The sequence below is a fragment of the Pyxidicoccus sp. M15 genome (genome assembly GCF_056858435.1).
Genome location: NZ_CM166495.1, coordinates 688780 through 802406, shown reverse-complemented (window position 1 = coordinate 802406; position 113627 = coordinate 688780). Strand labels below are relative to the sequence as shown.

The following is a 113627-nucleotide window of genomic DNA, read 5'->3' as shown; positions in this document are numbered from 1 at the left end:
TGGCGCTGACACCGGCGAACACCGAGAAGTGGGACGCCATCTGCCAGCCCCCCATCACCCGCAGCTGCCCGAGGACGTGCTGGTTCTCCTTGTCGCTGAACCAGCTCCGCGAGTGCATGCTGCTGCCCACCAGGTCGATGTCCACGTAGAAGCGGTCGAGCGGGATGTGTCCGCCGAAGCCCGCGCCCACGGTGTAGCGGCGGCGGTCTCCGCTCAGGGGCGGCGTGAAGCCCGCCGTGAGCAGCGTGTAGAGGTGCTTGCCGCCCAGCTTGACGCCCACGTTGGTGAGCGACACGTCACTGCTCCACACCGCCAGGTGCGCCTGCCCGTTGCCGATGAAGTTCAGCAGGCCCACGGACTCGCCCTCCGTGCTGCCCGCCACGTTGACGAGCCCCACCTGCGCGCCGTCCACGCTGCCCGCCACGTTGACGAGCCCCACCTGCGCGCCGTCCACCTTGCCGCCCACGTTGATGATGGACACCTGCCCGCCCGAGATGTGCCGCGCGAAGCTGACGCCCGAGGACATCTGCACGCCGGACACCTCGGAGGCGATGTTGGCGCCCGCCGCCATCTGGAGCCCACGCACCGGGCCTCCCGCCACATTCACACCCACGGCGAGCTGCGCGCCGCGCACGGCCCCCGTCGCCACGTTGGCGCCGACACCGAGCTGCGCGCCATTCACCCCACCCGCCACCGTGTTGAGGCCCACGGACAGCTGCGCGCCATCCATCGCCCCGCGCACCACGTTGACGCCCACGCTGGACTGCACGCCGAGGAAGTCACCGCCGGACACGTTGCCGCCCACCGCGAACTGCCCGCCCGTCACCGGCCCTCGCGACACGTTGGCGCCCACCGCGAGCTGCGCGCCATTCAGCCCCGCCTCCACCCAGTTGGCGCCCAGCGACATGGACACGCCGTCCACCCGCTTCGCGTGCGTGGCGATGAGGCCGATGGACACCGTGTTGACCACGTTGCTCGTGTGGAAGCCCGCGGTGCTGAGGCCCGGCACCAGCGAGAGGCTGAACGGGATGTGGACCTCCTTCGCCTCCGGGCTCGCGTCGGGCTCCGCCTTCGCCTTCGCCACCGTCGGCGTGTCCGTCGCCGGGGCCGCGCCCACCACGCCGCCCACCGCCGCGTCCACCAGCGGCGGCGCCGCCATGACGCGCTCCATTCCAGGGCCCTCGACGGCCGGGGCCGCCACCGCGTCGCCGCCCTCGCCCGGATGCGCCGAAGCTGACTCGGCCGCCGCTCCCGAGCCGGGTGCCTGCACGCCCGCCTTCGGCTCCTCGGCGCTGGCCGAGAATGCCACCACCGCCGCCACGACCCCCGCACACACCGAGACCTTGCGCTTCATCGCCTGGACCTTCCTGGATTGTTCCGAGAGCGGCCCGGCCCGCACCGCGCGGACATCGGGGCCACACAGAGAGATTCATCGGGGGACGTCGCCGCCCCGCTCGCTGAAGGGAACACCGGCACCGCGCAAAGCTGTCACCGGACCGTTTCGCCCCTCTGGAGGCGACACCCTCCCCCCGGGAACTGTCGCCTGCCCACACACTCGCGTCCGGACCGCACCGACGCCCAGCGGCCCGGCGCTAGATTTCGCCCATGGCCCCCACTTCGGATCACCCCCGTCCGCCCACGACGACCCGCCGCGAGGTGCTCGCCGCCGGGCTCGGTGGCCTGCTGCTCCCGGCCGTCGCCGCCGCGCAAGCCACGCCGCCACAGCCACCCGCGAAGCCCCCGGCGCCCCCCAAGAGTCCGGCCCCGACCGCGAAGCCCACCTCCCGAGGAGACGCCATGCTCACCCGCCCCATCCCCAGCACGAGCGAAGCGCTGCCCGTCATCGGGCTCGGCACCTGGCAGACGTTCGACGTGGGCAACACCCCGGCCGAGCGCGGCCCCCTCGCGGAGGTCCTCCGCCGCTTCCTCGCCTCGGGCGCGCGCCTCATCGACTCCTCGCCCATGTACGGCCGCGCGGAGGCCGTCACCGGCGACCTGCTCGAGACGCTCGGCGAAGTGAAGACGCCCTTCCTCGCCTCCAAGGTCTGGACCACCGGCAAGGAGGAAGGACTCTCGCAGCTGCGCGGCTCCCTCCAGAAGATGGGCCGCGGCCGCATGGACCTGATGCAGGTCCACAACCTCGTGGACTGGCGCACGCAGCTGCCCATGCTGCGCGAGTGGAAGGCCCAGGGCCGCATCCGCTACGTCGGCGTCACCCACTACTCACGCAGCGCCTTCGATGACCTGGAGCGCTTCATCCGCGAGGAGAAGCTGGACTTCGTGCAGCTGCCCTACTCCCTCGCGCAGCGCGACGCGGAGGCGCGCCTGCTGCCCGCGGCCGCCGAGCACGGCGTGGCCGTCCTCGTCATGCAGCCCTTCGCCTCCGGCTCCCTCTTCCAGCGCGTGCGCGGGCGCGCCGTGCCGGAGTGGGCCGCCGAGTTCGACTGCACCACCTGGGCGCAGTTCTTCCTCAAGTTCATCCTCGGCCACCCCGCCGTGCACTGCCCGCTTCCCGCCACGAGCAAGCCCGACCACGTGGCCGACAACCTGCGCGCCGGCTTCGGCCGCCTCCCCGACGAGAAGCAGCGCGCCCGCATGGCCCGCGTCCTCGAAGGCTGAGCCACCCGCGCTCGGAGGCCGCCGGGCTACAGCTCCGGGTCCGGCGCGTACTGCAGCTCGCCCGTGGGCTCCAGCACCAGCCCCGTGCCCGGCTCGCCCGCGTCGTCGTCGCGGCCCACCTCCAGCACGGAGTCCTTCGCATCCCACTGGCCCAGGTAGTACTCGCCGCCCGCCGCCATGCACGCGCGGCCCTCGGACACCACCGTCTCCACCACCTCCTGCTTGTCGCTGGTGGCGCGCAGAAGCGTCCACTCCTTGCCGTCCTCCTGGAAGCCCGCCACCAGCTCCTTCAGCTCCTCGTCGCGCGGCGCGCCGGCCGGCAGCGTCTGCCGCTCCCACTTGCGCGGCTCGCGCGCCGGCTGCTTCGCCTTCCACGCGCGCGCCAGCTCCAGCACCTTCTCTTCCGCCGCGTCCTGGAGCGCGTGCATCTCCTCCGGCAGCTCGATTTCCTCCAGCGCCAGCAGCGCCGTCTCCAGCTGCAGCGCCTTGAGGCTCCACTCGTTCCACGCCGTCTTCAGCACTCCGTCACCCTCGCTTTCCCGCCCGCGCTCCTGACGGAGCACCGCGGCCCGGCAAGCCCACTACCACACCGCCTGCCTGCCCTGGCGGCGAGCAGGGGGCCCTTCCATGCCCGGTGCCCTCCGCACGACCTACCTTGAGCGCCCAGGGAGGAGCAGCCATGGCGAGCAAGAAGAAGGACACGCACGAGGTCGTCCAGCACTTCGGAGACCTCATCAAGGGCATCAAGGTCGCGATGATGACCACCGTGGAGGAGGACGGCAGCCTGCGCAGCCGCCCCATGTGGACCCACGACCGGGACTTCGACGGGGAGCTGTGGTTCTTCACCCGCGAGCACTCGCACAAGGTGGACGAGGTGGAGCATGACCACCACGTCAGCCTCGCGTACTCGGACCCCTCGAAGGACCGCTACGTCTCCGTGAGCGGCCGCTGCCGCCTGGTGCTGGACAAGGAGAAGGCCCGCGAGCTGTGGAACCCCACCCTCAAGGCCTGGTTCCCCGACGGGCTGGATGATCCAGAACTCGCCCTGCTGTGCGTGCGCGTGGAGCGCGCCGAGTACTGGGACACCCCCAACAGCCGCATGGTGCAGCTGGCCGGCATGGTGAAGGCCGCCCTCACCGGCGAGACGTACAAGCCCGGCGACAACCAGAAGCTCGACCTGGGCGACGCCCCGCTGACCCACTGAGGCCGCCTATATAAGGAGGGACGGCCGCACCGCTCCGGGCGCGCTGTCCCTTCTTCCCAGAATTCAGGTTGCGCCGGCTCCGCGCGGACGCCATGAGAGGGCCCGCCGGGCCGGCGCGTCCCACACCCCTGTAGGCCACACCCCCACATCCCTGCTTCGGGTCAATCTGGGTCACTCCGGACCCTCGGCCATGTTGCCGAGTATGGTCAGGTGGGTGTCATCCGCCGGACGTCGTGGTGTTTCTCTGACAGCCCCGTTCGCCCCGCCTTGTAGCTGGCACCGGGCTGATCCATTCAGTCCGTCGCCGGCCGTGGTAACGAGCGCGCGGACCACATCACGTTGAAGTCACCAACGCTTTAGAGTATCAACCATCCGCTTTCGAGATTTTCCGCATGCCCCATAGGTATCGTACCGAAGGCACTGCATACGGCGGACTCGAATACGTCTAGCGGGGCGCACTGGTTTCCGCCCTTCGAAGGAACTCCAAGATGGAAAACAAGAGGTCGGTCTCGAAGCCCGAGGGCAAGCTGGCGGTGTTGGTGCCGGGCCTGGGCGCGGTGTCCACGACGCTGATGGCGGGCGTGGAGCTGGCACGTCAGGGCAAGGGTCAGCCCATCGGTTCGCTGACGCAGATGGGCACGGCGCGCCTGGGCAAGCGCACCGAGGGCCGCACCGTGAAGCTCGGCGAGCTGGTGCCCCTGGCGGAGCTGCAGGACGTCGCCTTCGGCGCGTGGGACATCATCAGCGAGGACGCGTACCAGGTCGCGGTGCGCTCCGGCGTGCTGAACGACAAGCACCTGGAGCAGGTGAAGCCCTTCCTGCAGTCCATCAAGCCCAAGAAGGGCGTGCACGACGCCGAGTTCGTCCGCCGCATCGAGGCGAACCACACCAAGGCGACCAAGACGCACCGCGAGAGCATCGAGGCGCTGCGCCAGGACATCCGCGACTTCAAGAAGGAGCTCAACGCCAAGCGCGCCGTCATGGTGGTGTGCAGCAGCGTGGAGACCTTCCGCCCGCTGCCGGACTCCTTCAAGACGCTGGCCGCCTTCGAGAAGGCGCTCGACGAGAACAGCCCGGACATCAACCCCACCGCGCTCTACACCTACGCGGCCCTGAAGGAGGGCGTGCCCTTCGCCAACGCCACGCCCAACGCCAGCGTGGACACGCCCGCGCTGCAGGAGCTGGCGAAGCTGGAGGGCGTCCCCGTCGCCGGGAGAGACCTCAAGAGCGGCCAGACGATGATGAAGACGGTCATCGCCCCCGCGCTCAAGGCGCGCATGCTGGGCCTCGAGGGCTGGTTCTCCACCAACATCCTCGGCAACCGCGACGGCGAGGTGCTCGACGACCCCGCGGCCTTCAAGGCCAAGGAAGTGACGAAGTCGAGCGTGCTGGACACCATCCTGCAGCCGGAGCTCTACCCCGAGCTGTACAAGAAGTACGCGCACAAGGTGTCCATCCACTACTACCCGCCCCGCGGCGACGCGAAGGAGGGTTGGGACAACATCGACATCGTCGGGTGGCTGGGCTACCCGATGCAGATCAAGGTCAACTTCCTCTGCCGCGACTCCATCCTCGCGGCGCCGCTCGTCCTGGACATCGCGCTGTTCCTGGACCTGGCGAAGCGGCTGGAGTGGCGCGGCATCCAGGAGTGGATGTCCTTCTACTTCAAGAGCCCCATGGCCATGCCGGGCCTTCCGGTGGAGCACGACCTGTTCATCCAGCTGACCAAGCTGAAGAACACGCTGCGCGTCGTTGCTGGTGAAGAGCCCATCACCCACCTCGGACTCGACTACTACGGGGATGACCTCCCGCTCTCCAAGTAGAGCCACGCCGTTCACATGGCTCGTCACCTTCCTGGGTGTGGGCCATGTGGCGCTGGTGGCGGCCACCGGTCGGCTCCGGTGGGACCACGTCGCCGCGGACGTGCTGCTTCTGGGGGTGGCCTGGGCGGGCCCCCGGACGCGGCGCTTCCTGGCAGGCGGGCTCCCGCTATGGCTGACCGGTATGCTGCTGGACAGCCAGGGGCTCTGGCTGTTCCTCCGGGGCCCCGTCCACACGGGTGACCTGTGGGAGCTGGAGCGCCAGCTGTTCCCCGCCCCTGGCGGTCTCAACTGGCCCGAGTGGTGGGCCACCCGGTTCCATCCGGTGCTGGACCTCCTCTGTGGCTTCTCGTACGCGGCCTACCTGTACGAGGTCTTCGCCGTGGCCATCTTCTTCTTCGTGAAGAAGGACACGCGCTTCGAAAAAGTGTGCTGGGCCTTCCTGCTGGTGAATGCCATTGGCGTGGTCATCTACCTCGTCTACCCGGCAGCGCCCCCCTGGTACGTCCTGAAGTACGGCCCCGGTCCCGCGGACCTCGCGGCGCTGCCCAGCCCGGCGGGCACGGCGCGGTTCGACGCGCTCCTGGGCATCAACTACTTCGCCAGCTTCTACGCGCGGAACACCAATGTCTTCGGGGCGATGCCGTCACTGCACGCGTCCTACCCGTTCATGATGGTGTTCTTCCTGTGGCACAAGGGCTGGGCCTGGCGCGTGCCCGCGGCGCTGTTCTCGGCGCTGGTCTCGTTCTCCGCCGTGTACCTGACGCACCACTACATCCTGGACGTGCTCGCGGGGTTGACCGCGGCCCTCGCCGCCTTCCTGGTGGTGGAGGCGGTGTTCGCGCGCCGCACGGCGCCGACGCCCATCGCAGTGCCCCTGACAACTTCTAGAGGAGACACCCGTGCTTGAGAACCTGGTGGCGTGGCTGAGCGGAAACCTGTCTCCGTCGGCCCGCATCTGGACGGCGCTGGCCCCCGCGATTCTGGCCTGTGCCTACTTCCTCGGAGGGCTGCTGCTCTTCTGCATCCGGTGCGCCTTCAAGGGCATCCCCCGCGACGAGGAGACGCTCAAGCGCGGCAGCACGGTGCTGGTGGGCTTCTTCCTGCGCCACTACTTCTTCTGGGTCATCCAGCCCCTGTGGGCGGTGATTCTGCGCTCGGGGCTGCCGGCCAACGCGCTGTCCATGCTGTCGGGCCTGCTGGGCATCTCCGCCGGTGTGGCGCTGGCGGCGGGCCGCTTCGCGCTGGGCGGCTGGCTGTTCCTCTTCGCGGGCATCCTCGACGTCATGGACGGGCGCATCGCCCGCACGCGCAAGGAGGCCAACCCGGCCGGCGCGGCGCTGGACTCGGTGCTGGACCGGTACGTGGACTCGGCGATGCTGATGGGCCTGGCCTGGTACTACCGGGACACGTGGGTGCTGCTGCCCGCGCTGATGGCGCTGCTCGGCTCGTCGCTGGTGCCGTACGTGCGCGCCAAGGGCGAGGGCCTGGGCGTGAGCGTGCGGGACGGCGCCATGCAGCGGCTGGAGCGGGTGCTCTTCCTGGGCGTGGGCACGGCGCTGTCGCCCATCCTCGAGGCCCTCTTCTGGCCCGAGGAGAAGCACCCCATGCACTGGCTGGCGGTGGTGGGCCTGGTGTTCGTGTCCATCATGAGCAACTACACGGCCATCACCCGGTTCCGGAACCTGGTGAAGGCGCTGGCGCCCAAGCGGCAGGAGGCGCGCTCCGAGAAGGCGATTGTGGGCCTCAACGCGGTGGCGGGCGCGGTGGCCACGGCGGCGGACTTCGCGCTGGTGCTGCTGCTGGTGGAGTGGCTGGGCCTGCTGCCCGCCTGGGCCACGGTGGTGGGCTCCGTGCTGGGCGCGGTGGTGAACTACTCCATCAACCGGGTGCTCACCTTCAAGAGCACCGCGGCGGTGTCGCGGCAGCTGGCGCGCTACGCGGTGGTGAGCGGGACGAGCGCGCTGCTCAACGCGGGCGGCGTGGCGCTGTTCACGTTGCATCCGCAACTGCCCTACGCGCTGGGGTGGTGGCTGGTGCGCGGCGTCGTGTACTTCGCGTGGAACCTGCCCCTGCAGCGCGATTATGTCTTCAACGACAACGCCTCGCCGGATGCGCTCCTGGAGCAGCGCCCACATGCTGCGTAAAGCCCTCTTTCAGGTCCTGATGGTGGTGGTGCTCCTCACCGCGCTCGCGCTGCCCGCAACGGCGGCGGGCGCGGGGCTGGAGCCGACGCCCTCCCCGGCTGACAACTACGGGGAGAGCTTCACCTTCATCGGAGACCTGGAGGACGGCACCTTCGTGCTGGTGCAGCTGTCGCTGACGAACCTGGGCCCGGGCTCGCGCCACGGCATCTGCCGCGCGTCGGTGCTGCGTCCCGGGCAGCGCGCGTGGACGCCGCAGAAGAAGGTGGGCGAGAAGGAGTGGCGCTACGACGCCACCAGCGGCACGCTCCAGGTGGGCGCGTGCTCGGCGCGGTCGGTGGGTGGCTTCACGCGGGTGGAGGCGCCGCTGGACGGCGGGCGGGTGGCGCTGGAGTACGCCGCGCCGGTGCAGCCGCGCTCTCCCGAGGGCTCGGACGTGGAGGTGGGCAGCGCGCGCTACCGCCACGAGGTGACGCTGGCGTTCAGCCCGCTGCGGGCGACGCTGCAGCTGCCCAAGGGCGCGGAGGAGACGCGCGTGGGTGGCGGGTACGCGGACCACACGCGCTCGACGATTGCTCCGGCGAAGCTGGCCAGGCGCTGGGTGCGCTTCCGCGCACTGCGCGGCGGTGAGCGGATGGTGCTGCTGGCGCGCGAGGGCCAGGACGGTGAGTTCGGCCCCGTGTACGAGTGGGAGGAGGGTGGCAGCCCCCGTCCCCTGGAGCACTTCACGCTCAGCCGCGAGGGCGCGAAGGAGCGCAGCGTGTGGAAGGTGGAGGTGTTCGGGGACGACGGGGCGGCGCTGGTGCTGCGCTCCACGCAGCTGTTGCAGCGCAACGCGCCGGTGGAGGAGCTGGGCATGCTGGCCGGGATTGTGAGGCCGGTGGTGGGCTCGCCGGTGACGTACCTGCACCGCGCGGTGCTGGAGCGCGCGGGGAAGCCGCCGCTGGCGGGACTGATGGAAGTGACGCTCGAGGGTGACCAGTGAGCGTGTCGCTGCTCCGCGACGTGCACCATGTGCCGGGAGTCCGAGGCTGGGTGCGCAAGCAGGTGCTGCGCTCGGTGGCGCGGTGCGTGGAGTGGACCACGAAGCTGCCCGGGCAGGGCCTCAACGTGTCGCGCGTGAATGACTGGCTCCACGTGGGCGGCGGCGTGCCGCGCTCGCGGTACACGGAGCTGAAGGCGCGCGGAATCACCGCGGTGATTGATTTGCGCGCGGAGCGCTGCGACGACGCGAAGGCGCTGGCGGCGCTGGGCATCGAGTTCTTCCACCTGCCGGTGACGGACCGCTATCCGCCTTCGGTGGAGCAGTTGATGCGCGGGGTGGAGTGGGCACTGCCCCGGGTGGAGAAGGGCGGGCACCTCTTCACGCACTGCGAGCACGGCGTGGGACGGGGCCCGCTGATGGGCCTGGCCGTCATGGTGGCTCGCGGCTGGGAAGCGCCGGATGCGTACCGGGAGCTGCGCAAGGCGCGGTGGCAGTCCACGCTGAATGACCGGCAGCTGGGTGGACTCGCGGACTTCGTCGAGGCGTGGAAGTCCCGGACGGGCGAGCGCGCGGCGTAGGCATCACGCCGCTGGCGACACTGGAACTTCGTCGAGGCGTGGAAGTCCCGGACGGGCGAGCGCGCGGCGTAGGCATCACGCCGCTGGCGACACTGGAACTTCGTCGAGGCGTGGAAGTCCCGGTCGGGCGAGCGCGCGGAGTAGGCACCGCGCCGCTGGCGACACCGCGAAGGACGGCGCCTGGAGCCGTGCTCCGCCTCAACCTCCAGGCACCATCACCCGCCGCCTCCACGCGGCCGGAGTGACACCGTGCACGCGGCGGAACAGCCGGATGAAGTGCGTCACGTCCGCGTAGCCCACGCGCTCGGCGATGATGTCCACGCGCTCGTCCGTGCCACGCAGGCGGCGGCGGGCCTCGGCCATGCGGCACTCCAGAATCCACTCGCCCACGGTGCGGCCCGTCTCCTGCCGCACCACGCCCGCCACGTGCGCGGACGAACGCCCCACCGCCCTGGCCACCTTCGCCAGCGACAGCGGCTCGATGCAGTGGGTCTCGATGTACGTGAGCGCCTTGCGGCTCAGTCCCACCGACGGTGACTCCTGCGCGGTGGCGGGCGACGACATGCGCTCCAGCTCGATGAGCACCAGGCGCAGCAGCGCGAGCGCGGCCTCTTCACCGCCCCGCTCCACATGCGCCAGTTCCTCTTCCAGCAGCCGCATCCACCGCAGCAGCCGGCGGCGCTGCACCACCGTGGGCCGCAGCACGGGGTGACAGCCCTGGCGCACCCGCATCAACGGCCCGAGCCGCGACGCCCCCTCGCCCATGCCGTCCGCGCCGCCGAGCACCTCCGGATGGAAGGCGAGCCCCCAGCCCTCCGCGTCCGACACGCTCACCCGATGCGGGTCCCCGGGCGGAATGAGGTGCACGTCCCCCGCGCGCACCGCGAACTCGCCCGCGTGCCGCACCTGGGACTGCCCTCGCGTCACCAGCATCACCACCGCGTAGGTGTGGACGGAGGCGGGGCCTCGCAGCCCGGAGCCCCGGGTCTGCAGCCGCTCCACCAGGATGGGGAGCCGCCCCTGCTCGAAGTCCCTCCGCGTCTGCGAAAAGAAGTGCTTCGGGGTGCACGACTCGGAGGCCATGCGGCCTTCGTAGCGAGCCGGCGCGCGGAGCTCAACCACCTCACCCATGGCTGACGCCCACGGACTCCATGTTCAGGGTGTGGTTCATCTTGTATCCCACCATCGCCCCCTGCGACGCCGCGATGAGCGCGCCCTGCAACATCGTCGTGAGGTCCCCCGCCGCGAAGATGCCGGGGATGGACGTCTCCTGGAACTCGTTCACCTTGACGAAGCCCTGCTCGTCCAGCGCGAGCCCCAGCCGCTGCACCAGCTCCACCTGCCGCTGCGGCGGACGGGCGAAGATGAACTCCCGCGCCACCCGCGTCCCGTCCTCCAGCTCCACCGACTCCAGTGCACTCCCATCCGCCGTGGGTACGAAGCCGCGGATGCGCCGCTCCTCCAGCCGGACGCCCGCCCGCTCCAATTGCGCCCGCTTCTCCGAGGACACCGCGACGGCCCCTTCCGTGAAGACCACCACGTCGCGCGTCCAGCCCGTCACGAACATGCTGAAGTCGAGCATCAGCTCCGACGACGCGAGCACGCCCCACTGCCGGTCCTGAATCTCCCAGCCGTGGCAGTAGGGACACTGGAAGATGGCCTTGCCCCACAGCGCCTTGTAGCCGGGCACGTCCGGCAGCACGTCCACCATGCCCGTGACGAGCACCACGCGCCCCGTGTCCACCGTGTCGCCGCCCTCCAGCAGCACTCGGAAGCGCGGGCCGATGCGCTCGATGCCCTCCACCCGCACGTCGCGGACCTCCACGTCGTAGGGCCGCAGCTGCTCGCGGCCGATGCCGCGGAACTCCTTCGGCGGCGTGCCGTCCCGGGTGACGAAGCCATGGATGTGCTCGGCCGCCGCGTTGCGGGGCGAGCCCGCGTCGCACAGGAGCACCTTCTTGCGCCCACGGCCCAGCACCAGCGCCGCGCTCAGGCCTCCGGGGCCGCCACCGACAATCACCACGTCCTTCGTCCGAGTCGTCATACCCAATGGCTATTCGCCAGCCCGCCGCCGCGGGAGGGCGGGGCGTCGCACGGAATCGGCGGATTCTCGGGTGTGCGGCCCGCCGGCCACGGTGGGGCCATCCTCCAGGTGGGAACACCCCTTGCAATCCCCGCCTGCCTCGGGAGGACGTCATGCGCAACGCCCTGATGCTCGGACTCACGCTCACCTCGCTCGGTGCCTCCGCTGCCGAGCGGTGGAGCGCGCCCTACGCCCTGGAGGACCAGCAGGGCCGCACCTTCCGCGTCGTCCTCGGCGAAGAGGCCCCGGAGGGCGTCGAGTCCCGCCTGGAGTTCATGACGCTCCTGGGGAAGAAGGGCCTGGCCACGGCCCGCTTCCAGCGCGTCGAGGCCGTCTGCGCTGACTTGTGTGACTCCGGGCGGCCCACGTGCCACACCGTGGGCGTCTACACACAGGAGCCGGGCACGGGCGACGTCGGAGAGGGGCTCGCCGCCCTACCGGGGCGCGTCGAGGGGACGCTGAGCGCCCCGCTCCCCGGCAGGCCCGACAAGGGCCCCACCGTGAAGCAGTGGACCGGGGCGAAGGAGTTCCAGGTGCCCGTGGACGAGAGCACCCCCGCCACGCCCCTCCCCGAGGGCCTGCTCCCCCTGGCCTACCGCTGGGTGCCCCAGGGCGACGCCAGCGCGGTGCTCGAGGAGCGGCAGGGAGGCGTCGGCTTCTTCGCCCCGCCCTTCCAGCTCACGGACTGCCGCCAGGAGCAGCAGCCGCCCTTCACCCGCCTCACCTGCCCGGGGGCCTCGCTCCTGTACGCGAAGCAGCAGCTGCTCTTCGCCAGCTTCGCCGAGTACGCGGAGCCCACCACCGCCTGGGTCGCCACGCTCCGCTCCGGCGTCCAGGAGGTGCACCTGGTGCGCGTGGGCCTGAAGGCCCAGGTCGTGCCCGGGCTCCTGTTCCGCGACGGGGGCCGGTGGCGGCTGCTCATCCGCACGGCGGACTACCCGCTCCTCTGCTGAGCGATGGCTACCTTTGGACCGTTCCCGGAAGGCCTGCGCTCGGCCCTCGCCGGTGTTAGAGAGCGGCTCCAGCCAAAAGGTAACGGCCATGATTCCCTTTTCCGTCCTCGACCTCTCTCCCATCCCCCAGGGCAGTGACGCCGGTCAGGCCCTCCGCAACACGCTGGACCTGGCGCGCCACGCGGAGCGGTGGGGCTTCAAGCGCTTCTGGCTGGCCGAGCACCACAACATGACGGGCATCGCCAGCGCGGCGACCTCGGTGGTCATCTGCCACGTCGCCAGCGGCACCTCCACCATCCGCGTCGGCGCGGGCGGCGTCATGCTCCCCAACCACGCGCCGCTCATCATCGCCGAGCAGTACGGCACGCTGGAGGCCCTCTTCCCCGGCCGCATCGACCTGGGCCTGGGGCGCGCGCCGGGCACCGACCAGCGCACCGCCCGCGCCCTGCGCCGCGACTTGATGAGCAGCGCGGAGAGCTTCCCGCAGGACGTGATGGAGCTGCAGGCCTGGTTCGAGCCCGCCACGCCCCAGCAGGCCGTGCGCGCGGTGCCGGGCGCGGGCCTGAGGGTGCCCCTCTGGCTCCTCGGCTCCAGCCTCTTCAGTGCGCAGCTCGCGGCGGCGCTCGGCCTGCCCTTCGCCTTCGCCTCGCACTTCGCGCCCGACCAGATGATGAATGCGCTCCACATCTACCGCGCGAACTTCAAGCCGTCCGCGTCGCTCCAGAAGCCGTACGCCATGCTCGGCATCAACGTCTTCGCGGCGGACACGGATGCGGAAGCGCAGCGGCTGGCCACGTCCCTCCAGCAGGCCTTCATCAGCCTGCACCGCGGCACGCCGGGCCCGCTCCAGCCACCCGTGGACAGCATGGAGGGCCGCTGGACGGAAGCCGAGCGCTCGTTCCTGGAGCACATGTTCTCGTGCACCGTCATCGGCTCGCCGGCCACGGTGCGCAGCGGACTGGAAGCCTTCATCGCGCGCACCGGCGCGGACGAGCTGATGGTGACGGGCCAGATTTACGACCACGCCGCGCGCCTGCACTCGTTCGAAATCGCCGCCCAGGTCCATGACGCCATGGCCATGGACGGCGCCTTCCAGCGGCCCACCACCGCGACGGCGGCCGAGGCCCGCTGAGTTCCAGCCTGCGTTCGCGCCACAGGCTGCGACCAGGAAACGCATGTGGCGGATAGCACGCTATTCAGGGGGGTCCAGACCCGGGCACCTGTTCAACGCCACGCACACGGGGCCGACCTTGAGACTCCCCGGAGTCGTTTCCTGTACACTGGCGATATCGCAGCGGGGGAGCGCAGCGGGCATGCCAGACAAGAGGGAGTTCCAGGAGGCCATTGGCGCGTGTGTGCATCTCTTCCATGAATGGAAGAGCGGGCATCTGGAAGAGGAGCAAAATCAGCAGCTACTCCGGCGAGTCTCACCGTGGCTTACAGACCTATGGCACGGGCTGGCGCTGTCGAGTTCGGGGGAGCTCCAACCCTGGAAGGCACGCACGGATCAGCCCGGCTACCTTCGGCAGGTCGTGAAGGGAACGGACATCTCAGTACCGTTCCATCTGCTACCTGAGTTCCCGAGAGCAGAGGTCCTGACGGAGCTCCGCGACCTGGCACTTCGGCTTCAACGCGCGAAGCAATCCACTATCTGCATCAGTGGAAGCAGCACCTTCCAAGAGGGCTTGACCCATCTTGGGGATATCGACTTCTGCGAGTACGTTCCATTGTCGGATGGGTCGGTTGTCGACGGCATGGTCAAGCTCTTGGAGCTTGTACCGCCGCCGGACGCAACCCGCTCCATCAAGTACACCCTACCTGATGGCAAGTGGGAGAAACGAGCGTACCCCTGGCCGCCGGAATTGCGTCAACCGGCCGGCCTTCAGTCCCTGATGGAGCAACTCCGCCAGGCAAGTGCCGGCAAGTGCGACTTCATCGTTGAGACTCGGTTCGCAGGCACCATCGAGGCGACTGTCCTCGTGCTTCGCATCGAGCCCGGACACCCAGATGAGGGGGAAGCACTCAGGAGCTTCACGCACCAAGAAGCACCGGTTGGCTCATGGGTTCCGCGCCGCCTGGACTCGCCGGTGCTGCTCGGCGAGTACATCTGGTGGCTTCGAGAAAAGGTGGAGGAACTGCACCTGGTTGACCCCATCAAGGCGCTGAAGCGAGCACTGTCCCTGACTCGGATTCTGCTTCTGGATGAGCGCGGCGACGCAATCCTCACCTGCTTTCGCAGGCACCGTATCGCCCTTGCATCTGCCCTCAAGGCGCGCCTGAGCTTGAAGGCGTTCCTGTTCGCGCATCCGGAACTCGCGGTGCTCCAAGCGGGAGTGAACGAGACCATCAACGCTCTGCATGTCGAACTGGCGTCGGGCAACACTCCCGAGGAGGCGATAGGAGCGGTAATGACCCTGGACTTTGAGCGTAGTGCTCAGTCGCTCATCCGCGGCGTCCTGGGCGACGTCAATGGACTTTTGGAGTGACCGTCAATACTCTTGATGCACCTGTGCTCGGACGGAATCTCGTTCATGAGGCAACCATGGGAAGTGATGACCGAGCGAAGTTGGAAGCTCTTCTCTCCCAGCTACCGCTCGATGAGCAGATGAAGGAGCTGGTTGGCAGGTCGGTATCCAAGCTGGATGACACGGCCGTTGCCGAAGCTCGTGCGAGCCTGGAGCGAGCGAGTGAGCAGGTCCCAGGTGTTCTGTCCGCGTTGCGAACTGCGCGCGAGGCCAGATTGACGCGTGAACATTCGCGGGCCCAGGCTCCCGAACTGGAGTTGGACTACGAGCTGCTTGGCAGGGTCCGGGAGCAACTGGCGCGAGAAGGCCTGATTCTCTCCAACGAGCAAGCGCAGAAAGTCGTCGCCGTTGTTGGTAACGAAGTATCCAGGCGTGCGGGGCTTGCCCCCAACCCCAGCAGCGCCCTGCCCCGTGAGCGGGCAGAGCAGGCTTCTCTGGCGCCAGCCGCGCTCACCAGGTTCAACTACTAGCCCGCTAGCCTACGGCCAGGACCTCGGCTGCATCGCCTCCGGCCGCCGGTTGTCCGTGGGCGTGAGCGCGTCAGCCGGGGCGCACCGGCACACTTCGCAGCCGCGCTCGCGGTCCATCGTGCAGTTCTGGCCGGTGACGCACGTGAGGTCTCTCGACTCCGCACAGCGCACGTCGCCCTGCTTGTCCTTCTTGCTCCCGTGGCTGCAGCCCGCGGCGGCCACCAGCACCGCCGCCACCAGCCACCGCCGTGCACCGCTCCGACTCATTCCGCGCGTCATGGCCTACCTCGTGTCTCGCTCGGGGCCGCCACCACCGTGGCGGGCTCACCTGCGCTTCATAGCCAGGACACCGGGAGCCAGCCAGTGGCTCACGCCTCGGGCGCGGGCTCCTCGGGCGTCTCCGGCGTGGTGCCGTGGCGGCGCCGCCAGCGCTCCACCAGCAGCAGCAGCGACGGGAAGCCCAGCAGCACGATGACCAGGTTGATGCCGAAGCCCAGGTTGGCCAGGTCACCAATCGAGTTGAGGCCCGGGTGCTTCGCGAGAATCAGCGCCACGAAGCCGATGGCGCTCGTCAGCAGGCCGCCGGTAATCGCCCGGCCCGTCTCGCCATACACGGAGATGAAGTCCGCGCCCGGCTCGCCCAGCCGCTGCACCAGGTGCACGCCCGCGTCCACCGTGGTGCCAATCAGCACCGGCAGCACCATGATGTTCAGGTAGTTGAACTGCAGGCCCAGCACCGACATCAGGCCCACCAGCCCGATGACGGACAGCAGCGTGGGCAGCATGCAGATGAGCGCCGTGCGCAGCTTGCCCAGCGTCAACCACATCGCCGCGAGCACGCTCAGCACCGCCGCCACCAGGATGCGCGGGCCCTCGCGCGACACCATGTCCAGGATGTCCGCCAGGATGAGCGCCTCGCCCGCCGCGGACACCTGGCTGCCGTCCGGCATCTGCAGGCCGCGCACCTCCTTCGCGAAGCGCCGCGTGCCCTCGCCGTCCGACAGACTCACGCCGCCCGCGTACACCAGCACCACGCCGCCCGTGCTCCCATCCAGGCTCTCGAACTGGTGGCGCACGCTGGCCGGCAGCTGCTCCTGCGTGAAGGGCTTCGCCGCCGCCATGTGCAGCGCGCGCGTCAGCGTGGCGCGCGTGTCCTCCGGCAGTCGCTCCGGGTCCAGCTTGCCCAGCTTCGTCGCAATCGCCTGGAGCACCTGCTGCTTCTCCGCCTGCTGCCGCGGCACCAGGTCCTCCAGCGCGCCCACGAAGTCGATGGTGGAGTCCTTGCCCCGCGCCGCCTTGCGCGCCTCCAGCTGGCGCACCACCTCGCGCTCCATGTCCAGCGAGTCCGTCAGCACCACCACCGGCGTCTGCGAATAGCCGAGGATGTTGTTCACCTTCTGGTCCAGCACCGCCGACGCCTGCTTGTAGTCCTCCAGCGAGCGCGAGTCGTAGTTGAAGGACACGCGGTGCGCCTGCGACACCAGCACCAGCACGCCCGCGCCCACCACCAGCCCCACGCTCCGGTACGAGCGCGGCAGCCACCGCGCCAGGAGCCCCAGCGGCCCCGCCGAGCTCTCGTGCACCCGCGGCGCCCACCCGAAGCGCGACGCCAGCCCCAGCAGCGCCGGCAGGATGAGCACGTACGAGAAGATGCTCACCAGCATGCCCACCGCGGCGATGACGCCGAACTCGCGGAACGCTCGGAACTCCGACATGGCCAGCGAGAGGAACGTCAGCGCCGCCACCATCGCGGCGATGAGCGCGGAGAACCCCGTGTGCCGGAAGGACTCCGCCACCGCCGCCTCGGACGTCATCCCCTCCGAGCGCAGCGTGCCGTAGCGCCCCAACAGGTGGATGCCGTGCTCCACGCCCAGGCCGCCCAGCACCGCCGCGAGGAAGCCCGTGAGCAGGTTCACCTGCCCGTACGCCAGCCCCACGAAGCCGTACGTCCACCCCAGGCCCGCCAGCACCGGCAACATGGTGAGCCCCACCGACAGCGCGCTGCGGAAGTGGAAGGCCAGGTACGCCAGCAGCAGCACCAGGGCCAGCGTGGACGCGCTCGCCAAGTCACTGACGATGACGCGCTGCTGGTCGATCTTCTTCTTGAAGGTGCCCGTCACCGCCGTCTTGAAGCCCGGCCCGTACTTGGACAGGTCCTGCGTGGCCAGGAACTCCTCCACCTGGCCCACCACCTTCTTCGAGTAGTTCAGGTCCGCGGCGCTGCCCCGGGGCTTCGCCATCAGCACCACCATGCGCTCCGTCGTGTCCAGGTAGTACAGGTCTCCCTGGCCGGAGAGGCGCTGGTTGGCGCGGCCGGTGTACTTCTGCTCGATGTCGGTGAAGTCCACGGACGGCGGAGGCGCGTCATCCAGCCGCACGAAGAGCGGGTTGGCCTGCTCCTTCTCCCAGGCAATCCGCGCGTCGATGCGCTCCTGGATGGTCTTCAGGTCCGGCAGGTCGACGTAGTACAGCGCGTGCTCGTCGAAGAAGGCGCGCGGGCGCTGGTGCGACACGTAGCGGATTTCCGGCAGCGCCCCCAGCTTGGGCGCCAGGTCATCCGCGAAGCGCTTGAGGGCCTCGGGCTCCGCGCCCATGCCCACCACCACCACGTTGCCCTGGCCACCGAAGCGCTTGCGCAGCTTGTCGATGTCCTGCACGGACGGGAAGTTCTTGGGCAACAGCCCCACGAAGTCCGCGTTGAGCGACAGCGTCCGAGCGAAGAACAGCCCCGCCAGCGTCAGCACCAGCGTCAACAACAGGGCCTGAAGGGGCCGCCGGTGGTTGCGCGCGGCCAGGCGACCCATCGCCCCCTCGAACCGCTCCGACCAACGCTTCTCATCCATGTTGCGACACCCGCTGTGTTGACTGGGCAAACGCCGCCCACCTTGGGCACGCGCCAACCGTCGAGTCAACGCGTTTATGCCGGAAGGCGGAAAGTAAGGTAGCGAATTACCTGCCCTCTGTAACAAGGGTTTCGCGAGGACGCCCGCCCGTCTGTCCCGCTTTTTCGGGCCTGGAAACCGCCCTTGTGAGCCGGGCGAATCCCGCCCATGAGCGGGGCCCGCGCTGCCCACCCGGGGGGCAGACAGGCAGGCGGCGTCGGACTGCATGGCCCCTCGGGAGTGGGCACGTTGCCCCGCGACACGGGGCACGCGCCAGCGGGCACCCGGAGGAGGGGAAGCCGCTCCGTCCTCCGTACCACCGGGTGGGCCGGTGGGTCGGATGGGGGGACCCGGCCAGCGATGGAACCGGACTCGACGACGTCTTCGCAGGGCGAGCGGAAGTGGATGGTGCGTGTGGAGCGCACCCTTGGCGCCGTGGCCGCCCACAACCACCGGCGTCCCGCGCTGGCCCTGCTGCTGGCGGTGGTGCTGGCCGCGGTGGGGGGCTTCCTCGCCAGGAGCCTGAGCCTCAACGCCAACCTGGTGGACCTGCTGCCGGAGTCGTTCGAGAGCGTCCAGGACCTGCACTCGCTGGAGCAGCGCTTCGGCGCGCTCGGCTGGGTGGCGGTGGTGGGCGAGGGCGCGGACGCCGAGTCCCTCAAGCGCTTCGCGGACGACCTGGCGCCGCAGCTGGAGGCGCTGCCCGGCATCCGCTTCGTGGAGGTGAAGCGGCCCGGCGCCTTCTTCCGCGACAGGGCGCTCTACTTCCTGTCCGAGGAGGACCTGAAGGAGGTCAGCCGCCGGCTGGAGGCGCGCATCACCTGGGAGAAGCAGCGCGCCAACCCCCTCTACGTGGACCTGCTGGACGAGGAGGAGCCGTCGCTGGACTTCTCCGACCTGGAGCAGAAGTACGGCGGCAGCGCCGGGCAGCGGCTGTCCAATGACCAGGGCGACTACTACCTGGACCCGGACGCGCGCCGCGTGGTGCTGCTGGCCAAGCCGGACACCACCTCCGCGGACCTGGGGTACTCGCGCCGCATCATCGGCGAGGTGCGCGGGCTGCTCGACGCGCAGGACGTGTCGAAGTACGGCCCGGACTTCCGCGTCGACGTCACCGGCACCTTCCAGAAGAAGCTGGACCAGCAGGCGCAGATTTCGCGCGACATCGCGGTGGCGTCCGCGGTGGCGCTGACGCTGATGCTCCTCTACCTCCTCTTCCACTTCCGCAGCGCGCTCGCGGTGGGCCTGGTGCTGACACCGGTGGGCGCGGGCCTGGCGTGGACGTACGGACTGGTGGCGGCGGTGTACGGACAGGTGAACCTGCTCACCGGCTTCCTCGGCGCGATTCTGGGTGGCCTCGGCATCGAGCACGGCATCCACCTGCTGGGCCGCTACCTGCACCTGCGCGGCGAGGGCGAGTCCTCCGAGCAGGCCACGCGCGACTCCTTCACGCACACGGGCGGCGCGGCGCTGGTGTCCGCGCTGGTGGCGGCGCTCACCTTCTTCGTGCTGGGCACCTCGCGCTTCCGCGCGTTCCGCGAGTTCGGCGTCATCGCCGGCGTGGGCATGCTGGTGCTCGTCGCCGCGTATGTCCTGGTGCTGCCCGCGATGCTGGGGCTGGCGGCGCGCTGGAAGTGGCGGCCCCGGCTCGCCACCGCCGCGCCCCGCCACTCGCCCATGGGCCGCGTGCTGGTGAAGCACCGGTTGCTCATCACCGCCGTGTCCGGCGTGCTGCTCGCGGGGCTGCTGACGCAGGCGCCCCGGCTGCGCTTCGACTACGACTTCCGCTCGCTGGAGGACGAGGGCCTGCCGTCCTTCGTGCTGGACCGCGAGGTCAACCGCATCATCGGCTACTCGCAGACGCCGGTGGTCGTGCTCACCGACACGCCCCAGCAGGAGCAGGTCATGGTGCGCGCGCTCCAGGAGACGCAGCGCGCGCGCGGCAAGGACTCCACCATCGACTTCGTGGCCTCGCTGTCGTCGCTCGTCCCGCCGGACCAGCAGGCGAAGCAGGCCGTGCTCCAGCGCCTAGCGAAGCAGCTGGAGGACGTCCCGGAGGAGCGCCTGTCGCCGCAGCAGCGCGAGCAGCTGGCGTCCCTGCGCCGGGAGGTGAAGGCCCCGCCCTTCACGCAGGCGGATTTGCCGGCCAGCGTGCGCCAGCAGTTCGAGAGCCGGCAGGGGGGCACGAGCGGCTTCGTCATGGTGTACCCGTCGGTGAGCCTGTCGGACGGGCAGGCCATCCGCGCGCTGGCGCGCGAGGTGCGCGGCGTGCGGCCCGCGGGCGTCGAGCGCAGCCCCATCGCCGGTGAGGCCCTGGTGCTGGCGGACATCCTGGACATGGTGACGCACGAGGGGCCGCTCATCCTCGGTGGCGCCACGCTGGCGGTGCTGCTGGCCATGTGGGCCACGCTGGGCGGGCTGCGCATGGCGCTGTTGTGCCTGGCACCCACGGTGGTGTCGCTGCTGGCGCTGGTGGGGCTGATGCCGCTGATGGGGGCGAAGTTCAACTACCTCAACATCCTCGTCGTCCCGGTGCTCATCGGCACCACGGTGGACGCGGGCGTGCACCTGCTGACGCGCCTGTCATCGCCTGGCAGCGACTTCGTGGCTGTCTATTCGGAGACGGGACGGGCCATCTGCGGGGGCCTGCTGACGAGCGCCATGGGCTTCGGCGCGCTCTTCCTCGCGGACCACCCGGGCCTCAATTCCATTGGCGCGGTGGCCAACCTGGGCTTCGCCAGCAACCTCCTCATCATGCTGGTGGCCTTCCCGGCCCTGCTGCTGGTGCTCTCCGAGCGCCGGCTGCGGCGCCACCGGGCGCGCCGGGTCCAGGAGAAGGAGACGACGGTGGCGGGGCCCCAGGGCTCGAAGCCCGCCACGCACACGAGCTGAAACGCTGAAGGACGCACACCCACGAAAGGGAGGCAGCAATGGTGAAGCACACGAAGCGGGGTTGGTTGTGGGCAGGCGCGCTGGCGGGGACCCTGGCACTGGGCACGGCGTGCAGCGCGACGGAGGCGCCGGTGACGCTGGCGCAGGCCACGCCGAGCACGGGCCAGACGGGCACGGGCGCCTCGGGCACCAGCACGGGCACCTCCACCGGCGTCACGACGCCGGACACGACGGCGCCGGGCGCGACGCCGCCGGGCACGACGGGCACCGCGCCGGGTGCGACGGGCACTGCGCCGGGTGCGACGGGCACGTCGACGGGCACCACCACCACGGCGCCCGGGACGACGGGGACGGGGATGGGCGGCTCGGGCACCGGCGGCGCCACGTCCGTGACGGGCACGGACGCGGGCGTGGGCATGGGCGGCTCCGGCTACGGGACGACGCCCGGCGTGAGCCCGAATCCCAGCGGCTCGTCCAGCACGTTCCAGCCGCCCACGGGGAGCTCCGTCCTCGACGGCGGCACCGGGTTCTAGGACTACGAAGGGGGCGCGCTCCCGGAGAGGTTCCGGGGGCGCCGCCGCATCGCGCGGCTGCCCGGTGCACTCGCTCGACTCATGCCAGTTTCCGCGGACGCCTGTCTCCCCTTGGCTTCAAGGGCTGCCAGCCGCGGAAGGCTCGAACAGTCCGGCCTGGGTCGAGAGTGCGATACCTGCGGGTGGTTGGGGTCCGAGCGTCAATGCAACGCAAGCTGCCGCGCCAGGACCCGATGGGTGCACGACACGTTCCCAGCCGGCCCCGGTCACGGCGGACCATCCCACCGAAGGCTCTGACGTCAACGCAAGCCTCCTTGCGAAACGCCGCAAGGGGTCGAGACCCGAGGTCTGTGGCGGAGGGTTTCTTCCTCTGTTGAACCGCGTCACCAATGCAAGCTCGACCTTGCCCGTCTTACCGTGGTGGGCCCAGGCCTCCTCGCAGAAGGCTCCTTCCGAACCATGGTGGGCGACCTTGACGACGCGCAGGTCTTGAATCAGGCGCAGCCCCCGGTCCGCGAGGTCATCGTCTTCGGCAAGATTGGCGACGACGGCCCTCCACCCCCGGTCACTCGCGGCGGGGCTCTCGACGTCTCCGCCCAGCAGGACGCCCATTTGATTCCACCAGACGACGAGGGCCAACGAGAGCTCATTGCCCCGCTCCATGAACCTGCGGGTCTCATCAGCACTGAGCCGCCCACCGCGCTGGAGCCGCCGGATGAGCTCCGATAGCGACTCGAACCAGGACGTCTTCTCCGCGGAGCCGGGTGCAATGCAGTGCACCTGGTAGGGCGCGTCCCTGGGCCACCACCGGATGCCATAGGAGACCTCCTCGCCTTTAGGAGACCTCATCAATGGGGTCATCGCTTCGTGCGCATGGATCATCTCGGCGAAGCGCGGGTGCGACTCCGTTTTCTCGAGAAGGACCAGCAGCTCCCTCAGGGTCTGGAACCCCGGATAGCGCCAGAGCTTGCGCACGGACACGTGCTGAAGCAGCTCCGGGAGCCCTCTGTAGTGGTCCAGGTCGGGATGAGTGATGGCGAGGAGATCAATCGTCGTGACGTTGAAGTGGTTGAGCAACTCGAGGGGCAGGTTCACGCCACCGAGCAGACAGCAATCCACGACCAGCCACTTCCCATCAGGCAGGGCCAGCACCTGCGACTCACCATAGCCAGGACCAAAGACGTAGACCGTGAGTTCTCCGGGCCTGGGAGCCGGCAATCCCGCGAAAAGAGCCGAGTGGGATGAAGCCATCAGAAGAGGCCCTTGAGCTCGGGAAGGCCCATCAGGTCATCCGCTCTGCACTCGTCAATGAGCGCATGGCGCTGATTGAACGCCATGGGTTCAAGCACAGGCTTGGAAAAGAATGAGAGCGCCAGGTGCCCCATGCCGCGAAAGCGCCGGAGGTACCGCTTGAAGTCCGTGTTGACTCGCTCCCCGATGCGCACCCGAAATCCCAGCTCCCTCCCTTTGTAGAGGGGGTTGTCTGGGTCGAGTTTGCTCGCTCGGACATATGCATCGCGGATTTCGTCGCGGATAACAGGCGGGAGTTCCTTGCCTTCATGGGAGCAGGCCAGGTTGAAGCCAAGGTATTCCCATGCATAGGCATCGTCGGCATCGAACTCATCGACAATGAGTCGATAGACCTCGGCAGCCTGCTGGTACTGACTCCGGTTCTTGCTCAGGTCGAAGGCAATCCGCCGGAGGTCGGCGCCATAGTATCTGGCGCTATCACGAGCAAGGACGGGGTCCAGACTCTCGACCGCATGGTGATGTATTTCTACGCTTTCACTCACGTCCCCAGGCTCACGAGATGCCAGCCAGCGATGCTCCTCGACCAGAAGCTCACCCTGGGTAATGGCCGCGCGGGCAAGCAGGAAGCGCCGGAGCGCGTTCGCCATCAAGAACTGATGCTGACGGCCTGCTCCCACGAATACATCAACCCAGTGGTTCTCAACCAACTCCCGCACAGCGGCACGGGGAATCCCGGCGGGCCCGGCTTCCAGGATGGAGGTGGCGTCGGCACGCTGTTCAAACGGACCTGCGACTCCATTCCAATGCTGGGGACCTCTGAGCAGGGCAAGACGTTTGGCTGCTTCGATGGCATTGGGGCTGAGCGCGTCGTACGCCATCTCCAGCACAAGGTCGTCGAGCTGAGGTGCCGTCGAGGCTTCCAACATGCGCGCGGCCTCTCGCGCATGCAGTCTCCCATCATCGACCAGTGCCTGAAGAAGAGGCCGTACCGCGGCGGATACGGGCTGCAGCGCCGCATCCAGGCGGCGAGCATCCGCGGTTGCAGGAAGGGCTTGGAGTCGTGGCGTTTCTGAAGTGATGCCGTCCAGGCTATCGAGCTTGTTCGTGGTCCACGGAAGAGGCGCCTGGCGGACCACCTCCCACCCGCCCTCGGCGAAGGACTCCAGGAGCAGGTTGAAGAACTCCGAACGCTCACGCTGGAAGGTCGCATCGTCCCACCTGTCACGGGGGGACACCTCGCCGATGTCGAGGGCATCCGGATCCACCAGACGGACAAAGAGCGCAGGGGAGTGAGCTTGTGCCTCCCGGAGCAGGTTCTGGAGTGCCCTCTTTCTCTTGTGCCACGACGTCCCACGGGCCTGGCACATCTCCACGAGCTTCGGATCCACGCTCGCGCGGAGCTGCGTGGCGAGGAGGACCGTGAGACGTAGGTGGTCGTCCAGGTCACCATAGGCCATGACCGTAGGAAGGTCGGTGAGACCCTGGAGGGACGGTACGGTCAGGATGTGCGATTCGCTCGGCATATTGACTCTGAGGAACCCGCAGGTCTGGGGATGCGCTCGACGCTACCAGCATCCAGGCGCTAAAGGTGCATGACGCCAAGGATGCAGCGCCAGGACCAGCGTGCCGGTGTCCCGTCAGCGACGGCCCGCGCCTGTCCCTGCGCACCCACGTTCGTCGTATTGATGCTGATACCACCGGCGAGGAACTTCTTCGGGTAGCGATTGAATTCCTTGCCGGCAAGCACCGTGCTCCAGTCCGGTCGGGTCAGGCGCAGGTACGATATTGCACATGTCCGCGGGTACGCACGGCAGCACGGCGCTAGCGGATACAGCTCGGTGGACAAGGTCCAGCAATGTCGGGCGGATAACGCGGCAGCAACACAGGAACGGCTTGGGGCATGTGGTCTCCACTGCGGCCTCGCCGTGCCCCTCACCCTGTTTCGCGCCCCCCGCACCGCTGGACACCCGGCCCCGCGCCTGCTTTGTCCCGCGAGCCATGAACATCCTCTCGCTGCGCGTGGGCCTGCCCCGCGAGCTGGGCACGGCCGGAGCCCCATCGCCGCTGGAGCGGCCGTGGACGAGCGCCATCTTCAAGGAGCCGGTGCCCGGGCCGCTGTGGCTGTCCCGCACGGGCCTCGCCGGTGACGGGCAGGCGGACCTCCAGGTCCACGGCGGCCTCCAGAAGGCCGTGCTCGCCTACCCCGCCTCGCACTACGACTTCTGGCGCGAGCGCCTGGAGCGCGACGACGTGGGCCCGGGCGCCTTCGGCGAGAACTGGGTCCTCTCCGGCGGCGCGGAGGACGGCGTCTGCATCGGCGACGTGCTGCGCGTGGGCGGCGCCCGCGTGCAGGTGTCCCAGCCGCGCCAGCCGTGCTGGAAGCCCGCTCGCCGCTGGGGACGCAGGGACCTGGCGCTGCTCATCCAGCAGACGGGCCGCACCGGCTGGTACTTCCGCGTGCTGGAGGAAGGCCCCGTGCGCGAGGGTGACGCGCTGGAGCTCCTCGAGCGCCCCTTCCCCGCCTTCACCGTCGCCTTCGCCAACCACGCCATGCACGGCCACGCGCCCGACGCCGCGGCCGCGCTGGCCGACTGCGAGCTGCTCGCCCCGGGCTGGCGCGAGTCCCTGCGCCGCCGTGCGCGGGGCACCCGGGGAGATGACCGCCCCCGACTGGAGGGCCCCGACACCGCTGACTGACCCGCGAAACCGACCCTGCAAGTCGTCCCCAGGGATTGTTCCCAGTGCCACCCCGAAGAGCAGGCAGCCAGAGAAGCGCTCCCTGCACACCGGAATCTGGCTGCTCACGTTCCCCACCAGCAGCAGCCAAAGACCCTCACACACTGGGAGAGACCCACATGAAGTTCCTCAAGACCAAGCTCGTCCTCGCCTCGCTGTCCGCCGGTTTCCTCGCGCTCGGTACCGGCTGCAAGTCGGACTCTGGCGCCACGAAGGAAGAGCCCACGGCGCCGTCCACCACGGGCGGTGACACCACCGGCACCGGCACCACGGGAGGTGACACCACCGGCACCGGCACGGGCACCGGTACCACCACCGACCCGGGCACGGGCGGCACGGGCATGGATGACCCGAGCATGAGTCCGGAGACGGGTGGCACCATGGACCCGGGCACCGGCGGCACCGGCACCGGGAGCGACATCAACTCCGGCAGCATGGACCCGGGCACCGGCTCCGGCACCATGGACCCGGGCACCGGCTCGGGCACCAGCGGCTCCGGCACCCCCGTGGAGCCGGGCACCGGCGGCTCCGGTGACGACATGGGCGGCGACATGGGCACCGAGCCGAGCGACGACACCACCCTGGACCCGTCCGGCACGGGCGGCAGCGGCACCGACATGACGACGCCGGACACCTCCACGGACACGTCCGGTGACAGCTCCTCGATGCCGGAGTCCGGTACGCGCAGCAAGTAACCCGGCCCGCGCGACATGACTCAGTGGACGGTGCCCGCGCAGGCCCTGCGCGGGCATCGCCATTTGCGGGGGGTTGTTGAAAAGACGTGCTGGCGCGGGCGCCGCGAAGAGGGAACGCTGTCGCCATGAAACAATACGAGAAGAAGTACGACGCCGAGGGGCGCCCCTACCTGGAGACGTCCCTGCCGGGACTGCTGCTTACCCGCCTCCCGCTGCTCAACAAGGGCACGTCCTTCACCCGCGAGGAGCGCGAGGCCTTCGGCCTGCTGGGCCTGCTGCCCACGCACGTGTCCTCCCTGGAGGAACAGGTCACGCGAGCCTACGCCAACTTCAAGTCCTTCAAGACGGACCTGGAGAAGCACGTCTTCCTGCGCGCGCTGCAGGACCGCAGCGAGGTGCTCTTCTACGCGCTGCTCGACACGCACATCCAGGAGATGATGCCCATCATCTACACGCCCACGGTGGCGCAGGCGGTGGAGCAGTTCAGCCGCATCTACCGCTTCCCGCGCGGGCTCGTCGTCAACCCGGAGAACATCGACCGCATCGACTCGCTGCTGGAGGAGACGCCCTTCCCGGACGTGCAGCTCATCGTCGCCACGGACAACGAGGGCATCCTCGGCATCGGCGACCAGGGCTTCGGCGGCCTGGCCATCTGCATCGGCAAGCTGTCGCTGTACACGGCGGCCGCGGGCATCGACCCCGCCGTGACGCTGCCCGTGGAGCTGGACGTGGGCACCAACCGGCAGGACCTGCTGGACGACCCGCTGTACCTCGGCGTGCGGATGAAGCGCCTGGAGGGCCAGGCCTACGACGACTTCATCCACCGCTTCGTCACCGCGCTCCAGCGCCGCTTCCCGCGCGTGCTGTTGCAGTGGGAGGACTTCAGCAAGCAGAAGGCCTTCGACGTGCTGGAGCGCTACCAGGACGTGCTGCCCTCGCTCAACGACGACATCCAGGGCACGGGCGCGGTGGTGCTCGCGGCGTCGCGGCGCAGCCAGCAGCCGCTGACCCAGCAGACCTTCGTCATCCACGGCGCGGGCGCGGGCGGCGTGGGCGTGGCGCGGCAGATTGTGCGCGGGCTCCAGCTCCAGGGGCTGAGCGCCGAGGCCGCGCGCGAGCGCATCTTCCTCATCGACTCCAAGGGGCTCATCCTCAAGGACCGCAAGGGGCTGGAGCCCTACAAGCGCGAGCTGGCCCAGGAGCCGTCGCGCGTGGCGGGCTGGAAGGTGCAGGGCGCCATTCCCTCGCTGCTGGAGACGGTGCGAGAGGCCAAGGTGACGGTGCTGCTGGGGCTGTCCGGCCAGCGCGGCGCCTTCGGTGAGGAAGTGGTGCGCGAGGTGGCGAAGAATACGCCGTACCCGGTGGTCTTCGCGCTGTCGAACCCCACGGCCAACAGCGAGGCGGTGCCGGCGGACGTGTACCGCTGGACGGACGGCAGGGCGCTGGTGGCCACCGGCAGTCCCTTCGACGACGTGGAGTACAACGGCGCGCTGTGCCCGGTGGGCCAGGGCAACAACGCGTTCATCTTCCCGGGCCTGGGGCTGGGCGTGCTCACCTGCCGCGCGAGGCGCGTGACGGATGGCATGGTGACCGCAGCGGCGCTCGCGCTCGGCGAGTTCGTGGACGCGCAGCGGCTGGCGCAGGGCGGCCTCTACCCGCGCATGGACCGCATCCACACCGCGAGCAAGCAGGTGGCCATTGCCGTCATCCGCCAGGCGGTGAAGGAAGGCGTCTGCGGCGAGCAACTCCCGGAGGACCTGGAGGCGCACCTGGAGCGGCTCATGTGGAAGCCGGTGTTCCTGCCCATCCGCAAGGCGCGCTGAGGCCCGCTGGAAACAGCTCCGCTCCCCACCCGCGTCCCTCGTGGAACGGGTTGGGGAGCGGCCCTCACCCAGGCGCCTGGCGCGCGCTCACGTCACGCTGGTGCCGGGATACGGGCGCGGCGTTCCCACCGGCTCGATGATGCGCGGGTTGCCGCCGGAGCCGGGGTTGTTGCCGGGACCGCCATCCGGTTGCAGGTGCGGGGGAGCGCGGTGCGGTGTCTCCTCCTCGGTGCTGGCGCCGCGGTCGGGCGCGGTGGGCAGGGCTTCCGGTGGGATGTGCAGGACGTCCTTCTTGCTCATGGCAGCCTCCTTTCCCCCAAGCTGTGTGCCCGCCCGTCCCGGGGCACCTGTCGCCCGAGCGCCTGCCTGCACGTCTGCAACCCGATTGGACTTGTTGGCTCTCGAAGGACAGACAACCCACCGTGCGCTCGCCGCCCCGCCCGCGAGTCCGCGCGACGTGGAGGACGGGCGAGCAGGCACTGCGCGTCGGTGGCACCTTCAAGGGAAGACACGCTATTCGACTAGAGGGAACCGAAGCTTGAACTCGGGTGGGGCGACATGAGTGTGAAGCTGCTGCTGGCGGGCCGACGCGACGTGGACGGGAACCCCTTCTCGCCCCCCGAGGCAGGCCAGCCCTGGCTGCGGCGGGCGCTCGCCTGGTTCCACGAGCACGCGGAGGAGCTGCTGGAGAGCGCCCGCATGGGCACCGGCCCCCACGGCGCCCCCCTGCTCCGGCTGCGCCTGCACCCCGCCGCCGGTGAGGTGTCCATCCTCGCGGCCAGCAGCGCCCGGGTGGTGATTTCCGCCGAGACGTCCGCGGTGGGCCCCGGCTACCACGTCTACCTCTGCGACATGGTGAAGCGCCTCGGCCAGGAGCTCGGCCTCACCTGGGCGGACGCGGACGAGGCCGCCGGCGTGGGCGACCCGACGGGCTACTTCCACACGGGCGACGCGGACCCGGTGGAGGTCTACATGCTGGCCTCGCTCCAGGACTCCGTGGCCCAGGTGCTGCGCATGCGCCGCCAGGGAGAGTCCGGCTTCGGACTGTCCATGCGCTTCGGCCACACCTTCGAGCACCCCGGCGCGCTGCTCACGCCGCTGGGCCCCCGCGACGAGCGTTGGCTGCGCAACGTCTACGAGGACCCGCGCCGCGGCATGGATGTCTTCCCCTGGTGGAAGCCGGGCCTCCACGCACGCACGCGCCTGAGCCGCGCCCTGTGCCGCATGTGGACGGACGTGGTGTGGCGCCCGCCGCTGCTCGACGAGGAGCGCGCCCTCTTCCGCGACGTGGCCCGCCTGCTGGAGTCCGCCTGGCGCGAGGACGCGTCCCTGCCCTACCCCTGGCGCGAGTGGCAGGAGGTGCTCGGCTACCTGGGCATCGGCGGCACGCTGGCCGAGGAGGTCCGCCGCCGCGCGGCCGGTGTGACGGGAGGTCCGCCCATGGGCTACCGGCGCGGCGCGGTGCAGGTGGCGCTGCCGGAGGGGTGGGAGATTCGCATCCCCGGCTCGCTCGCGGAGGCCCACCTCCAGGACGGCACGTGGGTGGCCAGGGACCATCGCCGCTGCGTGCGCTTCATGCCGCTGGAGGACGGCGCCGAGGAGAGCCTCGCCCCCACCAGCGCCGAGCGCCGGGCCCTGGAGCTGGAGCACCACGGCGAGCGGGTGAGCGGCCGGGCCTCGCTGCACGTGGAGCCGGGCGAGTGCCGGCTGACCGCCGTGTGCAGCTCCGGCCGGCGGCGCGCCCTGTGCGTGGTCAGCTTCGATGACCCGGAGGAGCAGGACTGGGCGCTGGGGACCTGGCGCTCACTGGACCACGCTGCCGCCGCCTGACGGTTGCCGGCCCACAGGGGCACTCCCACATTCAGCGGGCATTTTCCTTCAGAGGAATCGAGAGCCCGTATGAGTAGGGAAGTATGGCCGGGCAAGCCCTGGCCACGTGGTGCGACGTTCGACGGCACCGGAGTCAACTTCGCCGTCTTCTCCTCGGTGGCCACCAAGGTGGAGGTCTGTCTCTACGACTCCGCCAACCCGTCGAAGGAAACCGACCGCTTCGAGCTGCCCGAGGTGACGGACAACGTCTTCCACGGCTACGTGCCGGGCCTGGAACCGGGAACGCTGTACGGCCTGCGGGTGCACGGCCCGTATGACCCGGCCAACGGACATCGTTGCAACCCCCACAAGCTGCTGGTGGACCCGTACGCCAAGGCGCTCTACGGCGACGTGGACTGGCGCCAGCCCGTCTTCGGCTATCCGCTGGGCAACGCTCAGCAGGATTTGGCGAAGGACGAGCGGGACAGCGCCGCCGGCATGCCCAAGAGCGTGGTGGTGAGTGACTTCTTCGACTGGGGCAATGACAGACGTCCGGACGTGCCCTGGCGCAAGACGGTGCTCTACGAGGCCCACGTGCGCGGCCTCACCATGCGCCACCCCGGCGTGCCCGAGCACTTGCGCGGCACCTACGCGGGCCTCGGCTCGCCGGCCGTCATCGACCACCTGAAGGCGCTGGGCGTCACGTCGGTGGAATTGCTGCCGGTGCATGCCTTCGCGGACGACTCGTTCCTCAACGACAAGAAGCTGTCCAACTTCTGGGGCTACAACACCCTGGGCTACTTCGCGCCGGAGCAGTACTACGCCAGCCGCAAGACGCCCGGCGCCGCCGTGGCCGAGTTCAAGGCCATGGTGAGGGACCTGCACGCGGCCGGCATCGAGGTCATCCTCGACGTCGTCTACAACCACACGTGCGAGGGCAACCACCTGGGGCCCACGCTGTCGATGAAGGGCATCGACAACGCGGCCTACTACTGGCTCATGCCGGAGAAGCGGCACTACCTGGACTTCACCGGGTGCGGCAACAGCGTCAACGCGTCCCACCCGCAGACGGCGCGGCTGATTGTGGACAGCCTGCGCTACTGGGTGAACGAGATGCACGTGGACGGGTTCCGCTTCGACCTGGCCACGGTGCTCGGGCGCACGGGCGAGGGCGGCTTCGACCGGAACGCGGCGCTGTTCCAGATCATCCACCAGGACCCGGTGCTGGCGCGCACGAAGCTGATTGCGGAGCCGTGGGACGTGGGGCTCGGCGGCTACCAGGTGGGCGGCTTCCCGGCGCCGTGGCGCGAGTGGAACGGCAAGTACCGGGACGCGCTGCGCCGCTACTGGAAGGGAGATGAGAATCTCGCGGGGGAGATGGGCTACCGGCTCACGGGCAACGCGGACCTGTACGCGGAGGCGCGGCGCAAGCCGCAGGCGAGCATCAACTTCGTCACCGCGCACGACGGCTTCACGCTGCACGACCTGGTGACGTACAGCCACAAGCACAACGAGGCCAACGGCGAGCACAACCGCGACGGCGCGGACGACAACCAGTCCTGGAACTGCGGCGTGGAGGGCGAGACGGACAAGACGGACGTCGTCGCCCTGCGTGAGCGGCAGAAGCGCAACCTCCTGGCGTCCCTCTTCCTGTCCACCGGCGTCCCGATGATTGTCGCGGGCGACGAGATGGGCCGCACGCAGAAGGGCAACAACAACGCGTACTGCCAGGACAACGACTTGTCCTACGTGGACTGGAACCTGGATGAGCGGCGGCAGAAGCTGCTCGAGTTCACGCGCAAGCTCATCCACTTCCGGCACGGGCAGCCGGTGCTGCAGCGCCGCCGCTTCTTCAAGGGAGCGCACCTGTGGGACTCGGAGCACAAGGACTTGACGTGGTTCCGGCCGGACGGGACGGAGATGGGCGCGGAGGACTGGCAGAAGCCCTTCACGCGCTCGCTGGCGTTCCTCCTCGGAGGCGACGCGATTCCGACGCCGGACGAGCGCGGGCAGCGCATCTACGGCGACGCGCTGCTGGTGCTGCTCAACTCGCACCACGAGCCGGTGTCCTTCAAGCTGCCTCCGGCGGCCGCCGGGCAGAAGTGGGAGCTGGAGCTGTACACGGCGGATGACGACCGGCGGAGAGAGGCGGCGCCCGGGAAGTTCGAGGCGATGGGCCGCTCGCTGGCGGTGTTCCGGCAGGTGGCGGGCTGAGCGGAAGCAGGTGGCGCGCCCTTCGGTGAGGGGCGCGCCGCGCGCCGTGTTAGCGTGCCGCGCGGGTTGCCAGAGGGGGCACACGCGGCATGTCGATGATTCAGTTCACCCGGAACTACACGGACCGCTCGAACGACTACGGCTTCCAGTTCGAGTTCTTCTGCGACAAGTGCGGCAACGGGCACATGTCGCCCTTCATCGCGAGCAAGGTGGGCGTGGCCACGGGGATTCTCCGCGCGGCGGGCTCGCTCTTCGGCGGGACGATTGGACGCGCGGCGCACGCGGGCACGCACCTGAAGGACGCGCTGCGCGGCCAGGGCTGGGACGAGGCCTACGCGGAGGCGGTGGAGGAAGGGCGCAAGCACTTCAAGAACTGCACGCGGTGCGGGAAGTGGGTGTGCCCGAAGTCGTGCTGGAATGACGGGCGCAGCCTGTGTGAGGCGTGCGCTCCGGACCTCGCGGAAGAAGCCGCTTCCATCCAGGCCCACGTGGCGGTGGAGCAGGCGCGCGAGAAGGTGCGCAAGGTGGACCAGGTGGCGTCGCTCGACGTGACGGCGGCGCGCGTGGCGGCCTGCCCGCACTGCAGCGCGAAGGTGGAGGGCGGGAAGTTCTGCGCGGAGTGCGGCAAGCCGCTGACGGTGCAGAAGGTGGGCTGCGGCAAGTGCGGCCAGGAGATTCCCGAGCGCGCGAAGTTCTGCCCGGAGTGCGGCACGCCCCGGAGCGGGTGAGCCGTCGGGGGCCTGCGTGGGTTCTTCGCCATGCGGGCCCGCGTCCTGCGTAGGCTCGCGGGCACCATGTCCCGGGACGCGCAGGAAGAGGGAGTGCGGCAGGTGTACGGGGAAATCGCGCCGGCCTACGAGGCGCTCTTCCCCGTGCTGCACCGCTACGAGGACCGCGTGGAGCGCTTCCTCGCGGACGCGGTGACGCCCGGGTGCCGGGTGCTCGACGTGGGCTGCGGGCCGGGGCTGCACACGCGGGGGCTGGACGCCTCCGTGGACGTGGTGGGCACGGACCTCTCAGCCGAGATGCTGGAGCTCGCCCGCCGTGCAAGGCCCCAGGGCGCGTGGCACCTGCACAGCTACCACCAGCCCTTCCCCGCGGAGTGGGGACGCTTCCACGTGGCGCTGGCCATCGGCTGCCTGGACTTCTGTGAGGACCTGCCACGCGTGCTCGGCAACCTCGCCGCGGCGCTGGAGCCCGGAGGGCGGATGCTCTTCACGGTGCTGGAGCGGCGGCCCGGGCTCGAAGGCCACGAAGCGTCCACACGCGAGGTCCAGACGGCGGGCCCCTCCGTGTCGCTGCACCTGTACACGTTCGAAGAGACGGCGCGCGCGGTGACGGGCGCGGGCCTGCTGCCCCGTGCGTACGCGCATGCACCCGGCTGGGTCCACCTCACGGAGCAGCGGACGATGTGGTTCGGCTGGTGGGACGTGGAGCGGCGGTAGACGCCTCCGTCGTGTGGCCTCCCTGTCGAGGGGGCAGGCATCCGGGCTCTTCGCGGTGGGCAGCCCGCGTCACGTGCCCTACGTTCCTCCGAGCGCGGGCTGAGCCCCGGGCCCGTGCCATGCGTGCGGCCCCTGGGAGCCCAGGGGCTCGGGAAGGAAGCGCGCATGGCGAGGCGTACGACTTCAGGCGTGGCGGGGGCGTTGGGTGTCGCTGCGGGAGCGGGACTGCTCCTGTCGGCGGCGGCGCGGCGCGCCCGGCGCATCGACCTGCGCGGGCGCGTGGTGGTGGTGACTGGCGGCGCACGGGGGCTCGGGTTCGACATCGCCCGCGAGTTCCTCCAGCGCGGCTGCCGGCTCGCCCTCTGCGGCCGTGACGGCGACGGAGTGGCCCGGGCCGTGGAGCAGCTCCAGCGCCAGGGAGGCGAAGTCTTCGGCGCCGCCTGCGACGCGAGCAACCCCGAGCAGGTCCAGTCCTTCGTCGAGCAGGTCCTCGCGCGCTTCGGCGCCATCGATGTGCTGGTGAACAACGCGGGCCAGTGCTTCGCGGGGCCGGCCGTCCAGCTCGACACGGAGACGATGGAGCAGGCGCTGCGCGGCATCTTCTGGGTGCAGTTCCATCCGACGATGGCTGTCCTGCCGCACATGCGCGCGCGCCGCTTCGGGCGCATCGTCAACATCACCTCCATCGCCGGAAAGCTGCCCGTGGCCCACCAGGCGGCCTACACCGCCGGCAAGCACGCGGCGACGGGCTGGTCCGAGACGCTCGCGATTGAGCTGGCCCGGGAAGGCGTGCACGTCAGCACCCTCACCCCGCCCCCGCTGCGCAACGGCGCGCCGCTGCACGTCCAGTTCAACGGCGACGCGGAAGGCGAGTTCCTCTGGTTCACCCGCGTGCTGACGTCGCGGCTGACGACCACCACCGCGAACCGCACGGCGCGCACCGTCGTCGACGCCGCCGAGCATGGTGACCGGGAGCGGACCATCTCGGTGCTCTCCTGGTTCGGCACGCGCGTGCAGGGCCTGGCGCCCAATCTGCTGACGTGGACGCTGACGCTGCTCGAGCGGTGGCAGCCGCCTTCCGGAGCCCCCGGTGAGACGTCGAAGCCGCGCCTGGGCTACGAGGTGGTGGCGAACAGTCAGGACCCGCGTGTCCAATCGCTGGCATCGGCGGCGCGCACGGACGAGCAGCAGCACCTGCCCACCAATAATGCCTGACTTCGAACCGCCCCGTCCCGCCTCACCTCAGGGGCCCGCCCTCACCGCGGAGGGACTGGGACGCGGAGGGATGGGAACACCGCTCACGAAGTCAGGCAGGCATCCCCGTGTCTGGAGATCTTCCGTCACCGTCACGCAGAGCCAGCCCCGAGGACAGGTGCTCAGGTCCTGAGGGTCGCACTTCGCATAACACGCGCTTCCCGTGGGCCCGCCCATCCCGCACACCTGGTCCCCGGGACAACTGTCCGTCTTCCAGGAGTCACAGGCAGCCGCGCAGAACCGGCCCGCGCTTCCGAGGCGTCCTCGGACGATGCAGCTCTGTCCCTGCGCACAGGGCTTCTCGCTGGAGCACTCGTCCACGACGAGGTCCAGGCACTGGTGGACTCCGCCATTGAGCGGAGCGCAGTGCTTGTCCGCTGGACATCCCAGCTTGAGGCAGTCAGGCACACAGGCCGCGCCACTGAGACTCTCCTCGCAGGCGTACCCATCCGGGCACGCTCCCGGCTCGCCAGGAACACAGGGCTGTCCGCAGCGGTGATTGATGCAGAGCAACCCCTCCTCGCACGCCTCATCGCGAGTCGCGGGCAGCCGGCTGCAGGGCTCCCCCGCGAGGCGGACTCCCGCCAGCAGACACCGGCGAATCACCGGCCCCGGAGCTCCTCCCGCGGCGACACGGCAGACAGAGCCGGGGAAGCAACCTGAATCATCCTCGCACTCGCTGGCGGCGCACTCGAAGAGGCCCTTGCCATAATTGATGATGCACCCCTGACCGGCGGGACATTCACTGTCCGTCGTGCACTCGCCACAGCGGAAGGTGCCTCCGTCGGAGGAGCAGTTCATCAGGTGGGCGGGGCGTGGCCCCTTGCGCCCATCCAGCAGCGTGGCGAGCTCCTCGGACGCACCCTCGCGCTCGTCGAGGAGGGAATTGGACGAAGTCCGCACCCCCTCCGTCCGCGAGGGGGCGGAGCGCACGTCCGTGCTGACGTGGGACTGCATGAAGCCGGAGCCGTTGACCGCGGCCTGGTAGCCCACCCTGGAGACGGAGGCGGGCGGTGTCTCCGGGGCGGGTGTCTCCGCCGTGGCGCCAGGAGGACAGACCTCGGGCTCACGCGAACCGAACCACGCGGTGACCAGGAACCATGACAGGGCCGTGACCGCGGCGAAGACGGCCGGCGCGGCGAAAGCCTTGAGGAGACGGATGGCCACTTGCATGACGCGCGCTCGGAACAGCGGCGTTAGCAGGGGCCGCAGCAGTCGCCGGTGCCGCCATTCGGCAGGCACGTGCAGGGGTAGCAACACATTGCTTCACGAATCTGCGCGTATGCGGTGCCTCCGCCCAGGGCGGCAGCTGTTCCGACAATCACCACCCAACGACGCAGTCGAGCCTTCAGCGTTGCCATCTGTTCATCCCCCACGTGCAGCACAGCCTTTGACGGAACTTCAGACCCTGAATTTTCAACCATCCGAGAATCACCGTCAATACCAGCAATTCCCGAGTGGACTCCACAGGTCGTCCGCCTCCGACCCGTTCATCATGACCTATGAGGTAACACGTCAGGTCGGCACGGGTAAATCCCCCGCGAGAGGTATGCGTATCCTGTGTAAGGCTTGAAATTCCGGCAACGCACGAAGGTGGAGGAGCAGCGTGCCCGTGCCGACAGAGACCGGGGCCCGGGAACATGGGTGGCACGAGACCCACGTCCCGGGTCTGCGTGCAATGACTTGTCATCCCGGGCCCCCTTCAAGGAGAGCAACGCAGTCTGACGGCAGCTTCCGCAATCGCCTTCGGGGGCAATCCCTCGCCAGTCCCGTCCCTGCAAAGCCTGACGTCGAGCGCGCTCGAAGGAATGCGCCATTCATGCTCGCACCATGATGACTCCGTGAAGATGCGTCCGCGCCTCGCTGGATAGCTTGGCGCCATGCTCCTCCTCGGCCTCGCGAGCCTTCTCCACGCCACCACCGAAGCCCCCATCAGCGCCGTCACCGTCTACAGCGACCGGGCGCGCGTGGTGCGGACCGCCACCCTCACCGTCTCCGGCACCCAGCGGGTGGAGCTGCCCCGGCTGCCGGACTTCGTGGACCCCGACTCCATCCGCGTCGAGGCCCAGGGCGCCGAGGTCTCCTCGGTGGACGTGCGCCCCGCCAGCGCCCCGCCCTTCCCCCAGGCGGATGCGCGCAAGCTGCTCGACACGCTGGACACGCTGGATGACGGCCTCGCCCGCGCCGAGGCCGAGCGCGCCGCCGTGGGGCTCCAGCTCGAAGCGCTGCGCCGGGTGCAGCCGGTGGCCAACCGGCACGCCCTCAACCCCGTCACCGGCGAGCGGCCCCCCTCCTCGGCCTCGACGTGGAGCGCCTCCGCCGGCTTCCTCATCGACACCGCCGCGAAGCTGGAGGCGCGCATGCTCGAGCTGGAGGACCGGGTCCTCACCCTGAAGGACCAGCGGGAGAAGCGGCTCGGGGAGGCGGGCCAGCTCGGAGCGTGGCCCCGGAAGCCGGGCATCGAGGTGGCCGTCACCCTCTCCGGCACGGGGCTCACCAAGGTGCAGCTCTCGTATCTCGTCCCCCAGCATGTCCGCTGGTATCCGCGCTACGAGCTCCAGCTCCAGCCGGAGAAGCAGCGCGTGCAGGTGGCCTTCTCCGGCCGCATCAGCCAGGACACGGGCGAGGACTGGGAGGGCGCGAAGCTCACGCTCAGCACCGCCCTGCCCTCCAGCGCCACATCGCTGCCCCGGTTCGCCACGTGGAAGCTCGGCACCGAGGAGCACTTCATCCCCGAGCCGCGAAGACAACAGGAGCCCCCCAGCGCCCCGCCGCCCCTGCCCGCGCGCGCGCCCGAGCCGGACGCGGAGCTCGAGCTGCGACAGCAGCTGCTGGCCCGCGCGGGCAGCCCCTTGCCTTCCGGGGACGCGCAGACGGAGTCCGCCCCGGCGCAGTCCTACGGCCCCTCCCAGAGCGGAACCCCCAGCAGCACCATCGTGGGCACCATCATCGACGCCCAGAGCCGGAAGCCGGTGCCGGATACCGTCGTCACCGCGACCTCGCCCGCGCTTCAGGGCGACCAGGTCGTCGTGACGGACGCCCAGGGCAGCTACCGCATCCCGTACCTGCCTCCCAGCGTCTACACCCTGCGCTTCGAGAAGGAGGAGTTCCGCCCCTACACCCGGACCGACATCCAGCTGCGTCCCAACCGCACCATCCGCGTCAACGTGGAGATGCTCCCCGAGGCGCTTGGTGAGGTCGTGGAAGTCACGGGCGCTCCACCGTCCCTCGACGTGGGCTCTACAACCACGGGCGTCAACGTGGACCAGGAGTTCATCAAGCGCATCGCGGTGGCGCGTCCGGGCGGCAGGGGCGGCGCGTCCCGCTCCTTCGAGTCGCTGGCCGAGAGCGGCGGCGCTGACGCACCCGAGCCCGTCGTGGACTCCTACGTGGGCCTCGCGCCGCCGCCCGGCTGGCAGCCGCCCCGGCTGCCAGAGGACCTGCCCGTCTCGCTCGCGGGCGGCTACGACCTGGCCTTCACCGCGCCGCGTCCGGAGACGGTGCGCAGCGGCCAGGGCGAGCGCATCGTTCCCCTGCTCATCGAGTCCTGGCCCGTTCAGGTGGAGCGCCACGTCTTCCCCGCCCTCGCGGAGGACGCCTACCTCGTCGCCCAGCTCAAGAGCCCGTCGCGCACCGTGTTGCCGGGCGGTGACGCCTCCCTCTTCGTCGGGGCCGACCCGGCCGGTACCGCGGCGCTGAAGCTCGTCGTCCCCGGCGAGGCCTTCACCCTGCCGCTCGGCGTGGACCCCGCCGTGCGCACCGCGCGCAACGTGCGCCTGGTGCAGGCCCGGGAGGGCTTCATCTCCAAGGACGACCTCAACACGTACGAAGTCACGCTCGAGGTGCCCAATCCCTATCCGTTCCCCATGCAGGTGCGCGTGGTGGACCAGTGGCCGCTCAGCCAGGACGGCAAGGTGGAGGTGAAGCTGGTGCGCACCTCGCCCGCCGCCCATCAGGACGCGAAGACGGGCGAGCTGCGGTGGGACCTGGTGGTGCCGCCCTCCAGCAAGAGCACCGTGTCCTTCGAATACACCCTGCGCCGCCCGCAGCACTGGCGCCTGACCCAGAGCCCGTGAGGAACCTCCCATGACCCTGCTGCCCCTGACCCTCCTGGCGCTCGTGAGCACGTCCCAGGTGTCCTCCGTCGTCATCTACCCGGACCGCGCGCAGGTGACTCGCGCACGGACGGTGGCGTGCACCGGCGCCACCACCGCCGTCTTCGAGCACCTGCCCGAGGCGGCCTCGCGCGAGAGCTTCCGCGCCCGTGCCGCCGGCGCCACCCTGGAGGGCCTCACCGCCGACACCGTGACGCTCGAGCAGTCCCTGGAGCCCGAGCGCCGGAAGTGGGAGGCCCGCGGCCTCGAGCTGGACCGCGAGAAGGAGGTGCTGGAGGCCGCCGCCGCGCGAGCCAGGGACCTGGCCCGCCTGTCCCAGGGCTTCACCGACGTGGCCGTGGAGCGCGTCACGTACGAGCTCACGGGGCCGAAGCCGGACCCGCGCGCCTGGGCCGCGGCCTTCGACTCGGCGCTGGCGGTGCGGCTGCGCGGCGTGAAGGAGGCGCGAGACGTCGCCGAGAAGCAGCGCGTGCTCCAGCAGAAGCTGGCCGAGGTGGAGTCGGAGCTGTCGCGCCTGAAGACGCTCGCCGAGCGCAGCGAGCAGCGCGTGGAGGTGCGGCTGTCGTGCCCCGAGGGCACGCAGGTCCGCGTGGAGCTGACGTACCTGGTGGGCGGCACGTCCTGGACGCCGCGCTACGAGGCCCGCGCGGAGGAGGCCTCGGGCATCGTGGAGCTGACGTCGCTGGCCGCGGTGCGACAGACCACGGGTGAGGACTGGGCGGGCGCGAAGCTCTTCCTCTCCACCGCGCTGCCGCGCCAGGACGCCACGCCACCCGAGGTGACGCCGCTGTACGTCTCCGCCTGGAAGCGGCCGAAGGAGCGCAAGGTGCTGGTGCGGCGCGACGAGCAGCAACAGCACGCCGAGGCCGGCCCTGGAGAGGCGGAGGTCGAAGGAGAGGGCCTGCGCGTCGTGTCGCAGGGCCTCTCCGTGCAGTGGGAGGCGCAGGAGGCGACGCGGGTGCCCGGGGACGGCGGCGTGGTGCGGGTGCGCCTGGGCCGCCACCGGCTCAAGGCGGACTTCTCCTGGCGCACGGCGCCCAAGCTCCACCCGGTGGTCTTCCGCGTGGCGCGGCTGTCCAACGCCACGCCCTTTCCGCTGCTGCCCGGCCCGGTCAGCCTCTTCCGCGACACGGGCTTCCTGGGGCACCAGCAGCTGGAGCGCGTGGCGAAGGGCGCCCCCTTCGAGCTCACCTTCGGGCTGGAAGAGGGGCTGCGCGTGAAGCGCACCGTGGTGGAGGAGGTGCAGCGGCCGAAGGGCCTCTTCGGCGGGAAGCAGCGCTTCCGCTACGTCTACCGCTTCCAGCTCTCCAACCTCCGCGCACGGCCCGAGCAGGTGGAGCTGTCCGAGCACATCCCCGTGTCCGAGCTGGACGACGTGAAGGTGGAGCTGGAGCCGGAGTCCACGGCCGGCTACACGCTCGCGGCGGAGGACGGCATCGCCACATGGAAGGTGGCGCTGGCCCCCGGGGAGCAGCGCACCGTGGACCTCGCCTTCCACGTGGACGCGCCCTCCGACTACGACACCGGGGGGCTGTAGGCACTCGCGCCTCGGGAGCGGGCCCTACCGTCCGCCCCCGTCATCGCATCCCACTCCCGCTGCGACACCCAGCCGCCGCGGGAGGGCGCGCTTCGTGCGCGGAACGAAGCCCGCCGTCGCCTCCTTCACCTCTTGGGCAGGGCCGGGCGAGCGCTGGCCAGGCCCCCGGGGTCGCCACCGCGCATATGGCTTGCATCCGGGCGCGTCCTCCCCGAAACGCGGGCGTAGGACCACACCCGCCGAGGTTCACCATGACGCCGCCCCGCCTCCTTCGCCCCTGTCTCTGCGCCGTGCTGCTCCTCGGCATCGCGTGTGCCACCCCTCCGGAGCGCGGCACCGCGGCCACGCCGTCGACGCAGGCGGAGTACACGGTGGCCGAGGACATCCACGTGCGCCAGCTCGCGCCCGGCGTGTGGCTCCACACCACGCTGGCGGGCGCGGACTTCAACCACTACCCCGCCAACGGGCTGCTCATCGAGGAGGGCGAGTCGACGCTCCTCGTGGACATGGGGTGGAACGCGCGGCATGCCGAGCAGCTCATGACCTGGGCCCGCGACACGCTGCACCGTCCGGTGCGTGCGGCCGTGGTGACACACTTCCACGAGGACCGGACGGGCGGCGTGCCCGCGCTCGTGGCTCAGGGTCTTCCGGTGTACGGGCTAGGGGAGACGGCACGGCTCGCGAAGGAGCGCGGCAAGCCCGTGCCTCCGGACACCGTGTCCCCGTCACAGTCCCTGGGGCCGGTGGAGGTGTTCTTCCCCGGCGCGGGCCACGCGCCCGACAACATCGTCGTGTGGCACCGGGACAGCGGCGTGCTCTTCGGCGGCTGCTTCGTGAAGGACGGCGCCGCGAAGGACCTGGGCAACCTGTCGGACGCGGACGTGGCCGCCTGGCCCGCGAGCCTGGAGCGCACGCGCCAGCGCTTCCCCGACATGCGCGTGGTGGTGCCCGGCCATGGACAGCCCGGCGGGCCCGAGCTGCTCACGCACACGCAGGCCCTGCTGCGCTGAAACACTCCACAAGTTCCCAACAGCCGTGGCCCGGGACACCGCGCCACTGTTGGAAGAGCGCCGCTCATGAAGCGCGGCCGCGTGCCCCGGGTGTGAAGGCGCCGCCCTCGTCAGGCGCCTCCGCTCCTCCATGTGAGCGTTGGCCAGCGCACGTGCCGTGGGTCACTTCATGCTCGGCCGCCTGCCCTGTTTCGTCGGAGGCCGGACATCCCCTGCCTGCCGCATGGCCCCGGTGAATGGGCGGCGGATCACACCGTCCCTACCGTGCCCGCAGCGAACGCGGGCCGGCGTTGGGGATGGAGGGGCGACATGAAACGGGTGGCGGCGGTGGTGGTGCTCGCGATGGGGCTGGCGGGGTGTACGGCGTCGAAGCTGGAGCAGCGAAACGGTTGCTGGGTCCGTCAGGTCCGCACCTTTCCCTCCACTCTCAAGGAAGAAGTGGGCCCCTGTGCACGGCCGACGCCCATCTGGTCCGAGGACCGGCTGACGCGGCTGGTGCAGGAGTGCGTCATGCACGCGGACTACCGCTGGCAGAGCATGGCGATGGTGGCCTGGAACCGCGGTGAGCCGCTGCCGGAGCGCGAGCCCGAGGAGAAGGTGCTCGGCGCCTGCATGGCCCGCGCGGAGTCGGTGATGAACACGGAGAAGAGCGCGCTGGAGCAGCGCCTGAGCGAAGTCTCGCGGGAGCGGGACACGCTGAAGGCCAACCTGGAGAAGGACCGCGCGGAGTACCAGGCGACCCTCGACAAGGAGCGCCTGCAGCACGACTCCAGCCTGGAGCGCACGCGCACGCAGCACGACGCCACGATGGGCCGTGCGATGGACCAGATGCACGACAGCAACAACCGCCTGACGGAGGTGCTGGGCGAGGCGGCGAAGAAGCCCGCGCCTTCCGCGATTGCCACCGCCACGTCCACCTCCACCAGCGAGGGCAAGGCGAACACGCAGAGCGACTCGCTCGCGCAGGGGGACTCCACGTCGCGGGGTGACTCCTCGTCGCGCGGTGACGCCGCGTCCCGGCGCGACTCCGACTCCAGGTCCAGGTCCAGGTCGCGCGGGCCCACGGTGGCGAAGCCGACGTCCGGAACGCCGCTGCCCATGTGCCCGCTGCCCTCGGCGTCGAAGCAGGTCCAGGCCAACACCAGCACCCCGGTCCTCAAGGCGTCGGACGACCCCACGGCCTGCAGGCCCCCGGCGCCCCTGGATACCTTCGTGCCCTCGCCGGCCGTGCAGTCCGTCCTCGCGACGCCGACTCCGCAGTCCGCCAAGGCCCCGGCGCCGCTCGAGCCCGACAGCGAGCTGCCCGCCACGGCCGAGTAGGCCCGGACGCCTCATGGCAACCCAGGAAGCATGGGCCCTCTTCATCCAAGCACCGGATGGGGAGGGCCGCGCCTTCACACACGGCTGTCAGACACGCCGCCACCGCCGCGTCCCTGCGAACTGACGGAATCCAGAGGTGCCACGGGGCTGTCCCCGGGCTCCCGGGTCCGGGCGTGGGCGCGCTGCGCTCATGCACCGGGCAGGGTGTCCCCGGGTCCATTGCTCGCGGTGGTTCCCTCACATCGGGCCGTCCGGCCGGGCCGCCGCAAGGCCCACGAAGGGTTCCCGGCAGTCCGGGGGCCTTTCAGAACTAGCTCAATTGGGAAGAGCACAAGATTCGTAATCTTGGGGTTGAAGGTTCAAATCCTTCGTTCTGATCCGATTTGCCAAATCGGTCATCCATCCGGGGGCCCTGTCCGGAGCTGACGCGAACGCGGGTCCACCGCGTCCACCCTTCCCCGCCGTGACGCCCGGCCATCCGCCAGGGCGACAGGGCCACCCCGAGCCGTCAGCGGGAGCCCCTGTTGCCGTCCGTGGACGCACCTGGCCCGCGGGCGCGGAGAGACCGGACGCGGAACGGGCACGCAGTCCGCGCTTCGCGTCCGTGAAGGGCGGGGCTCTCACTTTTCAGTCGTACCCGGGACCCGCGCGCTCGAGGCGCGCAATCTTGGGTTCCGGTCATCAGGCTCCCCGTCAGCGGGGAGAAGGGAGGTGCGCGATGAGCATCATGCGTGTGGATGTCGGGCAGAACGAGCGGGCGTTCGTCCTCGTGGACGAGCTGCCGACGCGCTACCTCGTGCCCGGCCGGTACTGGCTGGTCTACCCGTGGCGCAAGGTGCGGCTGGTGCGCGTGAGCACGGAGCAGCCCCTCGCCAACCTCGACACGTCGCTCCTGGCCCTCGTGCCGGAGGCGGACCTCCAGGTGGTGGAGCTCGGCGCCGACGAGCGCGCCGTCCTCTTCCACAAGGGCCGCCCCGTGAAGTGGCTCGGCCGCGGTCAGCACCAGGTGTGGACGGTGGAGCGCATCCCCGGCCGCGCCCTGGTGCCCGGCTCGCCCGCCGTGCGCGTGGAGCGCGTGGACACGTCCGGCGTCGCCACGGCCCCGCTGCGCGACGACGTGCGCGCGCTCGTGCCCGCGAGCGACTACGTGGAGGCCATCGCCGCGGAGGGCAGCGTCGTGCTGCGCTACGTGGACGGCTCCCTGGACGCGGTGCTGCCCGCCGGCCGTCACGCGGCGTGGACGGTGGCGCGCAAGGTGTCCCTCGCGGTCATCGACCTGCGTGAGCGCCTGCTCCACGTCACGGGCCAGGAGGTGATGACGAAGGACCGCGTCAGCCTGCGCCTCAACCTCTCCGCGGCCTTCCGCGTGGCGGACGCGCGCCGGCTCGCCGTGGTGGCCCGCTCGCCGGATGACGTCCTCTACCTCGCCATGCAGCTGGCGGCGCGCGAGGCCGTGGCGGTGCGCACGCTGGACGAGCTGCTCGCCTCCCGTGAGGCGGTGGCCGAGTCCCTCTTCGTCGACGTGAAGGACCGCGCGGACACGGTGGGCCTGGAGCTCTTGCGCTTCGGCATCAAGGACGTGGTGCTGCCGGGTGAGATGAAGGAGCTGCTCAACCGGGTCATCCAGGCGCAGAAGGAGGCGGAGGCCAACGTCATCCTCCGCCGCGAGGAGACGGCCGCGACGCGCTCCATGGCGCAGACGGCGAAGGTGCTGGCGGAGAACCCGCTGCTGGTGCGCCTCAAGGAGCTGGAGGCGTACAAGGACCTGGCCTCCAAGGTCGGCCAGGTGCACCTGGTGCTCGGCGAGGGCGCGGTGCCCACGCTGCAGCTCAAGGGCTCCTGAGCGCGAGTCACCTGTAGACACCGAGGGCCTCCGGGGAACACACCCCGGAGGCCCTTCGTGCGTCAGGGCATCAGGTCAGCGCGAGGCTCACGGGTCCAGGCGGGCCTGGAAGTCAATCCAGTTGCCCCAGATGGGCTTGGACGTGCAGGTCGCCGGCTGGGCGGCCCACGACAGGATGGCGCGCACGCGGATGGTGCGGCCGCTGTTCCACGCGCACGTGACCGGCGTGTTGGCCGCCACCGCGTTGACCGAGTGGTACCAGGACGGCCCCTGCACCGAGGTGTTGTTCGTCACGTGCACACTGCCCAGCACGCTGTACTCGAAGACGCCGTTGAGGTCGCAGTCGAAGCAGAACCGCACGAACTCGTTGCTGCCCGCGGGGAAGGCGCCGTAGCCGAAGTTCTGGCGGATTTCGACGTCACACGCCGGCCGCCGCTGCTGCGGGTGCAGGCCGCAGCTGTTCATCTTCTCGTAGAAGATGTTGAAGTTGGTGCTCGTCGCCACCACGCCCTGCGTCACCGTGCCGCGACAATGGCCGAACTGCGCCTCCAGCTGCGACTCGGACGCGCCCGCGTTCACCGCGTTCTGATACGCCGCGCGCGCGTTGTCGTCACAGACCTGCGCGGACGCCATCAACGGCGCACCCACCACGAACAGCACTGCCAACGAACGGAAGACGGACACGACAGGATGACGAGTCATGAGTGGCCCCTTTTCGCCGCCGTGAATGGCGGCTTTTTGAGGTTAAGCAGACTTCACTCGTGTCCACAATTGGATTTCACCAGGAGTGAATAACGACTCTGTCCCGAGGACTGACTCTCGAATCAACCTCGGCTAGCTTCGCGGCATGACTTCCGCGAGCCACTACGTCCCCAACCTGCGCGACATCGAGTTCAACCTCTTCGAGTTCCTGGACATCGGGCGCACGTCGCTCGGCCGGGCTCCGTTTGGCGACCTGGACGAGACGGCGGCGCGGCAGATGCTCCAGACCTTCGCCCAGCTGTGCACGGGGGAGCTGGCGGCGTCGTTCGACGAGTCGGAGCACAACCCGCCGAAGCTGGAGGGCGGCAAGGTGACGCTGCCGCCGGGCCTGAAGAACGCGATGGGCGCGTTCTACGAGGCGGGCATGCACCTGCTGGAGCAGCCGCCGCACCTGGGCGGCCTGGGCGCGCCGCCGTCGCTGGGCTGGGCCGCCTTCGAGCTGCTGGCGGGCGCCAACGCGGCGCTGGCCTTCTACACGCTGGGCAACCTGCTGGCGCGCATCATCGACCGGCTGGGGACGGACGCGCAGAAGCGCCGCTTCCTGCCGCTGATGCTGGAGCGCCGCTGGCAGGGCAGCATGGTGCTCACCGAGCCGGACGCCGGCAGCGACGTGGGCGCCGCGCGCACGAAGGCGCGTCACGTGGGCGGCGAGGTCTGGGAGATTGAAGGCGTGAAGCGCTTCATCACCAACGGTGACTCGGACATGTCCGAGAACATCCTGCACATGGTGCTGGCGCGGCCGGAGGGCGCGGGCCCGGGCACCAAGGGGCTGTCGCTGTTCGTGGTGCCCAAGTACTGGGTGGAGGAGGACGGCCGCCTGGGCGAGCTCAACGGCGTGGTGTGCACCAAGCTGGAGAAGAAGATGGGGCTCAAGGGCTCCGTCACGTGCGAGCTGACGTTCGGCGACGGGAAGCCCGCGCGCGGCCTGCTGCTGGGCGAGGTCCACGACGGCATGCGGCAGATGTTCTACATCATCGAGCAGGCGCGCATGGCGGTGGGCGTGAAGTCCATGGCCACGCTGTCCGCGGGCTACGAGCGCGCGCTGGCCTTCGCGAAGGACCGGCTCCAGGGCGCGGACCTGATGCAGGCGCGGGACAAGAAGGCGCCGCGCGTGCCCATCTTCCGCCACCCGGACGTGCGCCGCATGCTGATGGCGCAGAAGGCGCACGCGGAAGGGATGCGCGCGCTGTGCCTCTTCACCGCCTCCATCCAGGACGGCGTGGAGTTGAAGGGCGGCCACCGCGCCACCGAGGCCGGTGAGGTGGACGCGCTCAACGACATGCTGCTGCCGCTGGTGAAGGGCTACTGCTCGGAGAAGGCGTACGAGATGCTGGCGCTGTCGCTCCAGGTGCACGGCGGCTCGGGCTTCCTGACGGACTACCCGGTGGAGCAGTACATCCGGGACCAGAAGATCGACACGCTCTACGAGGGCACCACGCACATCCAGGCGCTCGATTTGCTGATGCGCAAGGTGGCGAAAGACGGCGGGGCGACGCTGCAGGGGCTGCTGGCGCAGGTGCGCGAAACGGCCGAGGGCGACGGGGGCGGCAAGGAATTGGAGGCCGAGCGTGCGGCGCTGGGCCGGGCGCTGGGGGACCTGGAGACGATGCTCGGCACGCTGATGGGGAAGCTGGGCGAGTCGCTCTACCACGTGGGCCTCCAGGGCAACCGCGTGCTGATGTCCGTGGCGGAGCTGGTCATCGGCTGGCTGCTGGTGCGGCACGCGCAGGTGGCGCTGGAGCGGATGAAGAGCAACCCCGGTGACAGGGCCTTCTACGCGGGCAAGCTCGCCAGCGCGCGCTGGTACTGCCACGAGGTGCTCCCCGGCCTGGCGCACGCCGCGCGCATGGTGGAGGCGGGGACGCTGGACCTGATGGACGTGCCGGAAGAGTCGTTCTGATTCGGGGCGCGGGAGACTCGTGGAATGAAGCTTCCTTCCGTCCCACCCCACCTCCAGGCGGGGGGACTCGCGGAATGAAGCTTCCTTCCCCGCTCCTTCGGGCGAAGGACTCGCGGACGGAATGAAGCTTCCTTCCGCACCACCCCACCTCCGGGCGGGGGGACTCGCGGAATGAAGCTTCCTTCCGCGGCTGCCGGTCGCCGGGGGCACCTCATTCCGTGCGGGCTGCACCTGCGTCCTGGATGAGCCGGTGACGCGGACCGTCACCGCTGGCGCCCGGCCGCACCTGTGTGGCCTGGGGCGCACACCCGCGACGCCGTAGGGTCCGCATCCCCGCGTCCTCCCTGGGACGGTGCGCTGGCCCGGGGTTCGCAATGAGGGACGGGCGTGATGCTCTCCGCCCTCTCCCTCGTAGCCGCCGTCGCCCTCTCCTCTCCCGCCACGCAGCCCGGCGCCGTGTACGCGACGCAGCCCTTCGCGGGCCACCTCGTCGCCTGCACCACCGAGGGCCTGGAGGTGCTCACCCCGGACGGAGCGCCGGTGCGCGTGCTCGGCACGGAGGAGGGACTGCCGGGCACCACGTGCCTCGCGCTGGAGGTCGCCGGTGAGCAGCTCTTCGCCGCCACCGACGCGGGCATCGTCTCGCTCGACTCCGCCTTCAACCTGGAGCCCGTGCTCGACGTGAGCTGGCAGGCCCTCCCGCCCGCCGATGAGGCGAGCGCCGCCGAGTACGCGGAGCGCCTGGACCTGCTCGCGAAGGTGCTGCCCCCGGACACCACGTACACGGTGCTGACCTCACGATACGCGGGCACCGCGGACGGGCGCGTGCTGGAGCTGGGCACCGAGCGCGCCTGGAGCGTCGCCGGGGCGGTACGCATCATCGAGGAAGGGCGTCAGGGCGTGCAGGTCGTCGCGGGTGACGGCGCGTTCTTCATCGACACCCAGGGCCGGCTGGCGTCGAGATGACCGGCTATTCGAAGCACCTACAGCGAGTGCTCATTTGCGCCATCAGGCAAGCCTTCCACGCTCACTTCCGATTTCACGGAAGAAGGCTTCGCGCCCTGCTCATCGAAAACAAGGCCCAACTGAGTCTCTTCCTGAAGCGACGCAGCCTTCGATGTTGATTCATCGGAGACCGCTGACGACTCTGCTGGCACATGCTCTTTGAGAAAGAAGCGGTACGGCAAAGGCTTGCGCCTTGGCACGACAACACCCTGTCCCTCCAGAGCCACAAGATGTCGACGCACCACCTTGTCCGAGCAACCCGAGACCATCTCCAGCTCCTTGATGGTACAGCCAGAGGCTCCTGCGTCTCGTAAGGAGCGCAAGAGGCTCTCGACGACCTGGACCTTGTCCCGTTTCCCGGTGACCGCGACAGCTCGTTCCTCTTGCACCGTGGATGTCACGACTTGGGTAGACGTGCTCTCGGACGAAGCGCCCTTCACCTTCGCATTCTGGTCACCGTCGGAAGCTTCGAGCTGCGCGAGCATCGGGTCGACCGACACACTACTCGCCCCTAGTGTTGGGGCAGGCTCGGCGGCGAACATGCCAGGAGGCGCGACGGTGGAGGACGAGTACTCCCTGGGCCAAGCCTCGCGGATAGCACTCACGATTTCATCGAGCGTCGCGCGGCGAGAACCCTCCACATGGACGACCAGTCGCTCCTGCTGCAAGCGGATGTCACAGCGGACTCCCGCAGTTTGTGGCTTGGCGCCAAGCACTGCGGGCAATTGCACGGAGCCCTCATCCCACGACAGAGGCGTAACATCGCTGCGCCGCACCAACTCCGCGACGAGCGCGCCTTCCCCGCGTCCTCGCCGTATGAATACAGGCAGCCCCAGCAAGCGCGTCACCTCAACCTGGTCTGTTGTGCCCCCTTCCGCGATGCAGTCCGCGACGACGAGTGCGCGACTGAAGCCCGCGATGGTTTTGTTACGGGCCATGGCTCTGCCCACGGCCCATTTGTCGTTCGGAGCGAACTCACTGACCACAGCGAGCCGGCCAGCTTCTACCTCCGGTCTGTTGCGGGAACTACTGTGCAGGATTCCCTCGGGCGCCACACCAATCACGCGCCCCCCCGCCTCGAGCGCGCCTTCCAGCGCCTCCCTGTCACACCCCCGCGCCAGCCCGGATACCAGGACGCAGCCGGCCTCAGCGAGCGCACGTCCCATCGCACGTGCGAAGGCGAGCCCCTCCGGTCCTGCATCCCGACTGCCACTCACCGCCACTCCCTGCTCCCGGAGAAGAGATGCGTCTCCAGCGACGGAAAGAAGGGTTGGCGCCTTGTCTGGCCCCAATGTGCGCGCAAGGTGAGCCGGGTATTTGCCCATGGTGATGGGCACCAGGGCGATACCCTCCTCCATCAGCCGATCCACGACAAAAGCCTGTGCGGATACCTTCCCGTCCGCGTCCAGAAGGTGCTGATGGACCTCCTTGTAGCGCTGCAAGGGTACGGGCAAGGTCTCTGGCTCTAGCTTCACTAGCGTCGACAGGCCCATCTTCAGGCGACGATCTGCCGTCAGGACGAGCCCGTTGATGCTGCGGCGAGGTTCTCGCTCCAGCTTGAAAGCCAGCGTCAGCCAGTAGGCTGATTCGCGTCTGAGAGGCGCGGCACTCATGCGTCGTCGATATGCCGGGTACGGGCCATGGTCAGGACGTGAACTCGCGTGGGGCGCAGGACCCCAGCAGCCTCCAACATCGACGCTCCACTGTCCCAGACGTCATCCACCAGCAGCACATGACCGAGCGGCCCCATCCAATCAGGCAGGCGAAAAGCGCCGCGGACATTCTGCTGTTTACGGTGGCGCGAACGATACTTTTTCTGTTCCTCCGTCTGCCGGGTTTTCTCCAGGACAATCGCGGGAATACGGAGTTGCTTGGCCAGCGCGGATGCGAAGCCAGGAACGAAGGGGCCTGACCGCGTGGAAGGCAGGCACACGACGGCATCGAATCGAAGACCAGCGTAGGGCCCTTGCTCATCCTGCAGCACTTCCAGCGCCCGGGTCAGCACACTGACGGGCGCGGGGGCTCGCGAGTACTTCGCTTGGCGAATGGCCGTGCCGAGCGCCCCCATGCCGTAGAAGGACAGGGCCCGACCCCCTTCATGCAGTGTAGCGGAGCCCCTTCTCCCCTTCTTGAGAACGGGGGTGAAGAAGTCCAGGTAGTCGCGCGCAAGAAGTGCCTCACGCCCCAGGTCTGGAAGCGACTCACGAACACACCTGTCGCAGATACCGCAACGGGCAGGAAGCGCCGCATCCCCCATGGCCTTGGCCAAGACGACGGCGCGACACCCTGAAACCTCAGGATAAGCCAGGGCGGTATCAAGGAAGGCTCGGCGAACCTCGATGGCCTTGGCCGCATTTTCGGGGACGGGGGAGCGCCGCCCCCCGCTCCATGTATACTCGGCCGGTTCCCCCTCGCGCGTACACAGCTTCGCCGAGACTAGGTCGTCCAGGATCCGCTGAGCCATTGCTTCCGGCATGTCGAGTTCCTCAATGATCTGCGTCCGCTTGGCAGGCCCTTTTCGCAGCTCCGCCGCGACCCGCTCGTACTCCTGGGGCTCTGGCTGACTGGAGCGCAGCAGTCCTTCGTAGACGTCGTGGCACTCCGGGTCATGAACGGCGATGACTCGGGCCTGTTGGCCGTCACGTCCCGCCCTGCCAATCTCCTGGACATACCGAATCAAGCTGTCTGGCAGCCCCAGATGGGAGACCCAGCGTACGTCCTGGCGATCCACGCCCATCCCGAGGGCGGACGTCGCACAGACCACATCAACCTCTCCGTCCTGCCAACTGCGAAGGCGTTCGGAACGCTCCTGGGCATCGAGCTGGCCATGATAGGCAACGGCTGGAACTCCCTGCCTGCAGAGAAAGTCCGCAGCCATTTCGGTTTCCGCCGTGGTCAGCAGGTACGCAATGCCCGGCATTCCCGATTGGTGACGCGAGAGGTGCAGCAACGCAGCAAGCCTCTCAGCCAGCCCCACCACCTGCCATACAGAGCAAGCGAGATTTTCGCGGTGGGAGGCCATTCGGATGACTCGGACTTCGCGGTCCTCCAAGGCAATCTGCTCTCTGATGTCCTCAACGACATGGGCGGGTGCAGTCGCAGTCACAGCGAGCACCGGAGTTCGCTGTCCAAGGCCCATGATGGTGCCGACGAGCCTGCGGTACCAAGGACGGAAGTCGTGTCCCCACTGGCTGATGCAATGGGCCTCGTCGACAACGACACCCTTGATCTCCATGTCCGAGACATGCTCGAGCCACAAGTGATTGCCCTGTCTCTCCGGAGATAAGAAAAGGATGTCGAGTTCTCCGCTCGCAACAGACCGGAGCACCTCGTCCTGTTCCTCGGAAGTCTGCTGGCTGTTCACCACTGCCGCTCTAAGCCCCTGAGCCTTCGCCCGCTCGACCTGCTCCTGCATCAACGCAATCAGGGGCTGGAAGACGAGCACCACGCCTCTTCTCGAAGGGTGGGCTGCCAACGCCTGATAGCAGAGCGACTTACCGTGTCCGGTCGGAGCCACGAACAGCACGCGATTCCCTTCGAGCAGAGCCTGAACGACTTCCGCTTGATGTGGGCGCAATCCCCTGAGCGAGAAACGCTCTTCCAACCACCGCGCCGTTTCCCCCACTGCCATCGGACGCTGCCTCATCGTACCCCCCGACCCTCTGCGCAAAGCTTCGGATCCCTGGTCGAAGAGCGTGTCCTATGGCTCTGACACACACTACCGCAAACCTGAACATCCGAACAGTCCTGTGGATTGATTCCCCCAGGAGAACTCCTTGGGTTGTCCGGAGCCCCCTTAGGTCGGCACCTCCATGCCAGCGAGCAGTTCGCGTGAGATGCCTGCCCCCTTTACTGGCAGCCAGTTCGCTGCACGCCGGAGCCTTTTGGCTGCACCGGCTCGGAAGGGACCGTGGCGCGGGCGTAGAATCAGGCCGCCGTGGAAACCACCTCTCCCGCCCTGCCGTCCTCCGCCGTGACGCCGCGGCCGGTGTCCTCCGCGCCCGCGCCGGCCGCGCTGCTCCAACTGGCGCGCCGCCTGCCGTCGCTCATGCTCATCTGGGCCGTGCCGGGCATCATCGCCGCGAGCCAGAACTACATCTACGCCCAGGCCAAGGACCCCACCTATCCCTTCAGCCGGGCCTTGATGATGATTCTCCCGGCCTGGGAGTACTGGGCCTTCGCCACCCCGCTCATCCTCTGGATGGGACGGCGCTGGCGGCTGGAGCGTGGCGGCTGGACCCGAAGCCTCCCGGTCCACGTGTCCACGCTCTTCTCGCTCATGCTCCCACACGTGGTCCTCGTCCACACCGTCTCCAAGGCCTGTGGGGAGCAGTGGTACGTCGACAATCCCCTCCCTCAAATCCTGCCGATGATGCTGAGCAAGCACGCCATCACGGACCTGCTCATCTACAGCGGCATCCTCTCCGTCGGCTACGCCGTCGAGTACCACCGCCGCTATCGCGAGGGAGAGCTGGCCCAGTCCCAGCTCGAGACGCGCCTGGTCCACGCCCAGCTCGACGCCCTTCGCGCCCAGCTCCACCCGCACTTCCTCTTCAACACGCTCAACGCCATCTCCGTCCTCGTGCGCAAGCAGGACACCGCCGGCTCCATCCGCATGCTCACCGGCGTGAGCGAATTGCTGCGCATGGCCCTCAACAACACCGGCCGGCAGCACGTCCCCCTCCACGAGGACCTCGACTTCCTGGAGCGCTACCTCGACATCGAGCAGACCCGCTTCCAGGACCGGCTCCAGGTGGTCCGCGCCATCGACCCCGCCACGCTCGGCGCGCTCGTGCCCAGCCTCATCCTCCAGCCGCTGGTGGAGAACGCCATCAAGCACGGCCTCTCCGCCCGCTCCGGCGCCGGACGCGTGGAGCTGCGCGCCTCGCGCGAGGGAGCGCGGCTGGTGCTGGAGGTGCTCGACGACGGGCCCGGGCTCGCGCCCGGCTGGGACACCCATGACGGCTGCATCGGCGTGGCCAACGTGCGCGCCCGCATGCACCAGCTCTACGGAGACCACCACGCCTTCACGCTGGAGAACCGTCCCACCGGCGGCGTGCGTGCCCGCCTGGAATTGCCCTTCCAGTCCGCCGTGGCGGAGGTGAGCGTGTCATGAACGTGCCCGCCAGCATCCGCACGCTCGTCGTGGATGACGAGCCCCTGGCGCGCGAGGGCCTGCGCCTGCTGCTCGCCACGGACCCGGAGGTCAGCGTGGTGGGCGAGGCCGGCAACGGCCCGGAAGCCGTGCGCCTCATCCGTGAGCAGCGGCCCGACCTCGTCCTGCTCGACGTGCAGATGCCCGAGCTCAACGGCTTCGAGGTGCTCGCCCACCTCGGCCCCGGCGAGGTCCCCGCCGTCATCTTCGTCACCGCGTACGACCGCTACGCCCTGCGCGCCTTCGACATCCACGCGCTCGACTACCTGCTCAAGCCCTTCCGGGACGACCGCTTCCACGACGCCGTGGGCCGCGCCAAGGTGCAGATTCGCCAGGCGCGCATGTCCGACTTGAGCCAGCGGCTCCTGTCCGTGCTCTCCACCTACGGTGACAGGGAAGTCACGCCGCCTCCGGGCCCCGCGCCCGCGCCCGCCGCCGCGCCGGAGCCGTGGGTGCACCGGCTCGCCATCCGCGATACGGGGCGCGTGGTGTTCCTCGACGTGGACGAAATCGAATACATCGAGGCCGCCGACTACTACGTGCAGATTCACGCGGGCGGCAAGGCGTACCTCCACCGCGAGACGATGCAGAGCCTGGAGGCGCGCCTGGACCCGGAGCGCTTCATGCGCATCCACCGCTCGGCCATCGTCAACTCGCGGCGCATCCGCGAGCTGCGCAACGAAGGCCGCAGGGACCTCGTCGTGGTGCTCACCGGCGGCGCCGAGCTGCGCGTGGCCCGCAGCCACCGCGAGAAATTCCAGCACCTGCGCTGAAGCCCGTTCGCCGCATGAGGGGGCCCGTTCGCCGCACGCCCGTCCCCACCGGCTGAACACTCCAGCGCCGCGCCCCTCGCAGGGGCACTGTGTCTCCCGCAACCCCGTTACCCGGAGGCACACCCCATGCTGCGCAAGTCCCTCGTTTCCTCGTTCCTCGCTCTCGGTCTGACGTTCGCTCCCGCCATCGCCGCCGCCGGCGAGGGCGCCGAGTGCCACCAGGGCCAGCTGTCGCTCCAGGCGCTCGTCGACAAGCACCTGAAGGCCGTGGGCGGCAAGGAGCGGCTCAAGGCCGTGAAGTCCTTCCAGGTCACCAGCATCTCCCGCGACGGCGACACCGTCACCACGTCCACCATGCAGCGCGCGCGTCCCAACCTCGTGCGCTACGACATGGAGAAGAACGGCACGCGGACGAGCAAGGTGTTCGACGGCCAGCAGGGGTGGATGGTGGAGGGCTCGGCGGCGCCGCAGCGGCTGGACAAGGAGAAGAGCGCGACGATGGCCGAGTACGCGGCCTTCGATGACGCCCTCGTGGAGCCGAAGGCCCAGGGCGTGGCGCTGAAGCTGGACGGCGTGGAGCAGGTGAACGGCGCGCCCGCGTACAGGCTGGTCCTCACCCGGGGTGGCAACACGGAGGTCCGCTTCATCGACCAGCAGTCGTTCCTGGAGGTGCGCCGCACCTCCACCGGAACGCACGAGGGCAAGGCGTACAACAAGACGGCCACCTTCTCCGACTTCCGCGACGTGGACGGCATCAAGCTGAGCCACCGCGTGCAGTGGGAGGCCGACGGCAAGAAGGGCGAGAAGGTCATCCAGAGCGCCCACTACGACGCGCCCATCGAGGCCTCGGTCTTCAAGCCGGCGGCCCCCCGCAGCTAAAAGCCGCGTCTCACGTTTCCGCGTCCGGAGGGGGCTCGGTGCTCCCTTGGGATGCGTGAAGCGCCCCTGCACCCGGAGGGGGCTCAACGCCTCCTCGGGGTGCGTGCGCGGTGGCTCCGCGCGGTCACCGCCTTCCTTCCTCCGCGTCCGGCATATGGCCTCCCCTCCCCTCCTCCTCCTGGCGCTCGCGGTCACCTCGGTGCAGTCCGAGCCCGCCTCCTCCGACCGCTCCCCGGCCGCCGTCCAGCCGAAGGTCGAGGACGCGATGCTCACCCCCGTGCCTCCGGCCCCGCGGCGGGTGAAGACGTGGGACGAGGCGCTCGCGCTCGTGCGTGAGCGCTCCACGGACCTGCGCGGCGCGGAGGCCGGCGTGGAGCGCGCCAGTGGCCGCTGGCGTCAGGCACTGTCCTCAGTGCTGCCCAACGCGCGCGCCCAGGCCGGCGTGGCGCATGACCTGCTCAATCCGGACCTGGCCTCTGGCGTGAATCCAGGGGTCGCCGGTGAGGGCCGCACGCCCACCACGCCCGCCGCCACTGTCTCCGCGACGCTGACGCAGTCGGTGGTGGACTTGAGCGCGTGGCGTGGATTGGCGTCGGCCCGGGCGGCGGAGAAGAGCACGGTGGCGAGCCTCCAAGATGTGCGCCGCCGCCTGACGCTGGGAGTGGCGCGCACGTTGGTGGCGACGGTGGCCGCCGAGCGCGCGGCGGAAATCAACCGCGTGAACCTGCGTCAGGCGCTGGAGCGCTCGTCGCTCACCCAGCGCAGCTTCGAGCTGGGCGCGGGCAACCAACTGGACGTGGTGCGCGTGAACCAGGATGTGGCGGTGGCACGCGGCGCGCTCGTCGCCGGTGACGAGCAACTGCGTCAGGCGCGTGAGGCCCTGGGCTTCGCGCTCGGCTTCGGCCAGGCGATGGGCGTGGACCCGTCCTTCAACCTGCAGGGACTGGTGGACCAGACGCGCAAGGAATGCTCCGCCCTGGATGGCCTGGACTCGCGGCCGGACCTGGTGGCGGCGAGGGCGCAGGTGGAGTCCGCGAGGGAGAGCACGCGTCAGGCGTCCGCGGGCTACCTGCCCACGCTGGGCGTCTCCAGCACCCTCTACGGCCTCACCACGGACCCGGGCTTCGGCCGCTTCGCGACCTGGAATATCGCCGCCGTGCTCTCGGTGCCCCTCTGGGAAGGCGGCGGGCGCGAGGGGCTGGTGCATGAGCGGGCGGGCGTGGAGTCGCAGGCGGCCGCCGCGCTGGAGAGCGCACGCCGCGACGTGGAGCTGGAAGTGGCCCGAGCCCGACGCGGCGTCGAGGTGGCCGAGGCCCTGGTGAAGACGGCGAGCGAGTCGAGAGACCTCGCGGAGCGGACCGACCGGCTGACCCGTCGTGCATTCGAAGTGGGCCGCGGCAGCAGCCTCGAGCTGGTGCAGAGCGCGGCGGCCCTGCGCCAGGCGGAGCTGACGTTGGTGCTGCGCGAGTTCGAGAGCGTCCAGGCACGCCTGGACGCATTCCTGACGGAGGCCCGGTGTGACTGGTGAGCCGGCGGTGCCCCTTGAAGGCGCGGATGAAGCCGACCTGCGAAAGCCCGATGCGACGGGTGAGACGAATGCGCCGCTGGAAGCGCGGATGAAGCCGACCTGCGGAGGCCCGATGCGACCGGCGAGACGAATGCGCCGCATGAAGGCGCGGATGAAGACGACCTGCGAAAGCCCGATGCAACGGGTGAGACGAATGCGCCGCTGGAGGCACGGATGAAGACGGTGTGCGGAAGCCCGGTGCAACGGATGAAGCGGGTGCGCCCCCTGGAGACGCTGATGAAGACGGTGTGGACTGTGGCGGTGCTGGTCGCGGTAGCAGGCTGCTCGGAGCAGAAGGCAGCCCCGGCCGCGCCGCCACCTCGCGAAATCGACGTGGTGTCGCTGGCCCCGCGCGAGGTGCGGGACACCGGCGAGTACCTGGGCTCGCTGCTGTCGCGGCAGAGCGTCACGGTGCTGCCGCAGGTGGCTGGCTACGTGCGCCGCATCCACGTGAAGCCCGGCCAGCAGGTGGAGGCCGGTGCACCCCTGGTGGAAGTGGACGCACGCCAGGACACGGCCGCGCTCGACAGCGCCCAGGCCCAGCTCAGCTCCACCAAGGTCAACCTGGAACTGGCCCGCCGCACCCTGGCCCGCACGGAGGCGCTCAACAAGGAGGGCCTCGCGAGCGCACAGGAGCTGGAGGCCGCCCGCGCCCAGGTGGACGCCGCCGACGCCGTGTCGCGCTCCTCCGCCGCGCAGGTGACGCAGCGCCAGGTGCAGCTGCAGTTCAACGTGGTGCGCGCGCCCTTCGCCGGCACCGTGGGTGACGTGCTGGTGCGGCTGGGTGACTTCGTGAGCGCCACCACGGTGCTGACCAGCGTGGCGCAGGCGGACGTGCTCGAGGTGAGCGTGTCGGTGCCCTCTTCCCGCGCCCGCTCGCTCAAGCCCGACACGGCGGTGGAGCTGCTCGACGCGAAGGGCAAGGTGCTGCTCACCAGCACCCTCTTCTTCATCGCACCGCAGGCCGACCCGCGCACCCAGCTGGTGGAAGTGAAGGCCGCCTTCCGCAACACGGGGGGCCTGCGTCCCAACGAGATGGTGCGCGCCCGCCTGGTCTACTCCGTGCGGGATGCCCTGCAGATTCCGGCGCTCGCGGTGGTGCGCCAGAGTGGCCAGCCCTTCGCGCTGGTGGTGCACGAGAAGGACGGCAAGACAGCCGTGGAGCGCCGCCCCATCACCCTCGGCGCGCTGGGCGAGCTGGCGTACGTCGTGGAAAAGGGGCTGGAGGCGGGAGACCTCGTCGCCGTCTCCTCCATGCAGGCGCTCCGTGACGGCATGCCCGTGAAGGTGAAGTCCGCGCCGCGCGCCGAGGCCTCGGCGGGTGGCGCCCCCGTCGGAAGCAGCCGCTGAGCGGAGAGCCAGAGCCCATGTTCGTCGACTTCTTCATCCGCCGGCCCGTCTTCGCCATCGTCTGCTCCATCCTGCTCACGCTGATGGGCGTCGTTGCGATTCCCTCGCTACCCATCGCCCAGTACCCGGACCTGGCCCCGCCTCAGGTGACAGTCACCAGCAACTACGTGGGCGCCAGCGCCGAGGTGGTGGAGAGCGCCGTCACCATTCCGCTGGAGCAGGAGCTCAACGGCGTGGAGGGCATGCGCTACATCACCTCCACCAGCAGCAACGACGGCAGCAGCACCATCATCATCACCTTCGAGGCCTCGCGCGACATCGAGGTGGCGGCGGTGGACGTGCAGAACCGCGTCAGCCGCGCATCCGCCCGCCTGCCCGCGCAGGTGAACCAGTCCGGCATCGTCATCAACAAGGCCTCCAGCCAGATTCTGATGTCGGTGGCGCTCTTCAGCCCGGACGAGCGCTACGACGCGAAGTTCCTCAGCAACTACGCCGACGTGAATCTCAAGGACGCCATCAAGCGCGTGCGCGGCGTGGGCGAGGTGCGCATCTTCGGCGAGCGCAAGTTCTCCATGCGCCTGTGGCTGGACCCCACGGAGCTCGCTCGCCGCAAGCTCACCCCGCAGGACGTGACGCGCGCCCTCCAGGAGCAGAACCTCCAGGTGGCCGCGGGCGCGGTGGGCCAGCCGCCGTCCAACGAGGACCAGCCCTACCAGCTCGCGGTGCGGGCACGGGGCCGGCTCGTGGAGCCGGACGAGTTCGGCGACATCGTCCTCATGCGGCAGAACGACGGCAAGAGCGTGCGCGTGAAGGACGTGGGCCGCGTGGAGATGGGCGCGGAGAACTACAGCTCCCTGCTGCGCTTCGGCGGCAAGGCGGCTGTCGGCCTCGCCATCTTCCAGCTGCCCACCGCCAATGCGCTCGACGTGCGTGACGGTGTCTACGCGGAGCTCGCGAAGCTCTCCCAGCAGTTTCCCCCAGGCATGACGTTCCAGACGGGCACGGACACCACGCTCGCCGTACGTGCCACCATCCACGAGGTGCTCCGGTCGCTGGTGGAGGCGATTGCGCTCGTCATCCTCGTCATCTTCCTGTTCCTGCACGGCTGGCGCAGCGTGCTCATCACCGCCTTCACCCTGCCCGTCTCACTGGTGGGCACCTTCGCCTTCGTCCAGCTGATGGGCTTCTCCATCAACACCCTCACCCTCTTCGGCCTCACGCTGGCCACGGGTCTGGTGGTGGACGACGCCATCGTCGTCATCGAGAACATCGAGCGGCTGATGGTGGAGCGGCACCTGTCGCCCGTGCAGGCCGCGCGCGAGGGCATGAAGGAGGTGTCCGGCGCGGTCATCGCCATCTCCATCGTGCTGGTGGCGGTGTTCGTCCCGGTGGCCCTCTTCCCCGGCACCACCGGCGCCATCTACCGCCAGTTCGCGCTCACCATCGCCGCCTCGGTGGCGCTCTCCACCTTCTGCGCCCTGACGCTCACGCCCGCGCTGTCCGCGCGGATGCTCAAGCACCAGCAGGGTGAGAAGTGGGTGTTCTTCCGCTGGATGGACCGGGCACTGGATGCGACGCGGGTCATGTACGGCCGCGGCCTGCGCAGGCTGCTGAAGCGCCCGGCCATCATCCTCGGCGCGTTCCTGCTGTGCATCGGCGCCACGGTGGTGCTGTTCAAGGTGACGCCCACGGGCTTCATCCCCGACGAGGACCAGGGCTACCTCATCATCTCCGTGCAGGGGCCGGAGGGCATGTCGCTCGCCCAGACGGAGAAGGTGATGGCGGAGGTGGAGGCGGTGCTGAAGGAGCAGCCGGAGGTGCGCGTCATCTTCGCCAACGGCGGCTTCTCCCCCCAGGGCACGGGCCCCAACATGGCCAACATCTTCGCAGCGCTGAAGCCCTGGGAGGAGCGGCGGGGGAAGGACCAGTCGGTGGCCGCGCTGGTGGAGCGCCTGCGCGCGCCGCTCAGCCGCATCGGCGGGGCGCGGGTGGTGCCCTTCCAGCCTCCGGCCATCCGCGGCGTGGGCAGCGTGGGCGGCTTCCAGTTCGTCGTCGAGGACACCGCCGGCACCAGCTCACTGGACCAGCTCGCCTCCGCCGTGCAGCTGCTCGTGGCTCGGGGCAACGAAGACAGCCGGCTGCGCGGCGTCTTCACCGGCTTCAACGCCGACACGCCGCTGCTGGACGTGGAGGTGGACCGGCAGAAGGCCAAGGCGCTCGGTGTTCCCATCGAGCAGATTTTCGGCACCATGCAGGTCTACATGGGCAGCCAGTACGTCAACGACTTCAACTACGCGAACCGCGCGTACCGCGTCTATGTGCAGGCCGAGCAGCAGTTCCGCGACAGCCCGCGCGACATCGGCGCCTTCTACGTGCGCAGCGACAGCGGGGACATGATTCCGCTGGAGTCGCTGGTGAAGGTGGAGCCCACGGTGTCCGCGCAGGTCATCCGCCACTACAACCTCTTCCGCTCGGTGGAAATCAACGGCCAGGCGGCGCCGGGCGTGTCCTCCGGTCAGGCGATGGAGGCGATGGAGGCCCTCGCCGCGCAGCACCTGCCCCAGGGCATGAGCACGGAGTGGACGGGCATCAGCCTGGAGCAGAAGCAGAGCGGCGGCCAGACGATGGTCATCTTCGGCCTGGGCCTGCTCTTCGTCTTCCTGGTGCTCGCGGCGCAGTACGAGAGCTTCACCCTGCCGCTGGTCATCATCCTCTCGGTGCCGCTGGCCATCATGGGCGCGCTGGGCCTCCAGTACCTGCGCGGGTATGCCAATGACGTGTTCTGCCAGGTGGGGCTGGTCATGCTGGTGGGCCTGGCCAGCAAGAACGCCATCCTCATCGTCGAGTTCGCCGAGCAGCTGCGCGAGGGCGGCAGGAGCGCCGTCGACGCGGTGGTGGTGGCGGCCGAGGTGCGCCTGCGCCCCATCCTCATGACGTCGATTGCCTTCCTCCTCGGCGTGGTGCCGCTGATGACGGCGTCGGGCGCGGGCGCGGCGTCGCGCAACTCGCTGGGCACGGCGGTGTTCGGCGGGATGCTCGTGTCCACGGGGGTGAACTTCGTCTTCATCCCCGGCCTCTACGTGCTGATGCAGAGACTGCGCGGCGAGGCCCGGCGGACCGTCCGTGACAGCGCCCCGGTGGCCCCGCTGGCTCCGTTTCAATGAGCATCACGGAGCAACTACCGCAAACCGGACGCGCGGGAGCGGAGGTATGGTTTCCGGGCAACGGGGCCCCAAGCCGGCCCTGGACACCCGGGAGGGGGACGCATGCTGCGCGAATGGCGGACAGTCTTGGCCGTGATGTGCGTGGGACTGGCGGCGTGTGGCGGGACGGAGAGCGCCGACGAGACACCCATCGACGGGCCCGTGGAGCGGGCGGACTTCAACGCGAAGGCCGTCGACGCCGTCTGCGAGCGGTCCGCGCGCTGTGGGCGCATCGAGGACAAGGCGCGCTGCCGGAAGAAGGAGCTTTCGTGGGGCTTCGCCCTGGTCGTCGGACTGGGGACGCGGTACGACGAGGCGCTCGCGGCGGGGCGCATCCGCTACGACGCGGAAGTCGCCGGCCAGTGCGTGAAGGCTCTCCGGGAAGGGAGCTGTGACGCGGACCCGATGTCCCATATCATGCGGTACCGGGGCATCGAGTACGACACGCACTGCCGCTTCCTCCTGGGCCAGGTCGCGGACGGTGAGGCCTGCGAATGGAGCACCGAGTGCCAGGACGGCGCCTGGTGCGATGCCACGGCCACGAGCTGCGGCGGCGTGTGCAGGCGGGGTGCCGTCCCGGAGCCTGTCACCGCGTTCGACGCCTGCCCGCCGGGCACCTTCCCCTTCGGCTCCAGCTCGCGGTGCTTCACTCCCGGCCAGCAGGGGGCTGCCTGCGGAACCACGGACGGCGTGATTCATGGCATCTGCGACCGGGGCCTGTGGTGCGACACCCCGGACGCCTCCACCCCGGGCACGTGCAAGCGCCTGAGCACCGAGGGAGAGGCGTGTGCCAACTTCCCCGGGGGCCCGCAGTGTGGCTGGTCCCTGGTCTGCCTTGACGGCCGCTGCGAGAAGCCCCAGGGCAAGGGCGCTGCCTGCACGGCCCCCGGCACTGTGGGCTCCGGCATCTGGGAGTGCCGCACCGAGCTGTTCTGCGATGGCGCCAACGGACAGGCCGGCACCTGTCGCCCGAAGCTCGCGGTGGGCGCCTCCTGCCGCCACGACTCCGAGTGCGAAGACGGCCTGGACTGCACCGGCGCGAAGCCCCAGGAAGAAGTGCGAGGCACGTGCCAGCCCCTTCCCCGCCAGGGAGAAGCCTGCGAATCGAGGTTCATTTTCTCCTGCGCACCCGGCTTCATCTGCTCCATCCACAGCGCGACGTGCGTCCCCATCGCGCGCCTGGGCGAGCCGTGCACGGACACGAGCGCCTGCTACGTCGCCAACGGCTGGTGCGTGGACGGCATCTGCAGGCCCCAGGGCGCGCAGTCCTGCAACTGAAGACTGCCCTGGGTTCCCGTCCGCGGAGGGCCGTGCCGCGAGGGCGCACACCGCGTCCCCCCGGTAGGCCCTCCCCGGAAGGGGGCGCCGCGCATCCTGGCGGCGCCACCCCGGAAGGCCCCGCTCAGCCCGCCTTCGGCGCCGTGCCCCGCGCCGCCAGCTCGCGCTCCACGTACAGCCGCAGGATGTGCATGAAGTCCTGCGCGTTCGTCACCACGCCGAAGGCCTGGTGCGTGCCGCGGTCCTTCAGCTTGCTCACCACGAACTCGGACGAGTCCACGCAGATGGTGGGCAGCTCGCGCAGGGAGCCGTCCTTCTCCACCACGAAGGCCGGCAGCATGTTGCCGGTGGCGATGGCGTGCAGCGCGGTGGCAATCAGCACCGACATGGTGGCCTTCACCGCGTGACGGCGCATGGCGTCCTGCGCGGCCAGGTTGTCGGTGACGACATCCGGCAGCGGCCCGTCGTCGCGGATGGAGCCCGTCAGCACGAACGGCACCTTGTGCACCACGCACGCGTGCATGATGCCGTTGGTAATCACCCCTGACTCCACCGCCTTCGCGATGGAGCCCGCCGCGCGCACCTTGTTGATGGCGCGCATGTGCAGGCCATGGCCGCCGGACGTGGCCTCGCCCGAGCCGCTCATGCCCAGCGTGGTGCCGAAGATGGACGCCTCGATGTCGTGCACCGCCACCGCGTTGCCCGCCAGCAGCGCGCCCACGAAGCCGTTGGCGATGAACCACGTCATGTCCGCGCGCGCCCGCGAGTGCACCAGCGCCGGCCCCGTCACCCACACCGGGTAGCCGCCCCGCTCGCGCTCCTCCACCAGGAGCCGCGCCATGTGCGCGTAGTCGATGGGCTTCTCGCGCGACACCTCGCTGGTCATGAACTTGAACTCTCCCTCACCGCCCTCGGTGAGGTAGGCCATGTTCACGTACACGCCCTGGCTGCCGTCCTCGGCGTGGCCCACCACCACGCGCTCGCCCGCGCGCACGCGCCGGCCCTCGCGGGCCCACAGCTCTCCCTGGGCGTCCAGCACGAGCGCGCAGTCCATGCGAGGCTCGCGCGGCATGCGCCAGGCACCGCCCACGCGCACGTAGGTGGGGAGGTTGGTGGTGGAGAAGAAGCCCTCCGGCAGGACGCCGTCCGCGGGCGCCGGCTGGAAGCGCGCGTCCGGACACTGGGCGAAGCGCGCGGCCGTGAAGTCGGGATGGGGAATGGTGCTCACCCCGGCACCATGCGCGGACCCACCCATCCTGTTCAAGTCTCTTGGCGTAGACTTGTCTCCTCCCAGCAACGCAGGCGTCCCTCCGGAGCCCCGGTGCCCGTCCCCGACTTCCAGCTTCTCTTCGAGAAGAGCCCGGGCCTCTACCTCGTCCTCGCGCCGGACGCGGCCTTCACCATCCTCGCCGTCACGGATGCCTACCTCCGCGCGACGATGACGCGCCGCGAGGACGTCCTCGGCCGGGGCCTCTTCGAAGTGTTCCCGGACAACCCGGAGGACACGCAGGCCACCGGCACCCGCAACCTGCGCGCCTCCCTGGAGCACGCACGGGCCACCCGGGCCCCGCACGTCATGGCCCTGCAGAAGTACGACATCCCCCGGCCCGGGGGCGGCTTCGAGGAGCGGCACTGGAGCCCCGTCAACACCCCGGTCCTCTCCGAGGACGGCCAGGTGCGCTACCTCATCCACCAGGTGGAGGACATGACCGACGTGGTGAGCCGCGCCCGGCGCGGCGAGCAGGAGCGCCGTGAGCTGCTGGCGCTCCAGCGGAGCATGCGCACCCGCGCGGACCTGCACGCCCTCATGGAGCACGCCCCCGCCGCCATGGCCGTGCTGCGGGGCCCGGGCCACATCTACGACTACGCCAATGCGGAGTACCTCCAGCTGGTCGGCCGCGCCGTGGTGGGACGGCCCGTCCACGAGGCGCTGCCCGAAGTCGCGGCCCAGGGCTTCATCGAGGTGCTGGACCGCGTGTACACCAACGGCGAGCCCTTCATCGCCGACGAGCTCGTCGTCCGGCTGGACCGCGCGGGCACCGGGCAGCTGGAGGACCGCTTCCTCAACTTCGTCTTCCAGCCCACCCGCGCCCCGGACAGGGCCGTGGACGGCATCTTCATCCAGGCGGTGGACGTGACGGCCCAGGTGAGGGCCCGGCGCGAGGTGGAGGAGGAGCGGGCCCGCCTGCGCGCGGTGCTGGAGAACGCTCCCATGGCGGTGGCCATCGCGGATGCGTCCGGCCGCGTCGTGCTCGCCAACAAGCGCATCGAAGCCGAGCTCCGCCACCCGGCCCACACCACCACCCTGCCCGCGGACTACCACCAGTGGCCCATCCTCCGGCCCGACGGCACGCCCATCGCCACCGAGGACTACCCGCTCATCCGCGGCCTGCGCGGCCTGGAGGCGCACGGCGAGGAGCTCAGCTACGTCTTCGGGGACGGCAGCCACGGCGTGGTGGAGGCGCACTACGGGCCGGCCCGTGACGCCCGGGGAAACATCATCGCCTCCGTCGTCTTCTTCCGGGACATCACCCAGCGCCGGAAGCTGGAGCAGGAGGCGCGTCAGCGCGCCGGGTTCGAGCAGCAGCTCATCGGCATCGTCTCGCACGATTTGCGCAACCCCATCAGCGCCATCATCCTGACCACCACGACGCAGCTGCGGCGCACGGACCTGGACGAGCGGCTGCGCCAGCCGCTGGGCCGCATCCTCTCCTCCGCCGAGCGCGCCAACCGGCTCATCCGAGACTTGCTCGACTTCACCCAGGCCCGGCTGGGCGGCGGGATTCCCACACGGCCGGCGCCCCTGGACTTCCATGCCTTCACCCGGCAGGTGCTGGACGAAATCCAGGTGTCCCATCCCGAGCGCGAGCTGCTGCTGGAGCAGCACGGAGACGGCCAGGGCGCGTGGGACGGGGACCGGCTCGCGCAGCTCGTGGGCAACCTGCTGGGCAACGCGCTCGCGTACAGCCCCGCGGGCAGCCCGGTGCGCGTGACGACACGGGGCGAGGCGCGTGACGTGGTGCTCGAGGTGCACAACACCGGCCCCCCCATCCCCGCCGAGGTGCAGGCCCGCCTCTTCCAGCCGATGCAGCGCGGCGGCAAGAGCGACGCGCGCAGCCGCAGCGTGGGGCTGGGGCTCTACATCGTCGACCAGATTGTCCGCGCGCACGGCGGCGCCATCGCCGTGACGTCCCTGCCGGACGAGGGCACCACCTTCACCGTGCGGATGCCGCGAGCACCCGCCCCGGCGCCCGGGTGAGTCAGTCGCCGTCGCCGTCAACGGGCGGCGGGTTGACCAGGTGGCTGTAGGCGACGGCGGTCAGCGCCTCGAGCTCGGGCACCCGCCACGCCACCGCGTGCCGCGTGCGCCAGTCCTCCGCCCACGCCATGAAGGTGCGCAGCTGCGCGGCGCTGGGGGCCACCTGCCAGCGCTGCCGCTTCGCCAGCGTCAGCGCCTCCAGCGGCGGGTGCCCCAGCGCCACCATGCAGCACAGCGCCAGCAGCGCGCTGCGCCCCACGCCGTGCTCGCAGTGGATGTAGACCTTGTGGCCCTGCGCCAGGCGCTGCGTCACCCACTCGACACCGTCGTCAATCATGTCGCGGCGGATGGCGCGCAGGTCCTCCGTGGGCAGGTGCAGCAACGTGATTCCGTGCTCGCGCAGCACGTGCTCGTCGTCGCGCTCCTCCACCCGCACGTCCACCACGTAGCGGATGCCCAGCTTGCGCGCGAGGTGCTCCGCCGCCTCGATGGGGAAGCGCCCCCCCACCGCCAGCGAGGGCAGCACCCAGTCCAGGTTCAGCCTCCGGAAGGGCTCGCTCATGGGCTCACGGTAGGACTGATGGGCCCGTCCGGGGAGGGCCCCACACCGCGAGGCCCGGCCCACCCGGGCTGTAGGTGAAAAACGCAGGGGGTACGCAACTTCGGCTCTCAGGCTGCGAGAATCATTGCAAGTCCCACCCGTGATGCCTCTCCGGCCTCACCCCCATCCTTCGGAGCCCCTTCCATGAGCTACCGCATTCAGTCGGGCGACACCCTCTCCGGCATCGCCAAGCGCTACAACACCAGCGTCGGCGAGCTGATGAAGGCCAACCCGCAGATCAAGAACGCGGACCTCATCTATGCCGGCAAGAACCTGAACATCCCCGGCTCCAAGGACAGCTTCGAGCCCGCGAAGGGTGGCAAGCCGGGCTCGTCGGGCTCCACGCCGGGCAGCTCCGGCACCAACGGCACGCAGGGCTCGCAGGCCACGGGCACCAACGGTGGCAACGCCCCCACGGGCAGCGCCTTCGACATCGCGAAGTCGCACCTGAACAAGAACGCGGGCTCGCTGAAGATGGAGAAGAACGGCGTCGGCGCGGACATGGAGGACTGGGTCCCCAACAACGTCAACTGCGCCAACTTCGTCTCCGCGTGCCTGGAGCAGGCCGGCCTCATCACCAACGCGCAGCACGACAACTCGGTGATGGGCCTGCAGGCCAAGCTGGACAAGGACCCGGACTTCAAGCGCGTGGACCTGAAGGACGCGAAGCCCGGTGACGTGGTGTCCATGAAGACGCCGGGCGGCCAGCACGTGGTGATGTTCGCGGGCTGGAAGGACGGCAAGCCCCAGTTCATCGGCTCCAACAACGTGAACTCGGACGGCTCGCAGCGCATCACCATCAGCTCGATGAACTACCCCATCATGTCCGTCCACCAGCACCGCGGCTGAGCCTTCCGCGCGGGACTGAAGTGAAGCCCACGGGGCTCCGGGTTCCGTCCTTCCGGACGGACGCGGGGCCCCGTTGGCGTTTGAAGTGACGTGCATGCCGGGGCGTCTGGGGCGAGCGGGCGCTACGGCTTCGGCGCCAGCGCCAGCGCGGCCTGGAGGAGCGGGCTGCGGGTGGCGGACTTGCGCCACGCGGCGTGGATGACGCCCGAGCCCGCGCCGGGCAGCGGCCGCGCCACCACGCCCGCCTCGCGAGGACCGCCGGGCAGGAGCGACGCCAGCAGCGAGTAGCCCAGCCCCGCCGCCACGAAGCCGAGGATGGTCTCCGACGAGTCCGCCTGGTGCAGCCGCTTCGGCTTCACGCCGGCCCGCGCCAATTCCGCGAGCTGCAATTCACGCAGGTGCCTGTCGGTGCTGTACGCGATGAAGGCGTCGTCCTTGAGCTGCCCGAGCTTCACCTGCGTGCTCTTCGCCTGCGGGTGGTGTGAGGGCAGCACGAGGAACGGGTGCGTGCGCCCCACCTCGCGCGCCTCCACGTCGTCGGGCACCTCCGGCAGGTGGTCCACCACCAGGTCCGTGTCACCCGAGCGCAGCACGTCCAGCGCGGGCACCTTGGACTCGAAGAGGGCCACCTCGATGTCGGGCCGCTTCGCCTGGAGCCGCCGCAGCCACGCCGGCAGCAGGTAGCGCAGCACGTGACCGGAGGCGTGGACGCGCAGCGTGCCGCCCACCTCGCCCTTGCGCAGCGACTGCACGACGGTGTCGAGCGCTTCCAGGAAGGGGGCCACGTGCGCGTAGAGCGCGCGGCCCTCCGGGGTGAGCACGACGCGGTCCTTGCCCACGCGCTCGAAGAGGGGCACGCCGACCTCGTCCTCCAGGCGTTTCACCTGCTGGTGCACCCCCGGCTGCGTTATCGGATACGGGAATGAGCGCGCCGCTCGTGCGTACCCTTCGGCGCGCGCCACCCGGTAGAAGCCCTCGAGCCGCTGGAGCTGAATCATTCACCCGAGGTTATCAATGGCGCATGGACTAGTTCCATGCGCTTTACGACGCGCGGGTGCATTGTTCTTCCTGTCAGCGAGTACGAATCGTCCCGAGGAGGAAACCCCATGTCCCGCGCCACGCCGAAGGTCGTCGTTCCCCACAGCACCGCCTGGGTCGCCCAGACCTGGCTGTCCTTCGTCCTGTCCGTGGGCGTCACGTCGGTGGGCATCTGGAACCTGCCGGTGGACATCTGGGTGAAGGCCTTCCTGGCCATGGGGTTGCTCTTCACGGTGGGCTCCACCTTCAGCCTGTCGAAGACGGTGAGGGACCAGCATGAGATGGAGCAGCTCGGCACGCGCATCGACGAGGCCCGCGTGGCCCGGCTCCTCTCCGAGCACGACCCGGTGGCCCCGCCGAAGCTGTGAGTGCTCAGGGCGCGCCGCGCCCCGCCTGGAGACACACGAGCGCCTCGTCCAGCAGGGGCAGCGCCGCCTCCGTCCAGCCCTTCAGCTTCGCGCGCGGAGGCAGGGGGCCGCTCGGAGGAATGAGGCCCGACACCGCGGCGTCCTCGATGAACTGCGCCTGCTGCTCGGGGTTGAGCTGGGCCCAGCGCAGCGCCTGGCCCACGGCCTTGCGCCAGTTGTAGCCGTCCCCCCACCACTGCGCGGCGAGCGCCGCGCTCATGTACGCGGTGCCGCCGTGCTGGTGCTGCCACACGTGCGTCAGTTCATGCACCAGCAACCCGAACTCCGGCGGCCCGCGCCCGGGGACGAAGACGATGTCGCCGTGCACGAAGGCCCGTCGGGACACGCCCAGGAGCCCCAGCCGCCCCTCCTTCACCCGCACCCGCGCGTAGTCCAGGCTCTCACCGAAGATGGGGCGCAGCCGCGACACCTCCTCGTCCGTGAGGCGGCGCCCCGGCGGCTCGAGCCCGGTCAGCACCTGCACCGTGCTGACCACGCGCCCGGCCAGCATCAGCACCAGGTCCGCCGGCAATTGCGCCACGCGCGTCAGCCCGCGCTTCAACCGGGGCAGGCCCTCGCGAGGACGCCCGCGCACGCACCACACCGCGCCCAGTGCCAGCGAGCCCAGCAGCACGCCCACGTCGCGCACCACACCCACTGATGCGCTCGCCACGCCCGTCAGCAGGCCATGCCCCGCGTCCAGGCAGCGGTCCGGGAACGAAGGTGCGCGGCTCACCGCGTCTCCTCCGCGTGCACCCACCGCTCCGGGAACGAAGCCGCGCGGCTCACCGCGTCTCCTCCGCGTGCACCCACCGCTCCGGGAACGAAGCCGCGCGGCACACCTCGCACTCCTTCAGCGGATGCCCGCGGCCGCGCGCAGGCTGGCCACACCCAGCACGGACTCCACCAGCTCGCGGAGCGAGCCGGGACGCCACGGACGTGCCAGGGCGAAGTGGGTGAGGCATGAGGCGCTATACGCCGCGGCCGGCTCCGGCTGGAAGTGCGTCGACACCAGGATGCGCGGGCCCACGAAGCCCCGCTCCACCAGCCGCACCAGGAACGCCGGCACCGCGGTGCGCTCGGCGGTGTCCAGGTCCACGACGAGCGCGTCCGGCGCCGCGCCCGCGTCCAGCCGCCGGTCCGCCGACGCCGTGCCCAGCGCGTGGATCAGCTCGAACCCCGACGCCAGCTCCCGGCCGATGGCCAGCCTCAGCAGGGGCGCCTCGGAGACCAGCATGACGCGAAGCCCCGTGCCGGCCCCGCTGGCCTTCGGAGTCAGACGCAGCGCGCCAACCTCCCTCAGGCTGGGGACGGGAACGGACTGCAGACGGCAGGAACGGGGGGCGGGGGCGTGGGACACACCCGGAGAGTAACCAGCAATAGCGGAAATATCAATCTTTACTTCAATCCTTGCTCAAACCGGCGGCATGGACCCCGATGAACCCACATCGGCCACGCCCTCACCCCGCAGGGAAATGAACACACGTTCAGTGCGTCAATCATGACCACTGACCGCCTGCACTGGAGTGCAGTTGACCCATGCGACTCTCGCTGTCTCGGGAAGCGGCGGGGCCCCAGAGGGCCCCGTGGCTCAGTCGAACTCGAGCGCGCGCTGGAAGTCGGCGGGGTTCGAGGCCGCGCCCTGCGCAATCTCCAGGGTGATGATGCCCTCGCGGTACAGCTGCGTCAGGTGCTGGTCGAAGGACTGCATGCCGAACATGTCGCGGCCCTTCTCGATGACGTCCTTCAGCTCGTTGGCGCGGTCCTCGCGGATGTACTGCTCCACGGACTTCGTCTGCGTCATGATTTCCAGCGCCACCGTGCGGCCCTTGCCCGTGGCCCGGGGCAGCAGCCGCTGGGAGATGGTGGCCTTGAGGCAGTCCGCCAGGCGCATGCGCACCATGGCCTGCTCCTCCGAGGGGAACACGGACACCAGCCGGTTGATGGTGCGCGACGCGTCCGTGGTGTGCACCGTGGACAGCACCAGGTGGCCCGTCTCCGACGCCTTGAGCGCGATGTCGATGGTCTCCGTGTCGCGCATCTCGCCCACCAGAATCACATCCGGGTCCTGCCGCAGCGCCGAGCGCAGCGCGCGGGCGAAGCTCTCCGTGTCCGGGCCAATCTCCCGCTGGGAGATGGAGGACTTGATGTTCTTGTAGATGAACTCGATGGGGTCCTCGATGGTGAGGATGTGCAGGCTCTCGTTGCGATTGATGTGGTCAATCATCGCCGCGAGCGTGGAGCTCTTCCCCGAGCCCGTCGCCCCCGTCACCAGCACCAGCCCGCGGTCATTGCTCGCAATCTTCTTCAAGACCTGCGGCAGTCCCAGCGTGTCGATGTTGGGAATCTCGTCCGGGATGATGCGCAGGATGCACGCCAGCGAGCCGCGCTGCCGGTAGATATTCACGCGGAAGCGCGCCACGCCCTGCACGCTGTACGACGTGTCCAGCTCCTGCAGCGAATCAATCTGCGCCTTCACGAGCTGGTCGGTGATGACGTGCATCGCCACCTGCTTCGTGTGGTCCGGAATCAGCTTCTCCATCTTCAGCGGCCGCAGCACGCCGTTGACGCGGTAGATGGGAGGGTCTCCCGGGCGGAAGTGGATGTCCGAGGCGCCGTTCTGCACGCCCACCGAGAGAAGCTTGTTCAACGTTGTCTGATCCACCGAGAAGACCCCTCACCTGCTGCGAAGGCCGCGGATTCTAGGTGAATGCGCCATCAGGTACAGGGACACGGAGCGGGCCCCTACAGGAGCAACCCGGCTACGGGTAATCCCATACCCGAATGGGTAGCCCCATACTCGCCCGGCAGCGGCCATCCATGCGGGCGCCCGTCAGGCACCGCGCCGGGCAAGGCCCTCCTCTCGAAGTCTCACACCGCGGTGACGAGCGTGAGCTCCGCGATTTCAGGCGCGGGGCCCAGGCGCAGCGGCGGGCCCCAGTAGCCGGTGCCCCGGTGGGTGTAGACGCGCACACCGGCGATGGTGGCCAGCCCGCTGATGACGGGCTGCTGGAGCTTCACGAAGAACATGAAGGGGAACACCTGCCCGCCGTGGGTGTGCCCGGAGAGCTGGAGGTCCACCGCCACGCCCGCCTGGGCCACGTGGAGCGCCGTGCGAGGTTGGTGCGCCAACAACAGGCGCGGCACGCCCTCCGGCGCCCCCGCGAGCGCCACGTCCGGGCGGCTGGCGTGGGCGGGGATGATGTGGCCCGCGTCGTGGTCCGTCACACCGGCCACGGTGAGCCTCGCGCCGTCGCGCTCCACCACGCGGTGCTCGTTCTGCAGGACGGTGAGCCGCAGCCGGGCCACCTCCGCCGCCCACGCGGGACCACCATGGTAGTACTCGTGGTTGCCCGTCACGTAGAAGACGCCCAGGGCGGCGCGCAGCTCGGCCAGCGGCTTCACCTCTTCGCGCAGCGCCTCCACGTGGCCGTCCACCAGGTCGCCCGTCACCGCGACGATGTCCGGGTTCAGCGCGTTCACCTGCTCCACCACGCGCCGCAGCCAGCGCCCGTCCAGCGTGGGGCCGATGTGGATGTCCGAAATCTGCACCACCTTCAGCCCGTGCAGCCCCGCCCCCAGCCCGGCCACCGGCACCGTCACCCGCTCCACCCGCGCCCGGCCGCGCGCGGTGACGAACGCGTACACCACCGCCGGCAGCGACACGCCCGCCACCGCCAGCGCGCGCCCCCGAGCGAGCGCCAGCGAGTCCCGCACCACGCCCGTCCATTCCAGCACCAGGCCGATGAGGTCCGCCGCCACCACCGCGCTCAGGACGATGCCGAAGGCGCCCAGCCACACGTAAGCCGTCCACTGGAGCGCCCGCGTCCACGGCGTGGGCTCGCGCCGCGACATGAACATCCCCACCGGCAGCGACACGAAGAGCAGCGCCACCAGCACGGGGCCCAGCACGCTCCACGGCGCGGGCCACAGGGGGCTCACGAACAGCCGCGTGGCGATGTACGCGTGCAGGCCGCCAAAGAGGGTGAGGATGCCACCCAGGGACACCAGCCACCGCAGCATCATCCCGGGGCGCGGCCGGCGCCTCACCTTCCGCTCCGCGCCGTGGGAGCGCTCCTTCACGGACTCCGCACCATTGGACAGCTCCGCCACGGACAGGCACCTCCGCCAGGGGTTGACACGCACCGCTCGGGAAGGCGGAACATAACGGCTGCCTCCGTCCCTCGCCCGGCAACCTGCCCGCCTGCCCAACTCACGCAGCATGGAGCATCGCGCATGCCCCGCCTCCGCCGTGACAGCCCCTGGCAGAGCTGGCTCTTCGCCGGAGCCGTGGTGCTCGGCGGGCTCGGGTGCTTCGCCGGGGGTGTGGCCTGGGCGCTGCGCTCCATCTACCAGGGCATGGAGCAGGAACTGCGGCGGGACGACGTCCACCGGCTCGCCCTGCGCACGGCGGAGGCGTCCCCGCGCGCCACGCAACTGCTGGGCACTCCGCTGAGCGTCAGCACACTCACGCTGCGCGCCCACGGCACCACGCCGGAAGCGGGGCTGGTGGACTTCGACCTGGACGTGCGCGGCCCGCGGGGCCACGGCGTGCTCCAGGCCCAGGTGGCCTACACGCCCCGGGTGTGGACGCTGCGCCGGCTGGTCCTCCGTCCGGAGGGCGCGGCCGACATCGAGCTTCCCGCGGGCGACAGCACGCCCGCACGCCCTCCGGACTGAGCACCGCCCTCCCGGCGCAAACCCTGCGGACGCGGTTGCGGGGGCTCGGTGCTGGCTAGGTTGAGGGCATGAAGACCTCACCTGTCCTGATGCTCGGCCTGCTCGCCGGGGCTCCGGCCCTCGCCGACACGCCCACGCAGTACCTCGACCTGCGCACCCCCGCGACAGCCATCACCGTCCGCGTCACCGAGGACGGGCTCAGCAGCCCGGACCTCCAGCTGGGCTTCTCGGATGATGCGCTCCGCGGCCGGGCCTTCGGGCGCCCGGTCAACGTCACGCTCGATGACGACCACATCGGAGGCATCTACCGGGGCGGCCCGGTGGACCTCCGGGTCAAGGAGACCGGGGAGACGCTGGAGGCGCGGGGCTCGTTCGGCGGCCAGCTCACGAACTTCCAGGTGAGCCCCAAGGGCCTGACGGGCACGGTGGGCCGGTGCAGCTACCAGCTCACGGCCGCGAAGGAGCAGGACCGCTACCAGGGCACGCGCTCCTGTGGCCGCGGGCTGGAGAACCCGGTGACGCTGTCGATTCCGCCGGACATCGCGGACGACGACGAGGAGCTCGTGGCGACGCTGGCCATCGTGCTGGCGCAGTAACCCGCGTTGCAGCGGACCTCCGGGTGTCCCGCGCCCGCGACATGTCCGCGCACGCTCGCGGGTTGAGCCATGCGACGGGGCGGTTATGGTGCGCCGTCCCTTAACGACGGAGTGTGTCCATGGCGCAGATGCACGAGGTGGACTTCCACATCTACGGCGAAGACCTGCAGTTCGTCGAGGTGGAGCTGGACCCCGGAGAAGCGGCGGTGGCCGAGGCCGGCACCCTCATGTACATGGAAGACGGCATCGAGATGGAGACCATCTTCGGTGACGGCTCGGAGAAGAAGAGCGGCTTCCTCGGCTCGCTGCTCGGCGCGGGCAAGCGGCTGCTGACGGGCGAGTCCCTCTTCACCACCGTGTTCCTCAACCGCGGCGGCGGCAAGCGCAAGGTGGCCTTCGCCGCGCCCTACCCCGGCAAAATCATTCCGGTGGAGCTGGGGAAGCTCGGCGGCGAGCTGATTGCGCAGAAGGACAGCTTCCTCGCGGCGGCCAAGGGCGTGTCGCTGGGCATCGCCTTCCAGAAGAAGCTGGGCACCGGCCTGTTCGGCGGCGAGGGCTTCATCATGCAGCGGCTCCAGGGTGACGGGCTCGCCTTCATCCACGCGGGCGGCACGCTGCACGAGCGGAAGCTGGGCCCCGGCGAGCTGCTGCGCGTGGACACCGGCTGCATCGTCGCCTTCACGCCGACGGTGGACTACGACATCCAGATGGTGAGCGGCATCAAGACGGCCTTCTTCGGCGGCGAGGGCCTCTTCTTCGCCACGCTTCGCGGGCCGGGCACGGTGTGGCTCCAGTCGCTGCCCTTCAGCCGGCTCGCGGGCCGCATCCTCTCCGCCGCGCGTCCCGGTGGCGCGCGGGATGAAGGCAGCGTGCTGGGCGGTGTCGGCCTGGGCAGCCTGCTGGGCGGCGACGAGTAGCGAAACCCGCGGCACCCGGGCCGGCGGCTTCCCCGCGGAAGGCGCGGGCCCACGTCGTGCCGCGGTGGCTCCATCGCGGTCCGGGCTTCGCTCCGGCACACGGCCACCGTGGCTGCTTCGGTGGCCGCGCCAGCTCGCCGGGCCCGGTGCGGGCTACCGCCGGCGCCGTCTCGCGGCGACGGCCAGGGCCACCAGGGCCCAGACACCCGCCACACCCGCTGGGGCCGCGCCGCACCCGCAGCCCACGTCGAGCGCCGCGGGGCCCCGCACCTCGAAGCCGGTGGCCGGAGACACGGGCCCCGCCGCGCCCGTGACGCTTCCGCGCTCCTGCGCCGTGACGCTGTGCTCGCCCACGGACAGGGCCTGGTCGGCGGGCACCGGGTGGCGGAAGGCGCCCGTCGCGTCGGCGACCACGACGGCCACCTCGGCACCATCCACCGCCAGGGAGACAGACGCACCGGGCGCGGCGACGCCGGCGAACAGCGGCGTGGAGTCCACCACCTCGCCCTCGGCGGGCACCACCATCACCGGCACCTCGCGCACGCCCGCGTCGGTCGTCCCAGTGCCCGCGTCGGTCGTCCCCGTGCCCGCGTCGGCCGTCCCCGTGCCCGCGTCCACCTCTCCGGAGCCCGCGTCCGCGGCCAGCGTCTCGAAGCGCGTGTACGGGGAGAACGGCCCGGTCTCGCCCGCCTCGTTGTGGGAGTGGACGGTGACGCGGTGCGGGCCCGGCGAAAGCGGGCTGTCCTCGGGCACCTGGTAGCGGAAGCGGCCGAACGTATCCACGGGGATGGTGATTTCCGGCCCGTCGTCCACCTCCACGCCCACCGTGAGGCCGTTGGGAGCCACCCCCGCGAACAGCGGCGTGGGCCCGACGGCCTCCCCGTCCGCGGGAATCACGAGGATGGGCGGCACCAGCACCCCACCATCCGCCAGCGTGACGGCGACGTTGAACGTCGTCTCGGCCGAGCGCACGCTGTACGCGCCCAGCGACTCCGCCACCATCGTCACCCGGTGCTCACCCGTGCTCAGGGGCTCGCGCAGCCCGGGGTAGCTCCCGGAGAACTGGCCGTCCGCTCCCGCGTTGAGCTGGACGACCTCCACACCGTCGACGGAGATGAGGACCCGCACGCCCGGCTCCGCCGTCCCCGCGAAGCCGGGCCGCGCGGACACCCCCACGGCCCCACTGGCGGGCATGGTGACCGTGGGCGCCGTCGGAGGCCGGTAGGGCACGAGGTACGTCTGGCCGGTGCCGGCGATGCCCGCGCCCGCGCCGTGCACGGTGCCGTCGAAGGCCGTCGTCCCGGCGGCGCCACCCGTCACGTCCACCGGGCAGCCCAGCGTCTGCCCCTGCACCAGCGCCAGGCCGCCGCCGCCGCCACCGCCCGGGCCGAGGTGGCGGATGTCGTCCGTCACGCTGCCCCCCGTGCCGCCTCGCGCCGTCACGCCGCCGCAGTCCACCTTCCCGGCGGCGCGCACGATGACGGCACCGCCCGCGCCTCCACCGCCCGCGCCGTCGTCCCCCGGCGTGGGCGCCACCGAGAAGCCATTCGCGGTGAAGCGGCCGGTGCCCGTCACCACGTTCGCCCGCACGAGCACGATGCCCCCGCCCGACCCACCGCCGGTGCCATCGTCGTTGTTGCCCTCCCCCGAGCCGCCACCGCCACCGAAGAGGGCCTGGTCCACGAGCGAGTACCGCATGAGCGCGCCCCCGAGACCGCCCTGCGCCCGGCCTTCGTCCACGTCCGAGGCGGTGCGTCCGCCAACCCCGCCCACGTTGCCGTGTCCACCCCCACCGCCCCCGGCGTTGTGGCAGTTGCCCCCGCCACCGCCGTTGACCAGGTGGCCCCGCCCGGCCGCCGTGCCGAAGCGGCCCACCACCACGCCCTCGCCCTTGAAGGAGCCGCCCTGCTCGGGCTGCACGTCCAGCGCGGTACAGCCGATGGGGCCGGCGGCATGGTTGGCGAAGGCGCCGCCCCGGAAGCCCGCGCCGTCCGCGCTGATGGCGCCGTGGTTCGTCACCGTGCCCGTGGCCAGAAAGGCAACGATGCCGCCGCTGCGGCCGTCCCATGGAGCCGCGACGAGGGACGCCCCGGTGGCCACGGTGACGTCGGTGAACTCGGGCACCGCGACCACCTGCGCACCCGGGACGGAGTAGCTGTTCACCAGGGGCGCAGTGAGCCGCAGTTGCACGGGCTCGGAGCTCACGGACTCCAGGCGCGCCAGCTCCCAGCGCCCCACCGCGCCCGGCGTCACCGAAGTGGAGCCGCCCGAGGCCGTCGTCGCTGCGAAGCCGCTGCTCTGGTGGATGAGCACCAGGGACTGGGGCCTCAGGCTGACGCCCCGCTCCAGGCGCAGCACCGTGCTTCCGGCCGCCGCGTCCTGCGTCAGCGCCACGGCGACGTTGATGACCAGCCCCTCCTTGGAGACGGCGAGGACACCGTCACTGCCCGTCCCCTGTCCGAAGGAGTCCAGCTCCGCCAGCGCGGGGACCGCCGTGAGGAGTACGAGCACGAAGAGGGAAGCGAGGCGCATGGGGCCCCCATGGTGCCCCAGAACCCCGGTGCGCGGCGAGCGGGGGCCGTCCTCTTCAGGAAAGCTGGCTGACCTCCAGCTCGCAGGTGGGGTCGCCCTGGTGCATGCACCGGCGCTCGCTCACCACTACCGTCTGGCCCAGGTGCCGGGCCAGCCCGCGGATGGTGCCGATGCCCAGGCCGCACAGCTTCCGGGGCGAGGAGTAGGTCACCCGCACCAGGTCGCGCCGCACGCGCTGGCAGACGACGCTCGGAGGGCGGAGCCGCGAGTCCCGGCGCACCTGCTGGTGCAGGCGCTCCACGTGCTCCACCATGTCGAGCACCGTCCACTTCGGCTCCACGAGGACGCCGTATGTGCGCAGGAGGCTCGGCCCGAGCCGCTCGCCCAGCTCCTCCAGGACGCGCTGCCTCGGCTTGCCCGTCAGCCGCGAGGCCGCGTCCACCAGCGAGAGCACCTCCGTGTCCGGGTAGTCGCGGAACGCCAGGTAGATGCGCCGGGGGAGGCCCGCCTGCGCCAACAGGGAATCCCAGCCGCGAGGCCCCAGCCGATGCTCGGCGTAGCCTCGCAGCTCATGGAAGACGACGCCTTGCATGCCCGGCCCCCTCGGCGGAATGCGATACGTTCCACCGCACCTGCAAAGTTGCGCGCGAGGGGGTACCACGTCTTCCTGCCCTCCAGGGTGATTGCCCCGTGGCCGGGGTCATACGTTGAACATCACTCCTTCGCGGCGGTCAGGGCCCTGACATTCTGGGGGGCGAAGAAGGGCTGGCGCAGCAGGCGGGGCAGGACGCGCCTGTCCACACACCAGAGCTGAAGGGCATCCTCCCACTCCCCCAATTCGGCCACCGCGCGCACGTCGGGCGCGTCGCGGTAGAGGCTGTTGAGGTTGTGGACGAGCGCGGAGAGGTCCTCCACCTCCCAGCGCTCGGAGACGTCCCCGGCGAGGACATGCAGCTCGAGCACGGGGCGCTCGCGCACGTCCACGACCTTGAAGCGGCGGGCGGCGCCGCCCATGGCGGTGGTGAGCGGGCCCACCAGCTCATCGGGGCGGACACCGTAGGCCACGCTGAGGCCTCCCTCGAGCAGGCCCGCGTCGCACAGGCGCAGCAGCGAGACGTGGGGAGGCTCCTCGCGCCGCACCACCTCGGCGGCGGCGTCGCGGTCCTTGAGGAGTCGCTCCCGGGAGAGCAGGTCGAGGGGAAAGGCCATGCGGCCCGGCAGCATACGCGCGGACGGACAGACGCGGTCGTGCGCGTCACCGCCTGTGCGCGCGAAGCCGCTGCGATTCGATGCCTACGAAGAGAACGCGGGTTCCAGCTTCCGGGACTTCGAGGGGGCCGCGACCTGGAAGTGCAGTCGGCCTTCGGCATCCTCTGTGAGCCACCGGTTCCGGCGCGCCAGCTCCAGCAACTCCGTCACGTTGAAGTCAGAGGGCAGGTCGGCGAGGAATCGCACTCGCACTTCCGCGACAGCCCGCAGCAGGTCGCGCACCTCGGTGAAGGACCGGCCGTTCAGTGGCTCGAAGAAGCGATATGCGTCGAACACGAGCAGACTCCTGAGGTCGCGAACGAAATGACGGTAGTGCCTCGGTTCCATCGCGTCTAGCGGCACGGGAGGCGTTCCGTGCACTGACGGGCGCTGCTACTCCTTGCGGTCGGAAGCGCCGGCGCGTCACCCGCGAAGGAACTCATCCAGCACGCCGTCCGCATCCAGCGCGTGGTGGCTCGCGAGCACGAACGCATGCAGATGTGGCTCCTCCGTCCAGGCTTCTCGCAGGCCTCGGATGATGGATGAAAGGCTCGCGGCAGGCTGCAGGCCCCGCTCCGTCCGGATGAGGACGAGGCTGTCGTCATCGGAGGAAACACCCTCGAGTCGGGTTTCACGCTTGAAGGTCTTGAACGGGGTGAACCTGTGGCGCAGGACCAGCACGCCACGCCCGGCGAGCCTGCTCATGGTGGCACCGACCTGCTCCTTGGCATCTGGGTCATCCAAGAGCTGATTGAGCCGCAGGACCTTCTCACGAGCGACGTTGCCCTTCCGCTTCCACAGACTTCGGAGGGTGGCCGAGCGGTTGAGCACCAGGTCGAGGCTGGCGACCAGCAGCGGCTCGGTCGCGGAGCGCCGCAGCTCGCGGAGCGCCTGCCACCAGAAGGCATCGTCGAACATGGCGAACTGATTGAGTGCCGCGCGGACGTTGTCATCGTCCTTCACTCTTGCAGCGAAGATGGCGCCGATGGCGCTCACCAGGTCCGAGCCCGCCTGCCTCTTCAGGACCTCGAGCGATGCGTAGCGAAAGGCGGCTCCTGCCTGCGCATTCTTGTGATGGCGCACCATGGCCAGATTGCTCCGGCTCCGTGACAGGAAGAACGTTTCGAGCGCGCTCAAGCCCGCCTCGCGTATCGCCGTCATGAAGCCGATGTTGGAGTCCCTGACGAGGACGAGATTCCCGACCAGCCGCTCCAGGTCATAGGCCGCGAACTCGAAGCCCAGCGCCCTCCCATCACGCAGCAGGTAATCCCCCCTGTCCGCATCCACTTCGCCATCCACGAGCGAATGCAGCCAGTGCAGCACGTTGGCTTTGGGCAGGACCTTCTGCTCGTACGGCGGCTGCACGTCGAGGATGTCGCGAGCGAGCTGGTAGACGGCGCGGACGCCCGGGCCGGTCTGCGGCTCGACGAGGTTGTCGAGCACCAGCTTCGCCAACTGGTGGCCGATGGCTTCGTGCGCTGGGAGGCCACTCTCCAGCAGCGACTGGACTCCCCTGGGTAGCGCCGCGCCGGGAGGCGCCTGTCGTCTTGCATTCTGCGCGAAGGAGTCCAGCGCGAACTCCAAGTCGTGACTGAAGGGAAGATGGCCGAGGTCATGAAACAGCGCCGCGAGCCGCAGCCCTGCTTCCGCGAACGCGAGCAGGCGTCGTCGCCTGCGCTCTTCCTCAGCGGAGCGTTGACCCGGAAATGCCGCACGTGACGCCAGGAGCCCGCCCTCCCCTGAGAGAGGAGCCATGAGCGGATCCATGTCCGCGGGCTTGAGCTGACGGAAGGCATCGAGCCCTTCGACTTCCTCGAAGAATGCGTCCGCGACCGCGGCTTCTGCGTTCTCGAGGCTCGCAACGAGGAAGCGCGAAGCCAGGTGCATGGCACCCAGGCTGTGGACGAACCGCGAGGTCCTGGCCTCGGGGAAGACCAGGTGCGCGAGCCCGGTCTGGAGGACATGGCGCAGCCGCTGCGTGATGGGATGGTCCACGATGACGCGCTCGTGGGACGCGATCCGGACATAGCCGTGGATGGGGTCGCGAATGACGAACGACCTGGCAGCACAATGCATCTGGGTGTCCCCCTCTGCTAGCTGCAGAGCATAGGACACCATGGGTAGGATGCTCAACACCCTACCTTATCTATCGCTCCTCGCCGCTCCAGTAGTCCACTTCGGCCGACAGGGGCAGGATGACGGACAACGTGCGCGCGGCCTTGTCGCCTCCCGGGGCGGCGCCCGCGAAGAGGACCACCTTCTTCGAGTCCGGACACACGGTGATTTCCGGCTCCAGCATGGTGGAGAACGCGAGGTAGCGCAGCAGGTCCGCGCCGTCGTTGACGAGCTGGTGCGCACCCTCCGGGCCGGCGGGGAGCGCCACGTAGTCCCCCGCCTTCACCGCGACGATGTCCTCGCCGATGCGCAGCCGGCCGGTGCCGGAGAGGATGAAGTACGCCTCCTCGTTGGCCGTGTGGAAGTGGTGCGGCCACGCGTGCTTGCCGGGAGGCAGCTCCATCATGCTGCACCCCAGCTTGCGCCCCTTCGCGGCGGCGCCGAGCTGCTTGCGGCGGTAGGACACGTTGGGGCCGTGCGTGACTTCGTTCCAGGGGACTTCCAGCTCGTGGACGACGTGCGGGTGGGCGGGCATGGCATGGGCTCCTTGGCTGTGGACTGCGCGTTTCAGGGACGCGTCGCCATCAGGGCGAAGATGCGGTGGGGAATGGACAGGGGCTCCTGCGGGAAGCGCTCGGCGAGGAGGGCCGCGAAGGTGGTGTCGAAGCGCGCCACCGCGGAGGCCGGAAGGGACGCACCCACCCGGGCGTTGGCGCGGATGCGGCCTCGCCAGGACTCGTGGGTGTAGGGCACCGTCACGTCGAAGGTGAAGGACTCCAGGTGGACGAAGCCCGCGTCGGCGACGTCGCGGAACCACTGCGGGTAGATGCCCACGCCCTGACCGAAGCCGAGGTACGTCGGCGGCGGGCCGGGGTTGAAGGCGTCGATGAGGGACTCGGTGGCCTCGACGACGCTGCCGGCGGGGGCCAGCCAGTCGTTGTGGGCGATGATGAGCTGCCCACCCTGCACGAGCAGCCGTGCGGCCTCGCGCGCGGCCGTGGGCCGGTCGAACCAGTGCCAGCACTGGCCCGCGACGACGAGGTCATACGCCTCCGAGGGCAGGCCGGTGCGCTCGGCGGGGGCCTGGTGGAAGTCGATGCGCAGCCCCGCCTCGGTGGCGAGCCCGCGCGCGGACTCCAGCATGGGCGCGGACACGTCGAGCGCGGTGACGGTGCAGCCCTTGCGCGCGAGCCCCCGGGCGATGGTGCCAGTGCCGGTGCCCACGTCCACCGCGCGCACGCCGGGCCGCAGGAGCCCCTCTCGGGCGAGCCGCGCGAAGAAGGCGTCCGGGAAGCCAGCGCGGTGCTTTGCGTAGTCGGAAGACGTGCGTCCGAAGTCCACCTGCATGACAGGGCTCCTCTCCACGCATCGGGCCGGGGTGGCCCGGGCCACGGGCGCGCATGTATCGACAGGCGCATCCAGTCGAGTCGACAATGGGCGCCGTGGAGGCGTGTGAGACATGAGTAGACGCAAGGGCGGTCGCTCTCAATCTCGATTCGACCATCAACGTGAGGAGGAGCTGGTGCCGGCGGCGGAGGCCGCGACGCTCCTGGGGGTGAAGCGGGCGACGCTCTACACGTACGTGAGCCGGGGACTCGTGCGCTGCGTGCCCGAGCCGGGGACGAAGGAGAACCGCTACGTGCGCGCGGACCTGGAGCGGCTGAAGGCGCGGCACGATGCGCGAGCGGGGCACGCGGCGGTGGCCGCGGGGGCGCTGCGGTGGGGTGAGCCGGTCATCGACTCGTCGGTGTCACGGGTGGGCGGAGAGGACCTGGTGTACCGGGGGCACTCGGCGGCGGCGCTGGCGGTGGAGGGACGCGGCTTCGAGGACGTGGCGGAGCTGCTGTGGTCGGGGACGCTGCCGGCCCAGGAGACGCGGTGGCCGGCGCCGGAGCTGGCCTTCCCGCCGTCGGAGCTGACACGGCTGCTGCCGAAGGGCACGCCTCCGGTGGCGGCGCTGTCGGCGCTGGTGCCACTGCTGGGAGCCAGAGACCCGGTGCGCTTCGCGGCGCCGCCCGAGGGAGAGAAGGCGCGAGCACGGAAGCTGTTGCGACAGATGGCGGCGTGGGTGTGCGTGGCCTCGGCGCCGGGCCGGGTGGCGAGGGCGCTGAAGGAGGAGACGGTGGCGGCGTCCCTCGCGACGGCGTGGAACACGGACGTGAAGCGCGCACCGGAGCTGCTCAACCGGGCGTTGGTGCTGATGGCGGACCACGAGCTGAACGCCTCCACCTTCACCGCGCGGGTGGCGGCCTCGTCGGGAGCGGACCTGTACGCGTGCGTGAGCGCGGCGCTGGCGACGCTGTCCGGGCCGAAGCACGGCGGAGCGTGTGACAGGGTGGAGGCGCTGCTGGCGGAGGTGGGAAGGCCGGAGCGCGCGGCGGAGGTGGTGTACGAGCGGCTGCGGCGCGGAGAGTCGGTGCCGGGCTTCGGCCACACGCTGTACCCGGACGGTGACCCGAGGACGCCACCGATACTGGACGCGGCGCAGTCGGTGCGACCGGCGGCGCCCCGCGTCCGGGTGGCGAGCGCGGTGCAGGAGGTGATGCACGAGGCCGGGCACCCACCACCGTCGGTGGACCTGGCGCTCGTCGTGCTGGCGGAGTCGCTGGGCCTGCCGCCGGGGAGCGCGGCCACGCTCTTCGCCGTGGGGCGCGCTGCGGGCTGGGTGGCGCACGTGCTGGAGCAGCGCGAGCAGGGCCACCTGCTGCGCCCCCGGGCCCGCTACGTGGAGCCCGCGCCGGCGGCGGCCATTCGCACGGGCACTCCCTAGAAACACCCGGGCCCCACCCGGATGGCGCATGCCACCCAGGCGGGGCCCGAAGAAGCGCCTCACCGGTGACTCCCGGTGAGGCGGTGACGTCCGTGCTTCGTGCTACCGCGACGCCGTCTTCTGGAAGCCGGGGTCGGCGGCAATCTCCAGCCGGCCGATGCCGAAGCCGCTGCTGCCGACCACGTCATCGCCCAGCTTGTTGCGCAGCAGGCCCTTGAAGCGGCCGCCCAGGCTGGCACCGTCGAACACCAGGCCCGCCTCGGCGCCCGGCGCCAGCTCCAGCTTGAGCTGGTACAGGACGCTGCCCGCGGGAATGGCCGTGTCCGTCGCCACCGCGCCCGAGCCCGCGGCCTTCTGGCTGAGCCCGCTGGTCAGCACGCCCGCGAGCGGACCGCTCACCGGCAGCGCCGCAACCACCGCCGGCACCGAAGCGCCCGCCGACAGGATGGCACCCGCGGTGACGGCCCCCTGCGCCGCCAGCCGCACCTTCGTCGCGTCCACCGGCAGGTTGAAGCCCACGCCGTAGCCGCTCAGGTCCTCGGCGGCCACCACGTCCAGCACCAGCTGCGTGTCCGTGGAAGCCGGGTTGCGCATCAGCCGGATGCGCCCACCCGCCGGGTCCGTGTACGCCAGCCTCGCGACGTACACGTCGAACGCGCTGGACTCGGCGCCCGCCAGCGAAGCCGCCGAGGCCGCCAGCACATAGCCCTGGCCCGAGCGGTCCACCGTGAGGTCCGTGAAGCGCGCCACACCGGCCTGCGCCGCCACCGTCACCGTGCCACCGAGCGTCGCACCATTCGCGTTGCCCAGCGCCAGCGAGACGGGAGCCTGCGACGTCGCCGTGTTTCCGAACGCGTCCACCAGGCGCACCGCCACCTCGTTCAGCGGCAGCCCGTTGGGCGTCGAGCGCGGCTGCGCGGTGAACTCCGCGCGCGTGGGCTCGCCGCCGATGATGGCGAACGGAGCGCTCGTCGCGGGCGTCAGCGCGCCCAGCCGGGCCTTCAGCGTGTAGCCCTGCCCGGCCTTCTGCAGCACCAGGTCCGGGAAGGTCGCCACGCCATCCGACACCGCGGCCGTCAGCGTGCCCCGCAGCGTGTCACCGCCGGGGTTCGCGCCCAGCGCCAGCGTCACGTCACCGCTGCCGCTCGTCGCGTTGCCGAACCGGTCCGTCACCTGCACCTGCACCGCCGGGCCAATCGCCGAGCCCGCGGGCGTCGTCGCCGCCACCGGGGCGAAGGCAATCGCGGACGCCGCCGCCGGAGTGACGGTGACGGGCCGCGAGTAGACGACGTACAGCGCGGTGAACGAGGCGTTGTACGCCACGAACACCATCTCCGTGTCGCCCACCTTGTCCAAGGACAGCCCGGGGAAGGTGGCCACGCCGTTGACGGAAGACACCTCGCGGATGCCGCCCACCGACGCGCCGTTCGGGTTGTTGTCGGGGTCCACCGCGGCCGCCACCGTCTCACCCGCCGAGCCGAAGCTCGACACCCGGTTGCCGTACGCGTCCTGCGCCTCCACGATGATGGTGCTCATGGGCGCACCGGCCACCACCGTCGCCGGAGGCTGCGTCGTCACCCCCAGCTGGGCCATGGCCGCGGCCGTCACGTTGAACGCGGAGCTGACCGCCGTCAGGCTGCCCGTGGCCGCCTCCAGCGTGTAGCCCGTGCCCGCCTTGCGCACGCCCAGGCCGGTGAACTGCACCAGGCCGTTGACCGCGCTGCGCGACACCGTGCCCGACAGCGTGGCCCCCGTCGGGTTGTTGGCCAGCCGCAGCGTCACCGTGGCGCTCGAGGACGCCCGGTTGCCCAGCGAGTCGCGGAGCTCCACCTGCACGACGGGGTTGAAGTCGTTGCCCGCCGTGACGCTCCCCGGGTTCGTCAGGAACACGAGGCTCGTCACCGCCGACGCCACGTTGAACGTGTTGCTCGTCGCCGCGGGCACGGAGCCCAGGGTCGCCGACAGCGTGTAGCCGGTGCCCGCCTGGGTGACGGACAGGTCCGCGAAGGTCGCCACGCCGTTGGAGAGCGCCACCGACGTGCCCCCCGTCAGCGCGCCCCCGCCCGGGTTGGCGCCCAGCGCGAGGTCCACGTTGCCGGAGGCGTTGGTGGCCCGGTTGCCGAACGCATCCGAGGCCGCCACCTGCACCGCGGGGGTGATGGGGTCACCCGCCGCGATGTTGCTCGGCTGCTGGAGGAAGGCCAGCGAGGCCGGAGCCGCGGGGACGATGTCGAACGTGTCGCTCACCACCGCCGTCAGCGAGCCCGACGTGGCGCGCAGCGCGTAGCCCGTCGCCGCCTTCTGGATGTGGACCGCCGTGAAGCGGGCCACGCCCGCCGCCGCGGCCTCCGACACCTCTCCCCCCAGCGTGCCGCCGCCGGGGTTGGCGCCCAGCGCCAGGCTCACCGTGGCGGTGGAGTCCGCCACGTTGCCGTACGCGTCGAGCAGCTCCACCTCGAAGGCCGCCAGGGCTTCGCCCGCGACACCCTGGGTGGGCTGGCCGCGGAAGGCCAGCGAGGCCGCCTCCGCCGCGACGATGTCGAACGTGCTGCTCGTCGTCTCGGACAGCCCGTCCGACGTGGCGCGCAGCGAGTAGCCCGTGCCCGCCTTCTCCAGGCGCACCGCGCCGAAGGTGGCCACGCCCGCCACGGCCGACTCCGTCACCGTGCCCTGCAGCACACCGCCGGCGGGGTTCGCCGCCAGCGCCACCGTGACGCTCGCCGTGGAGGCCGTGAGGTTGTCGAACGCGTCCAGGATGGACACGCGCATGCCCGGGCTCAGGGCCACGCCCGCCGTGCCGTTGGCCGGCTGGCGGGAGACGACCAGCTTCGCCGGCGCCGCCGCGGAGATGGCGAACGTGCCGCTCGTCGCCTCCGTGAGCGAGCCCGAGGTGGCCTTCAGCGTGTAGCCCGTGCCGGCCTTCTGGACATGCACCGCGGAGAAGCGGGCCACGCCCTGGTCGGCCGCGACGGCCACGGTGCCACCGAGCACCGCGCCCGAGCCACCCGCCAGCACCACCTCGTCCGAAGTGGGCACCGTGTTGCCGAACGCATCCCGAATGGTGACTTCGACGGCCGGAGCCAGCGCCTCGCCCGCCACCGCGTTGGACGGCTGGCCGGTGAAGGCCAGCGCCGCCGCCGCGGCCGGCGCCACGTCGAACGTGCCGCTCGTCGCGGCCTCCAGCTGCCCGGACGTCGCCTCCAGGGAGTAGCCCACGGCCGCCACGTTGATGGACAGGTCGGCGAAGGTCGCCAGGCCCGCCACCGCGGCCACCGAGCGCGTGCCATGCAGCGTCGTGCTGCCCGGGTTGGCCTTCAGCGCCACGGCCACCGTCGCCGTGGAGGCGGTGCGGTTGCCATGGGCGTCCAGCACCTCCACCTGCACCGCCGGGGAGAGGGCCGCGCCGGCCGTGCTCGCCCCCGGCTCCGTCACGTAGGCCAGCCGCGCCGCCGCCGCCGGGGTGATGGCGAAGGCGGAGGAGTCCACCGCCGCCAGCGAGCCGAAGGTGGCCTGCAGCGTGTAGCCCGTGCCGGCCTTCTGGATGCTCAGCGCATCGAAGGCCGCCACGCCATTGGCCACCGCCACGGAGGCCGTGCCGCCCAGGGTGGCGCCGTTGGCGGCCACCAGCGCCAGGGAGACAGGGCCCTCGGCCCTCTTCGCCACCTTGCCGCGCGAGTCGAGCACCGTCACCCGCACCGCCGCCAGGGTGGCGCCCGCCACCGTGGAGTCCGCCGGCTGCGTGGTGAAGCTCAGGCTGGCGGGCTGGCCGGGCCGCACCTTGAAGGGCGCGGACTTCACCACGGGCAGCGAGCCCGAGGAGAAGGCCAGCACGTAGCCCTCGCCGTCCTCGTCGATGGTCAGCTCGTTGAAGGTGGCCACGCCGGCCACCGTCTGCGCCGTGGTGTTGCCGGACAGCGTGGCACCCGCGGTGCCGCCCTCCAGCGCCACCGTCACCGTGGACGCCTCCTCGGGGACGTTGCCGTAGGCGTCGCGCAGGGTGACGCTCACCGGAGCGAGCACCCCGCCGACATCCACATCCGTGGGGACGCTGGTGAGCGCCATCACGGCGGCGGGCGCCGGACGCACGGAGAAGGCGGCGCTGGCCACCGTCTGCGTGCCCAGCTGCGCCGACAGCTTCATGCCGGCGGCGGCCTTGCCCACGGAGAGGCCGGTGAAGCGCGTCACGCCGTAGCTGAGCGGGGAGCGGGTGGCGCCTTCGAGCCGGGCACCCTCGGGAGCATCGGTGAGCGTCAGCTGCACCGTCCCACCGCGGTCGGTGAGGACGTTGCCGCTGGCGTCGACGAGGGCCACTTCGACATCCCCCAGCTTCTCACCCGCCCGGACCGAGCCGGGCTGGGTGCGGAAGACCAGGGTGGCCTCCGCGGGCTGGGGCTTCGGGTCGTCGCCGCAGGCGGTGGCGAACAGCGCCACGAGCAACGTGAGACCGACAGCAAGGCGCTGTGACACGGGATTGCGCTCCAGGAGGAACGAATGAGGGGAAGAGGTCGCGCGCATGCTCACGGCCGGCCTCCGTAGCGGTTGAGGAGCTGGCTCAGGTCCTGCTCGTCCACCGCGTTGGCGGTGCCGACGAGGTCCTGGTTCCAGTCGTAGTAGGGCTTCGCCTCGGTGGCCGGGGTGGTACCCAGGCGGTTGGCCGTGGCCAGCAGGTCCACGAAGTCGAGCTGCCCGTTGCGGTCGTAGTCACCGTTGCCGGCCACGCCGCGCTCGGCGGTGGCGGACGGATGGATTTCCCACATGCCGCGGCCGAAGGTGGAGACGCGCAGCAGGCCGCCCGTGCGGCCGACGAACATGTCCGTCACCTTCACCAGCGGCAGGCCCACGCCGTAGCGCTCCCACGTGGCCCCCTGGTTGGTGGTCCGGTACACCCCCAGGTCCGTGCCCGCGAAGAGCGTCTGGTTGGTGGTGTCCGACAGGTCGAAGCGCACCACGTTGACCGGCACGTCGGGCAGGTCACCGGTGATGTTCTGCCACAGCATGCCGCGGTTGCGCGTGAGGAACACGCGGCCCACGCCCGGCGCCAGGGTGCCGCTCGGCGCCACGCTGGAGCCCACGAACATGTCGCCCGGGGTGATGCCGGTGTGGTTCGGCGGGAAGTCCACGCTGCTGGTGAAGGTGGGGAACTCGGTGCCTTCGACGGTGCCGTTGCCGTTGAGGTCCACGCCCATGAGGTTGGTCTGGGTCCACGTGCAGGACGCGGCCGGCGTGTCCAGCGTGCAGCCGGACATGATGCGGAAGCGCCCACCCGAGGCCGCGACGCCGTAGAGGCCGTCCACCGTGGTGGAGACGCCCAGGGCGCGCACCTGGTTGCTGGTGATGCACGCGCCCAGGTGCTGCCACTGGCGGCGGTCCGTGCCGCTGGGCGTACCCACCAGGCGGAAGACGCCGTAGGTGGTGCCGGTGATGGCCGCCGGTCGGCTGCCGGAGCGGACGGCCATGATTTTGGTGAGGAACGTCGTGGCGTCACCGGCGCAGCCGCCCGTGGCCGCGGTGGTGGGCGGAACCAGCGTCCGCCAGGTGCCGCTCACACCCTGGTTGCAGCCGTTGGTGGCCGGGTCGTCCGGGTCGCACCAGCGGGCGGAGCTGTACTGCACCGAGCCCCAGTAGATGCTGTCCTCGCCCACGCGGGACGCGGCCACGCCGATGCCGTCGCCGCCGATGACCTGGTTGAAGGTGGTGGGCGAGCTCGCCGTGTCGCGGAAGCGCGTGCCGTTGTCCTGCAGGCCCGCGAAGGCGACGAACTGGTTGCCCGTGGCCGGGTCACCCGACGCGACGTTGTACATCAGGTGCGTCGCCAGGCCCCGGTTGGGGAAGCGCCACTGCACCGTCTCCTGGTTTATCTTGCCGGGGGTGAAGGCGTTGGTGGACGTGAAGAGGCCACCGTCGCTGCCCACCAGCACCATGTAGCCGGTGGGCGTGCGCAGCACCTGCGTCACGTGCCAGTCGGCGTGGACGTACGGCAGCAGGCCGTCATCCGTCGTGGAGCCATCCGTGTACGTGGGCAGCCAGTGCGACACCGCCTCCCAGATGGGCTTGTCGGACAGGCCGTTGATGGTGCGCAGGCCGCAGTAGGTGCCGCCGAGGATGACGCGGTTGTCGTCCCCCGGGTCCACCGCGATGGTGGAGTTGTACCAGGCCTGCAGGTTGTGCACGTTGACGCTCACGCACTGGGAGGTGTCCAGGAACGTCATGTTGCGAATCTGGCCGTCACCCTTGCCATTGCCGGACACGTCCTGCCACGTGTTGCCCGCGTCCAGGGAGCGCCAGATGCCCGCGCCGTCGGCGACGACGGAGCGCTTGCCCGTCAGCGCGAACAGCACCGTGCGCGTCGGGTCCTCCGGCGCCGTGCCCGAGGCCAGGGCGATGCGGTTGACGTCCGTCAGCGTGGCCGGGTTGTTGTCGAAGTCCGGCAGCGCGTTGGCCGCCAGGCGCGAGGACCAGGTCAGGCCCGCGTCCGTGCTCACCCAGATGTCGCCCTGCACCGACGAGGAGGCCGTCGGCGCCGCCGCGGTGGGAGTCGCATACGCCGTCCCGCTGATGGCCCAACGGCTCACCCCATCCACCTGGCCGGTGTAGGCGATGGTCCACACGGTGTCCGGCGTCTGCGTGCCGACGTTGGGCAGGTCCAGCAGCTGGAAGGACGCGCCCGCGTCGGTGGAGCGGTACAGGCCCGCCTCCGTGCCCACCAGGAGGATGTGGGGCGCGCTCGGGTCCACCATCAGGGCGCGCACGCGCAGCGCCCGCACCGACAGCCCGCCCGAGCCGGCCGGGTACGTGCCGGACAGCGACACCGGCGTGCTCCAGCTCGAGCCGCCATTGGTGGTCTTCACCACCTGGCCCCCGGGCAGGTCCGTGAAGTCACCCAGGCCCAGGTACAGCGTGTCCGGATTCGTGGGGTCCATGGCCATGTCGCCCACGGCCAGGTTGCCCAGCGTCTCCGTCAGCGGGTGCCAGGTCGGGTCCGGCGAGAAGAAGTCGTGCGTCTTCCACACGCCGCCGCCGGAGGTGGAGATGTACGCGACGTTCTGCTCTCTGGGGTCCACCGCGATGTGGGTGAGCCGGCCGGAGTCCACCTGCGTGTAGAGCGTGCCGTTGTATTGGAACTTCGCGTCCGTGGGCCCCAGGTTCACCCAGGAGTTGGCGCTCTGCCCCAGCCCCTTCTGGCCCGGCGCGCGCGGCATCAGGTGCGCCCAGCGCTCCGACTCGGCGCGGGCCTCGGCCAGCAGCGTGTCGGTGCCCTGCGCGGTGGGGATGCCCCAGTAGGCCTTGTGGGCCATCCAGCGGGCGAAGGCGTCGTCGATGTCCTCTTCGCGGTAGGAGTTCTCGAAGAGCTCCTCCTCGACGGCGGCCTTGAGCTGCGGGGGGGCGTCTTCGCCGGGCTGCTGCATGAAGTCCTCGAAGCGCAGACGGCGCTGCTCCTCCGCCCACGTGCGATACGCACGGACGGACGCGGGAGCGGCCAACGCCAGGACACCAGCACCAACAGCCATGGAGACGACAACTCGTCTTCTCATGTGCAAGCGGATCTCTCCAGAGACGGAATTTCGGGGGCGAGCGGGGGGGATGCGCACACACGGTAGCGGCACACACACCCGTGCCGTCAAATCGTGAAAACTCGGTACGACTGTAGGACAAGCAGTTCGACAGGCCGGCGCGTCACGGGGAGACTGCCGCACCGTGGACTCCCGACGCACGCCCCCCCGCCTCGCCCTGCTGTCCCTGCTGGGCAACATCTCCCTCGTTGCCTCCTGGGCCGTGCTGCTGACGCGGCCCGCGGGCTGGCAGGTGGTGGGGCCGGTGCTGCTCGTCGCCTTCCTCGTGCTGCGCGTGGGCGGAGCGTGGCTCCACGCCTCACGCCAGTCCGGGGACTCCACCGTCGCGCGCCGCACCGCCGTCTTCACCACCGCGCTCGCGCTGGTGGCCGTGGGCCTCTGGGTCTTCACGCTGCTGCGCGGGCCGGGCCGGCTGTAGAAACGCAGCGCGGGCGCCCCCGGAGTGGGAAGCGCCCGCGTGGACGAATGGAGCTGTCGGTAGGGACTACACGTTGAAGCGGAAGTGCATGCAGTCGCCGTCCTGGACGACGTACTCCTTGCCCTCCACGCGCAGCATGCCCTTCTCCTTCACGGCGGACTCACTGCCCAGCTTCACCAGGTCCTCCCAGCGCATGACCTCGGCCTTGATGAAGCCGCGCTCGAAGTCCGAGTGGATGACGCCGGCCGCCTGCGGGGCCTTGTAGCCCTTGTGGATGGTCCACGCGCGGCACTCCTGCTCGCCCACCGTGAAGTACGTCCACAGGCCCAGCAGCTTGTAGCCCTCGCGCGCCACCTTGTGGAGGCCCGGCTCCTTGAGGCCCGCGCTCTCCAGGAAGCCCGCGCGCTCCTCCTCGGGCAGCTGCTGGATTTCGGACTCCATGGCGGCGGCGAGCACCACCACCTCGGCGCCCTCCTTCTTCGCCATCTCCCGCACGGCCTGCACGTGCTTGTTGGAGTCCTCCTTGCCAATCTCCGACTCGCCGATGTTGGCCACGTACAGCACCGGCTTGTCGGTGAGCAGGAAGAGGTCGCGGATGACGGCGCGCTCTTCTTCCGTCAGCTTCTGCGCGCGCACGGTGATGCCCGCGTCCAGGGCGGCCTTGATGCGGTCCAGCAGCACCAGCTCGGCCTTCGCCTCGTCGCCCGCCTTGCCGCCGACCTTGGTGTTCTTCTGGGTGCGCTCGCGGCGCTTCTCCACCGTCTCCAGGTCCTTGAGGCACAGCTCCGTGTCGACGACGTCCCGGTCCCTCACCGGGTTCACCCCACCCTCGACGTGGGTGACGTTGTCGTCCTCGAAGCAGCGCAGCACGTGGAGCACCGCGTCCACCTGGCGGATGTTGCCCAGGAACTGGTTGCCCAGGCCCTCGCCCTTGGACGCGCCGCGCACCAGGCCGGCGATGTCCACGAACTCGAGCGAGGTGGGCACCTTCTTGAGCGGCTTGATGAGCGCCGTCAGCTTGTCCAGCCGGTCATCCGGCACGGGCACCACGCCCACGTTGGGCTCGATGGTGCAGAAGGGGTAGTTGGCGGCCTGCGCGCCCGCGGCCGACAGCGCGTTGAACAGGGTGGACTTGCCCACGTTGGGAAGCCCGACGATGCCGATGGATAGAGCCATGGTGATTCCCTGGAACGCGCGCGCCGGGGGGCGCGCTTCCCCGAACTAGGCGCTGCGACGAACGGCGCCGGTGCCGCCCAGCGGGAGGCCCTGCACGAACTGGTCGGCCAGCGCGCGGTGCTTGCTGTCGTCCATGCGCTCGTTGATGAGCTTGCTGGCCACTTCGATGGACAGGTCCACCGCCATGGCGCGGACCTCGGCGATGGCCTTCGCCTTCTGCTCCTCAATCTCGCGGCGGGCGCTGAGCTTCAGCTCCTCGGCCTCCTTGCGGCTCTTGGCCATCAGCTCCTCGCGGAACTTCTCCATCTCCGCCTGGATGCGGCGGGTGTCCTCGGCGGCCTGGCGGCGGGCCTCGGCAATGGCCGTCTTCTGGTCGGCGAGCAGCTTCTCCGCCTCGGCGCGCTCACGCTTGGCGCTCTCGACGGCGTTGGCAATCTGCTTCTCGCGCTCCTGCACCAGCTGCAGGATGGGCCCCCACGCCTTCCAGCGCAGGACGAAGAAGACGATGACGAAGGTGACCAGGGTCCAGAAGATGAGGCCCGGTTGGACCGACACGAAGCTGCTGGCGGCGAGGACAGGGGGCAGGAGCATGACGGGTGTCCGGCGTGAGGGAGGGAGGGTGCGGAATCAACGGTGACTGCGACCGGCGAAAGCCGGCACCCGCGAAGGACTCCCGCGGGTACCGGCCTTCAAGTCCGGTGGGGCTTCGGACCTGCGCTCGACTCTCAGGAAGTCTTGGTGGCGAGCAGGATGCAGACGACCAGCGCGAACAGCGTGGCGCCTTCGATGAGGGCCGCGGCGATGATCATGGTGGTGCGGATGTCACCACCGGCGGCCGGCTGGCGGCCCGTGGCGTCCATGGCGGCGGCGGCGAGCTTACCGATGCCGAGCGCGGCACCGATGATGGAGAGACCGGCGCCGAAGCCGGCGGCGAGGAAGGCGAGAGCGAGGTTCGTCATGGGAGCACTTCTTCTTTCGTAGGCGATGACCCGCTTGTGGGGGGGTCGGTTTCATCCCTTGGGGACTACCTCCGGCGGCCTTTCGAACCGCCGGGTCTTCAACGCGGGGCGCCGGATACCGCGCGCCCCGCCAACTCGTTACATGTGGGCCCGGCCGTGGTCGTGGCTGGCGCCACCCTCCTGGTGGCCGTGGCCGTGGTCGTCGTGCGCGTGGTGACCCATGGCGACGCCCATGCCGATGAACAGCGCGGACAGCATGGTGAACACGTACGCCTGCACGAAGGCCACGAACAGCTCCAGCAGGTAGATGGCGAAGGCGAAGGGCACGCTCACCGCGGCGATTGCGGGGTGGCCGAGGATGAAGATGAGGCCCAGGAGGAAGAAGAGGACGATGTGGCCCGCCAGCATGTTGGCGAAGAGACGCATCGTGAGGGCGAAGGGCTTGGTGAACAGGCCCAGCACCTCGACGGGAATCATGATGGGCCACAGCCACGGGGCCACGCCGCCGGTCAGGTGCTTGAAGTAGCCGCCCAGGCCCGCCGCGCGGATGCTCGCCGCCTGGGTGACGATGAAGGTGCACACCGCCAGCGCCAGCGTGACGGCGATGTTGCCGGTGGCCGTGGACATCCAGGGCACCAGGCCCAGCAGGTTCATGAAGAGGATGAAGAAGAACGCCGTCAGGAGGTACGGCACGTAGCGCGGGCCCTCCTCCTTGCCGATGTTCTTGATGGCCAGCTCGTCGCGCACGAAGAGCACCAGCATCTCGATGAGGTTGGCGCCCGTGCCGCGCGGCACCAGCTTCGTCCTGTCGCGGTTGCTCCAGACGAGCATCGTGATGAGCAGCAGCGCCGCCGCCACGAACATGAACACCGTGTGCTTGGTGAGGGACAGGTCCAGGCAGCCGTCCATCAGGCCCGGCATCACCTCGCCGTGGTCCGTCATCTTCGGCGTGCACGCGCCGGCGTGGAACGGGATGAGGATGGTGGGCAGCGTCCCCAGGTGGATGGGCTGGCCCAGGGGGACCTCGAGCTCCATCTCCCGCGAGTCCGTCACGTGGTGGAGGATGTACCCCGGCACGTCCTCACCACCGCCGTGCTCGCCGGCCTCCTGCCCGGAGGCCCACGCCGCGGCCGCGAACAGACTGGCGATCAGCACCATTGCCTTGCGCATCACTCGTCTCCGCCCGCCGCGCCCTTGGACGCGGCCATCACGTAGCTCACTTCAATCCACTGCAGCGCGAAGTAGACGCCGAAGAAACCGGCGATGAATGGCACCGCCGCCAGTCCCCGCGACATCACGCCCAGCAATCCCACCAGCACACCCACCGCCCGGAGGCCGAACACCACCCCCACCACCTTCAGCGCGGCGTTGAGGTCCTGCCGCACCGCCCGCCGCTTCAGCACCAGCGCCACCGCTCCGGTGACCGCCGCCAGCCCCACACCCCACAGCGCGGAGACCTTGTCCTCCACCACCTTCGGCAGCAGCGCGGCGATTGCCACGCCCACCACCGCCACGCCCGCCGCCAGCCCCGCGTGCGCCCCGAAGGGGTCCTTCCCCGCGCCCTTCCCCGTCACTTCCGCTTCCCCAGTCGGGCCATCTCCCGGAGGAATCCGTAGAAGCCCACGCAAATCCCCACCAGGCTCAGTCCCACCAGCAGCCACGGCCCCGTCCCCAGCCACTTGTCCAGCCAGTAGCCGCCCAGCACGCCCACCACCGCTCCGCCCGTCAGCTTCCACACCGCCGCGATGTACGGCTCCGCGGCTCTCATCTGGCGCGCCGTGTCGCCCAGCTCGTTGCCGTCCGAAGCCGGCTTGTCCTCCCGGGGCTCCTTCTCCGCCATTCGGACGCCTCCCCAAACCCCGGGAAAACCTCGGGTTTCCTGCCACCACCCGACCCCGTCCCCTGCACGCGCGGGCGCCGCTTAGCACCGAATGCGCGGCACACGCAACCGGTACCATCCAGCCCTGGACACCGGCCCACAGGAGCGATTGCGGCACCCGGAAGCTGCGCTATCGCGATCTGCCCCGGTGGAGGGCGAAAACCCGTCGCCTCCCCGTCTGGCGTGCCGGGGTGGGGGCTGGCTGGAGGGGCCCGGCTCCCCTGTCCGCCTTCCAGGCCGGGCGGAGTCGTAGGGGCTCCCATCAAGCACGGGGGCGGGACGGCCCGCTCCGTCGCCCTGGCAGCCGGGGCTCCAGCGCCTGTACCGCCGCTCCTCGTCGCCCGGGGTCTCACGTCGCCAGCTTGCTCATGGACATCCCATTCGCATCTCGGAGGACTCCATGCCGAAGCCCCTCGCGCTCACGTCCCCCCGCTTCAAGGACGGAGACCTCATCCCCATCGCCTACACGGGCGAGGGCGATGACCTCTCCCCGCCCTTGCAGTGGTCGAACCCGCCGGCCGGGACGAAGAGCCTGGCGCTCATCGTGGAGGACCCGGACGCTCCGGACCCGCAGAACCCCCAGATGACCTGGTGCCACTGGCTCGTCTACAACATCCCACCCGGGACGCAGGCCCTGCCCGAAGGCGCCAACCCGGACGTGCTCCCCGCGGGCGCGCGCCAGGGGATGAACGACTGGAACCGCCAGGGCTACGGCGGCCCCATGCCGCCGGTGGGCCGGCACCGCTACTACTTCCGGCTGTACGCGCTGGACACCATGCTGCCGGATCTGGGCCGCACCTCCCGCCTGGACCTGCTGGATGCCATGGATGGACACATCCTCGGCGAGGCGGAGCTCATCGGCCTCTACCAGAAGGTCCACCACCGCAGCGCGGAGTGGAGCGCCGGCGGCGCGCCTCGCTGAGAGCGCGCCAGGTGCCAAGGCCCTCGCGCCCCCTCCTTCATGAGGGGGCGCGCCGGCCGTTCCCTGGAGGCCCGCCTCGCCACGAGTGAGGTGTTCCTGTCACGAGCCGGCCCCGCCGGGCTACGGGGAAGCCCTGAGGCGCGGCGCTTCGCTGTGGGCTGGTGGGCGAAGTGAGGGGGTCACCCCTACCCCCCGGACTGGAAGCAGTGGAAGAGTTGGAGGGCCGTGATTGCCGCCACCGACCTCCGGGCTGCCTACAGCCCCTTCGATGCGATGCCCCTGGGCGTCGCCGTCATCCGGGACCGCCGCTTCGTCTATTTGAACGAGGCCCTGGTGACGTTCCTGGGACGCCCCCTCGAGTCGCTGCTGGGGCAGCTCTTCACGTCGGCGCTGGACGAAGCCAGCGCGGCGGAGCTGGCCGGGCGGCACGCGCGACGGCTGCGAGGCGAGCACGTCCCCACCACCTATGAAGCGACGGTGCGCACCACCCTGGGCGACCGGCGCACGGAGATGACCGTCATCCCCAACGGGGAGGACTTCGTGGTGATGGTGCGCGACGCCACCTCCCGCAACCGGCGCCGGGCGGTGCTGCAGCGGCTGGCGGAGCTGGGCGCGGGGCTGCCCGCGCTGCGCACCGAGGGCGAGGTGCTGCGCCGGATGTTCTCCGGACTGGAGGAGCTGGGGCTCGCCTTCGCCTGGCTGTCCCCCGAGGGCCCGGGCGTGCGGCTGGGACAGACCTTCGTGCCGCCGGGACTGGTGCCTCCGGAAGCGCAGACGCTGAGCGGCCGCTGGGTGCGCGACGTGGTGGGCCAGTGGTCCGGGGTGCTGGAGCGGGCCTGGCGCGAGGGCGCGGCCTACTCGCCGGAGCTGCCGCAGGAGGCAGGGCGGTTCCTGGAGGAAGGCGCCCCCGCGCTTGCGGACGAGGTGCGCGTGGGCCTGCAGCGCGCCGGGCAGCCCCACGTCATCGCGGTGCGCATCGACGTGGAGGGACAGGGCCGGGCGATGCTCGCGCTGGCGGGGGACTGGCTTCGCGAGGAGGAGCTGCCGTCGGCGCGACTCTTCGGCGCCCAGGTGTCCGCGGCGCTGGACGCGGCGCTCACCATCTCCCGGCTGTCCGCGCAGAACACGGCGCTGGCGTCGCTCAACCGGCTGGCGTCGGAGGCGGCCTCGGCGCCGCACCCGCATGCCTTCTTCGGCCCGGGCACCGCGGAAATCGTCGACCTGCTGGGCTGCGACGCGGTGGCCCTGCTCTTGCCGGTGGACGGCGCGCACGAGGTGGAGCTGACGTACGCGCGCGGGCTGGAGGACGACACGTCGGAGCGCTTCGCCCACCTGTGGCAGGCCGGTGGCCTGTCCGCCCAGGCGCAGCGCGACGGGGCCCCGGTGGAGCGGGACGTGAAGTCCTGCCCCGGGCTGCTGCGCGAGGAGCTGTCGCGGCAGGGCTTCCACACCGTGGTGGTGGTGCCGCTGCGGGTGCGCTCGCGGGGCGTGGGCACCCTCACCGTGCTCTTCCGCGAGCAGCGACCGCTCACCCCGCTGGAGCGCGAGACGCTGCAGGCCATGGGCAGCCACTTCGCGGCGGCCATCGAGTCCCACCGGCTGCTGCACGAGCTGCGCGGGCGCGCGGAGGACCTGGCGCTGCTGCACGAGGTGGCCAAGGCGCTGGCGGCCACGCTGGAGCTGGACAAGCTGATGACCACCGGCGTCACCAGCCTGGCGCGTATCGTCGACACGCCGGATGCCTACGTGCTCTTGCCGGACGCCACCGGTGAGCGGCTGGAGTTCCGCTCCGTGACGGGCGGCCACCCGGAGCTGCTCGGGCGGAGCCTTCCCCTGCTCCCGGCCTACTCGTCGCTGGCGGCGCTGGCCTTCCACACGCGCGAGCCGGTCCTGGTGGAGGACGCCGAGGCGGACCTGCGCGTCAACCAGGAGCTGCGGCGCACGTCGGGGGGGCGCGCCTACCTGGTGCTGCCGCTGGTGGTCCACGAGCGGCCGGTGGGCGTCATCATGGCGGTGGAGACGCGGTGGCCGCGCCGCTTCACGCCCTCGGAGGTGGAGCGGGCGAGCGCCATCGCCAACCAGTTCGCGCTGGCCCGCGAGGGCGCGAGGCTGGTGGAGGACTTGAAGGCCAGCTACGTGGAGCTGGCGCGGACGCAGGCGCAGCTCGTGCGCCGCGAGCGGCTGGCGGCGCTGGGCGAGCTGTCCGCGGTGGTGGCCCACGAGGTGCGCAACCCGCTGGGCGCCATCTTCAACTCGGTGGCGTCCATCCGCCGCATCATCGGCCCGGAGAGCGCGGCGGTGCCGCTGGTGGACATCGTGGGCGAGGAGGCGGACCGGCTCAACCGCATCGTCGCGGACCTGCTCACCTTCGCGCGGCCGCCCGCGCCGCACCCGTACGCGGTGCCGCTGTCGCCGCTGGTGGAGGACGCGGTGCGCGGCGCGCTGGCGGAAGCCGCCGGCAAGGTGCGCGTGGAGCTGGAGCTGTCGGACGACGTGCCGTCGGTGACGGTGGACGAGCGGATGATGCGGCAGGCCTTCCTCAACCTGGCCATCAACGCGGTGCAGGCCATGCCCCAGGGCGGCATGCTGCGCGCCAGCGTGCGGCGCGCGCCGGGCACGCCGGAGGTGGAGGTGCAGTTCGCCGACAGCGGCCCGGGCATCTCCCCCGAGGTGCGCGCGCGCATCTTCGAGCCCTTCTTCACCACCAAGGCCAAGGGCACCGGCCTGGGCCTGGCGGTGGTGAAGCGCATCATCGAGTCGCACCAGGGCCGGGTGGCGCTGGAGTCCCAGCCGGGCCAGGGCACCACCTTCCGCCTCTTCCTGCCGCTGGATGGGAGCGGGGTCCAGGCAGCGGTGGCCGAAGGCTTCTGAGGTTACGGGTGCACCAGCGCCCAGGCGACGCCGAGGCCCACGGCGCAGGCCCCCGCGAAGAGGCCGGCGGCGAGCAGGACCCGCCGCCGCCGGGTCGGCGTGGGGCGCTCCAGCACCGTGGCCTCGTCCTCGCCGGTGATGGCGCGAACCAACTCCTGCCGCCGCGCCTCCACGGCGGCCGAGTCGACCGACTGGGAGATGTCCACGCCGAAGCCCACCTGCGTCTCACGCGTCGCGGGCCGCGCGGGCCGCGCCGTGGTGGCGCGGGGCGTCTGCACCGGCGTCACCGTGTCCTCCGGGCCGGAGTACATGGGAGCGGGCTCGCCTGCCCGCGAGGCCTCGGCGCGGGCGATGGCCCCGAGGACCTTCGAGGCCTCCAGCGCTTCGGTGACGACGCCTTCCGTGCCACGGCGTGCCGCGGCGGAGACCTTCGAGGCCTCGAGCGCTTCGGTGACGACCCCTTCCGTGCCACTGCGCGCTGCGGCGGAGACCTTCGAGGCCTCGAGCGCTTCGGTGACGACCCCTTCCGTGCTACTGCGCGCCGCGGCGGCGACCTTCGCGGCGTCGAGCGCCTCGGTGACGGCGGCGTCCGCGCGGGGCGTCCCCACGCCGTACATGGCCGTGCGACTGGCGGCTGACGGCCGCTCCTCGGGGACGAAGTCCGCGGGCGTCTCGATGCCGCTGTGCTCGAAGGCGAGCGCGTTGGGCGGCGTGAGGATGGCGGCCAGCTCCTGCTCGGTGCGCTTGCGGGACGCGTCCTCGCGCAGCAGCTCCTGGAGCGCCCTCTCCTCCGCCACCTTCTCTCGCGGAAAGACGCTCTCCATCAGCCTCGCGACGTCCGCGTCCCCCACGCCCTGCGTCAGCTTCGCCTTGAGCCGCGCCAGCTCCGCGCCCAGCGCCACCGCGTCCGGGAAGCGGTGCTCCGGCTCGGACGCGAGCGCCCGCATCAACAGCGCATCCAGGCTGGTCGGCACGCCCGCCCGGAAGCGGCCCGCGGGCTCCCACGTCGGGTACGCCGCGCGACGCCAGCGCTCCACCGGGTCTCCGCGCTGGGCCAGCGGCCGCCACGCCACGAGCTCCCACAGGAGCGCGCCCGCCGCGTACACGTCCGCGCGCCGGTCCACGAAGCGCTTTCGCGCCTGCTCCGGCGACATGTACGTCAGGTTGCCAATCACCACGCGCGGCGCCGTCTGCTGCTCCTTCAACGTGGACTGCGCCGCGCCGAAGTCGATGATTTTGACGTCGCCCGCGTAGCTCAGGCACACGTTGGCGGGGGACAAATCCCGGTGCACCAGGTGCAGCGGGTGGCCCTCCGCGTCCTTCGCGTCGTGTGCATAAGCCAGCCCCTCACACAGCCGCTCGCCCAGGTGCAGGATGATGCCCAGCGGAATCGTTCTTCCGAGCTGCCGCAGCCGGTACGCCAGCCGGCTGAGCGTCTTGCCCTGCACGTACTCCATGGACAGGTAGAGCTGCCCGTCCACCTCGCCCATGGCGTACACGCGGGCGATGTTGGGGTGGTCCAGCCGCACCACCACGCGGGCCTCGTCGCGGAAGCGGCCCACGAACTTCGGGTCCGCCATGAGCTGCGGCAGCACCTTCTTCACCACGCACGCGCGGCGCTGCGACTCCTCGCGCGCGAGGAACACCTCTCCCATGCCCCCGGCGCCAATGCGGCGCACGAGGGTATAGGGACCGAAGCGGATGGGCCCCTCGAGGGGCTCCGGCTCAACCGGCCTTGCCAAGCGAGCGGAAGGCCTTTCTCGCAGCCGCGAGCACGTGCGCTACTTCCGGCTCGCCAATGGCCAGCGACACGAAGGCCGCCTCGAACTGGCTCGGCGGCAGGTAGACGCCCTCGTTCAGCATGGCGTGGAAGAAGCGCCCGAAGCGCGCCGTGTCCGCCTTCTTCGCGGTGGGGTAGTCGTAGACGGCCTCGCTCGTGAAGAACACGGTGAGCATGCTGCCCACGCGGTTGATGGTGACGGGCACCTCCGCGGCCTTCGCCTCGGCGGCGAGCCCTTCAGCCAGCATGCGGCTCACCTCCTCCAGCCGCTTGTACGTGCCGGGCGCCGCGAGCGCCTTGAGGCACGCCATGCCCGCGGCCACCGCCACCGGGTTCCCCGACAGCGTGCCGGACTGGTACACCGGCCCCGCCGGCGCCACCTTCGACATGATGTCCGCCCGGCCGCCGTACGCGCCCAGCGGCATGCCGCCGCCAATCACCTTGGCCATGGTGGTCAGGTCCGGCTTCAGCCCGTACAGCTCCTGCGCGCCGCCGCGCGCCAGCCGGAAGCCCGTCATCACCTCGTCCATGACGAACAGCACGCCGTGCTTCTGGCAGAGCGCCTGCAAGCCCTCGAGGTAGCCCGGCTTCGGCACCAGCACGCCCATGTTGCCCACCACCGGCTCGATGATGGCGCAGGCGATGTCCTTGCCCTTCTCCGCGAAGAGGCGCTCCACCGCGCCCAGGTCGTTGAAGGGCGCGGTGAGGGTGAGCTTCGCGAGCGCCTGCGGCACGCCCGGCGAGTCCGGCAGGCCCAGCGTCTCCACGCCGCTGCCCGCCTTCACGAGGAACGGGTCTCCCGCGCCGTGGAAGCAGCCCTCGAACTTGAGGATGAAGTCGCGGCCGGTGAAGCCGCGCGCGACGCGGATGGCGGCCACGGTGGCCTCGGTGCCGCTGGAGACCAGGCGCACCATCTCCACCGCCGGCATGGTGGCGCAGATGAGCTCGGCGAACTCGACCTCGGCCGCGGTAGGCGCGCCGTAGGTGGTGCCGCGCTTCGCCGCGTCGACGATGGCGTCGATGATGGGCGGGTACGCATGGCCGAGGATGAGCGGACCCCAGCTGCCGACGAGGTCGACGTAGCGGTTGCCGTCCACGTCCGTGAGCCACGCGCCAGCGCCCTCACGGAAGAAGACGGGGTCACCTCCCACGCCTCGGAAGGCGCGCACCGGAGAGTTCACCCCACCCGGGATGCGAGCCTGCGCACGGGAGAACAGGGCCTGACTGTGAGCGTGGTTCATGGCGCGTTCCATAACACGCGGCACGGGCCCGCCTGCCGTCCACTCACGCCCGCTCCCATGCCCACCGCTTCTCCGTTCCGTCAGGGCTCGATTATGGACACCGCTTACGGGAACGGAAGAAACCGGCTTATCCGCAAATCGTTCTAGATTGGATTCTTCCAGTCGGGCCGGGGCGGGCTCGGTGAACGGAGTGCAACGGCCCATGGAGGAACGGATGTGGACGTGGAAGCGCCGGACGCTGCGCGCGGTGAGCGTGGCGGCCTGCCTGGTTGCCGGCGCGGCGGGCGCGCTCTCGGGTCCGGCGGCGGTGCAACGGCTGCCGCGCACCACCTGCCGGGCGGGCTATCTGGACTTCGAAGCCGTGTACGGCCTGGAGGGCGTGCGCGCCGCCATCCGACAGGCGATGGAGCAGGACGACGCCGCCGCGCTCACCTTCCTGGGCGAGCGCCTCTCGGAGGTCATCGGCCGGGACGCGAGCGCCGCGCTCCAGGTCGTCACGTGGGCGGACACCGCCACGGAGCCGGAGCTGTCGCTGCTGCTGCTGGGCGGCGTGCGCGGCTCGGAGGCGGTGAAGGACTCGCGCGTGGTGGAGCGACTCTTCGGCATGGCGGAGGGCCATGCCGCCCCGGAGCACCAGGCGCAGGCCCTGGTGGCGCTGGAGACGCAGCCGCGCCTCGACGCGGCGGCCATGGACCGGCTGGCGGCGCTGGCGAAGCAGGACACGCGGGTGACGGGCGTGGCCATGCACGCGGCGCGCACATTGGGCCGGGTGATGGACAATGACTTCAAGGCCACGGGCGCGGTGACGCCGTACCTGACGCGGCTGCTGGACATCGCGCGAAGCTCCACCGACGCGGACGTGCGGACCCTCGCGCTGGAGATGGGCACGTACCCGGCGGCGCGCCTGGACGACGCGTCCGTGAAGGAGCTGGCCCGGTTGATGCGCGAGGACCCGGACGCGGACGCCCGGGAGATGGCGGCGCTGGTGCTGTCCAACGGGCGTGACACGGACGCGGTGCTCCGGCACTACGCCGAGGCGTTCCGCGCGGAGAAGTCCCTCTGCGTGCGCCTGGCCATCCTGCGCTACACGCTGCGGGCCGGGGGCTCGGCGGCGCTGCCGCAGGTGAAGGAGTACGCGCGGCAGGAGCGTCGCCTCGAGCAGGACGCCGCGGACTTCAAGGCGCTCTATGACGCCGGCCACACGGACTTCGACCGCCTGTGGCTGAACAAGCGGATGCGTCACCGGTGCCCGGAAGAGACGGGAGAGTGAGCGCCATGGCGGACTCGCGAAGGAAGCTCGGGTGGGCGGCCGTGGCGGTGGTGCTCGTGGGGGCCGTGGTGGGTTGGCTCCAGTGGGGCCGCGCTCCGGACGTCACGGCCCGGGGGGTGTCCCCCTCGGAGTCGGACGCGGGCGGGGTGAGCGCCTCCAGCGCCGTGGATGCGGGCGCGGCGGTGGCGGCCCGCGCGGTGCCTCCGGATGCGGAACCGCTGAAGGCGGTGCCATGCCAGCTGTCACCGCTGCTGGACGAGTACCGCAAGGGCAGCGCCTCACCGGCCTACCGCCGCTACGTGCGCGAGCAGCTCCGGGGGCTCGTGGAGTCGCTGCCCGAGGAGGCGCTCTGGTCCCGGCTGCTGTCGGAGCGAGAGCCGGACCTGCTGGCGGTGGTGGCCGAGGCGTGGGTGCTGCGCTACCCGATGGGTGGCGGGCCCGCCGTGCTGGAGCGGCTGGTGGGGCACCTTCGTGAGGAGAAGGACCCGGCGCTGCGGGCCACGCTGGTGCGAGCCCTGGCGCACACGGGCGAGCCCTCCACCGAGCTGCTCGGCGGCAGGGTGATGAAGGGCCAGGATGTGTACCGTGACTGGGCGAAGGACCCGGCGCCCGAGGTGCGCGGGGCGGTGGTGGAGAACTTCCGCGAGGAGGCCGCGCGCAACTTCGGCCGCTTCCGGGGCGTGGCGGAGAAGGCCGTGTCCCTGGCGGCGGTGACGGACGACCCTGGCACGGCGGCGGGGCTGCTCACGTCCACATCCATCGAAGCGGTGGGCAGCGCCTCGGTGGCGCAGGTGCGCAAGCTGCTCCAGTCCTCGGAACATCCGGAGGTGCGCGCGGCGGCGGCCCGGGCGCTGGGCACGTCTCCGGTGTCCGAGCTGTCGAAGAGCCTGGACGCGCTCGCCGCGCGGTACGTGACGGAGACCGACCGGGGCGTGCGCAGTGCGCTGCTGGAGTCCATCTCCCGGCTGGGGCTGACGCGGGCGGTGCCCATGCTGGAGGAGCTGCGCGACGTGGACCCGGCGATGCGGGCGGAGGTGGACGGCTGGCTCGCGCTGCTGGCGGAGCGGCCGCAGACGTGGGCCCTGCTTGAAAACGCGCGTCGGGCTCGCGACGTGCGGGCTCAGGTCGCGCGGCCGTAACAGAAACCTGGCCCTGCCCTGGGTGCGGCAGCGCTCCATGCGGTGCCGCGACAACGGCCGCGTGAGCGGAGTGGCGATGCCCCGGAGCCTGTCACCCGTCCGACCCTGGACAGCTCCCCCCGGCCGGAACGTCACTCAGCGGAATGAACGTTCCTTCCGCCGGAGGCGGGCCCGGAAACCCGAGCGCACCGCCACCCTTCCCTTTACCTTCGGGCCCGCAAACCTCGGCGGGGCCCGGACCTCCGGCAATGGCCCCACCGAGCCGGGAGGGACGTGCATGACGCAGAAGACGATGGAAGCTCAGAGGGCGCTCGGCACGAGCGGCCTGAAGGTCTCGCCGCTGTGCCTGGGCGGCAACGTGTTCGGCTGGACGTGCGACGAGGCCACCTCGTTCGCGGTGCTCGACGCCTACGTCGAGGGCGGCGGCAACTTCATCGACACGGCGGACGTGTACTCGCGCTGGGTGCCGGGCAACAAGGGCGGCGAGTCGGAGACGATTCTCGGGAAGTGGCTGGCGGAGCGCGGCGTGAGAGACCGCGTCGTCATCGCGACGAAGGTGGGCGCGCAGGTGGAGAGCGGCGCCGGCCTGGGCCGGGAGCACATCCTGCGCGCCATCGAGGACTCGCTGCGCCGGCTCCGGGTGGACGTCATCGACCTGTATTACGCGCACTATGAGGACACGAAGACGCCGCCCGAGGAGACGATGTCCGCCTTCGACTCGCTCGTGCGCGCCGGCAAGGTGCGCGCGCTGGGCGCGAGCAACCACACGCCGCAGCGCCTCGCGGAGTCGCTGGAGGCGTCACGGCGCGGCAACCTCGCTCGCTACACGGTGCTGCAGCCGGAATACAACCTCGTCGCGCGGTCCTCCTACGAGGGAGCACTGCGGGACATCTGCGAGCGCGAGGGCCTCGCCGCGGCCCCCTACTACGGGCTCGCCTCCGGCTTCCTCACCGGCAAGTACCGCAAGGGCCAGCCGACGCCGCCGTCTCCTCGCGCCGCAGGCGTCCTGAAGAAGTACGACAACGCGCGCGGATGGGGCGTGCTGGCGGCGATGGACGGCGTGTCCAAGCGCCACGGCGCGACGCTCTCGCAGGTGGCGCTCGCGTGGCTCGGCGCCCAGGCCACCGTCGTCTCCCCCATCGCGAGCGCGACGTCCGTCGAGCAGGTGCGGGACCTGCTCGGAGCGTTCAAGTTGAAGCTGGACGCGGAGGACCTCCGCGCGCTGGAAGGGACGCCATGAGTGAGTCCACGGCCTTGAAGACGGCCGACCTCTGCGACGAGCACGCGGGCACCGCGCACTTCCAGGTCGCCGAGCCCGGCTTCCTCGACTACGGCGGCCGCCGCGCCTTCTCCGGACCCATCAGCACGGTGCGCGCGCCGGAGGACAACTCCCTCGTGCGCAAGGCGTTGGAGGAGCCGGGCCAGGGCCGCGTGCTGGTGGTGGATGGCGGAGGCAGCCGCCGCTGCGCGCTGGTGGGCGACATCCTGGCCATGCTCGCGGAGAAGAACGGCTGGGCCGGCGTGGTCGTGAATGGCTGCATCCGCGACGCGGAGGAGGTGGGCCGCACCGCCGTCGGCGTGAAGGCGCTCGGAACGCATCCGCTCAAGAGCAGCAAGCGCAACGAGGGCCAGCGTGACGTGGAGGTGCGCTTCGCCGGCGTCACCTTCCAGCCGGGCCACTACCTCTACGCGGACGCGGACGGCATCGTCACGTCGGAGAAGGCCCTGCGCTGAGAGGTCACCGCTGAGGCGTGGGCTCCGAGCCCCTCCGGGAGTCCCACGCCTCGCGAGGTGCGCCGCCGTCACGCTGCGCTCCGCGGACACGTAGAGCGCCGCGCGCAGACGGCCAGCGCCGGGTTCCTGACGGGAAGCGGCGCCTTCCCTACCCGCGCCGCCACCACTTCTTCCGCGCCGCCCGCACGTCGGACCAGTCCACCAGGCAGTCCTGCACGTTCTCCTGGCCCCGCTGTGCGTCGGGCATGTCGCCGGACTCCACGCGGGCAATCAGCTCCGGCAGCCGCTCATAGAACGTGGGCGAGCGGTACTGCGGGTGCAGCGTCCACAGCCCCGGCGCCGTGCCCTGGAAGTCCAGCCGCCACAGTCCGCGCCGGACCAGGGTCCTGGTGACGAGGTTCTCCGGCTCGCGGTACGGCGGATTGCCGGCGCGCAGCGCGCGCAGCACGTGGATGGGCGGCGCCAGCCGTGCCCGCAGCGGGCCCACGCGACGCACGAAGGCGTCCCGGTCCACGAAGAAGACGCGGCTGCTGAAGCGGCGGTAGCGGAAGGCCCCGGGGACGCGCCCGTCCGGCTCGAACCAGCGCGGGTCTCCCGCCACCGTGCCATCCGCCCGGGGCGGCCCGGAGAGCGGGCTGCAGCTCACCAGGTCCTCGCGCGCGGCGAGCTGCGCCTCCGCCTCCGCCATCCACGTGCGCGAGCCGCCCCCGATGAGCATGTCCGCGTCCAGGTGCAGCACGTGCCGATGCGCCGCCGCCGCCAGTCCGAAGAAGTACGAGTGGTACGGCCCGCCGCGCGAGTCCTTCATCGGCAGCCGGGTGCCTCCGAAGAACTGCTCGGACAGGGCGCGGGTGGTCTCCGGCGAGTAGTCCACCGGCACCACGCGGATGCGCGAGTCACCGGCGGACAGCTCCGAGAGCAGCCGCTCCATCTTCGGCTTCCGCTCCTCCCACGCCCCCGCGAAGCGCGCACCCTGGCTGCGGTGCAGGTCGATGACCAGCAGCACCTCCTGCATGGAGGGCGCGAGCTGGCGGAGTTGATGCGGAAGGATGAGCCGCGCGTGCGGGTAGTCCGTGGGCGCGAGGTTGATTTGCAGGGTGACGGGACTCACTGCGTGTCCCCTTGCCACACCCGAGCCTCACGACACAACTGACGGAGATGCACGCCCCGGGGATCGAACCCGGCGAAGTCGGTACGTCAGACCGATGCCGTCTCCAGCTGGCTCGGCGTGCAGACAACATGTGGCCCTGGCAGGAGTCGAACCCGCGGCCTCTCGGTTCGCACCCGAGCGCTCTCAATCCACTGAGCTACAGGACCTCAATCACGACATGTGGCCCTGGCAGGGATCGAACCTGCGACCTCTCGGTTCGCAACCGAGTGCTCTCATCCGCTGAGCTACAGGACCAAAGGGAACTGCGAGTGCCCCGTACGGGAGTCGAACCCGTCTTTCCGCATTGAGAGTGCGGTGTCCTCCGCCAATAGACGAACGGGGCAGGAGGGATGCTGCGAACGAAGGAACCCGGAAATGCGAGAGGCCGGGTTCCCTCTGGGAGCCCGGCCTCTGGCCTCTGCATGCCCCGTCAGACGACGGGGCACGGAGACTCAGGGTCGGGGACGGCTGTCACGGAAGGAAGCGATTCCGTCCAGCCACTCGAGCTCGTCGGGAACGGGCTCGGGCTCGGAGTTCGCGGCCAGAACGGCGAGGCCACGGACAATGTCGTTACGACGGTCGATGTTCTTCATGGTCACCGCTCCTTTCAGAGGGAAATGACGTGCGGGAAGCCCAGCTCCTGACACGGGGTTTTCACTCCGGAGCCCGCCTGCCCTACGCTGGCGCCATGACGGAAAAGGACCGGCTCACGCAGATACAGGACGAGCACGCCGCGTCGGATGCCTGCTACGAGCGCGAGGTGGCGCTGCTCGAGGAGCTGGGCCTTCCGGGCGAGGAGACGGAGGCGTCGGACTACGCGACGCTCACCCCGAAGGACCGCGTGCGCCTGGCCGAGGGCGTGATGGCGCTGCGGCGAAGCTCCCGGCTCTTCGAGGAGGGCTTCACCGCCCTCACCGAGCTGGACCCGTCCCTCCTGCACCCGTACCTCGGAGAGCTGTCACCCCAGCATGAGCTGGAGTCACTGGCCTGGACGGATGCGCCTTCGTCGGCCCTCGCTCCGCTGATGGCGGAGCTGAAGACGGACTGGCATCCGCGCAAGTACGTGTCGGTGGAGGACCCGGTGGCCGCGGCGGCCCTGGCGCTCGCGCGCTCCGGAAATGCAGGGGCGCTGCGTGCGCTCGAGGCGTGGGTGGGTGCGCTCGACGAGGGCGCGCGGCAGGAAGCCGTGACGTGGCTGCGCCGCGCCAACGTGGTGCAGCGCACCTCCGGGAAGCTGGTGCGCAACTTCACGTCCACGTGTCTGGAGGTGCTCGCGGAGGAGGCCGACGACGACGCACCGACGGAAGCCTCCGTGGCGCGCGGGGTGCTGTGGTGCTCCATTCCCGACGCGTCCTGCACGAAGTGCGGCTCCGAGCTGTTGGATGCGCTCCAGCTCGACGGCAAGGCCGCGGACCATGGACTGCCCTGGCCCGCGCGCCTGCCCACGTGCCTCACCTGTCTCGCGGCGGGCGGGACGGTCCACGTGGAGCTGTCACCGGACAACACGCTGTCGAGCCTGGGCGCGGACGGCACTTCCAAGCACTCCCGAAGCGTGGAGCCTCCGGAGTATCAAGAGGTGGAGCTCGTGCGCGGACGCACGTGGCGCACCATCATGATGAGCGACGGGGAGCGGCTCCATCGGCTGGGCGGAGCACCTTCCTGGGTCGAATACCCGGAGGCGCCACCGTGCCCGCGCTGCAAGGAGCCCATGCACGCCGTCGGTCAGGTGAGGGACGAAGAGGCCCTCTTCTCCGACGTGGGCATGCTGTACGGCGTGGCGTGCGAGGCGTGCCGCATCATCAGCACGTTCTCGCAGTAGAAGAGCGCTCCGACAGGGAATCGAACCCTGTTCACACGGTAGACGGCCGTGCTGCGATCCAATCGCATCCCGGAGCAGAAACCGGACCAGGAACAGCTATGCCGCGGGCGGGATTCGAACCCGCAACCTCTGCATTCTGAAGGCAGCGCCTCTACCAATTGGGCTACCGCGGCGTGGAGTGGAACCACCGGGATTCGAACCCGGACCTCTCGGATGCGAACCGAGAATTCTCCCATTGAAACTATGGTCCCATGTCTGTGATTGATGCAGTGACCCGGAAAAGCGAGAGGCCGGGTCCCCTCTGGGAGCCCGGCCTCTGGTCTCGTCGTGCCTCGTCTTTCGACGGGGCGCGGAAGGTCAGGGTCCGGGTGGACTGTCGCCAGCGATATCTCCCAGCATCGCGGCATCCAGAGCGGTGAACAGGCGGGCGAGCGCGAGCGCGTCGATGCCGATGACAGTGTCGTTCAGGTGTTCGGGATTCATCGGGCTCGTCAGGTTCGCCGTGTTCATGGTCACCGCTCCTTTCAGCGAAAATAGACGCGCGATAAATACATCCCTGACACGTGACAGGGCTTTTGCCCCCGGCCAGGCTCCGGGGCCACGGATGGGTGCACGATGGAAGCCGGCGGTGGCGTGACGGGCTACGAGGAGTGGGCGCCGCCCGCCTCCCTGTCGGAGGCGGTGGACGCCTTCTGGCGCTTCACCGCGCCGCCCCCCGGTGCCGCGCCCTTCAGCCACCGGGTGCTGCCCGATGGCTGCACGGACCTCATCTTCCAATTCCGCGGCGCGCGAGGCTCCACCTGGCTGGCCGACCCGCAGCTGGTCGTCGTGGGCCCCATGGAGCGCTTCGCGCTCGTGGACATCGAGCCCGGCGCGGTGAGCTTCGGCGTGCGACTGAGGCCCGGGTGGGCCCTTCCCCTGCTCGGCGTGAGTCCTCGCGAGGTGTGCGGGCTCAATGTCCCCGTGGCGGACTGTGCGCCGGACCTCGCCGTGCTCCAGCGGCGGCTGGAGGACTGTGCCTCACCCGCGCGGGCCCTGCGCCTCTTCCAGGAGAGCTTCGCGCGGCGGCAGGCCTCCTCCGGTGCTTCGCCATCCCCTCGCGCCGCGCAGGCGCTGCGCTCGCTCCTGGCGTCGGGAGGGCAGGTGCGCATGTCCGAGCTGGCGCGCACCCTGCGGGTCAGTGAGCGCACCCTGCACCGCGACGTGCTGGACGAGGCGGGCGTCGCGCCCAAGCTGCTTGCCCGGGTGCTCCGCTTCCAACGGGCCGTGGGGCTGCTGCGCTCCCTGGAGGGCGAGGACCTGTCCTCCGTGGCGCTCACCTGCGGCTACTCCGACCAGGCCCACCTGTCGCGCGAGGTCCGTGAGTTCGCGGGCGTGACGCCCGGCACGCTCGCCGGCTGAAGCCTGTCCGATTCCTTCAAGACAGGCCCGGCGCACCGTGCGAACACGGCCTCACGCTGTCTCCACCCTCTACCGGAGTGCGCCACCATGAAGCTCGGCTACGTCATCCTCTACGTTCAGGACGTCCCCGCCACCGTCGACTTCTACGAGAAGGCCTTCGGCCTGAAACGCCGCTTCCTCCACGAGAGCAACACCTACGCGGAGATGGAGACCGGCGCCACGGCCCTGGCCTTCGCGGTGGAGAGCATGGCGAAGGACAACGGCCTCACCGTGCGCCCCAACCGGGTGAAGGAGGACGCCGCCGCGGTGGAAGTGGCCCTCGTCACGACGGACGTGCAGGCCGCCTACGAGCGCGCGGTGAAGGCCGGCGCCCAGGCCGCCCATCCCCCCAAGCAGAAGCCGTGGGGGCAGACGGTGGCCTATGTGCGGGATATCGATGGCGTGCTCGTGGAACTCTGCACTCCCATCACCACTTGAGTGAAGCACACACGCTCCTGGCGTGAAGGTTGCCATCGAAACGCCTTCTCACTGCGGGAGAGCGGAAACCTGAGAGCGTGATAGCCCGAATATCCTCCTCACCATGGATTCAACGCGGTCGAGGATGGATGGTGGAGCAGCCGGGCTCACGCCGGAGCAGAAGCGCGCGCGGCTGGCGGAGCTGTTGCGGAGCAAGACCCGTGACGTCCAGCGGGTCCCCGTGTCCTTCGGCCAGGAGCGGCTGTGGTTCCAGGACCGGCTCAGCCCAGGCAGCGCGGCCTTCAACATCCCCGTGGCCGTGCGCCTGTCCGGGACGCTGGATGACGCGGCCCTCCGCGCCAGCCTCCAGGCCCTGGTGCAGCGCCATGCGTCACTGCGCACCACCTTCGTGGAGGAGGACGGGCGCCCCGTGCAGCTCGTCGCCGCTTCGGGGAGCATCTCCCTGCCCGTGGTGGACCTGCAGGGGCTGCCCGAAGCCGAGCGCGAGGCCGAGGCGTGGCGGCGGCTCACCACCGACGCGTGTCAGCCCTTCGGCCTGGAGAAGGGGCCGCTGCTGCGCGCCGTGCTGTACCGGCTGGGGGTGCTCGAGCACGTGCTGCTGCTCAACCTGCACCACATCGTTTCGGACGGCTGGTCCCTGGGAGTGCTGGTCCGGGAGCTGAGCGCGCTGTATCCGGCGCTCGCCGAGGGACAGCCCTCGCCGCTGCCCGCGCCGCGCATGCAGTACGCGGACTACGCCGCCTGGCAGCGCGAGTACCTCCAGGGCGAGGTGCTGGAGTCCCAGGTCCGCTGGTGGCGCGAGCGGCTGGACGCGGATGCGGTGCTGGAGCTGCCCACGGACCGGCCTCGCCCGGCGGTGCCTTCCGGACGCGGGGCCCGCCTGACGGTGGTGCTGCCTCCGGCGCTGCTCGAATCATTGAAGGCCCTGGCCCGCGCGGAGGGCGGCACCCTCTTCACGGTGCTGCTGGCCGGCTTCCAGGCGCTGCTGCACCGCTACACGGGACAGCAGGACATCGTGGTGGGCACGTCCGTCGCGGGACGTGGCCGCGCCGAGCTGGAGGGCCTCATCGGCCTGTTCACCAACACGCTGGCGCTGCGCACGGACGTGTCAGGCCAGCCCGGCTTCCGCGCGCTGCTGGGCCGCGTGCGCGAGACGACACTGGGCGCGTACGCGCACCAGGACGTGCCCTTCGAGAAGCTGGTGGACGCGCTCAAGCCCGGGCGTCAGCTCAGCATCGCGCCCCTCTTCCAGGTCGCGCTGACCTTGCAGAACGCGCCCATGCCTCCCCTGCGTCTGCCGGGGCTGGTGATGGATGCGCAGCCGGTGGACAACCGGACCGCCAAAGCGGACGTGTCCCTGCTGGCGGTGGAGCTGCCGGACGACCAGGGCCTGCGCCTCGCCGCCGAGTACAACACGGACCTCTTCGAGCCCGGCACCGTCCAGCGGATGCTCGCGCACCTGAGCACGCTGCTCGAGGCCGCCGCCGCGAATCCAGACCTCCGAATCTCCGAGCTGCCCCTGATGGAGCCGTCCGAGGAGCAACAGGTGCGCGGTGCCTGGACTGGCACGTCGGCGCCCTTCCCTGAGGCATGCATCCACACGCTCTTCGAGGCGCAGGTCCGGCGTGCGCCCGACGCCGTGGCGCTCCGGTTCCGGGGACAGTCGCTGACGTACTCGCAGCTCGACATCCGCGCCAACCAGCTCGCGCACGCCTTGCGCCGCAGGGGATTGGGGCCGGAGATGCGCGTGGCGCTCAGCGTGGAGCGCTCGATGGAGCTGGCGGTGGGGCTGCTCGGCATCCTCAAGGCGGGGGGGGCCTGGGTGCCGGTGGATCCGCTGCTGCCGCGTGAGCGCCTGGCGGTCATGCTGGAGGACAGCGGGGCCTCGGTGCTGGTGACGCAGTCCGCGTTGCTGGAGCGCTTCCCGGAGGCCCACCACGCCCGCGCGCTCTGTCTCGACTCGGAGCAGGACGCGCTGTCTCGCGAGCGCACCGAAGCACCGGTGACGGGCGTGGGCCCGCGTCACCTGGCATATCTGCTCTACACGTCCGGAAGCACCGGCACGCCCAAGGGCACCGCCGTGGAGCACCGGGGCGTCGCCAACCTCGTCACGCAGGAGGCGGGGGCGTACGGCATCGGCCCGGGCAGCCGCGTGTTGCAGTTCGCCAGCCTCTCCTTCGACCTGTCGGTGGAGGA

General features: G+C 70.4%; 92 protein-coding genes, 6 tRNA genes and 1 pseudogene (2 of these 99 only partly in view). 54 read left to right on the top strand and 45 right to left on the bottom strand.

The window, feature by feature from the left end; genetic code table 11:
• Positions 1–1354, bottom strand: the 5' portion of a protein-coding gene (locus ACX9TP_RS03185) for a hypothetical protein (protein WP_482978216.1). Its footprint begins 134 nt before the window's first position; only the first 1354 of its 1488 coding nucleotides appear in the window; its start codon is at positions 1352–1354; its stop codon lies off the left edge, out of view.
• A gap of 251 nt (positions 1355–1605) precedes the next feature.
• On the opposite strand from ACX9TP_RS03185, the gene ACX9TP_RS03180 reads away from it, so the two are divergent.
• The gene (locus tag ACX9TP_RS03180; RefSeq protein WP_482978215.1) at positions 1606–2619 is read left to right on the top strand and encodes an aldo/keto reductase; all 1014 of its coding nucleotides are present in this window, start codon (positions 1606–1608) and stop codon (positions 2617–2619) included.
• Between the two features lie 26 nt (positions 2620–2645).
• Here the strand turns inward: ACX9TP_RS03180 and ACX9TP_RS03175 are convergent, their stop codons facing one another.
• On the bottom strand, positions 2646–3140 hold the full coding sequence (locus ACX9TP_RS03175; RefSeq protein WP_482978214.1) for a hypothetical protein: 495 nt from the start codon (positions 3138–3140) through the stop codon (positions 2646–2648).
• Positions 3141–3298: 158 nt separating this feature from the next.
• On the opposite strand from ACX9TP_RS03175, the gene ACX9TP_RS03170 reads away from it, so the two are divergent.
• The 6 genes from ACX9TP_RS03170 to ACX9TP_RS03145 all read left to right on the top strand — a co-directional run bounded on the left by ACX9TP_RS03170 (position 3299) and on the right by ACX9TP_RS03145 (position 9350).
• On the top strand, positions 3299–3823 hold the full coding sequence (locus ACX9TP_RS03170; protein ID WP_482978213.1) for a pyridoxamine 5'-phosphate oxidase family protein: 525 nt from the start codon (positions 3299–3301) through the stop codon (positions 3821–3823).
• 488 nt (positions 3824–4311) lie between these two features.
• Positions 4312–5646, top strand: a complete 1335-nt coding sequence (locus ACX9TP_RS03165; protein WP_482978212.1) for an inositol-3-phosphate synthase — start codon at positions 4312–4314, stop codon at positions 5644–5646.
• Complete coding sequence (locus ACX9TP_RS03160; protein ID WP_482978211.1) at positions 5624–6553, top strand: phosphatase PAP2 family protein; 930 nt, start codon at positions 5624–5626, stop codon at positions 6551–6553. Before ACX9TP_RS03165 ends, ACX9TP_RS03160 begins: the two co-directional genes overlap by 23 nt.
• The gene (locus tag ACX9TP_RS03155) at positions 6546–7790 is read left to right on the top strand and encodes a GtrA family protein (RefSeq protein WP_482978210.1); all 1245 of its coding nucleotides are present in this window, start codon (positions 6546–6548) and stop codon (positions 7788–7790) included. The genes ACX9TP_RS03160 and ACX9TP_RS03155 overlap by 8 nt, the downstream gene beginning before the upstream one ends.
• Positions 7780–8772 carry a hypothetical protein gene (locus ACX9TP_RS03150; RefSeq protein WP_482978209.1) on the top strand — a complete coding sequence of 331 codons (993 nt, stop codon included), beginning with the start codon at positions 7780–7782 and terminating at the stop codon, positions 8770–8772. Before ACX9TP_RS03155 ends, ACX9TP_RS03150 begins: the two co-directional genes overlap by 11 nt.
• Positions 8769–9350, top strand: a complete 582-nt coding sequence (locus tag ACX9TP_RS03145) for a protein-tyrosine phosphatase family protein (protein WP_482978208.1) — start codon at positions 8769–8771, stop codon at positions 9348–9350. The genes ACX9TP_RS03150 and ACX9TP_RS03145 overlap by 4 nt, the downstream gene beginning before the upstream one ends.
• Before the next feature lie 198 nt (positions 9351–9548).
• Here ACX9TP_RS03145 and ACX9TP_RS03140 read toward each other — a convergent pair whose 3' ends face one another.
• Entirely contained in the window at positions 9549–10433 is an 885-nt protein-coding gene (locus ACX9TP_RS03140; RefSeq protein ID WP_482982359.1) for a helix-turn-helix domain-containing protein, read from the bottom strand.
• 40 nt (positions 10434–10473) lie between these two features.
• Positions 10474–11394 carry an NAD(P)/FAD-dependent oxidoreductase gene (locus ACX9TP_RS03135; RefSeq protein WP_482978207.1) on the bottom strand — a complete coding sequence of 307 codons (921 nt, stop codon included), beginning with the start codon at positions 11392–11394 and terminating at the stop codon, positions 10474–10476.
• Between the two features lie 152 nt (positions 11395–11546).
• On the opposite strand from ACX9TP_RS03135, the gene ACX9TP_RS03130 reads away from it, so the two are divergent.
• From ACX9TP_RS03130 to ACX9TP_RS03115, 4 genes are all read left to right on the top strand, one after another.
• Positions 11547–12386: a hypothetical protein gene (locus ACX9TP_RS03130; protein ID WP_482978206.1), complete on the top strand. Its 840-nt coding sequence runs from the start codon at positions 11547–11549 to the stop codon at positions 12384–12386.
• A gap of 88 nt (positions 12387–12474) precedes the next feature.
• Positions 12475–13518 carry an LLM class flavin-dependent oxidoreductase gene (locus tag ACX9TP_RS03125; protein ID WP_482978205.1) on the top strand — a complete coding sequence of 348 codons (1044 nt, stop codon included), beginning with the start codon at positions 12475–12477 and terminating at the stop codon, positions 13516–13518.
• Between the two features lie 181 nt (positions 13519–13699).
• The gene (locus tag ACX9TP_RS03120; RefSeq protein ID WP_482978204.1) at positions 13700–14872 is read left to right on the top strand and encodes a hypothetical protein; all 1173 of its coding nucleotides are present in this window, start codon (positions 13700–13702) and stop codon (positions 14870–14872) included.
• Positions 14869–15381, top strand: a complete 513-nt coding sequence (locus ACX9TP_RS03115; protein ID WP_482978203.1) for a hypothetical protein — start codon at positions 14869–14871, stop codon at positions 15379–15381. Before ACX9TP_RS03120 ends, ACX9TP_RS03115 begins: the two co-directional genes overlap by 4 nt.
• Before the next feature lie 9 nt (positions 15382–15390).
• Here the strand turns inward: ACX9TP_RS03115 and ACX9TP_RS03110 are convergent, their stop codons facing one another.
• Both ACX9TP_RS03110 and ACX9TP_RS03105 read right to left on the bottom strand, forming a co-directional pair.
• On the bottom strand, positions 15391–15660 hold the full coding sequence (locus ACX9TP_RS03110) for a hypothetical protein (RefSeq protein WP_482978202.1): 270 nt from the start codon (positions 15658–15660) through the stop codon (positions 15391–15393).
• A gap of 89 nt (positions 15661–15749) precedes the next feature.
• Positions 15750–18224, bottom strand: coding sequence for an efflux RND transporter permease subunit (locus tag ACX9TP_RS03105; protein WP_482978201.1), 2475 nt, complete (start codon positions 18222–18224; stop codon positions 15750–15752).
• Between the two features lie 399 nt (positions 18225–18623).
• Between ACX9TP_RS03105 and ACX9TP_RS03100 the strand changes: the two genes are divergently transcribed.
• Positions 18624–21155, top strand: coding sequence for an efflux RND transporter permease subunit (locus ACX9TP_RS03100; protein WP_482978200.1), 2532 nt, complete (start codon positions 18624–18626; stop codon positions 21153–21155).
• Positions 21156–21193: 38 nt separating this feature from the next.
• Positions 21194–21688 (top strand): Erp protein, encoded by a 495-nt coding sequence (locus tag ACX9TP_RS03095; RefSeq protein WP_482978199.1) that lies wholly within the window; start codon positions 21194–21196, stop codon positions 21686–21688.
• 117 nt (positions 21689–21805) lie between these two features.
• Here the strand turns inward: ACX9TP_RS03095 and ACX9TP_RS03090 are convergent, their stop codons facing one another.
• Genes ACX9TP_RS03090 through ACX9TP_RS03080 form a run of 3 tightly spaced genes read right to left on the bottom strand, consistent with a single transcriptional unit; the run spans position 21806 to position 24686 of the window.
• Positions 21806–22939: an MBL fold metallo-hydrolase gene (locus ACX9TP_RS03090; protein WP_482978198.1), complete on the bottom strand. Its 1134-nt coding sequence runs from the start codon at positions 22937–22939 to the stop codon at positions 21806–21808.
• Positions 22939–24462 carry a hypothetical protein gene (locus ACX9TP_RS03085; protein WP_482978197.1) on the bottom strand — a complete coding sequence of 508 codons (1524 nt, stop codon included), beginning with the start codon at positions 24460–24462 and terminating at the stop codon, positions 22939–22941. The genes ACX9TP_RS03090 and ACX9TP_RS03085 overlap by 1 nt, the downstream gene beginning before the upstream one ends.
• A 59-nt stretch (positions 24463–24521) precedes the next feature.
• On the bottom strand, positions 24522–24686 hold the full coding sequence (locus ACX9TP_RS03080; RefSeq protein WP_482978196.1) for a hypothetical protein: 165 nt from the start codon (positions 24684–24686) through the stop codon (positions 24522–24524).
• A gap of 251 nt (positions 24687–24937) precedes the next feature.
• Here ACX9TP_RS03080 and ACX9TP_RS03075 point away from each other — a divergent pair, with 251 nt between their 5' ends.
• From ACX9TP_RS03075 to ACX9TP_RS03065, 3 genes are all read left to right on the top strand, one after another.
• The gene (locus tag ACX9TP_RS03075) at positions 24938–25636 is read left to right on the top strand and encodes an MOSC domain-containing protein (protein WP_482978195.1); all 699 of its coding nucleotides are present in this window, start codon (positions 24938–24940) and stop codon (positions 25634–25636) included.
• A 158-nt stretch (positions 25637–25794) separates the two neighbouring features.
• Positions 25795–26370: a hypothetical protein gene (locus ACX9TP_RS03070; RefSeq protein ID WP_482978194.1), complete on the top strand. Its 576-nt coding sequence runs from the start codon at positions 25795–25797 to the stop codon at positions 26368–26370.
• 125 nt (positions 26371–26495) lie between these two features.
• Positions 26496–28193, top strand: coding sequence for an NAD-dependent malic enzyme (locus ACX9TP_RS03065; RefSeq protein WP_482978193.1), 1698 nt, complete (start codon positions 26496–26498; stop codon positions 28191–28193).
• An 87-nt stretch (positions 28194–28280) separates the two neighbouring features.
• Here ACX9TP_RS03065 and ACX9TP_RS03060 read toward each other — a convergent pair whose 3' ends face one another.
• The gene (locus tag ACX9TP_RS03060; RefSeq protein ID WP_482978192.1) at positions 28281–28493 is read right to left on the bottom strand and encodes a hypothetical protein; all 213 of its coding nucleotides are present in this window, start codon (positions 28491–28493) and stop codon (positions 28281–28283) included.
• Between the two features lie 258 nt (positions 28494–28751).
• Between ACX9TP_RS03060 and ACX9TP_RS03055 the strand changes: the two genes are divergently transcribed.
• The 11 genes from ACX9TP_RS03055 (at position 28752) to ACX9TP_RS03005 (ending at position 44740) form a co-directional block, all read left to right on the top strand.
• The gene (locus ACX9TP_RS03055) at positions 28752–30023 is read left to right on the top strand and encodes a hypothetical protein (RefSeq protein ID WP_482978191.1); all 1272 of its coding nucleotides are present in this window, start codon (positions 28752–28754) and stop codon (positions 30021–30023) included.
• Between the two features lie 69 nt (positions 30024–30092).
• Positions 30093–32216, top strand: coding sequence for a glycogen debranching protein GlgX (gene glgX / locus ACX9TP_RS03050; protein WP_482978190.1), 2124 nt, complete (start codon positions 30093–30095; stop codon positions 32214–32216).
• Between the two features lie 89 nt (positions 32217–32305).
• On the top strand, positions 32306–32944 hold the full coding sequence (locus ACX9TP_RS03045) for a zinc ribbon domain-containing protein (RefSeq protein ID WP_482978189.1): 639 nt from the start codon (positions 32306–32308) through the stop codon (positions 32942–32944).
• Positions 32945–33010: 66 nt separating this feature from the next.
• Positions 33011–33661, top strand: a complete 651-nt coding sequence (locus ACX9TP_RS03040; protein ID WP_482982358.1) for a class I SAM-dependent methyltransferase — start codon at positions 33011–33013, stop codon at positions 33659–33661.
• Between the two features lie 165 nt (positions 33662–33826).
• Entirely contained in the window at positions 33827–34876 is a 1050-nt protein-coding gene (locus ACX9TP_RS03035; protein ID WP_482978188.1) for an SDR family NAD(P)-dependent oxidoreductase, read from the top strand.
• A gap of 1919 nt (positions 34877–36795) precedes the next feature.
• Entirely contained in the window at positions 36796–38991 is a 2196-nt protein-coding gene (locus tag ACX9TP_RS03030; RefSeq protein ID WP_482978187.1) for a mucoidy inhibitor MuiA family protein, read from the top strand.
• A gap of 10 nt (positions 38992–39001) precedes the next feature.
• A complete protein-coding gene (locus ACX9TP_RS03025; protein WP_482978186.1) occupies positions 39002–40567 on the top strand; it encodes a mucoidy inhibitor MuiA family protein in 1566 nt (521 codons plus the stop codon).
• A 251-nt stretch (positions 40568–40818) separates the two neighbouring features.
• Positions 40819–41577 carry a PYX family subclass B1 metallo-beta-lactamase gene (gene blaPYX, locus ACX9TP_RS03020; RefSeq protein WP_482978185.1) on the top strand — a complete coding sequence of 253 codons (759 nt, stop codon included), beginning with the start codon at positions 40819–40821 and terminating at the stop codon, positions 41575–41577.
• A gap of 309 nt (positions 41578–41886) precedes the next feature.
• A complete protein-coding gene (locus ACX9TP_RS03015; RefSeq protein WP_482978184.1) occupies positions 41887–42897 on the top strand; it encodes a hypothetical protein in 1011 nt (336 codons plus the stop codon).
• Positions 42898–43201: 304 nt separating this feature from the next.
• Positions 43202–43275 (top strand) — tRNA-Thr (locus ACX9TP_RS03010).
• A gap of 340 nt (positions 43276–43615) precedes the next feature.
• The gene (locus ACX9TP_RS03005; protein WP_482978183.1) at positions 43616–44740 is read left to right on the top strand and encodes a slipin family protein; all 1125 of its coding nucleotides are present in this window, start codon (positions 43616–43618) and stop codon (positions 44738–44740) included.
• 87 nt (positions 44741–44827) lie between these two features.
• Here ACX9TP_RS03005 and ACX9TP_RS03000 read toward each other — a convergent pair whose 3' ends face one another.
• The gene (locus ACX9TP_RS03000) at positions 44828–45442 is read right to left on the bottom strand and encodes a hypothetical protein (protein WP_482978182.1); all 615 of its coding nucleotides are present in this window, start codon (positions 45440–45442) and stop codon (positions 44828–44830) included.
• A gap of 145 nt (positions 45443–45587) precedes the next feature.
• On the opposite strand from ACX9TP_RS03000, the gene ACX9TP_RS02995 reads away from it, so the two are divergent.
• Together ACX9TP_RS02995 and ACX9TP_RS02990 are read left to right on the top strand one after the other, a co-directional pair.
• On the top strand, positions 45588–47402 hold the full coding sequence (locus tag ACX9TP_RS02995; protein WP_482978181.1) for an acyl-CoA dehydrogenase: 1815 nt from the start codon (positions 45588–45590) through the stop codon (positions 47400–47402).
• A gap of 387 nt (positions 47403–47789) precedes the next feature.
• A complete protein-coding gene (locus tag ACX9TP_RS02990; protein ID WP_482978180.1) occupies positions 47790–48368 on the top strand; it encodes a hypothetical protein in 579 nt (192 codons plus the stop codon).
• 17 nt (positions 48369–48385) lie between these two features.
• Here ACX9TP_RS02990 and ACX9TP_RS02985 read toward each other — a convergent pair whose 3' ends face one another.
• On the bottom strand, positions 48386–50020 hold the full coding sequence (locus ACX9TP_RS02985; RefSeq protein ID WP_482978179.1) for a DNA-processing protein DprA: 1635 nt from the start codon (positions 50018–50020) through the stop codon (positions 48386–48388).
• Positions 50017–52038: a RecQ family ATP-dependent DNA helicase gene (locus ACX9TP_RS02980; protein ID WP_482978178.1), complete on the bottom strand. Its 2022-nt coding sequence runs from the start codon at positions 52036–52038 to the stop codon at positions 50017–50019. Before ACX9TP_RS02980 ends, ACX9TP_RS02985 begins: the two co-directional genes overlap by 4 nt.
• Positions 52039–52344: 306 nt before the next feature.
• Between ACX9TP_RS02980 and ACX9TP_RS02975 the strand changes: the two genes are divergently transcribed.
• From ACX9TP_RS02975 to ACX9TP_RS02945, 7 genes are all read left to right on the top strand, one after another.
• Positions 52345–53523: a sensor histidine kinase gene (locus tag ACX9TP_RS02975; protein WP_482978177.1), complete on the top strand. Its 1179-nt coding sequence runs from the start codon at positions 52345–52347 to the stop codon at positions 53521–53523.
• On the top strand, positions 53520–54335 hold the full coding sequence (locus ACX9TP_RS02970; RefSeq protein WP_482978176.1) for a LytR/AlgR family response regulator transcription factor: 816 nt from the start codon (positions 53520–53522) through the stop codon (positions 54333–54335). Before ACX9TP_RS02975 ends, ACX9TP_RS02970 begins: the two co-directional genes overlap by 4 nt.
• Positions 54336–54461: 126 nt before the next feature.
• On the top strand, positions 54462–55214 hold the full coding sequence (locus ACX9TP_RS02965) for a hypothetical protein (protein WP_482978175.1): 753 nt from the start codon (positions 54462–54464) through the stop codon (positions 55212–55214).
• A gap of 154 nt (positions 55215–55368) precedes the next feature.
• On the top strand, positions 55369–56742 hold the full coding sequence (locus tag ACX9TP_RS02960; protein ID WP_482978174.1) for a TolC family protein: 1374 nt from the start codon (positions 55369–55371) through the stop codon (positions 56740–56742).
• Between the two features lie 276 nt (positions 56743–57018).
• A complete protein-coding gene (locus tag ACX9TP_RS02955) occupies positions 57019–58131 on the top strand; it encodes an efflux RND transporter periplasmic adaptor subunit (protein WP_482982357.1) in 1113 nt (370 codons plus the stop codon).
• 17 nt (positions 58132–58148) lie between these two features.
• A complete protein-coding gene (locus ACX9TP_RS02950; protein WP_482978173.1) occupies positions 58149–61295 on the top strand; it encodes an efflux RND transporter permease subunit in 3147 nt (1048 codons plus the stop codon).
• A gap of 102 nt (positions 61296–61397) precedes the next feature.
• Positions 61398–62612 (top strand): hypothetical protein, encoded by a 1215-nt coding sequence (locus ACX9TP_RS02945; protein WP_482978172.1) that lies wholly within the window; start codon positions 61398–61400, stop codon positions 62610–62612.
• Positions 62613–62736: 124 nt separating this feature from the next.
• Here ACX9TP_RS02945 and ACX9TP_RS02940 read toward each other — a convergent pair whose 3' ends face one another.
• Positions 62737–63840, bottom strand: a complete 1104-nt coding sequence (locus ACX9TP_RS02940) for a putative NPN-dependent ornithine cyclodeaminase (protein WP_482978171.1) — start codon at positions 63838–63840, stop codon at positions 62737–62739.
• A 93-nt stretch (positions 63841–63933) separates the two neighbouring features.
• Between ACX9TP_RS02940 and ACX9TP_RS02935 the strand changes: the two genes are divergently transcribed.
• Complete coding sequence (locus ACX9TP_RS02935; RefSeq protein ID WP_482978170.1) at positions 63934–65871, top strand: PAS domain-containing sensor histidine kinase; 1938 nt, start codon at positions 63934–63936, stop codon at positions 65869–65871.
• A 1-nt stretch (position 65872) separates the two neighbouring features.
• Here ACX9TP_RS02935 and ACX9TP_RS02930 read toward each other — a convergent pair whose 3' ends face one another.
• Positions 65873–66433 (bottom strand): protein-tyrosine phosphatase family protein, encoded by a 561-nt coding sequence (locus ACX9TP_RS02930; protein WP_482978169.1) that lies wholly within the window; start codon positions 66431–66433, stop codon positions 65873–65875.
• A gap of 183 nt (positions 66434–66616) precedes the next feature.
• Between ACX9TP_RS02930 and ACX9TP_RS02925 the strand changes: the two genes are divergently transcribed.
• A complete protein-coding gene (locus tag ACX9TP_RS02925; RefSeq protein ID WP_482978168.1) occupies positions 66617–67321 on the top strand; it encodes a LysM peptidoglycan-binding domain-containing protein in 705 nt (234 codons plus the stop codon).
• A 122-nt stretch (positions 67322–67443) separates the two neighbouring features.
• Here ACX9TP_RS02925 and ACX9TP_RS02920 read toward each other — a convergent pair whose 3' ends face one another.
• Positions 67444–68319, bottom strand: a complete 876-nt coding sequence (locus ACX9TP_RS02920) for a LysR family transcriptional regulator (RefSeq protein ID WP_482978167.1) — start codon at positions 68317–68319, stop codon at positions 67444–67446.
• A 108-nt stretch (positions 68320–68427) separates the two neighbouring features.
• Between ACX9TP_RS02920 and ACX9TP_RS02915 the strand changes: the two genes are divergently transcribed.
• Positions 68428–68727, top strand: a complete 300-nt coding sequence (locus ACX9TP_RS02915) for a YiaA/YiaB family inner membrane protein (protein WP_482978166.1) — start codon at positions 68428–68430, stop codon at positions 68725–68727.
• A gap of 4 nt (positions 68728–68731) precedes the next feature.
• Here the strand turns inward: ACX9TP_RS02915 and ACX9TP_RS02910 are convergent, their stop codons facing one another.
• From ACX9TP_RS02910 to ACX9TP_RS02895, 4 genes are all read right to left on the bottom strand, one after another.
• Positions 68732–69502: an eCIS core domain-containing protein gene (locus tag ACX9TP_RS02910; RefSeq protein WP_482978165.1), complete on the bottom strand. Its 771-nt coding sequence runs from the start codon at positions 69500–69502 to the stop codon at positions 68732–68734.
• A gap of 117 nt (positions 69503–69619) precedes the next feature.
• On the bottom strand, positions 69620–70003 hold the full coding sequence (locus tag ACX9TP_RS02905) for a hypothetical protein (protein WP_482978164.1): 384 nt from the start codon (positions 70001–70003) through the stop codon (positions 69620–69622).
• Between the two features lie 354 nt (positions 70004–70357).
• Positions 70358–71416 carry a type IV pilus twitching motility protein PilT gene (locus ACX9TP_RS02900; RefSeq protein ID WP_482978163.1) on the bottom strand — a complete coding sequence of 353 codons (1059 nt, stop codon included), beginning with the start codon at positions 71414–71416 and terminating at the stop codon, positions 70358–70360.
• Between the two features lie 221 nt (positions 71417–71637).
• Positions 71638–72789: a metallophosphoesterase gene (locus tag ACX9TP_RS02895; protein WP_482982356.1), complete on the bottom strand. Its 1152-nt coding sequence runs from the start codon at positions 72787–72789 to the stop codon at positions 71638–71640.
• Positions 72790–73002: 213 nt separating this feature from the next.
• On the opposite strand from ACX9TP_RS02895, the gene ACX9TP_RS02890 reads away from it, so the two are divergent.
• From ACX9TP_RS02890 to ACX9TP_RS02880, 3 genes are all read left to right on the top strand, one after another.
• Positions 73003–73446 (top strand): cytochrome c oxidase assembly factor Coa1 family protein, encoded by a 444-nt coding sequence (locus ACX9TP_RS02890; RefSeq protein WP_482978162.1) that lies wholly within the window; start codon positions 73003–73005, stop codon positions 73444–73446.
• A gap of 68 nt (positions 73447–73514) precedes the next feature.
• Complete coding sequence (locus tag ACX9TP_RS02885) at positions 73515–74042, top strand: hypothetical protein (RefSeq protein ID WP_482978161.1); 528 nt, start codon at positions 73515–73517, stop codon at positions 74040–74042.
• 119 nt (positions 74043–74161) lie between these two features.
• A complete protein-coding gene (locus ACX9TP_RS02880) occupies positions 74162–74959 on the top strand; it encodes a TIGR00266 family protein (protein WP_482978160.1) in 798 nt (265 codons plus the stop codon).
• Positions 74960–75112: 153 nt separating this feature from the next.
• On the opposite strand, the gene agmC is transcribed toward ACX9TP_RS02880, so the two are convergent.
• The 7 genes from agmC to ACX9TP_RS02845 form a co-directional block, all read right to left on the bottom strand.
• Positions 75113–77491: an adventurous gliding motility protein AgmC gene (gene agmC, locus ACX9TP_RS02875; protein WP_482978159.1), complete on the bottom strand. Its 2379-nt coding sequence runs from the start codon at positions 77489–77491 to the stop codon at positions 75113–75115.
• Positions 77492–77546: 55 nt separating this feature from the next.
• Positions 77547–78083, bottom strand: coding sequence for a heme NO-binding domain-containing protein (locus tag ACX9TP_RS02870; protein ID WP_482978158.1), 537 nt, complete (start codon positions 78081–78083; stop codon positions 77547–77549).
• A gap of 122 nt (positions 78084–78205) precedes the next feature.
• A complete protein-coding gene (locus ACX9TP_RS02865) occupies positions 78206–78700 on the bottom strand; it encodes a hypothetical protein (protein ID WP_482978157.1) in 495 nt (164 codons plus the stop codon).
• Between the two features lie 84 nt (positions 78701–78784).
• Positions 78785–79036, bottom strand: a complete 252-nt coding sequence (locus ACX9TP_RS02860) for a hypothetical protein (protein ID WP_482978156.1) — start codon at positions 79034–79036, stop codon at positions 78785–78787.
• A 126-nt stretch (positions 79037–79162) separates the two neighbouring features.
• A complete protein-coding gene (locus ACX9TP_RS02855; RefSeq protein WP_482978155.1) occupies positions 79163–80857 on the bottom strand; it encodes an HD domain-containing protein in 1695 nt (564 codons plus the stop codon).
• A gap of 28 nt (positions 80858–80885) precedes the next feature.
• The gene (locus tag ACX9TP_RS02850) at positions 80886–81389 is read right to left on the bottom strand and encodes a cupin domain-containing protein (protein WP_482978154.1); all 504 of its coding nucleotides are present in this window, start codon (positions 81387–81389) and stop codon (positions 80886–80888) included.
• A gap of 32 nt (positions 81390–81421) precedes the next feature.
• Positions 81422–82201: a class I SAM-dependent methyltransferase gene (locus ACX9TP_RS02845; RefSeq protein WP_482978153.1), complete on the bottom strand. Its 780-nt coding sequence runs from the start codon at positions 82199–82201 to the stop codon at positions 81422–81424.
• Between the two features lie 112 nt (positions 82202–82313).
• Here ACX9TP_RS02845 and ACX9TP_RS02840 point away from each other — a divergent pair, with 112 nt between their 5' ends.
• Entirely contained in the window at positions 82314–83624 is a 1311-nt protein-coding gene (locus tag ACX9TP_RS02840) for a citrate/2-methylcitrate synthase (protein WP_482978152.1), read from the top strand.
• 102 nt (positions 83625–83726) lie between these two features.
• Here the strand turns inward: ACX9TP_RS02840 and ACX9TP_RS02835 are convergent, their stop codons facing one another.
• Both ACX9TP_RS02835 and ACX9TP_RS02830 read right to left on the bottom strand, forming a co-directional pair.
• Positions 83727–88091 carry a beta strand repeat-containing protein gene (locus ACX9TP_RS02835; RefSeq protein WP_482978151.1) on the bottom strand — a complete coding sequence of 1455 codons (4365 nt, stop codon included), beginning with the start codon at positions 88089–88091 and terminating at the stop codon, positions 83727–83729.
• A gap of 50 nt (positions 88092–88141) precedes the next feature.
• Positions 88142–91156 carry a WD40/YVTN/BNR-like repeat-containing protein gene (locus tag ACX9TP_RS02830; protein ID WP_482978150.1) on the bottom strand — a complete coding sequence of 1005 codons (3015 nt, stop codon included), beginning with the start codon at positions 91154–91156 and terminating at the stop codon, positions 88142–88144.
• 163 nt (positions 91157–91319) lie between these two features.
• Between ACX9TP_RS02830 and ACX9TP_RS02825 the strand changes: the two genes are divergently transcribed.
• Positions 91320–91613, top strand: coding sequence for a hypothetical protein (locus ACX9TP_RS02825; RefSeq protein WP_482978149.1), 294 nt, complete (start codon positions 91320–91322; stop codon positions 91611–91613).
• Positions 91614–91679: 66 nt separating this feature from the next.
• Here ACX9TP_RS02825 and ychF read toward each other — a convergent pair whose 3' ends face one another.
• The 6 genes from ychF to ACX9TP_RS02795 all read right to left on the bottom strand — a co-directional run bounded on the left by ychF (position 91680) and on the right by ACX9TP_RS02795 (position 95588).
• Entirely contained in the window at positions 91680–92789 is a 1110-nt protein-coding gene (gene ychF, locus ACX9TP_RS02820) for a redox-regulated ATPase YchF (protein ID WP_482978148.1), read from the bottom strand.
• Between the two features lie 45 nt (positions 92790–92834).
• The gene (gene atpF, locus ACX9TP_RS02815; protein WP_482978147.1) at positions 92835–93380 is read right to left on the bottom strand and encodes a F0F1 ATP synthase subunit B; all 546 of its coding nucleotides are present in this window, start codon (positions 93378–93380) and stop codon (positions 92835–92837) included.
• Between the two features lie 134 nt (positions 93381–93514).
• On the bottom strand, positions 93515–93748 hold the full coding sequence (locus ACX9TP_RS02810; protein ID WP_482978146.1) for an ATP synthase F0 subunit C: 234 nt from the start codon (positions 93746–93748) through the stop codon (positions 93515–93517).
• Between the two features lie 138 nt (positions 93749–93886).
• Positions 93887–94918: a F0F1 ATP synthase subunit A gene (atpB, locus tag ACX9TP_RS02805; protein ID WP_482978145.1), complete on the bottom strand. Its 1032-nt coding sequence runs from the start codon at positions 94916–94918 to the stop codon at positions 93887–93889.
• A complete protein-coding gene (locus tag ACX9TP_RS02800; RefSeq protein WP_482978144.1) occupies positions 94918–95322 on the bottom strand; it encodes a hypothetical protein in 405 nt (134 codons plus the stop codon). The genes atpB and ACX9TP_RS02800 overlap by 1 nt, the downstream gene beginning before the upstream one ends.
• A complete protein-coding gene (locus ACX9TP_RS02795) occupies positions 95319–95588 on the bottom strand; it encodes an AtpZ/AtpI family protein (protein ID WP_482978143.1) in 270 nt (89 codons plus the stop codon). The genes ACX9TP_RS02800 and ACX9TP_RS02795 overlap by 4 nt, the downstream gene beginning before the upstream one ends.
• 439 nt (positions 95589–96027) lie before the next feature.
• Between ACX9TP_RS02795 and ACX9TP_RS02790 the strand changes: the two genes are divergently transcribed.
• Together ACX9TP_RS02790 and ACX9TP_RS02785 are read left to right on the top strand one after the other, a co-directional pair.
• Positions 96028–96549 carry a YbhB/YbcL family Raf kinase inhibitor-like protein gene (locus ACX9TP_RS02790; protein ID WP_482978142.1) on the top strand — a complete coding sequence of 174 codons (522 nt, stop codon included), beginning with the start codon at positions 96028–96030 and terminating at the stop codon, positions 96547–96549.
• Positions 96550–96822: 273 nt separating this feature from the next.
• Positions 96823–99420 (top strand): ATP-binding protein, encoded by a 2598-nt coding sequence (locus ACX9TP_RS02785; protein WP_482982355.1) that lies wholly within the window; start codon positions 96823–96825, stop codon positions 99418–99420.
• 2 nt (positions 99421–99422) lie between these two features.
• Here the strand turns inward: ACX9TP_RS02785 and ACX9TP_RS02780 are convergent, their stop codons facing one another.
• Positions 99423–101162, bottom strand: coding sequence for a serine/threonine protein kinase (locus ACX9TP_RS02780; RefSeq protein ID WP_482978141.1), 1740 nt, complete (start codon positions 101160–101162; stop codon positions 99423–99425).
• Complete coding sequence (hemL, locus tag ACX9TP_RS02775; RefSeq protein WP_482978140.1) at positions 101146–102441, bottom strand: glutamate-1-semialdehyde 2,1-aminomutase; 1296 nt, start codon at positions 102439–102441, stop codon at positions 101146–101148. The genes ACX9TP_RS02780 and hemL overlap by 17 nt, the downstream gene beginning before the upstream one ends.
• Before the next feature lie 214 nt (positions 102442–102655).
• On the opposite strand from hemL, the gene ACX9TP_RS02770 reads away from it, so the two are divergent.
• The 4 genes from ACX9TP_RS02770 to rraA all read left to right on the top strand — a co-directional run bounded on the left by ACX9TP_RS02770 (position 102656) and on the right by rraA (position 106584).
• Positions 102656–103711 (top strand): hypothetical protein, encoded by a 1056-nt coding sequence (locus tag ACX9TP_RS02770; RefSeq protein WP_482978139.1) that lies wholly within the window; start codon positions 102656–102658, stop codon positions 103709–103711.
• 5 nt (positions 103712–103716) lie between these two features.
• Positions 103717–104850: a HEAT repeat domain-containing protein gene (locus tag ACX9TP_RS02765; protein ID WP_482978138.1), complete on the top strand. Its 1134-nt coding sequence runs from the start codon at positions 103717–103719 to the stop codon at positions 104848–104850.
• A 277-nt stretch (positions 104851–105127) separates the two neighbouring features.
• Positions 105128–106090: an aldo/keto reductase gene (locus tag ACX9TP_RS02760; RefSeq protein WP_482978137.1), complete on the top strand. Its 963-nt coding sequence runs from the start codon at positions 105128–105130 to the stop codon at positions 106088–106090.
• Positions 106087–106584, top strand: coding sequence for a ribonuclease E activity regulator RraA (rraA, locus tag ACX9TP_RS02755; RefSeq protein ID WP_482978136.1), 498 nt, complete (start codon positions 106087–106089; stop codon positions 106582–106584). The genes ACX9TP_RS02760 and rraA overlap by 4 nt, the downstream gene beginning before the upstream one ends.
• A gap of 148 nt (positions 106585–106732) precedes the next feature.
• Here the strand turns inward: rraA and ACX9TP_RS02750 are convergent, their stop codons facing one another.
• From ACX9TP_RS02750 to ACX9TP_RS02730, 5 genes are all read right to left on the bottom strand, one after another.
• The gene (locus ACX9TP_RS02750; RefSeq protein WP_482978135.1) at positions 106733–107695 is read right to left on the bottom strand and encodes a hypothetical protein; all 963 of its coding nucleotides are present in this window, start codon (positions 107693–107695) and stop codon (positions 106733–106735) included.
• A 131-nt stretch (positions 107696–107826) separates the two neighbouring features.
• Positions 107827–107901 (bottom strand) — tRNA-Arg (locus ACX9TP_RS02745).
• 14 nt (positions 107902–107915) lie between these two features.
• Positions 107916–107989 (bottom strand) — tRNA-Arg (locus ACX9TP_RS02740).
• A 15-nt stretch (positions 107990–108004) separates the two neighbouring features.
• Positions 108005–108077: transfer RNA gene (locus ACX9TP_RS02735), tRNA-Glu, on the bottom strand.
• 109 nt (positions 108078–108186) lie between these two features.
• On the bottom strand, positions 108187–108327 hold the full coding sequence (locus tag ACX9TP_RS02730; RefSeq protein WP_482978134.1) for a hypothetical protein: 141 nt from the start codon (positions 108325–108327) through the stop codon (positions 108187–108189).
• Between the two features lie 95 nt (positions 108328–108422).
• Here ACX9TP_RS02730 and ACX9TP_RS02725 point away from each other — a divergent pair, with 95 nt between their 5' ends.
• Positions 108423–109553: a hypothetical protein gene (locus tag ACX9TP_RS02725; protein ID WP_482978133.1), complete on the top strand. Its 1131-nt coding sequence runs from the start codon at positions 108423–108425 to the stop codon at positions 109551–109553.
• A gap of 99 nt (positions 109554–109652) precedes the next feature.
• Here ACX9TP_RS02725 and ACX9TP_RS02720 read toward each other — a convergent pair.
• The 3 genes from ACX9TP_RS02720 to ACX9TP_RS02710 form a co-directional block, all read right to left on the bottom strand.
• Positions 109653–109726 (bottom strand) — tRNA-Leu (locus ACX9TP_RS02720).
• A 6-nt stretch (positions 109727–109732) separates the two neighbouring features.
• Positions 109733–109804, bottom strand: a tRNA-Ala gene (locus ACX9TP_RS02715).
• Between the two features lie 106 nt (positions 109805–109910).
• Entirely contained in the window at positions 109911–110063 is a 153-nt protein-coding gene (locus tag ACX9TP_RS02710; RefSeq protein ID WP_482978132.1) for a hypothetical protein, read from the bottom strand.
• A gap of 105 nt (positions 110064–110168) precedes the next feature.
• Here ACX9TP_RS02710 and ACX9TP_RS02705 point away from each other — a divergent pair, with 105 nt between their 5' ends.
• The 3 genes and pseudogenes from ACX9TP_RS02705 to ACX9TP_RS02695 all read left to right on the top strand — a co-directional run.
• Positions 110169–110954, top strand: coding sequence for a DUF6597 domain-containing transcriptional factor (locus ACX9TP_RS02705; protein ID WP_482978131.1), 786 nt, complete (start codon positions 110169–110171; stop codon positions 110952–110954).
• A gap of 87 nt (positions 110955–111041) precedes the next feature.
• Positions 111042–111431 carry a VOC family protein gene (locus ACX9TP_RS02700; protein ID WP_482978130.1) on the top strand — a complete coding sequence of 130 codons (390 nt, stop codon included), beginning with the start codon at positions 111042–111044 and terminating at the stop codon, positions 111429–111431.
• Positions 111432–111534: 103 nt separating this feature from the next.
• Positions 111535–113627, top strand: a pseudogene (locus tag ACX9TP_RS02695) (non-ribosomal peptide synthetase); its annotated part runs 8506 nt beyond the window's last position; the annotation flags it as partial.

Coding starts and splice junctions, on each gene's coding strand:
- ACX9TP_RS02965 (WP_482978175.1), top strand. CDS start 54,462: ATGCTGCGCAAGTCCCTCGTTTCCTCGTTCCTCGCTCTCGGTCTGACG.
- ACX9TP_RS03150 (WP_482978209.1), top strand. CDS start 7,780: ATGCTGCGTAAAGCCCTCTTTCAGGTCCTGATGGTGGTGGTGCTCCTC.
- ACX9TP_RS02890 (WP_482978162.1), top strand. CDS start 73,003: ATGCCCCGCCTCCGCCGTGACAGCCCCTGGCAGAGCTGGCTCTTCGCC.
- ACX9TP_RS02810 (WP_482978146.1), bottom strand. CDS start 93,748: ATGACGAACCTCGCTCTCGCCTTCCTCGCCGCCGGCTTCGGCGCCGGT.
- ACX9TP_RS03025 (WP_482978186.1), top strand. CDS start 39,002: ATGACCCTGCTGCCCCTGACCCTCCTGGCGCTCGTGAGCACGTCCCAG.
- ACX9TP_RS02855 (WP_482978155.1), bottom strand. CDS start 80,857: ATGGTGTCCTATGCTCTGCAGCTAGCAGAGGGGGACACCCAGATGCAT.
- glgX (WP_482978190.1), top strand. CDS start 30,093: ATGAGTAGGGAAGTATGGCCGGGCAAGCCCTGGCCACGTGGTGCGACG.
- ACX9TP_RS02925 (WP_482978168.1), top strand. CDS start 66,617: ATGAGCTACCGCATTCAGTCGGGCGACACCCTCTCCGGCATCGCCAAG.
- atpF (WP_482978147.1), bottom strand. CDS start 93,380: ATGCTCCTGCCCCCTGTCCTCGCCGCCAGCAGCTTCGTGTCGGTCCAA.
- ACX9TP_RS02955 (WP_482982357.1), top strand. CDS start 57,019: ATGAAGACGGTGTGGACTGTGGCGGTGCTGGTCGCGGTAGCAGGCTGC.
- ACX9TP_RS03180 (WP_482978215.1), top strand. CDS start 1,606: ATGGCCCCCACTTCGGATCACCCCCGTCCGCCCACGACGACCCGCCGC.
- ACX9TP_RS02880 (WP_482978160.1), top strand. CDS start 74,162: ATGGCGCAGATGCACGAGGTGGACTTCCACATCTACGGCGAAGACCTG.
- ACX9TP_RS03120 (WP_482978204.1), top strand. CDS start 13,700: ATGCCAGACAAGAGGGAGTTCCAGGAGGCCATTGGCGCGTGTGTGCAT.
- ACX9TP_RS02915 (WP_482978166.1), top strand. CDS start 68,428: ATGTCCCGCGCCACGCCGAAGGTCGTCGTTCCCCACAGCACCGCCTGG.
- ychF (WP_482978148.1), bottom strand. CDS start 92,789: ATGGCTCTATCCATCGGCATCGTCGGGCTTCCCAACGTGGGCAAGTCC.
- ACX9TP_RS03060 (WP_482978192.1), bottom strand. CDS start 28,493: ATGAGCAAGAAGGACGTCCTGCACATCCCACCGGAAGCCCTGCCCACC.
- ACX9TP_RS02840 (WP_482978152.1), top strand. CDS start 82,314: ATGAGTAGACGCAAGGGCGGTCGCTCTCAATCTCGATTCGACCATCAA.
- ACX9TP_RS02950 (WP_482978173.1), top strand. CDS start 58,149: ATGTTCGTCGACTTCTTCATCCGCCGGCCCGTCTTCGCCATCGTCTGC.
- ACX9TP_RS02705 (WP_482978131.1), top strand. CDS start 110,169: ATGGAAGCCGGCGGTGGCGTGACGGGCTACGAGGAGTGGGCGCCGCCC.
- blaPYX (WP_482978185.1), top strand. CDS start 40,819: ATGACGCCGCCCCGCCTCCTTCGCCCCTGTCTCTGCGCCGTGCTGCTC.
- hemL (WP_482978140.1), bottom strand. CDS start 102,441: ATGAACCACGCTCACAGTCAGGCCCTGTTCTCCCGTGCGCAGGCTCGC.
- ACX9TP_RS03040 (WP_482982358.1), top strand. CDS start 33,011: ATGTCCCGGGACGCGCAGGAAGAGGGAGTGCGGCAGGTGTACGGGGAA.
- ACX9TP_RS03075 (WP_482978195.1), top strand. CDS start 24,938: ATGAACATCCTCTCGCTGCGCGTGGGCCTGCCCCGCGAGCTGGGCACG.
- ACX9TP_RS02700 (WP_482978130.1), top strand. CDS start 111,042: ATGAAGCTCGGCTACGTCATCCTCTACGTTCAGGACGTCCCCGCCACC.
- ACX9TP_RS02730 (WP_482978134.1), bottom strand. CDS start 108,327: ATGAAGAACATCGACCGTCGTAACGACATTGTCCGTGGCCTCGCCGTT.
- ACX9TP_RS03085 (WP_482978197.1), bottom strand. CDS start 24,462: ATGCCGAGCGAATCGCACATCCTGACCGTACCGTCCCTCCAGGGTCTC.
- ACX9TP_RS03135 (WP_482978207.1), bottom strand. CDS start 11,394: ATGACGACTCGGACGAAGGACGTGGTGATTGTCGGTGGCGGCCCCGGA.
- ACX9TP_RS02930 (WP_482978169.1), bottom strand. CDS start 66,433: ATGAGCGAGCCCTTCCGGAGGCTGAACCTGGACTGGGTGCTGCCCTCG.
- ACX9TP_RS02945 (WP_482978172.1), top strand. CDS start 61,398: ATGCTGCGCGAATGGCGGACAGTCTTGGCCGTGATGTGCGTGGGACTG.
- ACX9TP_RS02850 (WP_482978154.1), bottom strand. CDS start 81,389: ATGCCCGCCCACCCGCACGTCGTCCACGAGCTGGAAGTCCCCTGGAAC.
- ACX9TP_RS02870 (WP_482978158.1), bottom strand. CDS start 78,083: ATGCAAGGCGTCGTCTTCCATGAGCTGCGAGGCTACGCCGAGCATCGG.
- ACX9TP_RS02905 (WP_482978164.1), bottom strand. CDS start 70,003: ATGCTGGTCTCCGAGGCGCCCCTGCTGAGGCTGGCCATCGGCCGGGAG.
- ACX9TP_RS03035 (WP_482978188.1), top strand. CDS start 33,827: ATGGCGAGGCGTACGACTTCAGGCGTGGCGGGGGCGTTGGGTGTCGCT.
- ACX9TP_RS03105 (WP_482978201.1), bottom strand. CDS start 18,224: ATGGATGAGAAGCGTTGGTCGGAGCGGTTCGAGGGGGCGATGGGTCGC.
- ACX9TP_RS02980 (WP_482978178.1), bottom strand. CDS start 52,038: ATGGCAGTGGGGGAAACGGCGCGGTGGTTGGAAGAGCGTTTCTCGCTC.
- ACX9TP_RS02920 (WP_482978167.1), bottom strand. CDS start 68,319: ATGATTCAGCTCCAGCGGCTCGAGGGCTTCTACCGGGTGGCGCGCGCC.
- ACX9TP_RS03160 (WP_482978211.1), top strand. CDS start 5,624: ATGACCTCCCGCTCTCCAAGTAGAGCCACGCCGTTCACATGGCTCGTC.
- ACX9TP_RS03030 (WP_482978187.1), top strand. CDS start 36,796: ATGCTCCTCCTCGGCCTCGCGAGCCTTCTCCACGCCACCACCGAAGCC.
- ACX9TP_RS03100 (WP_482978200.1), top strand. CDS start 18,624: ATGGAACCGGACTCGACGACGTCTTCGCAGGGCGAGCGGAAGTGGATG.
- rraA (WP_482978136.1), top strand. CDS start 106,087: ATGAGTGAGTCCACGGCCTTGAAGACGGCCGACCTCTGCGACGAGCAC.
- ACX9TP_RS02845 (WP_482978153.1), bottom strand. CDS start 82,201: ATGCAGGTGGACTTCGGACGCACGTCTTCCGACTACGCAAAGCACCGC.
- ACX9TP_RS03015 (WP_482978184.1), top strand. CDS start 41,887: ATGAAACGGGTGGCGGCGGTGGTGGTGCTCGCGATGGGGCTGGCGGGG.
- ACX9TP_RS03005 (WP_482978183.1), top strand. CDS start 43,616: ATGAGCATCATGCGTGTGGATGTCGGGCAGAACGAGCGGGCGTTCGTC.
- ACX9TP_RS02725 (WP_482978133.1), top strand. CDS start 108,423: ATGACGGAAAAGGACCGGCTCACGCAGATACAGGACGAGCACGCCGCG.
- ACX9TP_RS02760 (WP_482978137.1), top strand. CDS start 105,128: ATGACGCAGAAGACGATGGAAGCTCAGAGGGCGCTCGGCACGAGCGGC.
- ACX9TP_RS02710 (WP_482978132.1), bottom strand. CDS start 110,063: ATGAACACGGCGAACCTGACGAGCCCGATGAATCCCGAACACCTGAAC.
- ACX9TP_RS02885 (WP_482978161.1), top strand. CDS start 73,515: ATGAAGACCTCACCTGTCCTGATGCTCGGCCTGCTCGCCGGGGCTCCG.
- ACX9TP_RS03165 (WP_482978212.1), top strand. CDS start 4,312: ATGGAAAACAAGAGGTCGGTCTCGAAGCCCGAGGGCAAGCTGGCGGTG.
- ACX9TP_RS02960 (WP_482978174.1), top strand. CDS start 55,369: ATGGCCTCCCCTCCCCTCCTCCTCCTGGCGCTCGCGGTCACCTCGGTG.
- ACX9TP_RS02765 (WP_482978138.1), top strand. CDS start 103,717: ATGGCGGACTCGCGAAGGAAGCTCGGGTGGGCGGCCGTGGCGGTGGTG.
- ACX9TP_RS03140 (WP_482982359.1), bottom strand. CDS start 10,433: ATGGCCTCCGAGTCGTGCACCCCGAAGCACTTCTTTTCGCAGACGCGG.
- ACX9TP_RS02865 (WP_482978157.1), bottom strand. CDS start 78,700: ATGGCCTTTCCCCTCGACCTGCTCTCCCGGGAGCGACTCCTCAAGGAC.
- ACX9TP_RS03065 (WP_482978193.1), top strand. CDS start 26,496: ATGAAACAATACGAGAAGAAGTACGACGCCGAGGGGCGCCCCTACCTG.
- ACX9TP_RS03070 (WP_482978194.1), top strand. CDS start 25,795: ATGAAGTTCCTCAAGACCAAGCTCGTCCTCGCCTCGCTGTCCGCCGGT.
- ACX9TP_RS03000 (WP_482978182.1), bottom strand. CDS start 45,442: ATGACTCGTCATCCTGTCGTGTCCGTCTTCCGTTCGTTGGCAGTGCTG.
- ACX9TP_RS03130 (WP_482978206.1), top strand. CDS start 11,547: ATGCGCAACGCCCTGATGCTCGGACTCACGCTCACCTCGCTCGGTGCC.
- ACX9TP_RS02970 (WP_482978176.1), top strand. CDS start 53,520: ATGAACGTGCCCGCCAGCATCCGCACGCTCGTCGTGGATGACGAGCCC.
- ACX9TP_RS03055 (WP_482978191.1), top strand. CDS start 28,752: ATGAGTGTGAAGCTGCTGCTGGCGGGCCGACGCGACGTGGACGGGAAC.
- ACX9TP_RS02770 (WP_482978139.1), top strand. CDS start 102,656: ATGTGGACGTGGAAGCGCCGGACGCTGCGCGCGGTGAGCGTGGCGGCC.
- ACX9TP_RS03110 (WP_482978202.1), bottom strand. CDS start 15,660: ATGACGCGCGGAATGAGTCGGAGCGGTGCACGGCGGTGGCTGGTGGCG.
- ACX9TP_RS02985 (WP_482978179.1), bottom strand. CDS start 50,020: ATGAGTGCCGCGCCTCTCAGACGCGAATCAGCCTACTGGCTGACGCTG.
- ACX9TP_RS02995 (WP_482978181.1), top strand. CDS start 45,588: ATGACTTCCGCGAGCCACTACGTCCCCAACCTGCGCGACATCGAGTTC.
- ACX9TP_RS02785 (WP_482982355.1), top strand. CDS start 96,823: ATGCCCCTGGGCGTCGCCGTCATCCGGGACCGCCGCTTCGTCTATTTG.
- ACX9TP_RS02895 (WP_482982356.1), bottom strand. CDS start 72,789: ATGCTGCGGTGGCTGGTGTCCCTGGGTGGCATCCTCACCCTCTTTGGC.
- atpB (WP_482978145.1), bottom strand. CDS start 94,918: ATGCGCAAGGCAATGGTGCTGATCGCCAGTCTGTTCGCGGCCGCGGCG.
- ACX9TP_RS03095 (WP_482978199.1), top strand. CDS start 21,194: ATGGTGAAGCACACGAAGCGGGGTTGGTTGTGGGCAGGCGCGCTGGCG.
- ACX9TP_RS03045 (WP_482978189.1), top strand. CDS start 32,306: ATGTCGATGATTCAGTTCACCCGGAACTACACGGACCGCTCGAACGAC.
- agmC (WP_482978159.1), bottom strand. CDS start 77,491: ATGCGCCTCGCTTCCCTCTTCGTGCTCGTACTCCTCACGGCGGTCCCC.
- ACX9TP_RS02795 (WP_482978143.1), bottom strand. CDS start 95,588: ATGGCGGAGAAGGAGCCCCGGGAGGACAAGCCGGCTTCGGACGGCAAC.
- ACX9TP_RS03090 (WP_482978198.1), bottom strand. CDS start 22,939: ATGGCTTCATCCCACTCGGCTCTTTTCGCGGGATTGCCGGCTCCCAGG.
- ACX9TP_RS03125 (WP_482978205.1), top strand. CDS start 12,475: ATGATTCCCTTTTCCGTCCTCGACCTCTCTCCCATCCCCCAGGGCAGT.
- ACX9TP_RS02830 (WP_482978150.1), bottom strand. CDS start 91,156: ATGAGAAGACGAGTTGTCGTCTCCATGGCTGTTGGTGCTGGTGTCCTG.
- ACX9TP_RS03170 (WP_482978213.1), top strand. CDS start 3,299: ATGGCGAGCAAGAAGAAGGACACGCACGAGGTCGTCCAGCACTTCGGA.
- ACX9TP_RS02790 (WP_482978142.1), top strand. CDS start 96,028: ATGCCGAAGCCCCTCGCGCTCACGTCCCCCCGCTTCAAGGACGGAGAC.